This window comes from Thiocapsa sp. UBA6158, from assembly GCF_002423035.1.
Classification (GTDB): Bacteria; Pseudomonadota; Gammaproteobacteria; order Chromatiales; family Chromatiaceae; genus Thiocapsa.
Genome location: NZ_DIUM01000005.1, coordinates 1 through 80,894 on the forward strand (window position 1 = coordinate 1; position 80,894 = coordinate 80,894).

An 80,894-nucleotide genomic window follows, 5' to 3' on the forward strand; every position below is an offset into this window, starting at 1 on the left:
GCACGACGCTAATCACCTTTTTTTATACCTTAAACCGCGCCGGCTCCGACATGTGTCGGAGCCGGCGCGGCCAAGCCAATCCAACAAACGACGCGTATCGCGCCGGGCGCGATTTAAGGAATTCAAACACAGATGCATCTGCATATCCTGGGTGTCTGCGGAACCTTTATGGGCGGCATTGCCCTGCTGGCGCGTGCGCTCGGTCACCAAGTGACGGGTTCGGACGCCAACGTCTATCCTCCGATGAGTACCCAGCTCGAGGCGGCCGGCATCGCCCTGATGGAGGGCTATGATCCGAGTCACCTCGAGCCGGCGCCCGATGTGGTGGTGGTCGGCAACGCCATGAAACGGGGCATTCCGGCGGTCGAGTCCATGCTGGATCGCGCTCTGCGCTACTGTTCGGGTCCCGAATGGCTGCGCGAGAATCTGTTGGCCGACCGCTGGGTGCTGGCCGTGGCGGGCACGCACGGCAAGACCACCACCGCGAGTATGCTCGCTTGGGTCCTGGAGGACGCCGGTCTTGCGCCCGGCTTCCTGATCGGCGGCGTGCCGCTGGATTTCGGGCTGTCCGCGCGGCTGGGCTCCGCACCCTTTTTCGTGGTCGAGGCGGACGAGTACGACACCGCCTTTTTCGATAAGCGCTCCAAGTTCGTCCACTATCGACCGAGCACCCTGATTCTCAACAACCTCGAGTTCGACCACGCGGATATCTTCGACGATCTCGGCCAGATCCAGCGCCAGTTCCATCATCTGGTGCGCACCGTTCCGGGTCGCGGCCTGATCGTGCATCCGGGCGCCGAGCCCGCGATCGACGAGGTTCTGGCGATGGGCTGCTGGACCCCCGCAGAGTCCTTCGGCGCGGCGGGGCGGTGGAACGCTCGGCTGCTCGCACCGGACGGCTCACGCTTTGAAGTGATGCTCGACGCTCGGCCGCTGGGCGAGGTCGACTGGGGTCAGACGGGTCTGCACAACGTGAACAACGCGCTCGCCGTCTTGGCCGCAGCCCGCCATGCGGGTGTTCCTGTCGGTGCCGGGATCGCTGCCCTGAGCAGGTTCAAGGGTGTGAAGCGTCGCATGGAGCTGCGCGGCGAGGTCGCGGGTGTGCGTGTCTACGACGACTTTGCCCATCATCCGACGGCCATCGAGACGACGCTGCAGGGTTTGCGCCGTCGTGTCGGCGAGCAGCGCATACTCGCCGTGCTCGAGCCGCGCTCCAACACCATGCGTCTGGGTGTTCACAATCGCGAGCTGGCCGCCTCGCTCGATGCGGCCGATCGGGTGTTCGTCTTCGCACCTGCGGACCTGGGTTGGGATGCCGCGGCCGTCTTCGCGGGGCTTGCGCAGCGTGCGGCGGTGCATGCGGATCTCGACGCACTCGCCGCCGCGGTGGTCGCCGAGTGTCGTGCGGGCGATCAGGTGTTGGTCATGAGCAACGGCGGTTTCGGCGGGATCCACCAAAAGCTCCTGGACGGTCTGGCGCGGGCGCGCTAGGGACGACGGATCACGCATGTCCGAACCGCTTCAAGATTGGCCCAAGACGATCACGGTCGCCTTGACCGGGGCCTCCGGATCCCAGTACGGGCTGCGTCTGGTCGAGTGTCTGCTCGCCGCCGGGATGCGGGTCTATCTGCTGATCTCCCAAGCCGGGCAGGTCGTGCTGAAGATGGAGGCAGATCTGGAGGTGCCGGCCCGGCCGGCCGAGGCGGAGGCCTTCTTTCTGAATTACTTCGAGGCGCAACCGGGACAGCTGCGTGTCTTCGGTCGCCAGCAGTGGACCGCGCCGGTCGCGAGCGGCAGCAACCCGCCCGATGCCATGGTCATCTGCCCCTGCACGACAGGCACACTGGCGAGCATCGCTGCAGGTGTCTCGACCTCGCTCATCGATCGCGCGGCGGATGTGACCATGAAGGAGTCACGCAAGCTGATCCTGGTGATCCGCGAGACACCCTTCACGGCCATCCACTTGGAAAACATGCTGCGTCTTGCGCGCGCCGGTGCGGTGATCATGCCGGCCAATCCCGGGTTCTACTTCAAGCCCACGCGGGTGGAGCAGATCGTGGATTTCATGGTGGCGCGAATCCTGGATCATCTGGACGTGCCGCATCGGCTCACGGCACGTTGGGGCGAGTAGCGCCGCGATCACGGGACGGACGTACCGAGCATTTTCGAAGTCCGCCCAACGCTCGGACAGTCGGCCGTATTGGAACTGCCACTTGAGAAGATGGGCGGGCAGCACGCGCAAACGGTTGACCAGATCATGTCGCTGACTCCTGCCCATGTCGTCCAGCTCCCGGCTCGGTGAATCGCCGCTGGCGCAGCAGGGCGGCTGTCCGCGCTGCCCAGGCGGAATAGTCCTGCTCGTACAGTCGGTCCAGGTCGCTCATCGGAAAACCTTCCTTTACCTCATCGATCGGGGGCCGCGTTCATCCACCTGCCAGCCTTGCTGATCGGCGCTGTAGGGGGGTAAGCGCAGCGCGGTCCACCAGCGTTGGCGCGGGGCTCCACAGCGCTTGTCCACACTGGAAACGGGCAAGTGTTCTCTGAGCCGCATCCGGGCTTATTCAGCCGCGCCGACTCCAGCGGTTGTCAAGTCCCCCGGGACCGATGCCATCCAAAAACGTCGCATACCGCGCCGGGCGCGGTTTAGATCCTCAGCAGCAACCGCGCCGGATCCTCCAACGTCTCCTTGATGCTGACCAGGAACTGCACCGCTTCGCGTCCGTCGATGATCCGGTGGTCGTAGGTCAGGGCCAGATACATCATGGGTGCGATCTTGATCTCGCCCTTATCGGCGATCGGACGCTCCTGGATCTTGTGCATCCCCAGGATGGCGCTCTGCGGCGGGTTGAGGATGGGTGTGGAGAGCAGCGAGCCGAAGACCCCGCCGTTGGTGATCGAGAAGGTGCCGCCCGTGAGCTCTTCGTAGCTGAGGCTTCCGTTCTGCGCCTTTTCTCCGAAGGCGACGATGCCCTGCTCCACATCGGCCATGCTGAGCTGATCGCAGTTGCGCAAGATCGGGACGACCAGGCCGCGCGGTGAGCTGACCGCGATGCCGATGTCGTAATAACCGTGATAGATGATGTCGTCCCCGTCCACCGAAGCGTTGATCACCGGGAAGCGTTGCAGTGCCTCCACCGCGGCCTTCACGAAAAAGGACATGAAGCCGAGCCGAACCCCGTGGGTCTTCTCGAACTGGTCCTTGTAGCGGCTGCGCAGCGCGAGAACGGCCTTCAGATCGACCTCGTTGAAGGTGGTCAGCATGGCCGCATTCTGCTGGGCCTGGACCAAACGCTCGGCGACGCGGGCACGCAGACGGGTCATGGGAACCCGCTGCTCGGGGCGGCCGGCCTCGCCGGTGAGGCTCGGGCTGGGTGGGGGCGACGCGGGCGTCAAATCCGGGTGTTTTGCCGGCGCTGTCTGCTCGCGCTCGTCGAGATAGGCGATGACGTCGGCCTTGTGGATACGCCCGTCGCGGCCGGTTCCCGGGATCGCGTGCGGGTCGAGATTCAGCTCCTTCACCAGGCGGCGCGCAGCGGGGGCGACCTGTGGCTCGGTGCCGGCCGGCGCGACCTTCGTCGGGCTCGGCGATGCGGCTTTGGCCGGTGCGGCGGCAGGTGCGGCCTTGGCCGGCGGCGGCGATGTCTCGCGTGCCGGCGGTGTTGCGCCGGCGCCGCTCGCCTCGATCAGCGCCAGCACGGCATCGGACGCGACGACATCGCCCTCGTTGGCCATGATCTCGCCGAGGATGCCGTCGATCGGCGAGGGGACCTCGAGCACGACCTTGTCGGTTTCCAGATCGACCAGGTTCTCCTCGCGCTTGACCGGATCGCCCGGGCGTTTGTGCCAGGTTGCGACGGTCGCGTCGGCAACCGACTCGGGGAGGGCGGGGACACGGACTTCACTGCTCATTGTGGCGGGATCCTTTTATTCATGCTGGGGTTGAAGTGCCCGGTCAGGGCCTCGTCGATCAACCGTTCCTGCTGCTCGACATGCGCGGCGCGGTGGCCGACGGCCGGTGCGGCGGAGGATGGACGGCCGACATAGTAAGGCCGCTTGCCGTCCTGCATCAGGTTGTGGAAGCGATGTTTGATCTGGTCCCAGGCGCCTTGGTTCTGCGGCTCCTCCTGGCACCAGATGATCTCTTCGGTCGCGGCGTAGGCCTCGAGCGCGCGGTCGAAGTGCTCCTTGGGGAAGGGATACAGCTGCTCGATGCGGATGATGGCGACATTCGTCAGGCCACGCGCACGCCGCGCCTCGAGCAAATCGAAGTAGACCTTACCGCAGCAGAAGACCACGCGCTCGGTCTGCGCGGGCTCGATCGGGTCGATCTCCGGGATCACCGTCTGGAAATGACCGCTGATCAGCTCGTCGAGCGCGGAGACCGCGAGACGATGGCGCAGCAGGCTCTTGGGTGTCATGACGATCAGTGGCTTGCGATAGTCGCGGACGATCTGGCGGCGCAGCAGGTGATACATCTGAGCGGGCGTGGTCGGCACGCAGACCTGGATGTTGTGCTCGGCGCAGAGTTGCAGGAAACGCTCCAGACGGGCTGATGAATGCTCGGCGCCCTGGCCCTCGAGTCCGTGCGGAAGCAGCATCACGAGCCCGCAGCACAGCCCCCATTTGGTCCCGGCCGAGGTGATGAACTGATCGATGACCACCTGGGCGCCGTTGGCGAAGTCCCCGAACTGGGCCTCCCAGAGTGTCAACGCGTTCGGCTCCGCGGTTGCGAAACCGTATTCGTAGGCCAGCACCGCCTCCTCGGACAGGAGCGAGTCGATCGCGATGAAGGCACCCTGATGCTCGCCGATGTGCTGCAGCGGGGTGTAGGCGTTGCCGGTCACTTGGTCGTGGATCTTGGCGTGGCGATGGAAGAATGTCCCGCGCCCGGCGTCTTGTCCGGACAGGCGCACCGGGGTGCCCGCGTCGAGGAGGGTGGCGTAGGCCAGATTCTCCGCGAAGCCCCAGTTGAGGAGTTGATCCCCTTGGGCCATCTTGCGCCGCTCCTCCCACAGCTTCTCGACCCGGGGGTGGAGTTCGAAGCCCTCGGGCACGCGCAGCATGGCGTCGCCGAGCTCGCGGAGCTTCTCGACCTGGACACCCGTGTCGACGTCTTGATCCCAGTCCGTGCCACGGCAGAAGCCCCAATCGACGCGGTAGGCATGGTCGAGCCCGCACAGGACCGGGCGTGCGACCACCACGCCTTGCTCGATGGAGTCGCGATAATCCGCAACCATGGCATCGGCGTCTTCCTTGGAGAGGATACCGTCGGCGACCAGGCGATCGGCATAGACGGCACGCGGGGTCGGATGCCGGCGGATCTTCTTGTACATCATCGGCTGAGTGACCGCGGGCTCGTCGGCCTCGTTGTGCCCGAGACGTCGGTAACAGACCAGGTCGATGATGACATCCTTGTGAAACTGGTTGCGGAAGTCCAGCGCCATGCGCGTGACGAAGATGACGGCCTCCGGATCGTCGCCGTTCACGTGAAAGACCGGCGCCTGGACCATCTTGGCGACATCGGTGCAGTAGAGCGTGGAGCGCGTGTCGAGCGGGTTGCTGGTCGTGAAGCCGATCTGGTTGTTGATGACGATGTGCACAGTCCCGCCGGTGGCGTAGCTGCGCGTCTGCGAGAGCTGGAGCGTTTCCATGACCACGCCTTGGCCGGCGAAGGCGGCGTCGCCGTGGATGAGCACGGGCAGGACCTGATCGCCGCTGCGGTCGTGGCGCCGCCGCTGGCGCGCGCGCACCGAGCCCTCGATCACTGGGTTGATGATCTCGAGATGCGAGGGATTGAAGCCCAATACCAGATGGACGATGCCGCCGGGGGTGTCGATGTCGGTGGCGAAGCCCATGTGATACTTCACGTCGCCGGCCATCTGGCGCCAATTCATCTGGACCCGGCCCTCGAACTCGTCGAAGATGTCCTGAGGCGGTTTGCCGAAGATGTTGGTCAGCACGCTGAGCCGCCCGCGATGGGCCATGCCGATGACCATCTCCTTCTGGCCCTTACGTCCGGCGCGCTGGATCAGCTCGTCCAGCATCGGGATAAGAGCGTCGCCGCCTTCGAGCGAAAAGCGCTTTTGGCCGACATAGCGCTGGTGGAGATACTTCTCGAAGCCCTCGGCGGCGGTCAGCAGGGTCAAGAGCCAACGCCGATCGGCGGTGTCGATCTCGGGTATCGCGCGATAACCCTCGAGCCGCTTCTGGATCCAGCGCTTCTCCTGAGTGTCGGTGATGTGCATGTACTCCGAGCCGACCGTACCGCAGTAGATCTGCTCGATCATCGCGATGATGTCGCGCAGCGGCATGCGATCCGGGGCGTAGAGCGAGCCTGTATGGAACACCTGGTCCATGTCGTCCGGCTCCAGGTTATGGAAGGCCGGATCCAGGTCCGCGATCTTGGGGATGTCGCGCAGCTTGATCGGGTCGAGGTTGGCGACCTGATGTCCGCGGTAGCGGTAGCCGTTGATCAGGGAGAGTACGGCAGCCTGTTTTTCCGCGGCGGCGGGCTCGAGCCGCTCGGTGGATCGTGTGCGAGCGCGCGTACGACTTTCTTGGGCGAGCCGCAGGAAGTTCTCGCGCACCGGGCCGTGCGCGACCTCGTTGGCCGCCTCCTTGTGCATGACATGGAAGCGCTCGCGCCAAGCGAGATCGACGCTCTCCGGGTCCTTTAAATAGCGTTCATAAAGGTCTTCAATAAAGGCTGCGTTGCCGCCGTAAAGGGCGCCGGAACTGCGAAACAGCTCGAGGATTGCGCTCATGCTCGGTGTTGTTTCTCTGGGTTGATTTTATACGTGGATCATCGATGTTTATAACACAAGTCCCGAAGTGCTTGGCAAGGCGGTTCAGGCCAACCGGCGTCGCGCGACAAGGACCGGGCAAACATCATCGCCGATCCTCGGGTCTGTCGTCTCCTCCGCCGTGATCGACGGGGCCGGCGCTCACATGGACATGCACGACTCCGCGGCGGACCTGAGCGAGCGTAAGCGTCGTCGTATCCGCTTGGCGCGGCTCGAAGCCGATATCGCCTACTTCCAGGCGCGCCTGGAGATGATCGGCGAGCCGAAGACCGCGAATCAACTGACCCAGCGCAAGGCGTTCATGCTTTTGCTCGAAACGGTCTCGACCAAGGTCGCGCAGGTCCGGCGCGCGCGACCGGTTTGATCGGGGATCGGCAAACTTTCCACTCGCTCGTCCACCCCGCGGGCTGGGCTTACCGCGCAAGAGCGACGATCGAGTCCATTCCGAATGACTGAATCCGAATGTAAGAATTTAATGATGTTTCATTCGATCCGAAGCGCACCTCGCCTTGACCGTTGTTCATTGAGACGGGCGATTCCGCATCACCACGGCGCATGACGAGAGTGCACCGCAGGGCGATCTCCAGCTCGAGGGGTTTCAATTCATGTGCACCTTCGTCATTCTGCGCCGTCCGGGTCATGCCTGGCCGGTCTTGATCGCGGCCAATCGCGACGAGATGCGCACACGGCCGAGCCGCCCGCCGGGCCGACATTGGCCGGACCGCCCGGAGATGCGTGCCGGGCTCGATTTGGAGTCCGGCGGGAGCTGGCTCGGGGTCAATGATCATGGCCTTGTCGCCGCGGTCATGAACCGTCAGGGGACGCTCGGGGCGCTGCCCGGCAAACGCAGTCGCGGCGAGCTGGTCTTGGAGGCGCTCGACCATGCCGAGGCCTGCGAGGCAGCCGGGGCGCTGGCGGATCTGGATCCCGCGGCCTATCGACCCTTCAATCTGGTGGTGGCCGATCCGCGATCGGCCTATTGGCTGCGTCACGGAGGGGACGACGCCATCGGCGTCCACCCGATCGTCCCCGGTCTGCACATGTTGAGTGCGAGCGAGCTCGACGATCTCGGTGAGCCGCGCATCGCCGAATATCTCCCGCGGTTCGTCGCGGCGCAGACCCCGGATCCCGATGCCGACGATTGGGCGGCCTGGCGGAACCTACTTGCATCGAATCAAGGTCCGGCATCGCATCCGGGTCGCCCGGATGCGGGACCCGAGGACGCCATGACGTTCGATCGACCCGACGGGTTCGGTACGCGATCCTCGGCGCTGATCGCCATCCCGCTCTATCCGGGTTACGGCAGCTGGCCGATCTGGCTGCATGCGGAGGGGCGGCCGGATGAAGCCCAATTCCTCCGCGTCCCCAACTAAACTGGGTCCCGAGTGGGGCGGGATGGCTCGGTTTGCGGCCCCTGGTGGACACCTCCGGATCCGCGCTGAACGCAGTTTAGGAATTTAAAAACAATTCTTTAAACTGCGTCCGTTCCGTCGTTCGTGGGTGCCTGCTGCCTTGACAGACGGTTTGAGCAGCCCTGTTGCTGCGAGACGCGGTTTAGCCGGTTCGAATCCCCGCGTCGGCTGTGACACAATCCCACCCTTTCGCCGCCGACGTGGTCCAGTGGTCTCGTCCGCGCGGGCGTGATCGTACGTCACTGTTTTCGATTCAGTCTCCGATCGAGACCCCCTTTAGGATCCACCATGTCGAACATCATCCGTATCGCCACCCGTAAATCTCCCTTGGCCATGTGGCAGGCCGAGCATGTGTCCGGGTTGCTGACCAAGCTCCATCCCGGCCTCGAGATCCAGATCGTCGGCATGACCACCAAGGGCGACAAGATCCTCGATGCGCCATTGGCGAAGGTGGGCGGCAAGGGCCTTTTCGTGAAGGAGCTCGAGCAGGGTATGTTGGAGGGCGTGGCCGATATCGCCGTGCACTCCATGAAGGACGTCCCGGTGGAGTTCCCCGAGGGTCTCCATCTTGCCGTCATCATGGATCGCGAGGATCCGCGCGATGCCTTCGTGTCGAATCGCTTCGAGGGCCTCGATGATCTCCCGCAAGGCGCCTGTGTCGGCACCTCGAGCCTGCGTCGCCAGTGTCAGCTCGCCGACCGCCGTCCCGACCTGCGCATCGAACCCTTGCGCGGCAACGTCAATACCCGTCTCGCCAAGCTCGATGCCGGCGAGTACGACGCCATCATCTTGGCCGCCGCCGGGCTGATGCGATTGGGTTTCGAGTCGCGGATCCGCAGCAGGATCACACCCGAGGACAGCCTGCCCGCGATCGGGCAGGGCGCGATCGGCATCGAGTGTCGCAGCGAGGATCCGCGCACCAATGCTCTGATCGCGCCCCTGCATCACCGCGACACCGCGGACCGGGTGCTCGCCGAGCGGGCGATGAATGCGCGTCTGCACGGCGGCTGTCAGGTTCCGATCGCCGGCCATGCACTGATCGAGGGCGATCATCGACTCGTCCTCAAGGGGTTGGTGGGGACGCCGGACGGATCCCGGATCCTGCGCGCCGAATCCGAAGGACCGCGCGAGGACTGGGAGGCGATCGGCACGCGAGTCGCCGACGCTCTGCTCGCCCAAGGTGCCGGCGAAATCCTGAGTGCACTGCAGGAGCCGTGATGTCCGCGCCCTGTGATCTCGGCGGACGCGGCGTCTTGGTGACCCGGCCCGCGGCCCAAGCCGACGGGCTCTGCCGGCTGATCGAGGCGGCCAACGGTTGCGCGATCCGCGTGCCGAGCATCGAGATCGCGCCGGTCGCCGATCCGCGCGAGGCGGCCGCGCTGCTGGCGCAGTCCTGGGACATGCTCTATTTCGTCAGCCCGAACGCGGTTGAGCAGGCGCTCGCCTTGGTGCCGGACGGATCCTGGTCAGGCGCCGCCAAGGTCGCTGCCGTCGGGCGAGCAACCGCACAGGCGCTGACCGACGCGGGGCGTGCACCGGAGCTGGTCCCGGAACAACGCTTCGACAGTGAGACCCTGCTCGCGATGCCCGAGCTGGCCGACATGCGCGGCCGTCGTGTCCTGATCGTCCGCGGCGAAGGCGGACGTGCCCTGTTCGCCGATACGCTACGTGCGCGCGGCGCCGAGGTACGCTTTGCCGAGGTCTACCGTCGCCTGCGTCCGGCGTTCGATCCCGCTCCTCTGCTGTCGCGCTGGATCGAGACCGTCGCCGCGGTCACCGCGACCAGCGACGAGATCATGCTGAATCTGATGGAAATGCTCGGTCCCGCGGGCCGTGCCTCCCTGCTCGCCACGCCCTTGGTGGTCGTGGCGGAACGCACTGCGGAGAAGGCCCGAAGGTTGGGTTTCGTCCAGGTCGAGGTCGCCGAGCGCGCCGAGGATGCAGCAATCATGCGGGCCTTGTGTGCGCTGAATCCGGCCCCCGCCGATTGACTGCACGAGGCTGCCGCTAGGGATCGGATCCGGGGTCGGTCGCCTCCGCAGCTGCGCCCTTCGGCTCGGCGTCGTCACGGTGGCCCAGCCAGCGGGCGAGGGTCCGGTAGAGCTTACCGGTGTCGATCGGCTTGGCCAGGTGGTCGTTCATTCCCGCCTCTCGGGCATCGTTCCGATCGGCCTCCATCACCGCCGCCGAGAGTGCGATGATCGGCAGATCGGGACGCACCGGACGAATTCGTCGGGTGGCCTCGAAGCCGTCCATGATCGGCATCTGCAGGTCCATGAGGATCAGGTCGAAGTCTCGCGTCGTCGCCAGCTCGACCGCTTCGCCGCCGTGCTCGGCCAGGGTCACGACGGCGCCCGTGCGCTGAAGCATGCGTTTTGCGACCTCCTGGTTCAGTGCATTGTCTTCCACCAGCAGAATCTCCGCACCGGCAAACGAGGGCGCCGCTGCTCGGGTCGGTCGCGAGGGCTTGGCGGGTTGCGGCCTTTCACCCTGGGCTTCGAGCAGAGTGTCGAGCAGGGCCGAGGCGGTCACGGGTTTGCCCAGGAAACCGTTGAGCCCCGAGCGGTCTTGCGGCAGATCGTCGCGGTTATAGCCGCTGACGATGATCGCCGGGGTCTCGGTACCGGTCAGGATGCCCTCTTTGCGCAACCGGTACAGCTCCCGGACGGCCTCCAGCCCGTCGAGCTCGCCGGGCATCTTCCAGTCCATCAGGATGACATCGAAGGGCATGCCGATCCGCTCGGCCTCGATGACGGCCTGCACCGCAGCGGCCCCGCTCGCGGTCTCCTCGACCCGGCATCGCCAACTCTCGAGGATCTCGCGGAGCACGGTTCTGGCGACGGCGTGGTCGTCGACGACCAAGACTCGAGCGCCCGCGATCTGTCGTGCATCGCGCGGGTCGGTGTCCTCCTGCGAGACCGGCAGGACCAGATCGAATGAAAAGACACTCCCCTCGCCGGGCGAGGAGACGACCGCGAGTTCGCCACCCATGCGTTCGACCAGCTTTCGGCTGATGACCAATCCCAGGCCCGTGCCGCCGTATTTGCGTGTCGTGGAGCTGTCGGCTTGCGAAAAGGCTCGGAATAGGCGCTCGATCTGTCCTGCGTCCATGCCGATCCCGGTGTCCGACACCTGGAAACGCAGGCGTACCTGATCGTAATCTCCGCCCAGTCGCGTGATCCGGACCTCGACGGTCCCCTGCTCGGTGAATTTGAGCGCATTGGCAAGCAGGTTGGTCAAGACCTGACCCAGGCGCAGCGCATCGCCGAGCAGGGTCCGCGGGATCTCGGGGGACACGCGGAAGACCAGCTCGAGACCCTTCTCGCCCGCCGCCGAGCCGAAGAGTGTGGCCATTTGCTCGAGAAGTTGGTCGATTCGAAACGGACAGGACTCCAGCTCCAACTTGCCCGCTTCGATCTTGGAGTAATCCAGGATGTCGTTGATGATGCCGAGCAGCAGACGCGAGGAGTCGTGAATCTTGCCCAGATAGTCGCGCTGCTCGTCGTTCAGATCCGTTCCCAACAGGATCTGGCTCAGCCCGATGACGGCGTTCATCGGTGTGCGGATCTCGTGGCTCATGTTCGCCAGGAACTCGCCCTTGAACCGGCTGGCGGCCTCCGCTTGCTCGCGGCTGAGTCGCAGGGATTCCTCCGTTTCACGTCGTTTCTGAACGTTCACGAGCATCTGCGCGAACACCGTCAGCAGTCGCCGCTCGGTATCGGAATAGCGATGGTGTTTGCGCACCGAATCGAAACCCACGAACCCTCGGCACCGCTGCCCGTCCATCCTCGGTACGGCGATCGCGCTTTTGATTCCTTGGGGCTCGAGCACCTGTCTGACGCTGCTCTCGGGTGCAAGCGAAAGCACGTCGGGGACGTAGACGGTGCCTCCTGCCCGATGGGTCGCGACCCAATCGTCGATCAGGACGGTCGGAACGGCCTGCAAGGTGCCGATCTGCGACTCGATCCCGGGCGCGCACCATTCGTGGGTATTGATAACGATGTGCCGTTCGGCATCGTAGTCGAAGAGGTAGGCCCGATCCGCGCCGACGAAATCGCCCAGATGCCCCAGCGAGGTCTCGATGACCGAATCGACCCGGTCCGGCGGCAGACTGATATAGGTTGCGGAGATCTCCATCAAGAGATCCTGTAAGCGGGTCTCTCTCTGCAGCGCCTTTTCGCTGTCCTGAAGGCGGGCGAAGGTGTCCAGACGCTTGAGGGTGCTGCCGATGACCTGCACGAGAAGCTGTAGCAGACCGAGGTCGCTTTCCGCCCACGTATGTCCGGGGCGAAAGGTCTCGAAGCCGACGAAGCCGCCGAGCCGGCCGCCGCTGTCGACCATCGGCAGGCAGAAGAGCGACTGGATGCCTTGAGCAAGAAGCTCCGCTTTCTCGGCTGCCGCCTCGTCGGGCAGGGCGGCTACGTCGGGGATCAGGACCGGCTCGCCTGCTGCCATCCGAGCCTTCCACCAAGGGATCCCCTCGACCGGTTGGTCCTGCGCACGTCCCATCCCGCATGCGATGCCCGGGGCACACCACTCGTGGGTGTTGGTCATGCGCGCGCCGTCCTCCGAGAAACGGAACAGGTAGGCCCGCTCGACCTCGAGGAGCTCGCCCAGCCTTTCGAGTGCCTGATCGAGAATGGCGTCGAAGTTCTCCGGGCGGGCCCTCGCGAAACGAGCGGAGATCGCGGCTGCAGCGCTTTCCAGCTTCAGCCGTCGCGCGGTCTCGGCCTGCGCTTGCTTGGGCCCGGTCACGTCGCGTGCAGCGGCATAGATCAGCTCCCCGCTGGGGAAGGAGCGCCACTCGATCCAGCGGTAGCCGCCGTCCCGGCTGCGGTAGCGGTTCTCGAAATCCAGGATCGTCCCCTGTGCATCGAGGTGCCCGTGTGCCGCGCTCGTCGCCTCGCGGTCGTCGGGATGCACGAAATCGAGGAAGCGACGTCCTTCCAATTCCTCGGGCGGGTAGCCGAGGGCGCGCTCCCATTCCGGATTGACGCGCAGGAAGACGCCATCGGCGCTCAAGATGCAGAACATGTCGAGTCCGGTCATGAAGAACCGGTTGAGTTCCTCCGTACGGGCGTTGACCAGACCGACCAAACCCGCATGGCGACGCGCCAGCACAGCGACCACGAGCGCGAGTGCGGCCGTCAGGGCGAGTCCGGTGAGCGCCGTGATCCATCCCGCCCTGACGGGATGCCTGCTCATGAACTCCGGACCCGCGTAGGCCGTCACCGCGAAGACTTCACCGAAGATCGGAATGAGGCGGGTCAGCGACGGCCCGACGGGCAGCAGGCCATTCGGATTCCAATCCGATGCGAGCGGCTCGAAGTCTCCCGAGCGGTGTAGATAAGCGATCTGCAGGCGCGTGGCCTTGTCCGGTCCGTCGCTCAGCACAAGGGTGCCCATGCGCAACGCGGCGGCGACAACACCGCGGACATCGCCCGAGTCGCCGAAGACCGGTTGAAAGACACGGATACCCTTCGGGCTCCCTGGCTCCAGCACGAAGGTGATGGGTTCGCTTGCCGTGGGCAGGTGGCTGAGTGTTGCCGCCTCGATGGCGGCACGGCGTTGTGGATCCGCAGCAAGGTCGAAACCGAACACCTGGACGTTGGCTGTCGTGGACGGCGCGACGAAGAGGACGGGGTAGTGATTGTCGCCATCCGTCACGGGTGCGCGCCCCCTCTGTACGTCCTCTTGCCAGATCCGCACGTCCCCGATGCCGGCGGCCTCCGCCCGTGCGCCGAAGTCATCCCGGTCCGCTGCGTCCACCCGCGGCGCCCAACCCCATGCGCGTACGGCGGGATTGTCGGTGAGATAGGTCGTGTAGCGGGCAAAGTCCTCCGCAGTGACGACCGCCGAACTCTCGATGAAGCTCGCCAACCCCTCCAGCTCGGTGTCGCGCAGGTTGCGCAAGGTTCCGGCGATCGCCTCGGTACGCGCGCTCGCCAATTGGGCGAATGACCAGTCGCGGGCATGGCCCTCGCGTAGATGGGTTGTCCATGCAGCGAAGAGGGTCAAGGCGAGCCCCAAGATCAGGGCCAGTGCCGGCTCCAGGTGCCGTAACCGGTGCGCGACACGCGCGTCGAGCCGGGCGCGCCCGAGCAGCAAGGCCGTACCCGTCAGTAGGATCAAGATCAGCGCGAGCGTCAGTACAAGTGTCGGCACGGTGGCCTTCGCGAGTTCGACCCGCCAGGTGCGCGCATCCACGTCGATGCCGAGCACGGCCACGACGCCGTCTTGGACGGCCTGGCTCGGCTCGAAGAGCGGCGCCTGGGCCGAGACCCAGGTCCCCCAACGGTCGACGAGCGGTCCTTCCACATGCTCGTCGCCGGTCGCGAAGACCCCCCGCTCGCCCTCGGACGCCTCCGCATAGATGTCGCCGGGCGGCGAGTAATCCTCGGAATCGGGTGGCTCGTTGTCCACGAAGATGAACAACTGCCCATCCGCCCGACGGCCCATCAGATAGACGAACCGGTAGCGCGGATCGGTCCGCGCGATGTCGGAGAGTTGCTTCTTGAGACGCTGATATTCGGGTTTTTCGAGGTCGGAGAGGTCGGCCGAGAGGGTGGTGATACGCTCGACGTTCAGCGATTGCGCCAAGAGCCGCGTCTCCAGGAGCAAGCGCTCCTTCATCTCGCGATCCGCCAGCGCGACCGACCACCAGGCTCCGAGCGATCCGATGATCAGTACCGACAGCGCCAAGGCGATCGCCGCGCGCATCAACAGGCGCCGCGATCCGCAGCCGGAGGTGCCGATGCTTCGGAGGAGTGTTTTGCGGGTCAAGAGGGTCTCGGTCCGGATCGGGTCATGTACCGGCGCGGCGTCGCGATTGCACGGAGCGGATTCGAGACAGGCGGCTCCGACGATCGCAGATCGGGCGCGCAGACAGCGATTGTGCGCCCCGTTGCCGGCCGATTCGTGTCATCCCGATCAGGACGCACCCACCACACGATCCCTGCCCCCTTCTTTGGCTCGATAGAGCCTTTGATCCGCGATCTCGACAAGGCCGTCGACATCCTGCCCCGCATATTCGCACACACCGCTGCTGACGGTGACCCGAAGCCCGTTCTGACTCCAGGTCAGCGCCTTCACTGCGCTGCGAATACGCTCGGCAACCTCGATGGCCACGGTGGCGCAAGCATGCGGCAGGATCACGAGGAACTCCTCGCCCCCGTAACGGCCGCTGACATCGACGTCGCGCACGCATGTGCGCAAGGTCGAGGCGACCTTCACCAGGACCTCGTCCCCCACACGATGCCCGAAGGTATCGTTGATCGTCTTGAAGGCATCCAGGTCGAGCAGGATGACCGAGAGCGCGTCGCCGTAGCGTCTGGCGCGCTCGATCTCCTCGGCGAGCTTCTGAAGAAGATAGCGTCGGTTGTAGGCCCCGGTCAGGCCATCCGTCAACGAGGCCATGCGCAGCTCTTGTTGGGTCGCCTTCAACTCCGAGATGTCGGCCAAGGAGACGATCCGGCTCGAGACGCCCGAAAACCGAATCGGTATGGCCGAGACCACGGCCCAGCGTCGACTCAGGTCTCGGGTCAGGATCTGCGTCTCGCGCTGCTCGCCGATCCCGGCGGGGAGGCCGTCGGCGGCGAGTGCCTCCCAGGCTGCGCTGTTCAGGCGTCCGGTGCTGTCGGGCTCCAAGGCGAGATAGGTCTTGGCCGCTTGGTTGGCTTGAGTGACCCCTCCCGGGCCGTGCTCGGCCAAAATCATCGGGAAGGGTGCGGCCTCGAACAGGGTACGCAGGTTGGACTCGCTCTCGGCGAGCCTGCGCAACACACGGCTGGCCCCGAACCAGGCGAATCCGATGACCAGGAGCATGGCGCCGCCGACCCACAGGAGCTTGCCGCGGACGCTGCGAACCAGATCGTTCAGGAACTGCGGACTGGAATAAAAGGTGGCGATCCCGACCAGAAGATGGCCGTCCGGGTCGTAAAGCGGGACCTGGGTGACAAAACAGTCCATACACTGCTCGACCCCTCGCGCCAGTTCGAGACTGGCGGTTGGAAGCGTGACCAGATCCTCGTCGAGGACTAGGGTGATCCGTCGCACGAAGGGTGTGCCGGTGGACTCATCCTTGAGCAGCAGCACGGCGTCGAGCTCGGTTCGGATCGCGTTGGCGAGCTCGTCGGGCCGCCCTTCGTTGCGCAGCAGCGTCTCGATTCCGCTGGTCTGGGCCTGGGCGAATGCGCGAGAGCGGCTCTCGGCGTCCGCGCGCAGGGTCGGCTCGATGACCAACACCCAATGCAGCGCGATCAGCGTCGTGAGCAGGATCCCGAGCAGCGCAAAGATCACAGCGAGGTTGCGCTCGAGCGTCAGCGAGAACCGACGGCGTGTGGGCAAGGCCCTGTCGTTCATGCCGGGCTACTCATAGGGGCGTGCGACCTTGAGGAAAAACGGCTTGAACCGAACATCGGCGCGCTCTGCCTGGGGCAGGTTGACGAAAGGGAGGATACGGTCCGCGACATGGATTCCCGCCACGGCGCCGGCCTCCACATCACCCGCGAAGGGGGAGAAGACCAGGGTGCGATGACGCTCCGACCAGCGGCGAAGCCGCTTGCCCCCGACGTTCACGCTGGCGACGAAGATGCCGCCGAGCAGCGAATCGTCCGCGTCCAATGCCTCTGCGCTCAGGGTCTGCACATTCAACGGGATCTCGCGGATCCGGCCGATCCCGCGCAGCGCCGAGGCGGCCTCTCGGGCGATGGTGTCTGACCCTTCGTAAACGACGCGAATCTCGAGCTGTCCGCCGCTCGTGCGCATGTCCTCGAGGTCTTCTACGGCGCCGAGGACGGCGGGAAAGAGCTTGAGCCCGACGCGAAACCGCTGCTCATCCTCCTGCCAGAGCGACTGGGTCCAGCCGTGCGTGGCGACGAGTCCGAGACACAGAAGCAGTGCAGCGCCAAGACACCGGCGGCTGGCTCCTGTGCTCGGCGGCATCGTGTCGGCGCCCCTCAAAAGCGGTAGCCGACGGACAACCACCAGCTCCGCCCGGGTCGGGGATAGCCATCCGGGTAGGGCAGCTCCACCCCGCCGAAGGCGGTCGGCAGATCGGGGTAGCGCACAGCCTCGTCGGTCAGATTCTTGACCCCGAGATGCGCGAACACGCCTGGTCCGCCGCGCTGATAGCTCAGGGTGAGATCCGCCATCGCGTAGCCCGAGACCGAATCGCGCGGGTCGGATTCGGGGCGGCTTCGATCGCCGACGTAGCGCAGCTGCAGCGCCGCGGTCCAGGGATCGAGCGGGCGCCAAATGACGGCCAGATTGGCCAGCGTATCGGTGCCGCCGGGCAGCGGTCGGTCGGTCTCGCGCGAGAGCGTATTCACGTAGGAGAGATTCGCGTCGACCTTCACGCGGGGACCGAGGCGGACCTCGTATTCCAGCTCGACACCGCGCAGACGCGCATCCGCGCTGTTGATGAACCCCGCGTCGTCGTCACCGAAGACGATCGGATCGGCGAGGTCGGACTGAAACAGGATCAGACGTCCTTCCCAGCGGGATTGCTTGAGGATGTAGCCCAGCTCGTAGGTCGCGATCGCCCCGGCAGCGATGGACTCGCGGCCCGGATATTCCCGCTCGTAGAAGGTCGGCGGTCGAAACGCTTGGGCGTATTGGATCTTGAGGATGTTGGCCTCGTCGATGCGCCAGACGGCGGCCAGACGGGGTGTGAGGAAGGCGCCGAGGTCGCTGTAGTCGTCCAGACGCAGCGCCGCCGTGACCGTGACGCGCTCGCTTGCGCGGATCTCGTCCTGGAGGATCGCGCTGAGAATCCGTCGGTCGAGGTCCGTATCCAGCCAGGTTTCGGGGACCTCGAACGGCAGGTTGGCCCAGCTCCAGCTCGCTCGGTCGACCTGCACCTGGCTGGCCTCCAATCCCAGCAGGAGTCCATGCCGGTCCCAACCGCGCCAGTGCAGATCCGCAGCCCCGAGGTAGCGTGTCTCGCGGTAGTCCTGATCCATGAAGACCGGTTGCGTGTCGAAATAACTCGGCGGGAAGACGTAGAGCCGATCGCGTGTGCGCTCGTATTGCAGCGTCTCGAGCCGGATCCGTGCATCCAGCGCATCCGACAGCAGGAGGTCTTGGGCGATTTGAGCCGAGAGATAGCGCTGACCGGAGACGAGTCGGTCATCCGACGGCGGCAGGAAGTGATTGACCCCGAAATGATCGCCGTAGTCGTCGTCCAGGATCTTGATCGCCAGAGAGGTCTTGCGCCAGCGCAGATCGGCGAAGGCCCCGCGATAGCGGCTTGCTTCGTTCGACGGGCCGGGTGCGTTGGAGAGCTCGGGCTCGCCGATCGCGTAGAGTGCATCCTCGCGGACGGCGACGCCGCCGTTGCCGGCAAGTCCGGCCAGATTGATCGAGGCGGTCAGATCGCGCTGCGGGTCGCTCCAGTGCCAGATCGCGCCCCCGCCGGCAGCGACGCGCTCGTTGGCCTGAGCGTGGATCGTGCGATCGCTTTGCCGGGTGATGACGTTCACCACGCCGGCGAAGGCATACTCGCCATGCACCGAGGAGCCGGGTCCACGGATGACCTCGATGCGCTCGATCTGCTCGATGGGGATGTTCAGGACCGGGTTCGCGGTGGCGAACAGGGTCGAGTTCATCGACACACCGTCGAGCAGAAACTTGATGTTCCCCGAGGCATAGCCGAAGCCGACGCCGCGGCTCAGGACCTGGCGCTCACCCGTCATCTCGAGCCCTTGGCTGATGCCGGGGACCAGCGAGAGCGCCTCCCAGACCGTGCGCGCTCCGCGGGCGAGCATGTCGGTTCCGGACAGGATCGTCGCCATACCGGGGACGAAGTCCGCGTTCATCCCGCTGCGGGTCGCCAGCTCGGTCTCCTGCTCGAGGAGACTGAGCAGATCGCCGAGCGGAGCCTCGTCGGGATCGGGCGAGGATTGCGTGGCGAGCGCTTCGCCCCCTGCGAGGATCATGACCAGCATCCACACGGCGAGACCGTGCGGCGCGACGCCGATGTGTGACCTTCTGGACGGCACGACAGCCAAGCCTCCGTGCTCCGAGCGCGAGCGGTACTGCGTTGATGCAACCGACAGCTTCGACATCGGCAAGGTCCGTCGTGATGCGAGCATCCCCGCTGACTGTGGCGACTGCCCGCGACGACGGCGGAGCAGCTCGACCCTGGTGGCCGGAGAGGCACTATGATGTCGGCAGAAAACCATCCGCCTTGAGTTTACCGATCACGGCAGCGATGACCTCGCTGATCATGGTCTGCTCGGAGCTCGGATCCAGGGTGTCGGAGCGACCGGACCAGACCAGCGTTGCGCGTCCCGCGTCGTAGAGATTGGTCTCGAGTCGAAGCGCGGGATACTTGGCGTAATAACCGGGTGCGGTGACCTCGCTCAGGATGTGACCATAATACGGGTAGAGGCGGCCGTAAAGGCTCGGAACCACATGGGTGCGTGCACCGCTCGGCACGGCCTCCGGGTTCTCGCCCGCAAGGTAGGTGACGATGACCCCGTCGGCCCCGGATCGTCCGACGGCCTCCTGCACCGCCCGCGCCCGGCCGACATCGCGATCCGAGAGCAGGGTATGCGCCGCACGGGCCTGGACGCCGGCAGCTTTCAGGGCTTCGACGAAATTGTCCTCGTAGGCGCGGCGCACGATCGGGTTGGTGGAGACGCCGAAAACGATCAGGTCGCGATACGGCGTCGGCGGTATCCCGGGCGCGATCCAGGTCGTGCTCAAGGGGCCGGGCGCACAGCCGAGGTTCAGCAGGACGGCAAGGCCGAACGCCACGGCAAGCCGGATAGGGCGCATAAGCGGTTGCTCCGAGATCGCGAAGAGGTCCATCGGGCGCGGGAGTGTGCCCCGCTGCGAGCGGCAGGACAAGCTCAGGCCGCCCCGGCGTCCTTCGACTCGGGCACCTTGGTGTCGGTGGCGTATTCGAAGGCGTCCGAAAACATGCGATCTCGGTCGAGACCCGCGGCCTCGAAGGCGATACGCCCGGCCTCGACCATGACGGGCGGTCCGCTCATGTAGAGATCGAATCCGCTCGGGTCCGGGTGATCCTCGAGGACGGCCATGTGAACGAATCCGGTGCGTCCCTGCCAATCCGGATCCGGCTCCGAGAGCACCGGGACAAAGCGGAAGGAGGGCAGTTGCTTCGACCAGATTGCCGGCAGATCGGTCAGGTAGAGGTCGCGCTGCGCACGTACGCCCCAATAGAGATCGATGGGGCGGTCGAGTCCGATATGGATCGCGTGCTCGATCATCCCTTTCAGCGGGGCGAACCCGGTGCCTCCGCCCATCAGGATGATCGGGCGATCCGAGTCCTCGCGAAGCACGAAGGTCCCCATCGGTCCCTGGATGCGTAGGATGCTCTTCTCGGGCATGCTCTCGAAGACATAGGCGGTAAACTCGCCGCCGGGGACATGCCGGACATGCAGCTCGAGTTCCGCGTCGTCGTGGGGCGCATTGGCGATGGAGAAGGCCCGCCGCCGGCCGTCGCGCAGGATAAAGTCCAAGTACTGGCCGGCGAGGAATTGCAGTCGTTGGTTCTCCGGCAGCTTCAGGAAGAGGCGCATGACGTCGTGGTTCAGGCGCTCCTTGCGCGAGACCCGACAGGGCAGCGTGCGGACCTCGATGTGTGCGACCGACGGGACCTCGCGCACGCGCAACAGCAGATCGCAAGCCGGCACGGCCTGGCAGGTCAGGCAGGTGTCCTCGGGCTGGCCTTCGAGCGCATCCGTCCGGCCGCTCGGGTAGTCGACCCGGCCCTCGAGCAGATGGACCGCACAGGATCCGCACTTGCCGTCTCGACAGCCGTAAGGCAGGCCGACGCCTTGGCGCAGCGCGGCAGCAAGGATGGTTTCGTCCCGCTCGACATCGAAGCGATGTTCCGCGGGGAGGGTTCGAATCGTGAAGCTCATGTCGTGATTAAACCGCGTCCGAAGTCATTAGGCGATGGTTTTGGTTTGGCCCGGCCTCATCTTTACCTGCGGCCGGGGTAGAGACGCGGTTTCATGATTGATTTTTCGATTCTTTGACGCGCGTCTGAGCCGAGGTGTCGGGTACTCTCGACGCCATGATGCCCGGTGCAATGCGGGTTTGCGCCGCGCACGCGATTCAACCATCTTGAGGCATCTCATGCCGCTTTCGCAAACATGAGGCAGGTCGGATGATGAACGAGCAAATCGTCGTCGGGTGTGGATATGTAGGCACTCGTCTTGCCTGCCAATACCGCGAGCAGGGCGAGGCCGTCACCGGCATCGTGCGGTCCGACGCCGGGGTTGCTCGGCTTGAGCAGCTCGGCATCAAGGGCTTACGCTACGATCTCGCGGCCGGTAACATCGGCGATCTCGGGCTCGCCGAGGCGCGGGTCTTTCATTTCGCGCCGCCGCCGGGGAGCGGGGTTCAAGACACTCGTACACGACATCTCGTCGATGTCTTCGAGCGCTACGGTCATCCGCGGCGCGTTGTCTATATCAGTACGACGGGCGTCTACGGCGATTGTGCGGGTGCCTGGATCGACGAGACACACCCGGTCGCACCTGTTGCGGCCCGCTCGCAAAGGCGCCTGGATGCCGAGGAGACGCTGCGCCGTTGGAGCGCGGCGAGCGGCCGGGATCTGGTGATCCTGCGCGTCGCGGGCATCTACGGCCCCGACCGATTGCCCCTGGAGCGCCTGCGGGCGGGTGCACCCATGGTCAGGCCGGAGGATTCGCCCTACACCAACCGGATCCATGTCGATGACCTGGTCGCGGCCTGTATCGCAGCGATGGAGCGGGCGCCGTCGGGTGCGCTCTACAACGCCTGCGACGGTCATCCGAGCACCATGACGGACTATTTTCTCGACGTGGCCGCCGCTGCGGGGTTGCCGAGCCCGCCCTTGATCGGCCTCGAGGAGGCCGCCGATCGCCTCTCCGAGGGCATGCTCTCCTACCTGAGCGAGTCGCGTCGTTTGCGCAACGATCGGCTGCGCGAAGGATTGGGTGTCGTGTTTCGTTACCCGTCGTTGGCCGAGGGTCTGCGCGGGATCTTCTAGAGGATCCGCGTGTGCGTATCCTCGGACGCTTTTGGCGGATATGATTCGAGCGTGCAGCGCTCGTCGCAGAGGCGTTGCACCCGGTCACGCGGGACACTTCGGTCATCCACGGCCGAGCTGCCTGCTCGGTGCTCGATGCGACCTTGAGCCCGGGCATGATCGGACCCGACCATCCATAAGGAGCCATCGATGACGCGTTCTTACCGACAAGGGCCCGCAATGCTTGCTGCACTGCTGGCAACCGCTGTCTTCGTATCCCCTGCCAGTGCGCTGCAGGAAGCGGACTTCCACTACGACTCGACCGAAAATCTGTATCGAATCTGCTCGGTCGCACCGGATGCCGACGGACATCTGATCGCCTCGCTGGCCTGCCGCGCCTTCCTCGAGGCGACCGTCCAATATCACGACGGCGTCACGGCCCGCAACGGGCTGAAGCGCCTCGTCTGTTACCCCCAAGACGCCACGATCGAGGATGCGCGCGAGGCGTTTGTGGCTTGGGCGCAGGCCAACGCGGGGAACAAGGAGTTGATGGGCGAGCAGCCTGTCAAAGGAGTGGTTCGCGCGCTTGCAGCTAAATATCCGTGCACGGGTAAGAAGTAGCTCCTCGATCCATCGGGCGTCGGCCGCCGGCTCGATGCCCTTGCCGCTTCGGAGATTCCAACGATGAAAGTCACGACAGTTACGGCAGCTCTGGCCTGTATCCTTCTGCTCGGCGGTTGCGGAAGCACAACCACCTCGCGTGTCGCCACAGGCACCGGTATGGGCGCGGCCAGCGGCGCGCTCATCGGGTCATTGAGCGGCAACGCCGGCCGCGGTGCGCTCATCGGTGCCGGCGTGGGTGCCTTGGGCGGGGTGCTCGTGGACGAGCATCAGCGCGGCAGCTTCAGCAACAATTGATCCGGACGTTACGACCGACCGAGCCGTTCGTCGCCTCGGTCGGTCGCCTGTCGGTTTCACCCTGCGTGTGCAGTCGATGAGATGCCGACCCGGTGCCGCCGGCATCCGGCGGGCGCTCGATGGCCTCGATGAGGCCGCACCCCGGCGATGCGGGATTCGGCGTCGGGCTTGGCGCGCACCCGGAGCCATCGATTTGATGCGACAAGGCTTGTCTGGGCGATCGTGCAGGCCGGCTCGCAGGTTGCTCCTCCCCGCGAATCGGATGTCCGCTTGACCAATCGTCACATTTTTTTCAATGAAACGCAGTTGACGCCTCGCACACGATGCACTAGCTTTCATCAGGAGTGAATCGCGGCGCTTCCGGGGTTCCGGTGCACGACATGGTGCAGGACAGGATGCGCGGAATCAGCCTGACGCAACAGAGTCACGATGAGGCCGTGTCGGATGTCCGTCCGTCATAAGGCCGGCCTCGGATCCAGTTTGAATGCCCAAATCCCTTTCCCGTGCCCATCTCCCGTGCCGCCGGATCTCCGCGCGGGTGCGGGGTTTGTGCTACCCGTTGTCGAGTCGGCTTGTGTGTTGGCAGCTCGGCAGTCTTGGCTCGACCAACGCACACCAGCATGAGAGACAGCGATGAGGATCTATGTAGGAAACCTGACCTATAGCGTGACTGACGACGATCTGCGGGACGTCTTCGGAGAGTTCGGTGATCTTGCCGCCGCGGAGGTGATCAAGGATAAGTTCTCCGGTCAGTCCAAAGGTTTCGGGTTCGTCGATATGCCCAATAACTCGGAGGCGGATGCGGCCATCAAGGCGCTGAACGAAACCGACTTCAAAGGACGCAAGCTCACTGTCAACGAGGCACGTCCACGTGCCGAACGTCCACGCGGCGGTGGGGGTCGCTACTGATCCAGCTGCTCGTCTCATGACCTAGACAAGATCGTCGTCGGGGCGCTTTGCGTCGCCGGCGTCGATTCCTACCCTCGATGTCGTTTGCCTGCCTCGCCGTCGGTTGCTACGCCCGGAGCACCGATTCCGAGACTGTCCCAGATCCCGGAGACCCGTTCGCGCACCGCTTCGTCCATCAGGATCGGGCTTCCCCATTCGCGCGTCGTCTCCCCCGGCCACTTATTCGTGGCATCTAAGCCGATTTTCGATCCCAACCCCGAGACCGGAGAGGCGAAGTCCAGATAGTCGATCGGCGTGTTCTCGATCATCACCGTGTCGCGCGCCGGATCCATCCGGGTCGTCATCGCCCAGATCACATCCTTCCAGTCGCGCGTACAGACGTCCTCATCCACGATGATGACGAACTTGGTATACATAAACTGACGCAGGAAGGACCAGACACCCATCATGACCCGCTTGGCGTGTCCCGGATATTGCTTCTTGATGCTGACCACCGCCAGGCGATACGAGCAACCCTCGGGCGGCAGGTAGAAGTCGCGGATCTCGGGAAACTGTTTTTGGAGGATCGGCACGAAGACCTCGTTCAAGGCCACGCCCAAGATGGCCGGCTCGTCCGGCGGACGCCCCGTGTAGGTACTGTGATAGATGGGCTCGCGGCGCTGGGTGATGCGCTCGATGGTGAAGACCGGAAACTCGCCGACCTCGTTGTAGTACCCCGTGTGGTCGCCGAAAGGCCCCTCCGGTGCCCTGTCGTCCGGATAGATATGGCCTTCGAGAACGATCTCGGCACTGGCCGGCACCTGGAGATCGGACTCCTTGCAGGCCGCCAGCTCGGTGCGGCTGCCGCGCAGCAGGCCGGCGAAGGCATATTCGGAGAGTGTGTCCGGGACCGGCGTGACCGCCCCGAGGATGGTTGCCGGGTCGGCCCCGAGCGCGACGCTCACCGGGAAGGGCTTGCCGGGATGGGCACGTTGCCAGTCGCGAAAGTCGAGCGCACCGCCGCGGTGGGCGAGCCACCGCATGATGACCCGGTTGCGTCCGAGCACCTGCATGCGATAGATGCCGAGGTTGTGGCGCGCCTTTTCCGGCCCCTTGGTGATGACCAGGCCCCAGGTGATCAGGCGCGCGGCATCGCCCGGCCAGCAATGCTGAATGGGAAGACGCCCTAGATCGACGTGCTCCCCGCTGAATTCGACCTCTTGGCAGGGCGCGTTGCGCCGCACCTTCGGGGCCATGTCGAGCACCTTCTTGAAGATCGGCAGCGACTGCCACGCCTCTTTCATCCCCTTCGGCGGATCCGGCTCCTTGAGAAAGGCAAGCAGCTTGCCGACCTCGCGCAGCGCCTCGACCGACTCCTCGCCCATGCCCAGAGCCACGCGACGGGTCGTCCCGAACAGGTTGCCCAGCAAAGGTATCTTCGACCCCTTCGGCCGTTCGAACAGCAGTGCCGGCCCGCCGGCACGCAGCGTCCGGTCGCAGATCTCGGTCACCTCGAGATAGGGGTCGACCTCCATCCGGATGCGTTTGAGCTCGCCGCGTTGCTCAAGCTGCTCGATAAAGTCACGCAGGTCGTGATACTTCATTTCTTATCCCGTACTCCGAACGCAGTTTAAGCCGCGATACCGGAATGACGCAGCAACGCATCCGTATTCGGCTCGCGCCCCCGGAACCGCACATAAAGGACCATGGCGTCTTCGGATCCGCCTTTCTCCAGGATGTTTTCGCGGAAGGACCGGCCTGTGTCCGCATCGAAGACGCCCTTTTCTTCGAACAGCGAGAAGGCGTCCGCCGACAGGACCTCGGCCCATTTGTAGCTGTAATAGCCTGCGGCATAGCCGCCGGCGAAGATGTGCGAGAAGGCGTGGGCGAAACGGTTGAAGGCAGGCGGGCGGATCACGGCCACCCGGTCGCGGACCTCCTCGATGATTTCGTAGACGCGGCCGCCGCGCGCCGGGTCGTATTCCAGATGCAGGCGGAAATCAAACAGCGCGAACTCCAGTTGCCGCACCATCTGCATGGCCGACTGGAAGTTTTTCGCTGCGGTCATGCGCTCGTAGAGCCCTTGCGGTATGGATGCGCCGGTTTCCCAATGGGCGGCGAAGAGGTCCAGCGATTCACGCTCCCAGCACCAGTTTTCCATGAACTGGCTGGGCAGCTCGACCGCGTCCCAAGGCACCCCGTTGATCCCGGCGACCCCGGGATAGTCGACCTTGGTCAGCATATGGTGCAGCCCGTGGCCGAACTCGTGGAAGAGTGTCTCGACCTCGTTGTGGGTCAGGAGCGAGGGCTTCTCACCGACCGGCGGGGTGAAGTTGCAGACCAGATAGGCGACCGGGAGCTGGTCGCAACGACTGGTGTGCATCCGGTTGGTGCAGACGTCCATCCAGGCGCCGCCGCGCTTGTTCTGACGTGCGAAGGGGTCGAGATAGAACTGGCCGCGCAGCGCCCCGGATACGCCGTCGCGGATCTCGAAGAAACGCACATCCGGGTGGTAGGTATCGAATGATTCGGCCTCCTGGATCTTGACCCCGAAGAGGCGCTCGACGACGCCGAACAAACCCGAGAGGACACGCGAGATCGGGAAGTAGGGACGCAGCTCTTCCTGACTGATTTGATAGCGATGCAGGCGCAGCTTCTCGGCATAGTAACCGACGTCCCACGGCTCCAGCTTCTCGACTCCGTGCTGCTCGCGCGCGAACGCCTCGAGCTCCGCGAGCTCCTTGCGGGCTTGACCGACCGAGCGCTCGGCCAGGTCGTTCAGAAAGGCGAGCACCTCCTCCGGCGAGCGGGCCATCTTGGTCGCGAGCGAGCGCTCGGCATAGCTCGCAAATCCAAGCAGCCCGGCCAACTCGTGACGCAGCGCCAGGATACGCTCCATGATTTCGCCGTTGTCCCACTGTCCGGCATGCGGCCCCTGATCGGAGGCGCGCGTCCCGTAGGCCTGATACAGCTCGAAGCGCAGGTCCCGGTCGTCCGCATAGGTCATAACCGGCATGTAGGACGGCAGGTCGAGCGTGAAGAGCCAGCCGGCCTGGCCCCGTTGCTCGGCGTTCTGCCGGGCCAGACCCAGTGCGGATTCGGGCAGACCCGCGAGCTTCGCTTCGTCCTCGATCAGCCTGCTCCAGGCATTGGTGGCGTCGAGCAGGTTCTCGGAATATTTCGTCGTGAGCTGCGAGAGCTCCTGACTGATGGCCTTGTAGCGCGCCTTCTTATCGGCGGGAAGGTCGACGCCCGAGAGGTGGAAGTCACGCAGCGCGTTCTCCAATTGCTTACGCTGGGCCGGGTTCAGGTGCTCTTGCGCGGCGACCGCCTGGTAGCCGCGCAAGAGATCCTCGTTCTGTCCGACCTCGGTGCCGTAATCGCTGAGCTTCGGCAGGCAGGCGTTGTAGGCGGCGCGCAGCTCATCGCTGTTCAGGACCCCGTTGAGATGCCCGACCGGAGACCAGGCGCGGCTCAAACGGTCGTCGATCTCGTCCAGCGGCTCGACGAAGCTCTCCCAGGTCGGCACCGAGACCTCGCGGGTCAGGCGCTCGATCTCGGCACGACAGTCGGCGAGACAGACGTCGATGGCGGGCTCGACGTGTTCGGGACGGATCCGTGAGAAGGCCGGGAGGCCGGTAGTCTCGAGCAATGGGTTCGTCATGGATGTGGCCTGATCGGTTCACGGGTCAAGAAGATCAAGGGTTGCGCCCTGCAGTGGCTCCGGCCCCGGTGCCGGGACGACCGGCGGGTGAAGACAGGCAAAGCCTCGGCGCCGGTTGCGGCGCTGGCAGGATCATGCGGGCTGGGCACCGGAGTTTCCAGTCGATCGATCGGGTCGGGCCGCGCACGCACGGGTGTCGATGCGCTCGGCGTCGTCAGTCCGGCAGAAAACCCATGTTCTGGCGCGGCGAGATACGCCCCTCGAGCGAGCGGACCATGTCGATCTTCGGACGCGGCGCGAAGGCCTGCGGGATGCAGAAGTGAAACCGCCACAGGTCGTGGCGCCAGCGTTCCCCGTCGTGGGCGGGGAGCGGCAACCATTCTTCCGAGTCGATCGGAACGAACCGTTCGCCGGCGCCGTAGGCATAGGTCTTGTACGCACCCTTCGGCGTACAGCGGATACCCTCCACCGAGAGGTTGCGGGTCCCGCCGCGTCCCTCCGCAACGAGCGTATAGCGCACGACATCGTCGGAGCCGACCCGCAGGTTGGCGCTGTCGATGAAATATCGGAGGGCTGAATCCGGACCGTCCGGGACCAGTTCGACCAGATCCGCGTCCCGCGGCCAAGGCGGGAGCGGAGTATCCGCTTCCTTCCAGGGCGTACCCGCTTGGACGCTCGAGGGTACGGGGGGCTCGGCGTCGGTGACGAAGGCGTTCTCGGCACTCGATACGGGCATCGCGAGCCCGAGCCCGGCGAGGATGGGCAAGGAGAGCCGTCGCAAGTCTTTCATCATGTCGATCAATCGGGACATATCGGGCAGCCTTACTTCGAACAGATTGTGCCGAGGTTCTGCCGGACGGTTGCTGCATCGGCAGAGTTGGTCAGGCCATTCAAATCGAGATCGTACCAGCTCGACGTGCCGCGCGAGAGCCACCGAAGGGCTCGATAGGCGACCAGATCCCGGATGTCGACGACGCCGTCGATGTTGCCGTCGCCGGAGCAGGGGGGTTGCGAGGACAGGATCACGGCGAGTTGGTCCGACAAGGCGTCGTAGTTGGCCTGTTGCACCGAGGTGAATGGCTCGTCCAGCATGGCCTCTTCCGTGTCGAGTTTCGGAACAGGCCTGGCTTCGTCGATCTCGTAGAGCTCGTCGCTCTCGCTGTCGACGCAGGCGTTGGTGGTCGGATCGTAGTCCTTGGTGTTGTTTCGCACCAACTTGAACGTGTCGTTGCGGATGGCGACGCCGCTCTGCGGCAAGATGTCGACCGTGTCCTGCGGCGGAACTTGCTCGGTCAGCCACTGCTGGACCTCGCAACAGTATGTGAAGCCTTCCGAGGGAATCGGCACGCCATCCGAGAAGCCGTCGGCGCCCTGGCCGAACCAGACCCCGCCGTTGTCCTCGCACACGCCCTTGGTGACCGGAATATGCGAGCAGCTGTTGGCGAACTGGCAGGGCCCGTTCAGAGCGCCATCGGCTTGTAGGTTCAGCCCGATCTGGGTGAAATTCCACTGGCGGATACTGTCCTGCATCGGATCGACCAAGTACGGCAGCATAGGCATCGAATCGAGCGTTCGCGGCACGCGCTCGTGGACGTCGATTCCCGCGAGCTCGCCGAACAATTCATAGAGATCCGCGATGTTGGTCATGTGCGTGACCTCGCGACCGGGCTCCTCCACCAGGGGGCCGGCGACGATGAGCGGCGTCCAGACCCCGGTCTGGTAAACGGTGCCTTTCGACCGGGCGCCGTCGAACGGCTGTTTCACCGTGTAGCCGAGCGACCCGTTGTCGTTGACGATGACCAGCATCGTATCGGTATTCTCCGGGTTGTATCGGAGTGCGCCATCTCGGCGGCGGCGTTTCACGATCCCGGTCTCGAGCAGAAGGCGCCCGACCTCGGTGTCGAGCGCCTCGATCATCTGATTGCTCAGGATCGGAAAGGCGCCGACAGCCGAGCAATCCAGTGCGTTGGTGTCGCGTGCATCCGGCGCAAGCAGGTGCAATGGCGGTGCCTGCAACGGCGTGTGCACCGTGGCGAAGCTGACGGTCGCCATCCACGGCTTATCGCCGGCGCGCTGCTCGATCCACTCGATGGCGGCGTCGACCGGCACGCTGCCTCGGTAGGTGCGCGCACGCACGTCCGTCAGGGGTAACCTGCGCACGACGCCGTGAGGCCGATTGATCACCAGCGGCGAGACGTAGTGCGCGCTCATCAGGTTGAAGTCGATATACGACGGACGCGGTTGTCGACAGACTTCCTCCGGGTCGAAGATGCCGCCGCTATCCCTGCAGGCGCGACCGGGTGGGTTGGGTCCGGTCCCTGCCATGACGCGGCAGCTCCCGTCGCCGGAGTAGCAAGCTCCCGCGTCGGCACCGCCATCCCGTGCACCCGGGACATAGCCGCAGGCATAGGTGCCTTGCGGGCCGACGCCGCCGGCCGTCGTGTCGATCGACGAGGGGTCGCCGGTTTCGTCGAGCCAGCCGGAGAAGTAGTCCCAACCCAGGGATGCGGGCATCCTGTCGCCGAACGGATTGTTGCCCTGCAGGCCGATATGGAATTTGCCGAAGAGTGCGCTCTCGTAGTCGCGTTCCTTCAATAGCTTCGGCAGGGTCGTCTCCCACGGGGAGAGCATCGAATTCGCCAGGTCGTCGGGCCCGAGGGCGGCGTAGAGATTGGTGCGCAGGGGGAAGCGTCCGGTGAAAAAAACGCTTCGGCTCACGGAGCATGCAGGCATCGACCAGGTATTTCGGAAATGAACGCCGGCGTCGGCGATTCGGTCGATATTCGGCATGGCGGGTGGCGTCAGACCACCGTACCCGAAGGTCCGGAACTGGTCGATTCCGATATCGTCCAGGACGATGAAGAGGATGTTGGGCGGCTTCGACGTTGCATCGGCTCTGCCCGCTGCGTGCGCGTGTCCGATCCCTCCCGCGAGGAGGGTCAGCGCCACGAACAGCGAGGCGAGGCTTGGCTTGGCCGTACACTGGATCATCGTTGTCGCTCCGGGAGGCGAGCCCGCATCGTACGCCGTCCGCATGGCGCGCCGACCCGCGCGGACGCTTGGCGGGGACGCAAACCTTGATAGCACAGATCCGGCTCGACCGCTAAGGTCATCGTCCGCCGGGGCTAGACCACCCGGGGTCATGTCGTTCGTTGCCCGCTGCCCGAGATCCAGTGCCCCGGTCGCTACTCGGAGGTCAGGCGTCGGTCTGCGGACGGCGAAATCGCGTGATCGGGCCTCGTCGTCGGTCCGCATGCGGCGCTGCTGCGCGGCGCTGCGTTCGGCCGGCTTGTTCCTCCGAGTCTCCTTCCGGTATGGTTCTTGGATGCGTCTTGAAAAGATCCGACTTGCCGGCTTCAAATCCTTCGTGGACCCCACGACGGTGCTCTTTCCCGGCAATCTGGTCGGCGTCGTCGGTCCCAACGGCTGCGGCAAGTCCAACGTCATCGACGCCGTGCGTTGGGTCATGGGCGAGAGCTCGGCGAAGATGCTGCGCGGCGAGTCGATGGCCGACGTCATCTTCAACGGCAGCACCGGGCGCAAGCCGATCGGTACGGCGAGCATCGAGCTGGTGTTCGACAACGCCGACGGCGGTGCGGGCGGCGCCTACGCCGCCTTCAATCAGATCTCGGTCAAGCGTCAGGTCTCGCGCGACGGTCAGTCGGCCTATTTTCTGAACGGGACGCGCTGCCGTCGGCGCGATATTCAGGATCTCTTCCTCGGCACGGGTCTCGGGCCGCGCTCCTACGCCATCATCGAGCAGGGGATGATCTCGCGCATCATCGAGGCGCGTCCCGAGGATCTGCGGATCTTTCTGGAGGAGGCGGCCGGGATCTCCAAGTACAAGGAGCGACGACGCGAGACCGAGAACCGCATGCGTCAGACCCGCGAGAACCTCGACCGGCTCGACGATCTGCGCGACGAGGTCAACAAACAGATCCAGCATCTGGAGCGCCAAGCCGCCTCCGCCGAGCGCTATACGCAGCTCAAGGCCGAGGAGCGGCGTCTGGATCTGGAGCTCAAGGCGTTGCGTTGGCAGGCGCTTGACGAGGAGATCCGCACCCGCGAGCAGCGACTCGCCGAGACCGAGACACGGACCGAAGCGGGGCTCGCGCAGCAGCGTCGGATCGAGGCCGATATCGAGGCGCGGCGTGCCGACTATCAGGGTGCCTCGGAGACCTTCAACGCTGTGCAGGGCCGCTTCTACGCCGTCGGCTCGGAGATCGCGCGGGCCGAGCAGGCGATCCAGTTCGCCAACGAGGCGCGCGGTCGGCGCGAGGGCGAGCTGGTGCGACTCGATCAGGAGATCGGCGAGGCCGAGGACCACTTGGAGCGCGACCGGGAGCGGCTCGCCGAGATCGACCTCAATCTCGCCCGCGACGAGCCCGAGCTGGCGGACGCGGATCAGGCCTTGGCCGGAGCCATGCGGAGCGTGGCGGGTGCCGAGGATCGGCTCAAGCAGTGGGAGCGTCTCTGGGACGCCTTCAGTCGGGAGGCTGCCGGGCCGTCGGAGCAGGCGCAGGCCGAACGTGCCCGGATCAACGCACTCGAGCAACGCAGCGATCGCGATCGCGACCGGCTGCGGCGCCTGGACGAGGATCTTGCTCGTTTGCAGGGCTTGGAGCTCGAGGATCGGTTTGTCCAGCTCCTCGAGCGCGAGAGCCGATTGGAGGGCGCACTTGCGGACATGGAGGAGCGTCAAGAGACGCTCGGTGCCGACTTGGCCGAACGCGACGGGGCGATCGGTGCGCTCGCCTCGCAGATCGATCGGGCCCGCACCCTGCTGCAGCAGGCCCGAGGTCGGTTGGCCTCGCTCGGTGCACTCCAGGACGAGGCCCTGGCCGACACGGATGCCGACGGCGGCCGTGCCGGCTGGCTTGCCGCCGCGGGACTCGCCGATGCCTCCCGTCTGATCGATCGGATCGAGGTCGACCCGGATTGGCAGCGTGCGGTCGAGGTGTTGCTCGGGGACGCGGTGCGCGCGATCGGCATCCCGAATCTCGATGGTGTGCTCGCCGGTGGCGATCCGCCTCCGGGGTTGGTGCTTTTGGAGACGCGCGGCCATGCCGAGAGTCAAGCCGATGGCACACCGGACTTGGACAGCGCCACCGCGGCTCCGGCGATCCTCGCGCATGTTCGCGCACCCTGGGCGCTCGACGGATTGCTCGGTCGCGTCCGGACCGTCGATCGGCTCGCCGACGCCGTGGCGATGCGCGCCGCCTTGGGAGAGGCCGAGCAATGGGTGACGCCCGAGGGTGCCCGGGTCGGTCGCGACTGGTTGAGCACGCCGCCGGTGACGACGCAAGGGGGCGTCATCGCGCGTGCCGAGGCGATCAAGGTGCTCGGGGCGGAGATCGCGGACCATCAGGCCCGGGAGTCCGAGCTGTGCGCCGAGCAGGAGCGTTTGCGCACGGCCCGAACACTGACACAGGAGGAGCGCGCCGACGCCGGACGACAACTGACCGCCTTGGGTCGCGAGCTCGCGCAGCTCAAGGCCGAACTCGCGAGCCTGCGCGCCAAGCGCGAGCATCGACAGGATCGGCTCGAGGCGCTGGGCGCCGAGCGCGACGAGCTGCACGAGCAGATGGCCGATGCCTTGGATGAGATGGAAGAGTCGCGCGAACGTCTGCACGCGCATTTGTCCCTGGTCGAAACACTGGCGGAGCGTCGCGAGGCGATGCTGGCCGAGCGCGAGGCGCTGCGCACCGGGCTCGCCGCGGCACGCGACGAGGAGCGTGGTTGCCGGGAGCGGACCCAAGGCTTGCGGGTCAGCGTCGAGTCGAACCGCGCCGCGCGCGCGGCCACCCAGCAGAGTCTTGCGCGCATCCAGGAACGCCGCTCGGTGCTCCACGAGCGGCGTGCCGAGCTGTTGGATGCACTCGAGGAGAGTGTCGAACCCTTGGCCGAGCAGCGGGCCCGGCTCGACGAGCAACTGGTGCTGCGCGTCGAGGTCGAGCAGGCATTGGCCGCGGCGCGCAACCGGCTCGAGGTCCTGGACGGGGAGGTCCGCGCGCTGGAGCAGGCGCGTCAGCGCCTCGAGGAGGAGAGCCGGCTCGGTCGCGGCGAGCTCGATCGGCAGCGTTTGGAGCACCAGGAGCGTCTGGTGCGTCGCCAGACCCTCGCCGAGCAGATCGCCGAGGCCGGGCAGGCGCCGCTCGACGTCCTGGCTGCGACCGATCCCGCGGCGAACGAGGCGCAGTGGCAAGAGGCGCTCGCCAAGACCGGGGCACGTCTGCAGCGGCTCGGCCCGGTCAATCTGGCGGCCGTGGACGAATTCAGGCAGCAGGCCGAACGCAAGGTCTATCTGGACGCCCAGCACGAGGACATCAGTCGCTCGCTAGAGACCTTGGAGCAGGCGATCCGCAAGATCGATCGCGAGACCCGCAACCGTTTTCGCGAGACCTACGATCAGGTCAATCAGGGCTTTCAGCTCCTGTTCCCGCGTCTCTTCGGCGGCGGTCACGCGAGCCTGGATCTCACCGAGGAGGACCTGCTGGAAACCGGGGTCACGGTCATGGCGCGACCGCCCGGCAAGCGCAATTCGAGCATCCATCTGCTCTCGGGCGGGGAGAAGGCGCTCACCGCGGTGGCCTTGGTCTTCGCCATCTTCGAGCTCAATCCGGCACCCTTCTGCATGCTCGACGAGGTCGACGCGCCGCTCGACGACGCCAACGTCGGGCGCTTCTGCGAGCTGGTGCGCTCCATGTCGGACCGGGTCCAGTTCGTCTTCATCAGCCACAACAAGGTCACGATGGAGATTGCCGATCATCTGCTGGGCGTGACCATGCACGAGCCCGGCGTCTCGCGACTCGTTTCGGTGGACGTCGACGAGGCGGTTCGGCTCGCGGCCGTGTCCTGAGCGCACCAACGGGCGTGGTCCGCGGCTCGGGTCGGCCTTGCCGTCGAGTGTGAAACCCGTCCGTTCGGGGATACAGGTTGCTCGCGCATTGATATACTCCACCCAGTCCTGAACGTCAGACCGACAGCAACGCTTGAATGGACACCAATACCATCCGTCTCATCCTCATCGTCGTGGGCGCAGTGCTCGTCCTCGCACTCTTCCTATGGGAGCGCAGCCGTCGTGCCGGCGACGCCGACGAGGACGATGAGTACGAGGAGGCCGACGCACCTTACGGTCTTGCGACCGGCAAGCGCGAGCCGCGGCTCGGGCGGGTCGCCGAGGAGGAGCGCGTGGATGACTCCGATCGTGCGCGCTCCGGCGGATCGCCCGCCGCGCCGTCGCGCCGGCTTGATCCCGAGTCCGAGTCCTATCCGGACGAGGACCTTGATGCGGACATGCCGGCCGACGTGGAGCCACTGTTGATTCAGCTCAGTGTCAGTGCGCGACGCGAGCCCTTCGCCGGTCCGGAGCTCATGGATGCGGCCGACCTCTGCGGTCTGCGTCCCGGTCGGATGGACATCTTCCACTGTTTGGACGAGTTCGACCACGACACGCGGATCTATTTCAGCATGGCCAACATGGTCAAGCCGGGGACCTTTCCGTTCGATGGTATGGAAGACTTCTCCACACCGGGCCTGATGCTCTTCGCCCAGCTCGACGGTCGCCCGGAGGACATCACCATCCTCGAAGAGATGATCGCCACGGCCCGCAAGCTCGCCAGCGAGCTCGACGGCGAGGTGCTCGACGAGACACGCCGTCCGCTCACGGTGAGGAAGGAAGAGGACCTGCGCCAGGCCGTGCTCGACAACGAGCGCCGATGGGCACGCACGGCGGAGCGTTGATCGGCGCGGATGCCGCCGCCAAGCGCGCCGAATGGCTGCGCACGGAGATCGCCCGCCATAATGTCCGCTATTACGTCCTCGACGATCCGCAGATCCCGGACGCCGAATACGATCGACTCTTCGCCGAGCTTCAAACCCTCGAATCCGCCTACCCGGACCTGAAGACGCCGGATTCGCCGACCCAGCGGGTCGGTGCCGCGCCGCTCTCCACCGTTGCTGCGGTTCGCCACCGTCTGCCCATGATCTCGCTCGCCAACGCCATGAGCGATGGGGAGCTGGTCGAGTTCGACCGTCGCGTCTCCGCCGCCTTGCCGGGTACCGATCCGGTCCTCTACACCGCCGAGCCCAAGCTCGACGGGCTGGCTGTGAGCATCCGCTACGAGGCAGGTGCGTTGGTGCAGGCCGCGACCCGCGGCGACGGCTCGACCGGCGAGGATGTCACCGCGAACGTGCGCACCGTCAAGAGCGTGCCGCTGCGCCTGGTCGGCGAGGACTGGCCCGCGGTGCTCGAGGTGCGCGGCGAGGTCTATATGACACGCGAGGGGTTCGCGCGACTCAACCGAGATGCCGCCCAGCGGGGCGAGCGCGCCTTCGCCAATCCACGCAATGCGGCGGCTGGGAGCCTGCGTCAGCTCGATCCACGCGTCACAGCCACGCGTCCCTTGCGTTTCTGCTGCTATGGATGGGGCGCGCTCTCGCTCGACCCGGGCGAGAGTCAATACGCGATGCTGCAACGGCTCGCCGGCTGGGGCATCCCGATATCGAAGGAGCTGCATCAGGTCGAGGGAGCGGACGGCTGTCGTGCCTATTTCGACGACTTGGGTCGCCGCCGCGACGCGCTGCCCTACGAGATCGACGGCGTGGTCTTCAAGGTCGACCGGATCGCCGATCAGATCGGCCTGGGTGCGACCAGCCATCATCCGCGTTGGGCCATCGCACGCAAGTTCCCCGCCCGGGAGGAGCTGACGCTCGTCGAGGCGGTCGAGTTCCAGGTCGGACGTACCGGCGCCGTGACCCCGGTTGCCCGGTTGCAGCCCGTACAGGTCGGCGGTGTCACGGTGGCCAACGCCACCTTGCACAACATGGACGAGGTTCTCCGTAAGGATGTCCGAGCCGGCGATACCGTCGTCATCCGACGTGCGGGCGACGTGATTCCCGAGGTCGTGAGCGTCTTGCTCGAACGCAGGCCACCCGATGCGGTACCGGTCGAGATGCCGGCCCGCTGTCCCGTGTGCGGGTCCGACGTGCTGCGCCCACCGGGCGAGGTGGTGGCACGCTGTACCGGCGGTCTCTATTGTCCCGCGCAGCGCAAGCAGGCGATCCGGCATTTCGCCTCGCGTCGCGCCATGGATATCGAAGGTCTCGGCGAGCGGCTGATCGAGCAGCTCGTCGATCTGGGGTTGGTTCGCGAGCCCGCCGATCTGTATCGGCTGACCGCGGAGCAGCTCGTCGGCCTCGAGCGTATGGGCGAGAAGTCCGCGGCCAATCTGATCGACGCTCTGGAGCGCAGCAAGTCCACGAGCTTTGCGCGCTTTATCTTCGCACTCGGGATTCCGGATGTCGGCGAGACGACCGCGCAGGCGTTGGCCGAGCGGTTCAGCGGGATCGCCGAGCTTGCGCGGACGCGTGAAGCGGATTTCGTCCGCGATCGAGGCGTGAAGGGTGTGGGTCGAGACACCGCGACCGCGCTGCATCGCTTCCTGATCGCGCATCCGGGGATCGAGGCGCAGGGCGACCTTGCGCATTGGTTGGCGGGGCTCAAACTCCCGGGTCTGACCCGGGCACGTGCACGGGCGTTGGCGGGGCACTTCGAGGATCTCGCCGCACTTCGCACGGCGGAGCTCGAAGACCTCTACCTCAACAGCACGCGGCTGGTGGAAGGGGTCGGCCCCGTGGTGGCGGCGGAGATTGCGGGCTTCTTCGCTCAAGGGCACAATCGCGAGGCGATCGAGCGGTTGCTCGAGGCCGGAATCCACTGGCCCGACCCGTCCGCTCCTGCGCAGACCTCTCATGCGCTGCCCCTCGCGGGCAAGACGGTGGTGATCACCGGCACACTGAGCCGGCCACGCGAGGAGATCGCCGCCCGGTTGCAGGACGCCGGTGCAAAGGTGACGAACAGCGTCTCTAAGAAGACGGATTATCTGATTGCGGGCGAGGCGGCGGGCTCCAAGCTCGAGAAGGCGCAATCACTCGGTGTTGCGATTCTCGACGAGGCTATGTTGAGCGCGCTGCTCGATCGCCCCTGATCCAAGCGACGTCCGAACGATGTCTGCGCGATACCGGATGCTTCCGGGATCGCCCCAATGTCGCCGATTCGAACATCAGAGCGGTCGTCAGAACCGCATCGACAGCGATCGTCTGTATTCCGCGATCGAAACGCGTCTCTCCAGACTCTACGGGTTTCCCAATGCATGAACTGAGCAAAGAGCAACAGATCCTGATCGCGATGCGCAAGACGCTCTCGGCGATCATCCGCGACGTCACCCCGCCGCCCGGGATGCGTCATCCGCTCTCCGAGCCGACCATCGAGGACGTGCGTCAGTGCCTCGGGCTGATCGCTGCCCGCGAGAAGGAGTTGGCGGACACGCAGGGCCGCGGCGGCGAGCGCCCCTATTATGTCGACGAGCCCCCGGATACCCGCGTCGTGCCGATTGCCGGCATCAAAAAGCGCAAGGAGTGATGCGATGTCATACACCCGCCCGCAGAACCCGGGTCGCCCGGAGAATCCCTCCTCTGCCGGACGACGGCGTCTCGTCGCGTTGGCGTTGTGCCTGGTTGCGGCCGGGATGTGCCGAGATGCCGTCGCGAACGATCCGGCGACCACGCGGGCACCCGCGTGGTCCTACTCGGGGGTCGCGGGTCCGGACCAATGGGGCGATCTCGGGGGTGAGTACGAGACCTGCGCCCGGGGCGAGCTTCAATCGCCGATCGATATCGTCGAGACCCAACGCGTGAGCTATACGCCTCTGCTCTTCCGTTATCGATCGCAGCTCCTGGAGGCCGAGAATACCGGCCGCGGAGTCCGTCTGATCTCCCCCCCCGGCAGCGCGCTCGTGGTCCGGGGTCAAGCCTACGACCTCGTCGAGTTCAGCTTCCACGTTCCCGGTCTGCATGGTTTCGAGGGCGTTGCCGCGGAGGCCGAGATCCACATGCTGCATCGCGACGGGCAGGGCGGTTACGCCGTCGTCGCCGTACCGCTGCGGGCCGGCGAGCGCGAAAATCGGATTCTGGATCGGATCCTGGAGTATTTGCCGACCCAGCCCGGAGAGCGGGTGCGGCAGCGTCAGGTGGGAATCAACCCGCTTTTCCTGCTGCCGGTGGATCGCAGCTATTACAGATATACAGGCTCGCTCGTGACCCCACCATGCACCGAGCCGGTGCTTTGGTTCGTCTTTCGCGAGCCGCTCGAGGTGAGCGCCGATCAGATCCAGCGTATCGCCCGGGCAACGGGGACGAACGCACGCCCCATCCAGCCTTTGAACGGCCGTCCGGTCTTCTCGCTTTTCCGCTATTAAACCGCGCCCGGCGCAGTATGCGAGGTTTTTGGATGGGACTGGCGTGTCGATGCGGTGAAACAGTTGCGTGTATGCCGACGTGCAAGCCGGCGGAGGGACAACGGGGGCAGGGGCGACTTTAGTCGCCCCTGGATGTCTTGCAGCCACGCGCGGTCGTGAGGCTTGTGGACGGAAATCGCCCGCAGCCTTACTCGGACCCTTCCGCCGCGGCCTCGTCGGTCGCCTTGATCTTCACGACCTCCTCGTTGAGCTCCACCATAGCGCCGTCACGCATCTCGGCCAACGTCGCCGAAAGCTTTTGGCGCTTGAGCAGGGCCGTGAGCTGCTGCTTGGCATCCTCGAAGCTCGGGGGCTCGGCCTTGCGGGAGTCCTGAAGCTCGATGACATGCCATCCGAACTGAGTCTGGACGGGCGTTTTCGTATAGGTGCCTTTCTCCATCGCGGCGACGGCCTCGGAGAAGGGGGCCACCATCTGGTTGGCGTCGAACCATTCGAGCTCGCCGCCGTTCTTGCCGGTCGGTCCGAGCGAATGCTCTCGGGCCAGATCGCCGAAATCGGCGCCGCCGTCGAGCTTCTCGATCATGTTTTTCGCCTCTTCCTCGTCCTTGACGAGGATGTGGCGTGCCTTGTACTCGGTCTGGCTGGCGTTTTCCTTGACCTCCTCGTAAGCCTTCTTCAGCTCGTCTTCGGTTGGCTCGATCTCCTCGGCCATCGAGGCCAGTACGGCATTGGAGAGGATCTTCATGCGCTGCAGCTCGATCGCGACCCCAACGTCGGGGTCTTGCTCCAGATTGCGCCGAGCGGCCTCCTGGGAGGCAACCACCAGGCTCATGAAGTCGTTGAAGGCCTGCTCTTGAAGCTCGGGCGAATTCTGGCCCTGACTTTGCTGCAGGCGCTCCAGGAAGAAGAGACGGAAGAGGTCGAGACCGTAGGGTGTGCCGTTGACCGTCGCGATCAGGACGTCTTCGCCCTGCGGTTGGGCCTCCGCGTCCTTGGCGTCCTCCGCCGCGGCTGCACCTGCGGCCAGCAGAGCACATAAGAGGAGGGGGATGCGAGTCGTCTTCATGATGATGGTTTCCGTATGTTGGATTCATTGGCATCCGAGGATGCCGGCGATTTCAATGGGGAAAGACGGCAGGTGAGGGGGCTCGCCCGCCCGTTGCGAGCGGCGTCCGGATCGGGTCTCAGGTCGGAAATACCCGCTTGAAGGGTTTGACCTGCACCTCTCGGTAGACGCCGGCCGCGTTGTACGGATCCGCAGCCGCCCATTGCTCGGCTGAGGCCAGATCGGGGAATTCCGCGACGATGAGGGATCCCGAGAAGCCGGCGTCGCCGGGATCCGGGCTGTCGATCGCCGGGTGTGGTCCTGCGAGGATCAGGCGCCCCTCGGCTTGCAGGGCTTCCAGGCGCGCGAGATGGTCCGGCCGCGCGCCCAGGCGGGCCGCGAGACTCTTGTCGTGATCGACGGCGATGATGGCGTACAGCACGTCAGTCGGCCTCCAGGGTCCGGGGTTCATCCTTCATGTGGCGCGACAGGTAGAAGGCCTGCGCAATCACGAACACGAGTGTCATACCCATCATACCGAAGAGCTTGAAATTCACCCAGATGTCCTCGCGCGCTTGCGCATCGTTGCAGAGCGAGAGCAGGTCGCCGCCGAAGTGCTCGGAGCAGGCCGAGAGGTCGATATCCTGCAGACCCGAGGCGAGGATCAGCGCCTGTTGGGCACCGAAAAATCCGCTGCCGATATAGACCACGAAGAGATTGACGAGTCCGGTGACGAGAAAGAACCCGATCCACATCATGTTCAGACGCGTCCAAACCGCCGAGGGGATATCGATCGCCTTGCCCATCATCCGCTCGATGAGGGTTTGCTTCCCGATGAACTGGCTGCCGAGAAAGACGGCACCGAACAGCCAATTGACGATCGTCGGTTTCCACATGACGAAAATCGGGTCGCGCAGGGCGAGCGTGAGCCCGCCGAAGAGCACGAGCAACCCGAGCGTGACCAGCGGCATGGTCTCGACATGCCGACGCCGTATCCACGACCAGCCAACCAGGACGGCCGATGCGACGATCGCCACCCCGGTCGCGACGTAGATGCCTTCGAGCTTGTAGGCGGCGAAGAATAGGAGAATCGGAAAAAAGTCGACAAAGAGTTTCATGAGGCAGGGGTCGCCGATGCGGCATGCGTGATGATTCGGGATGATGCGTCCGGGCGGGAGCCGCGCGGTTCGACAGCGTGAAGCGGCGGCGGTTTCAACGCTGTCGCCCGGGGCGACGGTCGCCGTGACGGAGGCAGGGCTCGATCCCGCAGTCGTTGGTAATAGGATACGGGGATCGGGCGGGCAGGGCAAAGGCGTTTGGTCGGGTTGACGTGTATAGTTGCCTCCGGTTTCTGATCTCATTTGAAAGGGGATGCGTCACGTGGAGACGATCGAGAGTTGGGTCGGTACGATCAACGGGTTCGTCTGGGGCCCTCCCATGCTGGTTCTCATCCTGGGAACCGGTCTCTTCCTGATGATCGGCTTGCGCTTGATGCCGCTGCTGAAGCTCGGGTTCGGTTTCCGCATGCTGTGGGCCGGCCGGCATGCGCAGGGACAGGGCAACATCACGCCCTTTAATGCCTTGATGACGTCGCTCGCGGCGACCATCGGAACGGGCAACATCGCCGGAGTCGCCACGGCCATCGCGATCGGCGGCCCGGGCGCACTCTTCTGGATGTGGTGCACCGCACTCGTCGGCATGGCCACCAAGTATGCCGAGGGCGTCCTGGCGGTGAAATACCGCGAGGTTGACGAAAAGGGCAATTATGTCGGCGGCCCCATGTACTACATCAAGAACGGACTGGGTCGACGCTGGCTCTGGCTCGGCACCGCCTTCGCGATCTTCGGTGCGCTCGCGGGGTTCGGCATCGGGAACATGGTCCAGGCCAACTCGGTGTCGCACGCTATCAGCAGCAAGTTCGCGATCCCGGATCTCTGGTCCGGTATCGCGATGGCCGTGATGGTCGGGTTGGTCCTGATCGGCGGTATTCGCTGGATCGCCCAAGTCGCCGGCAAGCTGGTGCCCTTCATGGCGATCGCCTATGTGATCGGCGGTCTCGTGGTGTTGGCCTTCAACATCGATCAGATTCCGCAAGCCATCTATCAGATCGTGCAGCACGCTTTCTCGCCGACGGCCGCCGCCGGCGGATTTGCAGGTGCAACCCTGATGCTGGGCATTCAGATGGGGGTGGCGCGGGGCATCTTCTCCAACGAGGCAGGCCTCGGCAGCGCCCCGATCGCGCATGCGGCGGCTCAGAGCAACGATCCGATCCAGCAAGGCACGGTCGCCATGCTCGGAACCTTTATCGATACCATCGTGATCTGCACGATCACGGGCTTGGTGATCATGGTGACGGGCGAGTGGACGAGTGGGGAGACCGGCGCGAGCCTGTCGTCCGCGGCCTTCAGCGCCGGCCTGCCGTCGATCGGCGGCTCTATCGTCACCTTCGGGCTGGCCCTCTTCGCCTTCACGACCATCCTGGGCTGGAGCGTCTACGGCGAACGCTGCATGGAATACCTGTTCGGTATCCATGCGATCGTTCCCTTTCGGTTGGTTTGGGTCGCGGTCATTCCGATCGGGGCGACGCTCGAGCTCGAGTTCATCTGGCTGGTCGCCGATACACTCAACGCCCTGATGGCGATTCCCAATCTGGTCGCGCTGCTCTTGCTCAGCCCGGTGGTCTTTCGGATGACACGTGAATATTTCGCGGATCCGATCAATCCACGCGTCGTGACCTGAGTGCCGGATCCAAACCGCGTTCGGAGCGCGATGCTCGTTTTCCAGTGAGCTCGACGTTTGGTACATCCACAATGATTCGCGGAGGCGCGGTTTAAAATGATCGATTTTTCAATAGTTTAAGCCGGTCAGACTCCAGCGGTCGTCAAGTCCGCCGGGGCCGGTCCCATCCAAAAACATCCCATACCGCGCCGGGCGCCGTTTAATGCGACGCCGCCTTTGATCCACCTTGGCAGGGCGGTGACTCGGGTGCGACGCCGCCTTTGGCGAACCATTCCTCCGGGGTCCAGGTATGCAAGGCGATGGCGTGGAGTCCGCCTTCAAGCTCGCCGCTCAGGGCGCGATTGAGGAGACGGTGGCGGGCGACCAAGGTCTTGTCGGCGAAGGTCTCGCTGACCAACAGGATCTTGAAGTGGGATTCGGCACCGGTGGGCACCGAGTGCATGTGGCTTTCGTCGACGACCTCGAGATACATGGGGTCGAAGGTGTTCTTCAAGGTGTCTTCGATGCGTGATTTTCTGTTCATCTGGGCTCCGGCTCGGATTGCCCTTGCGGGCATCTCCACAGCAGTTATGGCCCGTTCTGTGCCGAAACAAGCGTCGATGCCGGTGATGTGTCCGCGGTCGACCCGACCGGATTCCGACGTCTAACCGTGTTGTTCCGACAGGCGATCGACGATGGCTTGATGACCGGCCTCGCGTGCGTGGTGCGCCGCCGAGCGCCCCGCGAAGTCCTCGAGTGTGCGGTCGGCGCCGTGGCGCAGCAGGATCTCGACGGTCGCGGCGTGGCCTTTGCCGGCGGTCCAGATCAAGGCCGTCCAGCCTTCGGTCTGCTCCTGGTGATCGATCATGGCGCCTTTGCGCAAGAGTAGATCGACGATCGGTGCGTGATTGTTCGAGGCCGCCAGCATCATGGCCGTATAGCCGCCCTTGTCTTGGGCGTCGATGTCGGCACCGGCCTCGAGGAGGCGCTCCACGACATCGAGGTGCCCGTAAAGCGCGGCTTTCATGAGTGGTGTCCAGTCGCAGCTGTCGCGTACGTCGACCTTCGTCGACGGCTTCAGGAGCGCGTTCAAGGCGGAGAGATCACCTCGCTCGGCAAGGTCGAGCAGTGCCGAGCCATCTGCTTCCCGGGTCGGGTCCGATTGGTGAAAGGCGGCGAAGGCGACGAGGATCGCGATCGCGACGAGGGCGAGGATGCGGATGAGGATGTTCATGACCGGCCATTGTCCTGACCCGGACTCGGTCGGCCAATGCGAATCGGCAACCGAGGTGCGGACTCGAAGATCATGCCGATGTTTGCCGCGGACGGCAGATCATCGGTGCCGTCTCAGAGAAAGGTGACTCCGACCTGGAAGAGCCGTTCGACCTCGGGGATCCGCGCCTTGTCCTGAAGGAAGAGGATGACGTGGTCTTCCGGGGCGATGACGGTGTCGTGGTGCGCCATCAGCACCTCGTCGCCGCGGACGATGGCGCCGATGCTGGCGCCCCGCGGGAGCCTGATGTTCTCGATACTGCGCCCGATCACCTTACTCGAGGTCTCGTCGCCGTGGGCGATGGCCTCGATCGCCTCCGCCGCGCCGCGCCTCAGCGAATGCACGACGACGACGTCGCCGCGCCGGATATGCTTGAGCAGGCTGCCGATCGTCGCCTGCTGCGGCGAGATGGCGATATCGATCGCCCCGGATTGCACCAGCTCGACATAAGACGGGCGGTTGATCAGAGCCATGACCTTTCTGGCGCCCAATCGTTTTGCGAGCATTGCCGAGAGGATATTTGCCTCGTCGTCGTCGGTGACGGCGCAGAAGACATCGGTGTTCTCGATATTCTCTTCCAGGAGCAGATCGCGATCCGCCGCGTCGCCGTGCAGCACGATCGTCTTCTCGAGATTCTCAGCGATGCGCTTGCAGCGTTTCAGATCGCGTTCGATGATCTTGACCCGATAGTTGATCTCCAGCGCCCCGGCAAGCCGGGTGCCGATATTGCCGCCGCCGGCGATGATCAGGCGCTTGTATGGACGATCCAGGCGCCGCAGCTCGCTCATCACCGAGCGGATGTGCTTGGGCGCGGCGACGAAGAAGATCTCGTCGTCGGCCTCGATGACGGTATCGCCTTGGGGCTCGATGGCGCGATCCTGGCGGTAGATGGCCGCGACCCGGGCCTCGACCTTGGGCATGTGCTCGTGCAGGGTGCGCAGCTCGTGCCCGACCAAGGGCCCGCCGTAATAGGCCTTGACCGCGACCAGCCGGATCCGCCCGCCGGCGAAGTCGAGCACCTGCAGGGTCCCGGGGTTTTCGACCAGACGCAGGATGTACTCGGTGACCAATGCCTCCGGGCTGATCGGAAAATCGATCGGCAGGGCATCGGTACCGAACAGCTTGGGTTGATCGAGAAAGCTCTGCGCCCGCACCCGGGCGATCTTGGTCGGAGTATGGAAGAGCGTGTAGGCGACCTGACAGGCGACCATATTGGTCTCGTCGCTGTTGGTCACCGCGATGATCATGTCGGCGTCTTCCGCGCCCGCACGGCGCAGTACGTCCGGGTGCGCGCCGTGGCCCAGGATGGTACGCAGATCGAAGCGGTCCTGCAGCTCCCTGAGCAGATCCGGGTTGTGATCGACGACGGTGATGTCGTTCGCCTCGCTGACCAGATTGGCGGCCACCGAGGTGCCGACTTGTCCGGCACCGAGAATAATGATCTTCATTTAAGCCGCGTCCGGAGTCTTCGTTGTATGGCGTGGCGTCCCTCGGCCTCGTTGTTCCACCGAGCGATCGGCGCGAGGCGGCTCAAGATAAAGAAATAAAACACTTGACGTGCGCCAATGCCAAGGTCTGCAGATGCGCTGCAGCGCTAGTCCAGGTGCCGCGCTGAACATGTCCCCGGGGGCGCACGTCAACGCCGCTCCTTGATCTCGATCCCCAGCGAACGGAGCTTGCGGTAAAGATGCGTGCGCTCCATTCCGGCCTCCTTCGCCATCTTGCTGACGTTGCCGGTGTGCTTCTCGAGTTGGTAATCGAGATAGGCCTTCTCGAACTGCTCGCGCGCTTGGCGCAGCGGCTGATCGAAGGAGACCAGACCCTCCAGTGCCTGCCCCTGGGAGGGCGGCGGTGCGCCGAGCGCGGACTCGACCTCCTTCTGACCGATCTCGTCGCCGGCACCTAAGATCAGGACACGCTGCACCAGGTTTTTGAGCTCGCGCACGTTGCCGGGCCAGCTGTAGTTGCGCAGATAGTTCTGGGCACCCACGCTGAAGCGGCGATAGGGCAGCTTCTCGTGGGTCGCGAAATAGTCGAGATAGAAGTTCAGCAGATCGGTGACATCTTCGGCGTGGTCGCGCAGCGGCGGGATGTTCAGCGGGACGACGTTCAGGTGATAGAAAAGATCCTCGCGAAACCGCCCGGCACGCACCTCCTCTTCGAGATTGCGCTGGGTCGCGGCGATGATCCGCACATCGATGCGCACCGGCTCGGTGCCCCCGACGCGGATGAAGGATCCGGTATCCAGCGCGCCGAGCAGCTTGGCCTGCGCATCCAGCTCCATGTCGGCGACCTCGTCGAGCAGCAGCGTTCCGCCCGCGGCCTTTTCCAGATTCCCGTAATGGGTGTGCTCGCCGTCCTCGGTCCCGAAGAGCTCGCGCGCGGCGTTGCCCCCGGCGAGTGTAGAGACGCTCAGATCCACGAAAGGGCGCTCGCGGCGTGCGCTCTGTGAATGCAGGTAACGCGCGAAGGTCTCCCGACCGCTGCCGGCGTCGCCGGTGATCAGCACCCAGGTGTCGTGCAGGGCGATGCGTTTGACCTGCTCGCGCAGCCGTTGCAGGGTCGCGCTGCGCCCGATAGGCTCGTGCACCTGGGGTGCGCGACGTTTGAGACCGATGTTCTCCTTCTGCAGCTTGTCGGCCTCCAGTGCCCGCTCCACGGTGAGCAGCAGCTTGGCCATCGAGAGCGGTTTTTCGAGAAAGTCGTAGGCGCCGAGCCGCGTCGCCTCCACGGCCGTCTCCACGGTGCCGTGACCGGACATCATGATGACCGGGCAGGGCAGACCGTCTTCCTCCTCCGACCACTCGCGCAGCAGCGTGATGCCGTCCAGATCGGGCATCCAGATGTCGAGCAGGATCAGATCGGGGCGGCGCTCGCGCAGCGCATGCCGTGCGGACTCGCCGTTTTCCGCGCTCGCCACCGCATAGCCCTCGTCCTCGAGGATCTCCTGCACGAGACCCCGGATGTCGGGTTCGTCGTCGACGACCAAGACGTGCGTTGCACTCATAGCTTTTCGTCCTGTTCTCGGCCTTGGATCGCGTGCCTGGTCCCCTGCCGGATCGGCAGGCGGATCCGAATCAGCGCGCCATGACCCGTATTCTCGACCTTGATGATACCGCGGTGCTCTTCGACGATCTTCTTGACGATCGCCAAGCCAAGACCGGTCCCTTTTGATTTGGTGGTGACATAGGGCTCGAAGAGGCGTTCAAAGAGGTGCTCCTCGAACCCGGGCCCGTTGTCGACCACCTCCAGCTCGACGAGCGGTGTGCCGTTCTCGCGCACAAGGCGCGTCGTCACGGCGATGCGTGCGTCGGGGCGTCCGTCCATCGCCTCCTGCGCGTTCTTGATCAGATTATGAACCACTTGACGCAAGCGCAACGGATCGCCGCGGACCTGGACCCCGGGCGCACCCAGAGCGACCTCGAGTGCGCTCGTGCCGGCGCTGCGATACAGGTCCAGCACCTCTTGGGCGAGCCGGTCGAGCTCCAGGGGCTCGGCCCGGATATGAGGTGTGCGGGCATAGTCGGAGAAATCGTTCACCATGGCCTTCATCGCCTCGACCTGCTGGACGATCGTCCGAGTCGAGCGATCGATGATCTTCGCGTCCGCCTCGTCGGCCTTGGCGAGCAGCTTATGGCGCAGGCGCTCCGCCGAGAGCTGAATCGGCGTCAAGGGGTTCTTGATCTCGTGGGCGAGGCGCCGGGCCACCTCGCCCCAGGCCGCATTGCGCTGTGCGGTGATCAGGGAGCTGATGTCGTCGAAGACCACCACGTGACCCCGTTGCTCGCTGTCCGGCAGGGGCAGCGAGCTGCCGCGGCACATCAGGGTCTGACGCGTCTCGCCGCGATCGAGCTCGATCTCCGCACGCCAATCCTCCCCGGCGAGGATATGGCCGCGCACGGTCTCGGTCCAGGGCGTGAGCCAGGGCAGCTCGCGCTCCACGCGCGCGAGCTCCGGTTGCTCGTCCGCGGCAAAGGCAAGCGACAGGATCTGACGCGCCGCCGGGTTGGAGGTCCGCAGCCGCTGATCGGCATCGAAGGCGATGACCCCGGACGACAGTCGTCCCAGGACGGTTTCCAGATAGTTGCGTTGGGTCTCCACCGCCTGCTGGCTGCGGTTCGCGGCATCCCGTGCCCGAGCGATCCGGCGCGTCATCGCGTTGAAGGAGGCGACCAGGAAGGCAAGCTCGTCGTCGTGCTTGGGCAGCGGGAGCTGTTGCTCGTAGTCGCCCTCGGCGATCGCGCGTGTGCCGCGGGCGATGTCCGCGACCGGCGCGACGAGACGCCGTGCGATATGAAAGGCGGCGATCACCGCGGCCATGACGCCGAACAGGAGCACCAATGAAAGGGTCAGGGAGAAGCTCAGCTTCAATGACTGGCGCAGATAGGCCAGCTCGGTGTAGCGATTGTAGGCATCCTCCAGGCGCTCCGAGAGCTCGGTGATGCGCGCCGAGGTCGGGAAGATCGCCTGCATCTGCATGTCCCGCCCGAGCGGATCCTGCACCAACACCCGTACGATCAGCTCCCCGCCGAGGTCGCTTTCCAGGCCGACATAGTTGTTGCCGGCGCGCACGCTTTGCTGGATCTCGCGCTCGGCCTGATTCGGAACCAGCTGGGTCGGGTCCTCGTTGGCGTTGCCGAGCACCTGACCTCCGGTGGTGTAGACGGTCAGCTCGATGGCGCCGGCCTGACGCCGCAGATTGTTCAGGCTGAGTGCGATGGCGGTCGAGGAGCGATCCTCGATCCCGGCGATGAGCTGCTCGGTGTAACGCGACAGCACGCGCTGATTGAGATCGAGCGAGGCCTGATTCAAGACCAGCGCGTCCTGCATGGCCTGGCCGATGTCCACGTCGAACCAACTGTCGATCCCGCGCAGCAGAAACCCGAGCGAGAAGTAGTAGACCACGCCCACCGGCAGCAGCGACACCAGCACGAAGAGCACCAGGATACGCGCGGTCAGGCGCGAGCCGGCCGCCTGATGGCGGTAGCGGCGCACCAGCTTCACGATGTTGACGATGACCAAAATGGCGAGCGCGCCCAGGCCGACCAACACCACCGAGAGCAGCGGCACGAAGGCACGGCTCAGGGTCTCGGAGTTCTCCACCGCATCGCGCATCAACACCAGAACGACGAAGAGCGCGAGGATCAAAGCCGCGACCGGCAAGGCGCCGAGTCCGCGCAGACGTGCTAAGGCGTTAAAGGCCACTTGCTCCACCCGCTGGAGAGCTTCCAGGCCGGTTTCAGGTAAGCCATCGGACGCAGCGGGAGCGGAAGCTCTTCGATGTCGAGCGAGGCCCGGATCTGGACCTCGTAGTCGGTGTCGTCGTCGAGACTCGACGCGCCGATCAACGACAGATCGAGGATCTCGCCGAGTGCGCGAATCGCGGCATCGCGGCTGACGAAGCTGCGGCCCTCGGTGCCGGGAAGTCGATAGACCTCGTAGCGCTCCGAGAGTGGTTTGTAGCGAATGGCGTAGCGCAGCTGAAGATCCAGTTGGCTGTCTTCCCAGAGCCAGGCACCGACCCGACGGATCTGAATCTGCACCAGGATGGTCAAAGGTACGCCGTTCTCGAGCGCCTCGAGCGCCTCGGTGCTGAAACGGTAGTCCAGCAAAGCGTTCATGAAGAAGATGTCGTCGAGGAGTCGCGTCTCGACCTGCTCGACCCGCAGCCCGTCCCTGGCCGCGCCGAATGCGACGCTCGCCAACAAGAACAGGGGTGCCAGCATCAGTGCCGCCGGAAGGAACCGCCGTAGATGGTGCGCGAGTCGCCCGGTCATGACGCCGGCCGTTCGATCAGCGCGAAATAAAAGCCGTCGTTGGCCCCGTCCTGCGGAAGCAGTTGGATGCCGTGCGAGAGCGCACGGCCCCGGCTCGACGCGATCGGACACTCGCGCGCATCCGGATGGCGCTCCAGGAAGGCGGCGATCCGGTGCTGGTTCTCCTCCGCGATCAAGGAGCAGGTCGCATACAGCAGCCGCCCGCCCGGGACGAGCAGCGGCCAGGCCGCATCGAGGATCCGATCCTGCAAGGCGCACAGCGCCGGGATGTCCGTGTTGCGTCTCAGCCATTTGATGTCGGGATGGCGACGGATCACGCCGGTCGCGGAGCAGGGCACGTCGAGCAGGATGCGATCGAAGGGTTTGGCGGTCCAGCTGCCTCTCGGCTCGGCCGCGTCGCCGAGTGCGACCTCGGCGCTCAGGCCCAGTCGCGCGAGTGTGTCGCGGATCGATTTGAGCCGTGCCGGGGCGTTGTCGAGCGCCAGCAGATCGAGCCGGTTCTCGGCACGCTCGAGGATGCCCGCGGTCTTTCCGCCGGGTGCTGCGCAGGCGTCGAGGACACGCTGTCCGGGGTGCGCATCCAGCAGATCGGCTGCGAGCTGGGCGCCGCCGTCCTGCACCGAAACCAGTCCGGCCTCGAAGCCGGGCAGCGCGTGGGTCGGGCGCGGCTGGTCGAGCGTCAGGCCCATGTCGCAGCCGGGGATGGGCCGCGCCGTGATGCCGGCAGCGGCGAGCGTGCCGAGGTAGGTCCGCCGGTCGGTGCGGGTGCGGTTCACGCGCAGACTCATGGGCGCGCGGGCGTTGCTGGTCCGCACGATCTGCTCCCAATCCTCCGGCCAGTTCTCGCGCAGGCGATCGAGCAGCCAATCCGGAAAGAGCCAGCGCACGGCAGGCTCTTGATCGACCTCGGCCAAGAGGGCCTCGCGCTCGCGCAGAAAGCGGCGCAGCAGTGCGTTGACCAGCGCTGCCTTGTCGGGCTTGCCGATGAGTCGGCTGGCCTCGACCGTGGCGGCAACCGCGGCATGGTCGGGCGTGTCCATCGCGATGAGCTGATACAGGCCGATCAGGATCAGCGACTCGAGATCCTTGTCCGCGGGCTTGACCGGGTGATTGAGCAGACGCGCGACCAGCGCCTCCAGACGCGGCAGGGTACGCAACGAGCCGTACACCATCTCCTGCGTGAGGGCGCGCTCGGCGGGCGCCTGCGAGGCGAGGCGGGCGTCTTCAAGCACACGCGTGAGCGACTGGCCGCGAGCGCGCACGCCGAAGAGTGCCAGCGCGGCGGCCGCACGGGATTCGGCACCGACGGGATGTCTTGCCGGACGAGTGGCCTGCGGCCGGCGCTCAGCCAAGCCGAACGCCGTCCATCGAACGGGCATTGAGGAAATCCGCGGCCGCCATCGCCCGCTTGCCGGGCGGCTGGAGACGGACGATGCGCACGATCCCTCGGCCGGTAGCGACCTCGATGCCGGATTTGTCGGCACCGATCACGGTCCCGGGCGCGGCGTGTGTTGCACGGTCGGTGTCGATCTCGGCGTCCCAGATCCGTAGGGTCTCGGCGTCGAGGCCAGTCTGTGCGACCGGCCAGGGGTTGTAGGCGCGGATCATGCGTCCGATGATCTCGGCGGGTTGGTGCCAGTCGATGATGGCCTCGTCCTTTGTCAGTTTGTGTGCGTAGGTGACCTCATCCTCGGCCTGCGGCTCGGGAATCAGCGATCCGTCGACGATGCCCGGCAAGGCATCGATCAGTGCACCGGCGCCCAGCGCGGCGAGTCGGTCGTGCAGATCCGCTCCGGTGTCGCGCGCTCCGATCGGTGTAGCCACGCGATGATAGACGGGGCCGGTATCCAGCCCGGCCTCCATGCGCATGATACAGACACCGGTCTCGGCGTCGCCGGCGAGTAAGGCGCGCTGGATCGGCGCCGCACCGCGCCAACGCGGCAGCAGCGAGGCATGGACGTTTACGCAGCCCAGGCGGGGTGCTTCCAGCACGGAGACCGGCAGGAGCAGCCCGTAGGCCACGACCACCATCAGATCGGCCTGGAAGGCGGCCAGACGCGCGACGGCCTCAGGATCTTTCTTCAGACTCTCGGGTTGGATCACCGGTAGATCGCGCGTCAGGGCGAGCGCCTTCACCGGGCTCGCCTGGAGATGCCGGCCGCGCCCGGCCGGTCGGTCCGGCTGGGTGTAGACGGCAACGACCTCCAGCGGCGGGCATCCCGGATGCGCAGCAGTCGCATCGATGAGCGCGGCAAGGCTCGGAACGGCGAAGTCGGGCGTTCCGGCAAAGATGATTCTCAGTGGATTCATCGCGCCCGATCGCCGCTTGCCCAGCCTACCGATCCGATCCGCATCACAACACACCTCGACGCTGCTCGGGCTCGCTCGCGGCGTGACGCTGCTCCTTTTCGAGCCTGCGGCGAATGCGTTGGCGCTTGAGCATCGAGATGTGATCGACGAAGAGCTTGCCGTCGAGATGATCAATCTCATGTTGGATGCAGACCGCCAGCAGGCCGTCGGCGTCGAGCGTGAAGGGCTCGCCTGCGCGATCCAGCGCCTGGACACGTACCCGCTCCGCGCGCTTGACCGTCTCGAAGAAGCCGGGGACGGACAGGCAGCCCTCGTCCATCTCCTCTTCGCCTTCGCGCGAGAGGATCTCGGGGTTGATCAGGCACAGGGGCGTGTCGTGGTTCTCGGAGACGTCGATCACCACGACCCGGCGCGGTACGTTGACCTGGATGGCGGCCAAGCCGATGCCGGGTGCGGCATACATCGTCTCGAGCATGTCGTCGACCAGCTGCACGATCTCGGCATCGACGCGTGCGACCGGAATCGCCTTGCGGCGGAGTCTTGGGTCCGGGAAGGTCAGGATATCGAGCTTTGCCATCGGGATGTCGTCTGGATCTGTTCTCGGAGATCTCGTCTCTCGGGGGATCTCGTCTCTCGCGTGACGGCATCTCTCTCGGCGAGCTTGTCCCGCGAGAGATCGGCGACGCAGACGGCGAGTCGGGAGCCGAGTAGAAGGGGTCGGGGCGCATGCGTTAGTATCCACATCATACTACACCCCGAATTGGGGCCGGGTGAATCCCGTTTCGAGCATCCGGGAGGTCCGATGCGTGCTTTGACCGTTCGTTTTGCCCTCGGAGACGTCGTTCTCGGCGCACTGATCGGTCTGCTCGCCATGGCGCCGGCGTCGACGGTGCATGCGCTCGAGCTTGTCGAGGACGCACCCGAGCTCTACGACGTACGCCCCGGCGATACGCTCTGGTCGATCGCCGGGCGTTATCTGCGCGACCCCTGGCTCTGGCCCGAGATCTGGTACGCCAACGACGAGTCGGGCAATCCCGATCTCATCTACCCGGGAGAACGGCTGCGTCTGGTTCATGTCGAGGGTCGGCCGCGGGTCGTGCGCGACACCGCGACAGGGGCGAGTGGCGACATGCGTGTCGTGCGCTTGAGTCCGCGGGTGCGGGTCAGCGCGCTCGAGGCCCCGGTGCCGATGATCCCGGTCGCATCCATTGCGCCCTTCCTGACCCAGTCCCGGGTGGCTGAGTCGGACGCGATCAAGCATGCACCCTATGTCGTGGGTTTCGCCGACGATCGCACCATCGCCGCACCCTCGGACGAGGTCTTCGTGCGTCGTATCGATACGACCGCGGTCAGCGAGTTCGAGATCCTGCGCCCCGGCGATGCACTGCGCGATCCGGACACCAACCGCATCCTCGGCTACGAGACCACCTTCGTAGCCAATGCCGTGCTCGAGCGCGTCGGAGATCCCGCGATCCTGCGCGTGACGCGATCCGAGCGCGAGGTCTCGATCGGCGATCGCGTCATCCCGGCCTCGCTCGAGGCCCCTCTGGAGAATTTCTTCCCGCGCCCTGCGCCGGCCGGGATGCGCGGTCGTATCCTCTCGGTGATGAACGGGGTCTCCCAGATCGGTGGCTACGACATCGTGACCCTCAATCGGGGGTCGCACGACCGGCTTGCGCCCGGCCACGTCCTGGAGGTCTTTCGCGGCGGGGAGCCGGTGCGCGACAAGGTCCGAGACGGCGGCATGAACTGGGACTGGAAGCGCGACGGGCCTCGGACCAGCGAGTTCTGGCTCGGCAACGACTATTCGGTCAAGGGCTGGAGTGAGAGTCCGACGGGCTCGAGCGAGCCGATCCCCCTGCATGCCGAAATCGGTCGCGATCGCGCGACCTATATCCGCCCGATGCAACGCGTCGGCCTGCTGATGGTCTTCCGAAGCTTCGACCGCGTGAGCTTCGCCCTCGTCCTGGATGCCAAGCGGGCGATGAGCGTCGGCGATCGGATTGCCCCTCCTGCGCCGTGACGGACCCACAGACACCGTGAGCGTCTCCTCGGATTCGGTCGCGGATTGGATCGTTCTCATCTCCGCCCCCGGCATCGGTCCGCGCACCGCGACCCGCTTGCTCGAACGCTACGGCGCGCCGAGGGCGGTCGTGGATGCCGCGCGACAGGATCTCGCCGCAGCCGGGATCGCGCCCGAGGCGATTGCCGCGCTCAAACAGCCGGACACGGCGGCGCTCGAGCGGATCCTCGCCTGGGCTGATCAGCCCGATGCCTTTATTCTGACCCGCGCGGATACCCGCTACCCGCCGCTGCTCGCCGAGATCCCCGACGCCCCGCTGCTGCTTTACGTGCGCGGCGACCCTGCGCTGCTCGCCGAGCCGCAGATCGCGATCGTCGGCAGCCGCAATCCAACCCCGTCGGGCCTCGAGATCACCCGCGACTTTGCCCGGCGACTCGCCGCCGATGGCCTGTTGATCACCAGCGGCTTGGCGCTCGGTGTCGACGGCGCTGCACACGCGGGCGCGCTGGAAACGGGGCGCACCATCGCCGTTCTCGGCACGGGTCCGGATCTGGTCTACCCCGCGATGCATCGCGATCTGGCCCGGCGCGTCGCCGAGCGCGGCGCACTGGTGAGCGAGTTTCCGCCCGGTCAGGGTCCGTCGGCGCGGAATTTCCCGCGGCGCAACCGGATCATCAGCGGACTCTCCGTCGGGGTTCTGGTCACCGAGGCGGCGCTCAAGAGCGGCTCCTTGATCACCGCACGCTTTGCCCTCGAGCAAGGCCGCGACGTCTTTGCCGTGCCCGGCTCGATCCGCAATCCACTCTCGCGCGGCAGCCACGCACTGATTCGCGACGGTGCGAAGCTGGTCGAGGATCCCGGCGAGATCCTCCTCGAGCTGGCCCCGATGCTGCGCAATCTGCTCTCGGCCTGTCCCGGCGATGCGCCCGCCGAGGACCGCGCAGTGGCCGGTCGCGGCGGGGACGGGGCGCTGGATGCGGACTACCGCGCCTTGCTCGATGCGATGGGATTCGACCCCGTGGCGCCCGACGAGCTGATCGCCAGCACCGGCCGCTCGGCGCGCGAGGTCTCGTCCATGTTGTTGGTCCTGGAGCTGGAGGGTCATGTATCATCCGCACCTGGAGGCCGCTTTTGCCGGCTCGGTTCTTAAGCGGAGACTTCCGGGGTGCCCCCGACGGAACGCCTGACAGGAATACCCGTGCAGTGCGCCCCCGTCAGCCTGCGGGCTGACGCCGCCCATGAGGTTGGCTGATGTACGAAAACATGGTCGATGTGCTGATCTATCTCTACGAGAACTACATGGACGGCGACGGACAGCCTCCGGCCGATCAAGGTGCGCTCGAGGACGAGCTTTCTCAGGTCGGCTTCACCCCGACGGAGATCGAGAAGGCACTGCTTTGGCTCGACGAGCTGGCGGCGGGTGTGGATGTCCCGCAGTATCACGACCATACCCTCGGCTCCATCCGCGTCTACAACGCAGCGGAGACGAGCAAGCTGGATGTCGAGGCGCGCGGTCTGCTGCTGTTCCTGGAGCAGAACGGGATTCTGGACCCCGTCAGCCGCGAGTTGGTGATCGACCGCTTGCTCGCGATCGATCACGCCCTGGTCGGGCTCGACGAGGTCAAGTGGGTCGTCTTGTTGGTCTTGATGAACCGACCCGGTCGCGAGGATGCCTTCTCGCAAATGGAGGATTTGGTGTACAACGACGAGCCGGTTTACCTGCATTGAACCGCCATTGAACCGCGTCAGGCATGACCTGCTGCCTTGTCGAGTCGGCGCTGCGTCGCACGCCTAAGCAGGCGTTGGAGTCGACGCGGTTCAAGGTATCAGGCGATTTCCGGGAATCACCATCCCGACTGCGCAGAGGATCGGCCGGCAGTGACGCCGACGGTCGTCGCGAAGCAGCGACACCCCCCGGGATAGACGACTTGCAGTCGCCCTCTTCAGCCGGCCCGACGGCCCGCAGTGTCGCGGTCAACGCGACGTACTCGAGAACCGCGCTGAACGCGCTTCGGCACCGATTTCCGTTTTGCTCATGCGTTCGCGATCTACCTCTCCTTTCAGGCGTTGCCTGGCGCGACGGTCGTGCGAGCGAGGCCTCTGGAAGAGGACAATTGCAAGTCGCCTGCCGACCTCCGGGGCAGCTCGCCGAGACCTGAATTTCCATCCGACCGGCCCTTTCGGCGCCGACCCTCTCTTCGCCTCCCCTTGACGCGCCGATGCGAACCGGGTTTACCCTAGAGACACTGATCAGCTCGCTTGCAGACATCATGAATCTCGTCATCGTCGAATCTCCGGCCAAGGCCAAGACCATCAAGAAGTACCTCGGACCTGACTTCGAGGTGATCGCCTCCTATGGTCATGTCCGTGACCTGGTGCCCAAGGAGGGCGCGGTCGATACCGAGCACGGCTTCGCGATGAAATACCAGATCATCGATCGCAACGAGAAGCACGTTCAGGCGATCGCCAAGAAGCTCAAGGAGGCCGATACTCTCTACCTGGCGACCGACCCGGACCGCGAAGGCGAGGCCATTTCCTGGCATCTCTACGAGCTGCTGAAGAGCCGCCGCCAGATCGGCAAGCGCCCGGTGTTTCGTGTGGTCTTCAACGAGATCACCAAGCGAGCGGTACAAGAGGCGGTCGCCAACCCGCGCGAGCTGTCTTACGACCTGGTCAACGCCCAGCAGGCGCGTCGTGCCCTGGATTATCTGGTTGGCTTCAACCTCTCGCCCCTGCTGTGGAAGAAGATCCGACGGGGTCTTTCCGCCGGGCGGGTGCAGAGCCCGGCGCTGCGTCTGATCTGCGAGCGCGAGGACGAGATCGAGGCCTTCGTCCGCCAGGAGTACTGGTCGATCGAGGCCGATGCCGCCAAGGATGCACGTCGCTTCACCGCCAAGCTGGTCGAGTTCGAAGGCGAGAAGGTCGAGCAGTTCACCGTCGTCGACGGGGGGCGCGCCGCGACCATCCAGGCGACCCTCGAGCAGGCCGCCGCCGGCACGCTCAAGGTCGAGGAGGTCGAGCGCAAGCAGCGCAAGCGCAATCCCGCGCCGCCCTTCATCACCTCGACACTCCAGCAGGAGGCCGCGCGCAAGCTCGGCTTCACGGCTCAGCGCACCATGCGCGTGGCCCAGCAGCTCTACGAGGGCGTGGATGTCGGCGGCGGGCCGATCGGCCTCATCACCTACATGCGCACCGACTCGGTGAATCTCGCGCAAGAGGCGTTGGACGAGGTCCGCGCCTATGTCACGGAACGCTTCGGTGCCGATCATCTGCCCGAGCAGCCGAGGTTCTACAAGACCAAGGCCAAGAACGCCCAAGAGGCGCACGAGGCGATTCGCCCCACCTCGGTCTATCAGGTCCCCAAAGAGATCCGCGCCCATCTCAGTGCGGATCAGTTCAAGCTCTACGAGCTGATCTGGAAGCGCACCCTCGCCTGCCAGATGGCACATGCGCTCATCAATCAGGTTGCGATCACCCTGAGCGTCGGAGCGGGCAATCGCTTCCGTGCGACCGGCTCGACGGTCGCCGAGCCCGGCTTCATGAGCGTCTATCTGGAAGGGCGCGACGATGCCAAGGGCGCCGACGACGACGAGGAGCGCATGCTCCCCGAGATGAAGGCCGGAGATCGGGTGGATCTGCTCGCCATCCGCCCCGAGCAGCATTTCACCGAGCCGCCGCCGCGTTACTCCGAGGCATCGCTGGTGAAGGCACTGGAGGAATACGGGATCGGTCGCCCCTCGACCTACGCCTCCATCATCTCCACACTTCAGGATCGCGAATACGTGGTCCTGGACGCCAAGCGCTTCCTGCCGACCGACGTCGGGCGGGTGGTGAACCGCTTCCTGACCGAATATTTCACATCCTACGTGGACTACGATTTCACCGCGCGTCTCGAGGACGACCTGGATGCGGTCTCGCGCGGCGAGGGCGAGTGGATCCCCCTGCTCGAGCAGTTCTGGAAGCCCTTCAAGGAGCGCGTCGACCACACCGAGGCGTCGGTCAAGCGCAGCGACGTCACCCAGGAGCGCATCGACGAGACCTGCCCCAAATGCGGCGGTCAGCTGTCGATCCGGCTCGGACGCAACGGGCGCTTCATCGGCTGCACCAACTATCCCGAGTGCGACTACACGCGCGACCTCAACCCCGACAAGGCCGAGGCGGATGCACCCGAACTGATCGAGGGCCGCACTTGCCCGCTCTGCGACTCCCCACTCGAGATCAAGCGCGGACGTTACGGCAAGTTCATCGGCTGCAGCGCCTACCCGACCTGCAAGCACATCGAGCCGTTGGAGAAGCCCGAAGACACGGGCGTGACCTGCCCCAAATGCACCAAGGGGACGCTGCAGAAGAAGAAATCACGCAAGGGCAAGATCTTCTATTCCTGCTCGACGTATCCCAAATGCGACTACGCGGTCTGGGATGAGCCGATCGCCGAGCCTTGCCCCAAGTGCGGCTGGGCGGTCTTGACGATCAAGACCACCAAGACGAAAGGGGCCTTCAAGGTATGTCCTCAAAAGGAATGCGGTTTCCGGGAGGCGATCCCGGAGGATCACGCCGAAGATGCGGCCGAATCGGCGTAGGTTGTGCCGGGCCGGAGCGAGGCACGACAGCCCCGCTCAGCCGCCCGTTGCCGACATGAAGCGGATGATCTTCTCCGGGCGCTCCCCGAACTCATGGCGCTCGGGTTTCAGCGCGATGGCGCTTCGCAGATGGGCGATCAGATCCGCCTCCCCGATCCCGTCGCGCAGCAGCGGCCGCAGCGCATAGCTGTTCTCTTGGCCCAGGCATAGATAGAGGGTGCCGTCGACGGTCAGGCGCACACGATTGCAGGTCTCGCAGAAGTGCTGCGAGATCGGGGTGATGAAGCCGATCCGGGTCTCGGTGGCCCCGACGCGGTAATAGCGCGCGGGGCCGCCGCCGGGCAGGATGTCCGGGATCAGCTCAAAGCGCTGCTCGAGACGTCTCCGCACGCTCTGCAGATCCAGGTAGTGCTCCCGAGCGCCGCGGCCGGTCGCGCCCATCGGCATGGTCTCGATCAGACGCAGCGTGAAACCCTTCTCCGCGCAGTAGTCGAGGATGTCTTCGATCTCCGCGTCGTTCACGCCGCGCATCACGACCGTATTGACGCGAATCGGCGCGAAACCGACCTGGCGGGCGGCAGCGATCCCGCGCAGCACCCTCTCGAGATCCCCTCCCGTGACCTCCTTGAAGACCTCCGGGCGCAGGCTGTCCAGGCTGACGTTGAGGCGACGCACGCCGGCGCGGTGCAGCGGCTCGGCCAGCACATCCATGCGGGTGCAGTTGCTCGAGATGGAGAGGTCGTCGAGGCCGGGCAGGGCGGAGAGACGCTCGGCGAGTTCCGGCAGATTCCGGCGCACCAAGGGCTCGCCGCCCGTGATACGGACATGTCGGACCCCGAGTGCCGTGAAGGCGGCGACCACCCGACCGATCTCCTCGAAGGTGAGCCAGTGCTCCGGCTCCTCGAAGCCCTTGAATCCCTTCGGCAGACAGTAGCCGCAGCGCAGGTCGCAGCGGTCCGTGACGGAAAGCCGCAGATAGGCGATGCGTCGGCCGAACGGGTCGGTCAGGGTTTGCTCGTTCATGCGATGTGATCCGGTGGATGCAGGAGAAGGCACCCGAGGTTCATCGCTCGGGCGCGGCGAACACAAACACAAACCGAACGTGTCGGCTCGGATCCAGGGTCATGGGATCCCCGTCCCGGGGCGGCTTCGAATCAGCGCCAGAACACCGGCACCGAGGCAGAGGGCAAAGCCGAGCAAGGCCCAGTTCGCCAACGACAGGCCGAGAATCAGGGCGCCTTCGTTCTCGCAAAAGCCAGTTGCCATGAACAGCGCCGGTGCCTGTTCGCCGAGCCACTCGACCCACTGCTCGATCAATCCGGGCGCGCCCGCCACACAGGAAACGCTCCCCGGCGGCTGCATCTGAAGCCAGCTCTGGTAGGCCGCGACACCGATTCCCGTGGCCGCGATCGGCAGGGTCAAAGCGCCGAGCAGGTGCCCGAGAACAGCCGCTCCCGTGCGTCCCGTGCCCAGCGAGGCTCCGAGCGCCAGCACCGCGAGCACCATGAAGAGCAGGCGTTGGAAGATGCACAGATGACAGGGATCCAACGCGAGCCAGTCGGTCATGACAAAGCTCGACGCAACCGCGATGGCGCAACCGCCGGCCGTCAAGCCCCAAAGCAGGCGAGGGGACGGGCCTGTCATTTCGATGCCTTGCAGGCAGGGCGGGCGGAGAACGTCATCAGCTGAACCATCCCTCGACCGTCTTGCGATCCGGAACCCCGCCGGCATGCACCACCTGACCGTCGATGACCACACCGGGTGTCGACATGACGCCGTAACCCATGATTCGGCCGAGATCCTCGACCTTCTCGAGGGCGATCTCGGCGCCCTTCGCCTTCGCGGCCTCTTCGACCACCTTGTAGGTCGCTTTGCAGTTCGCGCAGCCTGAACCCAAGATCTTGACTTCTTTCATAGCACTGCTCGTATCCTTTAGGTGATTTCCGGGAAAGCAACCAACATGTCGGGACAACGCGGCGACTTCAGTCGCCCCGTCGGCACTGGAGACATCCCCGCCCTCAATACTCGTTCCGCGAGTTCCTCTCAAGCCCGACTCCCGGGAATCGCAGCGCATTCTACGCCAATAGATTGAAGCCGTAGCCGACCAGGATGAAGGCCACGGCCAGGACACCCGCATAGAGCGCCAGTCCGGGCCAGCGGATGACCTTGCGCAGGATGATCATCTCGGGCAGCGAGAGCGCGGCGATGCTCATCATGAAGGCCAGCGTGGTGCCGATCGCAACACCCTTGCCCAGCATGGCCTCGGCAACCGGGATCACCCCGGTCGCGTTGGAATAGAGCGGGATTCCGAGCAGAACCGCACCCGGGACCGCCAGCCAATTGTCGGTCCCTCCCAGGTGCTCCACGACCCACTCCTCCGGGACGTAGCCGTGGAAGAGTGCGCCCACGCCGATGCCGAGCAGCACCCATTTCCAGAGACGCCGCAGGATCTCACGGACCTCGCCCATGGCGTAGCGATGGCGCCCGGCCAGCGAGGTATCCGGCTCGGGCATCTTCAGCTCGCCCATGTGGATCTGCCAGACATAGGGCTCGACCCAGCGCTCGGGTCTGAAGCGCTCCATGACGAGGCCTCCGACATAGGCGACCGTCAACCCGGCGGCGACATACATCAGCGTCACCTCCCAGCCCAGGATCCCGATCAAGATGACCACCGCGACCTCGTTGATCATGGGGCTGGCGATGAGGAAGGAGAAGGTCACGCCGAGCGGGATGCCGGCCTCGACGAAGCCGATGAAGAGCGGCACCGACGAGCAGGAGCAGAAGGGCGTGACCGCGCCCAACCCGACCGCGGTCGAGCGCGCCGCCCATTCGGGTTTGCCGCGCACATAGGCGCGCACGCGCTCGGGCGAGAGGAGCGCCCGGAACAGCCCCATGACATAGATGATGATGACCAGCATGAAGAAGATCTTCGTCGTGTCCATGACGAAGAAATGCAGCGCAGCGCCGAGATGGCTCGCCGGGTCGATACCCAGCAGACGGTAGACGAGGAGATCGCCGAGTGTATCGAACACCGAGGTGCGCCTCTGTGGCGTTGATCATTGGCGTCTACTCTATACGATTTTCCGTATATCTGGATTGTGCGATGTCACGAACGGCCGGATCCCGACGCTCGTGATTGCGGCTTTGCGGATCACAACTCTCCGGTCGCACCGCCTTGCATGATCGCCCGGATGGTGTCGCGGACCTTCAGCGAGGAGGCCTTGAGCTCCTCGGGAAGCTCCCGACCGCCGTGGATCATCATGTCCAGGTTCATGCTGTAGAGCGTCAGGCGCCCCTCCTTGTCTTCGACCAAGGCGATGCGGCAGGGCATGAAGCCGCTGTACTCGTTGCGATACTCGAGCATCTGTCGACCGACTCGGGCATCGCAGAAGGAGAGAAAATTGACGTAGCGATAGGACTCGCCCGTGATCGCCTCGATCTGCTTATAGAAAGGCGATTCGCCGACAAAGAGCAGGTTGCGCGAGACCGCGATGCTTTTCATGGACTCGATGACGTCGTCCGGGCTCAGTCCTTCCTCGACCGGAATCGCCCACATCATGGCCACGCCTGGATCGCCGGTCGAGAGCAGGCGCGAGGCGAACTCGCCGTAGACGCGTGGATATTCGGGGTCGAACTCACCGAGGATCGGGGCGACGCGCCAAGACAAGACGCCGACCCCGACAAGGGTCAAGAAGCCGATGACGGCCAGCAGGTTGCGAACGATCTTCACTGCAAATCCCCCGTGATGATGTCGGCCGCCTCGTGAACGGCTCGATCCGTGGTGTCGTGCCGCGGACGCGGCCGCCGTCGGGTCAGGGCTCGGAGACAAGCGGTGCAGCGTCATCGAGCGCGGTGCGGTCAGGACGCGTCTATACCGAGCGCACGTCGGTCGGCTTGTTTCCGACCTGTTGATCGTCGATTGTACCCATCACCGGCGTCTCGGGCGACGCCCGGATCCGTTCGCAGCCCGATCGAGGGCGACGTCAGCCCGCTACGCTCGCCGCGCTGGCGTGCGCCGGGCTCGGCAATCGGGTCGTCGAACACGAAGGCCGCCAAGCGATCCACCGAGGGGATCAGGATGGTCCGCCGCTCGATCGCGACCAGACCGCGATGGGCCAGCTCATGGAGTTCGCGCGAGAAGGTCTCGGCACTGATGTTGAGGTTGGATGCAATCAGCGCCTTGGCCGCCGGCAGGACCACGACCGCGCGATCGCCCGAAGCGCAGCTGCAGCGACCCTGCTTGATCAGGAAGTCGGTCAGCCGCTGACGCGCCGTCATCAGGCAGCAGGCTTCCAGATCATGGATAAGCCGATGAACATCCCCGGCGACCAGCTTGAGCATGACGGCCGCGACCTCGGGCCATTCGGCGATGGCCGTGTGGATGCGCTCGCGTCCGACCACGAGGACCCGACTCTCGCAGATCGACTCGGCGAAGACCGGGTAGGGCTCATCCAGCAGGACGGCCGCGACACCGAAGACTCGGCCGGGTTGGAGGATGTCCAGCACCCGCTCGGCCCCCAGGGGGGAGAGCGCGGCGAGCTTGATCCGCCCGTCCAAGAGACACTGGAAACCGCTCGCGTGGCTGCCCTTCTCGCAAATGATCTGACCCCGTGTCGCCGTGCGCAATTGACTGCCGCCGGCGATGAAGCGGGCGGGCGCGTCGCCGAGTGCGGCAAAGGCAGGGACGTCGCGCAGGTAAGGCAGGAAATTAAAGGCGCGGTCGATATCGTTCATCGCTTGAGTCTATCGACCGAGTCATTTACAACAAGGCGTGAAACGACTGACCGGTTTGCCCGGAAATACCTCTCTAGGAGTAGGGGTGGTAGAGTATCAAGCTGTTGAGAATCCTTGTGGTTGTTCCGATCCGAGTCCCTGCTGCGCCGGGTTCGAGTCGGTCATGATTCTTTGGAGGTATCCCCTTTCGCGTTGGGCGCGACTGGGCTGGAATGCGGGGGTGATCGATATGAGCTCTCTTCTGCCGCGTCCGTTCCATCGCTCGATCCTGCTCAGCGTGGGTCTGTTGATGACCCTCGTCGTCGTTCTGGCGATCCTCAGCATGGCGATCGGCGCCAGCGTGGGCCGGGCGACGGAGGGGTTTGCCGCGGCCGTGAACCAGGCCGGGTCGCTGCGGATGCAGTCGTATCGCATCGGGATGGCGCTGGCCGACGTGCGTGCCCCGGCCGGCCTGCGTGCCGATCAGGTCGCCGCACTGGCCGAGGAGCTCGAGAAACGTCTGGCCAGTCCGCGCCTTGCCGACATCATCCCGCGGCGTGCCGGCAAAGAGATCGGTGCCGCCTACGAGCGCATCCGTGTGGATTGGAACGCGCGCATGCGCCCGCTCGTCTCGGCGGACATCGCGCGGTTGCGCGCGCTTGATCCGAGCGCGTCCCGGGATCCCCCGGCGATGGTCTATGTGGGGCATGTCGATGGCTTCGTCGCGCAGATCGACGTGTTGGTCGGGGAGCTGGAGCGGATCACGGAGGCGCGCCTGGCCATGCTGCGCGTCGTGCAAGCAGTCGCCTTGGTCCTGACGGTGCTCGTGGTGCTCGTGACCATGGTCCTGGTCATCGGACGGGTGATCCAGCCGCTCGCGGAGTTGTTGGAGTGCGCGGACGGGTCGCGCCGCGGCGATTTCACGCGGCGTACCCGATTCACCGGCAGCGACGAGCTGGGCCGGCTCGGCGAGGCCATGAATCGCATGGCCGCGGACCTGTCGCAGCTCTACACGGACCTGGAGGGTCGGGTTGCCGAGAAGACCCGTGATCTCGAGCGCTCCAACCAGACACTCGAGCTACTCTACGGCGTGGCTCAGGCGCTTCACGAGGCGCCGATCTCCACACCCATGTTCGAGCGTGTCCTGCAGGAGATCCGGGTCAAGTTGCGGCTTCGGGCCGTCACACTCTGTCTGGACGAAGCGCCGGATCGATGCCCGGATCCGGATCCCCATCGAAAGGACGCCCGCTCGTGCGTGACCGCGACAGCCGAGGGCGAGCAGCGCTTTGCCTGCTCGAGCGACGGCTGCTCGGTCTGTCGCGAGGCCGAGCCCTTTCATCCGTTGCTGCGCACGCTCGGGCGGGGCGAGCGTCGACCGCCCGTATCCTTTGTTGTGGCGGAGCAGGATCGGCCCTTCGGTGTGCTGATCGTGGAGCTGGATCACGACCAGTCACTGCCGCCCTGGCAAGGACGGCTCTTGGCCTCGCTCGCCACGCTCGTCGGCACCGCGCTCAGTCTGCATCGGCGCCAGCGTGACGGCAGGCGTCTCGCGCTCTTCGAGGAGCGCGGCGTGATCGCACGCGAGCTGCACGACTCCTTGGCACAGTCGCTCTCCTACCTCAAGATTCAGGCCTCGCGCCTGGATGCACTCCTCGGTGCGGGCGCGGAGCCCGCGCGCACGCGCGCCGTGCTCGCCGAGCTGCGCGAGGGCGTCAACAACGCCTATCGTCAGTTGCGCGAGCTGCTGACCACCTTTCGGCTCAAGATGGACGATCGCGGGCTCAATGCCGCGCTGGAGGCGACAGTGGCCGAGTATCGCGCGCGCGGGACCACCGAGATTTGCCTGGACAATCGGCTCCCCGCCGTGCTGCTGAGCCCCAACGAGGAGATCCATGTGCTGCAGATCGTCCGCGAGGCCCTGTCCAACGTCGTGCGTCATGCCGGGGCGGCGCATGCCTTGCTGCGCTTGGCGGCCGGTGGCGCGGGGATCCGCGTCACCCTGGACGACGACGGCCGCGGCATCGAGCCGCACGCCGTCCCGCACGGTCATCATGGTCTGAACATCATGCGCGAGCGTGCCGCCGGCCTCGACGGCGTCATCGAGATCGTGCCCGGTCCGCACGGCGGGACACGTGTTCGCCTGACCTTCCCGAGCCGACGAACCCGAGACATCGACGCCGAGGTCAGCGATGCAGGGGTCATCGAGATGGTGCAGACCTCATGACGACCGACACACGCACCGCCGTCGTCCTCATCGACGACCATCCGCTCTTCCGAAAGGGCGTGTCCGATCTCATCGCGATGGCGCCCGAGCTGGTGTTGGTCGGGGAGGCCGGCGACGGGGAGGAGGGCGTGCGCGTCGCGACCCGGTGTCTGCCGGACCTGATCCTGCTCGACCTCAATATGAAGGGCATGAACGGCATCCAGACCCTGGAACGTCTGCGCCGCGCCGATCTGGACGCGCGGGTCGTGATGCTCACCGTCTCCGACAGCGAGCAGGACGTGGTCGCCGCACTGCGCGCCGGTGCCGACGGCTATCTGCTCAAGGACATGGAGCCCGAGGATATCCTCGAGCAGCTGCTCGCCGCCGGCCGGGGTCGCTTGGTGATCAGCCAGCGGTTGACCGAGCTGATCGCACGGGCGCTCTGCCACGACAGCCGCCCGGTGAGTCCGCTGGAGGCCGGTCTGACGCCGCGCGAGCAACAGGTGCTGAGCCTGCTCGCCGAGGGACTGAGCAACAAACTGATCGCCCGGGAGTTGGACCTCTCGCTCGGGACCGTCAAGGTCCACGTCAAACACGTCCTCAAGAAACTCAAGCTCAGAACCCGCGTCGAAGCCGCCGTCTGGGCCGTTCGCCAATCCGCCCCCGAAGATCTCTGATCCGCGACACGCAAGGTAGGGGCGGCTTCAGCCGCCCGGTGGTGTTTGGTTGACGGGGCGTGGGCGACTAAAGTCGCCCCCGCCGCCGTCCGCCGTCCGCAAACCGTCGATGACGTAGGCAAGGGCGGATTACTCGTGCCGTTCGGCGACGCTGAAGCCTTCGCGTCGGCAAAGGGCGTCTTTTTCGGCCTCTTTGAGGTCTTCGCGCATCATCTCGGTGACGAGGGCCGCGAAGCTGATCTCGGGGGACCAACCAAGGCGCTCGCGGGCCTTGGTGGCGTCACCGAGGAGGGTCTCGACCTCGGTCGGGCGGAAGTAGCGCGGATCCACGGCGACAATGCAGGCGCCGGTGGACTCGTCGAAGCCTTTCTCGAGCTGGCCGGCGCCCTCCCAGCGAATCCGGATGCCGACCTCGGCGGCGGCGGCGGCGACGAACTCGCGCACCGAGTATTGGTGTCCGGTGGCGATCACGAAGTCCTCGGGTGCGTCCTGCTGGAGCATCATCCATTGCATGCGGACATAGTCCTTGGCGTGGCCCCAATCGCGCCGTGCATCGAGGTTGCCGAGATAGATCCGCTCCTGCAGACCGAGCTTGATGCGTGCGAGTCCACGGGTGATCTTGCGTGTGACGAAGGTCTCGCCGCGTCGCGGGCTTTCGTGGTTGAAGAGGATGCNNACCGTGATCCAGTAGGCATAGAGCTTGGCCACCGCGTAGGGCGAGCGCGGGTAGAAGGGCGTGGTCTCGCTCTGGGGCACCTCCTGGACCTTGCCGTACAGCTCGGAGGTGGACGCTTGGTAGAAGCGGGTCTTGCGCTCGAGGCCGAGGATGCGGATCGCCTCGAGCAGGCGCAGGGTTCCGATGCCGTCCGAGTCGGCCGTGTACTCGGGCTCTTCGAAGGAGACGGCGACATGACTCTGGGCGGCGAGGTTGTAGAGCTCGTCGGGTTGGACCTGCTGCATGATGCGGATCAGGCTCGAAGAGTCGGTCATGTCGCCGTGATGCAGGATGAAACGCCGTTCGCTCTGCTGCGGATCTTGATACAGATGGTCGATGCGGTCCGTGTTGAAGAGCGAGGTGCGCCGCTTGATGCCGTGCACCTCGTAGCCTTTGGAAAGCAGCAGCTCGGCCAGGTAGGCCCCGTCTTGTCCCGTGATGCCCGTGATGAGCGCCTTCTTGGTCGTCATGTCCTTACCCCGATGTCGATATCAAATTGTGTAGGCTTGCCGTTGGGCCGGCACCGCACGACGCCCGCCTCCCCGGTCCCCGGGGTCGTCGACTTGCAGTCGACCTCTTGCGCCGCCCTGACGGCCGGCGCAACGCCACCCCCGATGTCCTAAGTCCTGAGCGCGTCGCGGTGGTCGAGGAACCAGGCATAGGTCTGAGCCAAACCCTCGGGAAGCCGGGTGCGCGCGGTCCAGCCGAGTGTGGCGAGACGGCTCACGTCAAGGAGCTTGCGCGGGGTGCCGTCGGGTTTGTCGGTGTCGAACCGGATCTCGCCTTCGAAGCCGACGACCTCGCGCATGGTCTCGGCGAGTTCGCGGATGCTGACGTCTTCGCCGACCCCGGCGTTGACGTGGGAGCACATGGGCCGGGTGTGTGCCCGGTAGGTCTCGGGCGCAAGCTCCATGAGGTGCACGCAGGCGTCGGCGAGGTCGTCGACATGCAGGAATTCCCGACGCGGCGTACCGGTTCCCCAGACGGTCACGGCGGGCGCGCCCCGGGTCTTGGCCTCGTGAAACTTGCGCATCAGCGCCGGGATGACGTGGCTGTTCTCCAGATCGAAGTTGTCGCCGGGTCCGTAGANNATTGGCGGTTGTAGGACTCGCAGAGCTTGATCCCGGCGATCTTGGCGATGGCATAGGGCTCGTTGGTGGACTCGAGCGGACCGCTCAAGAGTGCCTCTTCGGTGATCGGCTGCGGGGCGAGGCGCGGATAGATGCAGGAGCTGCCGAGAAAGAGCAGACGCTCCACGCCGTTGCGCCAAGCGGCATGGATGATGTTGGCCTCGATCATCAGGTTTTGATGGATAAACTCGGCCGGGAAGCTGTTGTTGGCCTGGATACCGCCGACCTTGGCCGCCGCCAGATAGACCCGAGACGGGCGCGTCTCGGCAAAGAAGGTATCGACCGCCCGGGTCTCCGCGAGATCCAGCTCGCGATGGCTGCGCGCGAGGATGTCGGAGACGCCCGCGGCCTCCAAACGGCGCACGATGGCGGCACCCACCATGCCGCGATGTCCGGCGACATAGACCCTCGGCTCGACCTTGTCCTGCTTGCTCACGCCGATCTCCGTTTTGAATACGTGTGTGTTCGCGATGGCGTAGGGTAGCGCCCTCTTGGGTCGGCTCACCAGCCTTGCGCGACAAGAATCCGCGAATCGCCGGCGTGTGTGCGCCGGATCCCGGCGAACCGGTTGACGCAACCCCCGTCAGGTTCGACACTCATGCATACCGAGCGCGATATCGGAACGGCTTACCGGCCACCCGGATCGCAGCGTCGGGCACAGCGCTGCGGATGACGGCATCCGGCGCTGCAACGACGACCAATCATTCATTCTCAGGAGGTAACGATCGTGGCACAAAGCATGGGTGAGATCATGAATCCGGGCTCCGTCGTACGCGATGCCGCGTTTCCGGACGCGCCGGACGACTGGACGCGCGAGCACGCGGTTGCGGCGGCTCAAGCCGACGCGGTGACGCTGAGCGACGATCACTGGGACATGATCAAGGCGTTGCAGGACTATTTCGCACGTCACGAGAAACCCAATGTGCGGGATCTTCACGACGCGCTCGAAGAGGCGTTCCATGGCCGCGGCGGCCTGAAGTATCTCTACGGGATCTTCCCGGGCGGCCCGGTCGCGCAAGGCTGTCGCTTTGCCGGGCTCCAGGCCCCGTCGGGCGCGGTGGACAAGTCGTTCGGGAGCGTCCAGTAAGGGCGCTCGAGTTGCGGTCAGCGCCGCCGCGATGTCGGCCACCCCGCCGACATCGCGAAAGAGGCCGACAGGATTCGTCCGAACTCTGATCAATAACGGACGCAATCCGTCTGACATATCAGGTTTTTTCATCGGCGTTTTCTTGCCAATCCGTGAAGACCCGCCTATCCTTGGCCTCGAACTGCTACCGCCTTTCGCTTGGGGAGGTCCGAGGCTGAAGCCTGTTGCGGACGCTTCGCGACGCCGGCCGGTGATGCTTCCAATCACTGCTCACCCGGACCGGCAGGCGGCCGCAGGCTGAATCCGGATCACGGGGGGAGCCGATGATGTACGAGCGCAATCACGTCGATGAATTGCCGATCGCCGAAGACGAGCATCCGTTTCGTCCCGATCGACGCACCTTTCTTGCAACACTTGCCGCGACCTCTGCGGGACTCTTGGCCGGAGGGGTACCCGGCCTCGCCGAGGCGGCCTCGAACCGAACCTCACTGCAGCGCCAGGTCGTGGAGATGGTGACGAGCTTGCGCCGACAGGGCCTGCTCCAGCCGAACGAGAAGACCTCTTGGTCAGTGTACGATTTCACCGCCCGCAAGAAGATCGTCTCGATCAACGAGGGCGTGCCGCGACAAGCGGCGAGCATGATCAAGCCGCTCGTCGCGCAGGCCTATTTCTTCCAGATGGATGGCTCGCGCGGCCGGGTTGCCTACTCGGAGGATGTCCGCCAATGCATGGAGCGGATGCTCCAGCGCAGCAGCAACCCGGACACCAACCGGATCATGGATCTGGTCAGCCAGCACCAGTCACGCCGCGGACCCGCGGATGTCGAGTTGGTGCTGAAGCAGCGCGCGCCCGCGGTCTTCCAAGAGACCCGGATCGTCGAGAAGATCCCGACGACCGGCCAGACCTATCGCAACCAGGCCTCGGCGCACGACTACAGCCGCTTCCTGATCTCGGTCTGGGACGGCCGCATGCCCAACAGTAAAGAGCTGCTGCGCATGATGGCATTACCGGGCGGCGACCGCTTGTCCAAGGGCCTGGCCGGCTTACCCGCGGCGGCGAAGGTCTACAACAAGACCGGCTCGACCGCGATGCTCTGCGGGGACATGGGGGTCATCGAGATCCCGGATCAGCGCGGGCGCAATCACGCCTACACGGTGGTCGGCATTATCGAGCGACCGAGCCGCGCCGAAAACTACGGCGCTTGGATCCGCAGCCGGGGTGACGTCATCCGGCGCGTGTCGAACCTGGTTTACCAGGACATGAAGGGCCGTTACCGGCTCGTCTGAAGGTAGGGGCGGCTTTAGCCGCCTCCGCCGAGCCGCGCACCGCAAACCGGCTGAGTGCGGCTGAAGCCGCCCCTACATCGGTGCAGCGCCTGCCGCTCAAGGCGGCCGAAGCCGCCCCTATGCCTTAATGACCTTCACGACGGTTAGCGCCGCTTCAGGAGCCGCCCGCAGATCGGCCCCAGAGGCCCGTCCTCCATGCGCCCGCACAACTGAGGAACCAGGAGCAGCAGGCCGAGCGCGGTCGCGAGCGGTATCAGAAACAGCGACAGACCATCGGGGTCACCGAGGATCGCGCGCTGTATCAGCACGGTCAGCAGCTGTATCCAGACCACGCCGAGGATGGTACGCAGCCGGACCGGACCACGCAGAAACCATACGATCACCGACAGGATGATATAGGGGATCATCCAAGCCGCCAGCATCAAGGGCTCGAGCCGATAGGCGCCGTCGAGGTGGGGCACCACGGCGGTCAAAAACGACAAGGCAAACCCCACCACCAGGGTTGAAAACACCCAAATTTCTTGGCTTTCACTCGCGCGATCCATCGAAACACTCCCCGCTTAGATTGATCTCGGAGTGCCAATGATATACCGATGGCGTACCTGGTTCGTAACTTCGGGCGCGGCGTCACGTGGCGCGGAGCGCCGGGGCATGGGCTTGCGCAAACTGCTGACCGAGCCGCTGACCTGGAACTTACTACGCCTGCGGCGGCTCTTTAAGCTGCTCGCGACCTCGAGCAGCGCAGGAGACTCGGGATCCCGGGCGGGAGCATCGGCCCGGCGCTCTTCATGTCTCGAGGCTCACACGCTCCCGCACAGCTCGCGTGATCCGAGCCAGCGTTGGATCAAGGGTTCGACCCGATCGGGATAGCGTGCCAGGATCAGGTCGGCCGCTTGTTGCGCGGCGGCGACCAGATGTTGGTCGCGCAGGGGGTCGGCGACGCGAAACTGCACGGCACCGGTCTGGCGCGTACCCAAGACCTCCCCCGCTCCGCGCATGGCCAGATCGCGCTCGGCGATCTCGAAACCGCTCTCGGCGGCGCGGATGATGCCCAGACGCTCGCGCGCCGCGATCGACAGGGGCGGATGGAAGAGCAGCACACAGTGGCTTTGGACGGACCCGCGTCCCACCCGTCCACGCAATTGATGCAGCTGGGCAAGACCGAGCCGCTCGGGGTTCTCGATGATCATGAGGCTGGCGTTCGGGACATCGACGCCGACCTCCACCACGGTGGTTGCGACCAGGAGATCCAGATCTCCGGCGGCGAAGGCGGCCATCACCGTCTCGCGCTCGGGCCCCTTGATGCGCCCATGCACCAGGCCGATGCGGATGTCGGGTAGGCTCTCGGCCAGCTGACGCGCGGTCTCTTCGGCAGCCTGGCACTCCAGCGCCTCGGACTCCTCGATCAGGGTGCAGACCCAATAGGCTTGGCGCCCCTGCGCACAGGCCTGCTCCACGCGCGCGATCACCTCCTCGCGACGCGTGTCCGGGACCGCCACCGTGACGATGGGCGTGCGTCCGGGCGGCAGCTCGTCGATGACCGACAGATCGAGATCCGCATAGACGGTCATGGCGAGCGAGCGCGGGATGGGTGTCGCGGTCATGATCAACTGATGCGGCGCACCGCCGGAGCCGCCCCCCTTGGCGCGCAGACGCATACGCTGGTGCACGCCGAAGCGGTGCTGCTCGTCGATGATGACGAGACCCAGATCCGAGAAGACCACGTCCTCCTGAAAGAGCGCGTGGGTGCCCATCACCATACGCGCCCGGCCGCTGGCGATGGCCTCGAGCAAGCCGGCTCGCTCGCGACCCTTGTGTCGCCCGACCAGCCAGACGGGCTCGATGTCGAGCGGGGCGAGCCAACCCGCGAAGCCGCGTCGATGCTGCTCGGACAAGAGCTCGGTCGGCGCCATCAAGGCGACCTGGGCACCGGACTCGATCGCCTGGAGCGCGGCGAGCGCGGCGACCAGTGTCTTGCCGGCCCCGACATCGCCTTGGAGCAGGCGCTGCATGGGGCGGTCACCCCGCAGATCGGCCGCGATCTCGGCGACGACGCGTTCCTGTGCGGCGGTCAGACGAAAAGGCAAGGCCTCGAGCAGTTGACGTCGCAGGGCACCGTCACCCGCAAGTGCAGGCGCCAGGATCGCCCGCTGGGCGGCACGCAGCCGTCGCAGACTGACCTGATGGGCGACCAGCTCCTCGAACGCGAGCCGGCGGAAGGCCGGATGACGGCGCTCGATCAGATCCTCGGGGTCGGCATCGACAGGGGGGCGGTGCAGATAGATCAGCGCCTCGACCAAGCCCGGCAGACCCAAAGGGAGCAACACCTCCTCGGGCAGACACTCGCGCGGCGCTTGCGAGGCCAAGAGCGCCAACGCCTGGTCGGTCAGACCGCGCCACGAGGATTGCTGCAGGCCCTCGGTCGAGGGATAGAGCGGCGTCAAGCGCTCCTCGATCGCGCCCGGCTCCTCGGACTGAATGCGATACTCGGGATGCACCATCTCCAAGGCGCTCGGCCCCTGCCGAACCTCGCCGTAGCAGCGCAGCCGCACGCCGGGCTTGAGTGCATCGATCTGCTGCCTGGAGTAATGGAAGAACCGCAGCATGAGCCCGCCGAACCCGCCGTCCGAGACCCAAACCTTGAGCGAGCGGCGGCGCCCGCCCGAGAGCTCGACCTCCTGGATCTCGCCCTCGACCAATGCCTCGTCGCCCGGCCGCAGCTCGGCGATCCGGACCAAACGCGTGCGGTCCTGATAGCGGTGGGGCAGATGGAAGAGGAGGTCCTGAAGGGTGCGCACACCGAGCTTGCCGAGACGCTCGGCCACGCGCGGACCGACCCGTTTGAGCCGCTCCACCGGGATGGTGTCGAGCGAGGGGGTCGGAAGCGATGGAATTTCGGACGACCCCGAGGTGTTGTCGGTCACGGTTTGACGCTGTCCTCGCGGGTGCGCGCAAGTCCGATACAATCGCGCCCCGGACCGGGAATCATTCGGCCGTCCATCGCATCCTTCGCGCGGTTCACGAACCCACCCATTTCACGAGATACTATGATCCTGCAAGAGTCGCTCACGGTCACCACGCATGGCCGGGGCACCTACGACATCACCCGGAGCGTCCAGCAACAGGTTCGGGCCTCGGGAGTCCGGATCGGACTCTGTCACGTCTTCGTCCATCACACCAGCGCATCCCTGATTCTCTGCGAAAACGCCGACCCGACCGTGCGGAGCGACCTCGAGGCCTTCATGGCCCGATTGGTTCCCGACGGCGATCGGCTCTTCGAGCACAGCGACGAGGGACCGGACGATATGCCCGCCCACATCCGGGCCATCCTCACGCAGGTCGAGCTGACGCTGCCGATCAGCGCCGGTGCCTGCGCGCTCGGGACCTGGCAAGGCCTCTATCTCTACGAGCACCGCACCCGCGGGCATCGACGCCGGATCACCTTAACCCTTCAGGGCGAGTGAGGTCGGTTGAGCCGCGTCCCCGTTGAGGGCTGCGGATGCACCAAACCTCGAAGGCACTCGAGAATCAGCGTCTCGCCCTGGACGCGGTTTAGGTGCTTTCGACCCGTGCCGCCGAGGCGAGATCCGAAAGAGACGAGACCCGCTCCCCGCGCTACCCGCCCTTGCGCTCCGCGATTGCGCGGGCGAGCTGGTGCACGGCCATCGCGTAGTAGCTGCTGTGGTTGTAGCGGGTGATGGTGTAGAAATTCTGCGCCCCCAGCCAATAGGCGTAGCCGGTGCCGACATCGAACTCGAGCAAACTCACCTGCGAGGCGCCGCCGAGTGAGCCGGCCGGGGTGATTCCGCGGCCTGCGAGCTCGCTCAAGCTGTAGCGCGTCGCAAAGCCCGACTTCATGGCGCGGGCGCCCGAGGGTGACTGCACGTTCGCGCGCACGGCGACCGGCACGCCGGCCTGCCAACCGTGCGATTTGAAATAATTGGCGACGCTGCCGATCGCATCCGTCGGATTCCACAGATCGCGATCTCCGTCGCCGTCGAAGTCCACGGCATAGTCGCGGAAGCTCGAGGGCATGAACTGCCCGAGACCCATCGCACCGGCATAGGAGCCGCGCGGACCGAAGGGATCGATCCCCTCCTCTTTGGTCATGACCAGGAAGGATGCCAGCTCGCCCGAGAAGTAATCGGCGCGGCGCGGATAGGCGAAGGACAGGGTCGCCAGGGCGTCGACGATGCGGGTCTTCCCGATATAACCGCCGTAGCGGGTCTCCACACCGATGATGGCCACGATGTATTCAGGCGGCACACCGTAACGCGCGCTCGCCCGGTTCAGCGCAGCCTCGTTGTGCTGCCAGAAACGCACGCCGTTGGCGATGTTCTCCGGGGTCAGGAACTTGGCGCGATAACGGATCCAGGCCCCGGTCGGCCCGGTGCTCGGGGGCGGGGCCTGGCGATCCATCGCGTCGATGATCCACTGCTCGCGCTTCGCACCGGAGAGAACGGCGGCGACCTGATTCGGCGCGAAACCCTGCTGCTGCATGCGGCGAATAAAGGGCTCGACCCCCGGATACCCTGCGAAATCACCGCTCACCCTCGCGGAGCCGGAAGACGGATCAGGGGATCCTTCCGCGATCTCGCCCAGGCGAGTAGACTGGGAGCCGCAGCCCGCAACCAGGGTCAAACACAGCAGGGCAGCGATCGAGCAGACAACACGCATGGGCAATCCAGGACAAAAAATCGGTGCCCGCTATAGTAAAGCAGTTTTTCAGTAAAGCAATTCAAGCGATGAATTTAGCTCGCGATTGTGCTGTTAAACCGCGCCCGGCGCGGTATGCAATGTCTTTGGATGGGATCGGCCCCGGCGGACTTGACGACCGCTGGAGTCGGCGCGGTTTAAGATATTAAAAAAATTCATAATTTTAAACCGCGTCCACGCTAAGGGTCGTGGACACCCCAAACGTCGAGCTCACTCGAAAATGAGCATCGTGCGCTTTGGACGCAGTTTAGTCAGCCAGCACCATGATCGCGTCCATCTCGACCCGCGCACCTTTCGGCAGGGCTGCGACGCCGATCGCCGCCCGTGCCGGATAGGGCTCCTGGAAGTATCCGGCCATGACCTGATTGACCGACGGGAAGTGGGCGAGATCGGTCAGGAAGACGTTGAGCTTCACGACATCCGCCAGACTGCCGTTCGCCGCATGCGCCACCGCACGCAGGTTGTCGAAGACTCGCCGAATCTCCGCCTCGATGTCGTCCGAGACCAACTCCATGGTCTCGGGCACGAGCGGAATCTGGCCGGACAGATAGACGGTGTTGCCGACACGAACCGCTTGAGAGTAGGTCCCGATCGCCTCCGGGGCCTGATCGGTCTTGATGATGCTTTTTGGCATGTGGTGACTCCGTTGCGTATGGGTATCCGACGACATCGGCGTGAGCCTAATGCAGCGCGGGGGTTTGCGCCAAGGTGCGTCGTGCAGAGGTTAAAGGCGAAAGGTTAAAGGTGAAGGGTGAAGCCCGAAAGCTGTGGATTGGTGGCTGAGAGCTGATGGCTGGCGGCTGGCGGCTGAAAGCCCAACCCTCCCGCCACCATGCAAGCAACCCGTTATACTCTCGCCTTCCAACTTCCGGATCACACGCCATGAACGCACTCCATCAGTCCAACCTCGCCAAGCTGCGCCTGATCGGACGCGGCAAGGTCCGCGATCTCTACGAGATCGACAACGAGCATCTCTTGATGGTCGCGAGCGACCGTCTGTCCGCGTTCGACGTGGTGCTTCCGCAGCCGATCCCCGGCAAGGGCGAGGTTCTGACACGGGTCTCGCGCTTTTGGTTCGCGCGCACGGCGCGGCTGGTGCCGAATCATCTCGCCGATATCTCGGTCTCGGCGTTCGTCGAGGATCCAGATGAGCTGGCCCAACTCGGTGATCGCGCCATGGTGGTGCGCCGCCTGACGCCGCTTCCGGTCGAGGCGATCGTGCGCGGCTATCTGATCGGCTCGGGCTGGAAGGACTATCTGCACGGCGGTGCGGTCTGCGGTATCGCGCTCCCGCCCGGTCTGCATCAGGCCGACCGTCTGCCCGAGCCCATCTACACCCCGTCGACCAAGGCCGAGATCGGCGGGCACGACGAGAACGTCGATTTCGCCCACACCGAGCGGCTGCTCGGCACCGCACTGGCGGCGCAGGTGCGCGACGTCAGCATCGCCATCTATCGCGATTGCGCGGAGTACGCCTTGGAGCGCGGCATCATCATCGCCGACACCAAATTCGAATTCGGCCTCGACGACGAGGGGCGGCTGCATCTGATCGACGAGGTGCTCACGCCCGACTCCTCGCGCTTCTGGCCGGCCGATCAATACCGGCCAGGCACCAGCCCGCCGAGCTTCGACAAACAGTTCGTGCGCGATTATCTCGAGACGCTCGACTGGGACAAGACCCCGCCGGGGCCGATGCTGCCGCAGGAGATCATCGACCGGACCGCCGCCAAATACCGCGAGGCCGAGGAGCGCTTGACGCGCCCCTGATCCGCACGCGAGGCGGAGGCGACGTAGGGGCGACTTTAGTCGCCCAGCCCTTCCTCACGAGGCTCTTGGGCGACTAAAGTCGCCCCTACAGTACATGCATGCAGGGGGAGGGCGGCATCTTTCCCCTGCGCGAAATTCCAGTCCGGGACAACACGTCCGAGAACGGCCTTGGCCGCCTCGTCGTCGCGATCGGCCAGGGCTTGGCCGAGATCGCTCAAGGCGGATTCGAGCAAATCCGCACCGGGTGCCTCGGTCCGGCGTGCAATGTGGATGCGTGGGTGGGGGGTATCGGCGAAACCCTCGGAGGGATAGAACAGCTCCTCGAACAGCTTCTCGCCGGGGCGAAGCCCGGTGTATTCGATCTTGATATCGCGCTCAGGTATCCGTCCGGACAGTCGGATCATCTGCTCGGCCAAATAGCGGATCTTCACCGGCTCGCCCATATCGAGCACGAAGGTCTCGCCGCCCTTGCCGATCACCGCCGCCTGCATGATGAGCTGGCAGGCCTCCGGGATCGTCATGAAGAAACGCTCGATGTCGGGATGGGTGACGGTCACCGGCCCGCCGCGCTCGATCTGTTGCTGGAAACGCGGCACCACGCTGCCGGCCGACCCCAACACATTGCCGAATCGCACCGTCATGAAGCGACAGGCGGAGCGGGTCTGGAGATCTTGGCAGAGCAGCTCCGCGAAACGCTTGCTTGCCCCCATGACGTTGAAGGGGTTGACCGCCTTGTCGGTCGAGATGAGCACGAAACGCTCGCAGCCCCACACATCCGCGGCGCCGGCGATGATCCGGGTCCCGATCACGTTGTTGAGCAGTGCCGCCTGGATCTGGTCCTCCAGGAGTGGAACGTGCTTGTAAGCCGCGGCATGGAACACGACATCCGGCCGCAGCTGCTTGAAGAGGTCGTTGATCGCCACCGCGTTGGTGACATCCACGAGGTAACGGGCCAAGACCGGCGGGTTCGGGCTGTCGAGCAGCTCGGTTTCGATCCGATACAGGTTGTATTCGCCATGATCGATCAGGATCAGCCGACGCACTGCGCAGCGGCGCAACTGGCGACAGAGCTCCGAGCCGATCGAGCCGCCCGCGCCGCTGACCAACACCACGCGATCCGCCAGACCCTGCCGAATGCCGTCCCAATCCAAGGTCACCGGCTCACGCCCGAGCAGATCCTCGATCGAGACCGAGCGCAGTTGATTCACGCTGACCTGACCGGCCATCAGCTCCTTGATCTGGGGCACCGTGCGGAAGGGCTGCCCGGCCGACTCGCAGAGCCCGACCAATCGCCGCATCTCCTGCGCGGATGCGCTCGGCGCGGCCAAGAGGACGACGTCGATCCCGAAGGTCTCGACCACTTGCGGGATGTCGTGGGTCGTGCCGCGGATCGGCACGCCGTGCACCACGCCTCCCTGCCGATGCGGCTTGTCGTCGACGAAGGCGACCGGGACATAGCCCGAATGGCGATCGCGCAACAGGTCACGGACCAGCATCTCGCCCGCACGCCCGGCGCCGACGATCAAGACCCGCTTCCCGCCGCTGAAATCCAGACGTCGGTCCTTCATCCAGCGATAGAGGAGCCGCGGCCCGGCCAGAAGCATGAGCTGGAAGATCACGAACAGTGCCGGCAATGACCGCGGGATATAGGCCATTCGGTTGAAGGCGAAAAGCACGAAGAGGAGCAACGTCGTGCCGACCAGCACCGCCTGTGCGATTCGCACCAGATCGTCCATCGACGCGAAACGCCAGACCCCTCGATAGAGCCCGAACATCCAGTAGATCGAGCCGATCACCAGCACGACCAGCGGGAGTGTCTCGATCGCCTCGTCGATGAACTCCGGCGGCACGTACGCGAGATTGAAGCGCATCCAATACGCCAGACCCCAGGCCACCGGGATCATCAGCATGTCGTGCAGGAACACCAGGAGGCGGGAGCGCGCGCGCTGGAGCCAAACCTTCATCGCGGAAGGCCTGCGCTCGGGTTTGTCGGCATTGAGGCGAAGATCTGGCCCGACGGGTGACGGGGCGTCGCAAACGGGCTTTCCACGGTTACTCCGGCGGGCGGCGGCGATGTCGCCTATGGTAACACTGCTGCCTCGGGTTCAAATGTCGTGTCTGCAGGACACCACGGAGCTGGCTTTCAACGGCCAGGGGATCGCCGGTCTCGGACCCTTGAGCGACCGATCGAGTGGCGCCTGCTGACCAACCTGACGGTCGAGACCCTGGAGGCCGCCGCCGAGCTTGGAAGGCGACTACCGTTTCTGCTCGCTGACCATCAAGGGTCTGGAGCGGCGCCTGGACGGGATTTTCGAGCCCGAGGGGCACGCCGGGCCGGTCTATGTGGTCGAACTCCGAAGTCAGGCCCTCGGGAGGGCTTGGTACAATCTGCTCACGCAGATCGGTCTTTACGGCGAAGCGCATCCCGAGCGCGAAGTGGTGGGCGTCGGGGTCTTCCTGCGCGAGCAGGATGTGCCGCCTTGTCCGAGCTGGGCGAACCGAGCCGACGCGCCGCTGCTGTGTGTGTCGTTGCGTGCGATCCTGCCGGACTGGTTGGCGCGCGAGCCGGACAACCCCTGTGTGGCGGTCTTTGCGCCCCTGCTGATCGAGGACGAATGCCGAGTTGCGTGCGTGCGCCCCGACGCTGTGGCGCACCGTGCAGGCGGCCGCGGTGCCCGCCGAGGTCCGAGGCCGAGGGCAAGGCCAATACATTGAAGCGCCTATTGACGCGCCGTTTCGGCCCTGTCCCGGCCTGGGCGGAGCGGCGGATCGACGCGGCCGGGATTGCGCAGCTGGACGTTTGGCTCGACGGCATCTTCGATGCCGCGAACGTGGAAGACCTGATTGGTCCCGAGTGCGGTTGAAGGGTGAGCCGGTGCAGGCGGGGATCTGCTGTTTCGGTGCCGAGTTTCGAGCATGCGCGTACCAAAGCCATGAGCGAGAAGATAAACCTGTTCCCGTTTCTGTTCTCATGGCAAGAGTCAAGACCTGACCCCGAGCTTTTCGCGAGCATGCGCGTACCAAAGCCATGAGCGAGAAGATAAACCTGTTCCCGTTTCTGTTCTCATGGCAAGAGTCAAGACCTGACCCCGAGCTTTTCGTGACCCCGAGCTTTTCGTTTGCGCCTTACTTTCATTACTTTCAGTCTCCTGGCTCCTTGATCAGCCAATGATTGCGCCCGTGAGCACCTCCCTCCGACGCCATCGCCGCATTGGTCAAACGAGCCTAACCTGATGCCAGCCGACAAGGCCTACAACGAAGTGTACGCAGGATATAAACGTACGGTGCCCCACTTGTGACTGACCCCGGGGCCCGCGAATGGCAAGAGTCAAGATTTGACCCCGGCCCTGGCTCAGGCGGGGGAACAGCTGTTTCGGCGCCGAACTTGCCGCATGAGCGAACCAAAGCCATGAGCGAAACTAGTCACATGTCAAGACCTGACCCCGAGCTTACGCCGGATCGGGTCAGGTCGCCACTTCCAATTTCTACCTCATCGGTAGGGATAAGGCGGGGAAACCGAGTGTTGACAAGACCACGTATCGGCGCTCAAGTCGGTACTAATTTACGTACTGGAGTCCAGCATGAACAGCATTCCCGCCCAGGAGATCAAGCGCCGCGGCATTGCGGCTGTCGACGAAGCCTTGCGTCAAGGGCCTGTACATATCATCAAGAACAATCGTCCGCAGTATGTTGTCCTGACCGAAGAGCGCTTTCAGGAACTGCTGGAGATCCAGGCAAGCGCCGTCCGCGAGAATCTTCGAGCGTCTCTGGAGGACCTGAAGGCCGGTCGGGTGAATCGATACGAGGATGTCGATGCCTTGATGCGGCAATTGGATCGGGACGAGGTTGAATGAGCTTCACACTGGTCCAACTGCGTCAGGATCCGTTTCAACCGAGCCTCAGGCTTCATGGCTTAACTCATCCCATTATACACAACTTTGAGT

65 protein-coding genes and 2 pseudogenes are annotated in these 80,894 nt (G+C 65.2%); 29 read left to right on the forward strand and 38 right to left on the reverse strand.

All coding sequences use genetic code 11. The annotated features are described in order from the left end of the window. Positions 1 to 132: 132 nt before the first annotated feature. Both mpl and B4N44_RS00860 read left to right on the forward strand, forming a co-directional pair. Positions 133 to 1,491, forward strand: coding sequence for a UDP-N-acetylmuramate:L-alanyl-gamma-D-glutamyl-meso-diaminopimelate ligase (gene mpl, locus B4N44_RS00855; protein WP_296695783.1), 1,359 nt, complete (start codon positions 133 to 135; stop codon positions 1,489 to 1,491). Positions 1,492 to 1,507: 16 nt separating this feature from the next. Further along, complete coding sequence (locus tag B4N44_RS00860; RefSeq protein WP_296695785.1) at positions 1,508 to 2,131, forward strand: flavin prenyltransferase UbiX; 624 nt, start codon at positions 1,508 to 1,510, stop codon at positions 2,129 to 2,131. A gap of 54 nt (positions 2,132 to 2,185) precedes the next feature. Here the strand turns inward: B4N44_RS00860 and B4N44_RS19850 are convergent. From B4N44_RS19850 to B4N44_RS00870, 3 genes and pseudogenes are all read right to left on the reverse strand, one after another. Then, positions 2,186 to 2,278 (reverse strand): annotated as a pseudogene (locus B4N44_RS19850) (DUF29 family protein); the annotation flags it as partial. 365 nt (positions 2,279 to 2,643) lie between these two features. Beyond that, positions 2,644 to 3,909, reverse strand: coding sequence for a 2-oxoglutarate dehydrogenase complex dihydrolipoyllysine-residue succinyltransferase (gene odhB / locus B4N44_RS00865; protein ID WP_296695787.1), 1,266 nt, complete (start codon positions 3,907 to 3,909; stop codon positions 2,644 to 2,646). Next, positions 3,906 to 6,764: a 2-oxoglutarate dehydrogenase E1 component gene (locus tag B4N44_RS00870; RefSeq protein ID WP_296695788.1), complete on the reverse strand. Its 2,859-nt coding sequence runs from the start codon at positions 6,762 to 6,764 to the stop codon at positions 3,906 to 3,908. The genes odhB and B4N44_RS00870 overlap by 4 nt, the downstream gene beginning before the upstream one ends. A gap of 184 nt (positions 6,765 to 6,948) precedes the next feature. On the opposite strand from B4N44_RS00870, the gene B4N44_RS00875 reads away from it, so the two are divergent. The 4 genes from B4N44_RS00875 to B4N44_RS00890 all read left to right on the forward strand — a co-directional run bounded on the left by B4N44_RS00875 (position 6,949) and on the right by B4N44_RS00890 (position 10,206). Beyond that, positions 6,949 to 7,167: a hypothetical protein gene (locus B4N44_RS00875; RefSeq protein WP_296695790.1), complete on the forward strand. Its 219-nt coding sequence runs from the start codon at positions 6,949 to 6,951 to the stop codon at positions 7,165 to 7,167. A 241-nt stretch (positions 7,168 to 7,408) separates the two neighbouring features. Next, on the forward strand, positions 7,409 to 8,176 hold the full coding sequence (locus B4N44_RS00880) for an NRDE family protein (protein ID WP_296695791.1): 768 nt from the start codon (positions 7,409 to 7,411) through the stop codon (positions 8,174 to 8,176). A 327-nt stretch (positions 8,177 to 8,503) separates the two neighbouring features. Beyond that, positions 8,504 to 9,433: a hydroxymethylbilane synthase gene (hemC, locus tag B4N44_RS00885; protein ID WP_296695793.1), complete on the forward strand. Its 930-nt coding sequence runs from the start codon at positions 8,504 to 8,506 to the stop codon at positions 9,431 to 9,433. Next, complete coding sequence (locus B4N44_RS00890) at positions 9,433 to 10,206, forward strand: uroporphyrinogen-III synthase (protein ID WP_296695794.1); 774 nt, start codon at positions 9,433 to 9,435, stop codon at positions 10,204 to 10,206. Before hemC ends, B4N44_RS00890 begins: the two co-directional genes overlap by 1 nt. A 16-nt stretch (positions 10,207 to 10,222) precedes the next feature. Here the strand turns inward: B4N44_RS00890 and B4N44_RS00895 are convergent, their stop codons facing one another. From B4N44_RS00895 to B4N44_RS00920, 6 genes are all read right to left on the reverse strand, one after another. Then, positions 10,223 to 14,998 (reverse strand): response regulator, encoded by a 4,776-nt coding sequence (locus tag B4N44_RS00895; RefSeq protein WP_296695797.1) that lies wholly within the window; start codon positions 14,996 to 14,998, stop codon positions 10,223 to 10,225. 147 nt (positions 14,999 to 15,145) lie between these two features. Then, positions 15,146 to 16,576 carry a GGDEF domain-containing protein gene (locus B4N44_RS00900; RefSeq protein WP_296695799.1) on the reverse strand — a complete coding sequence of 477 codons (1,431 nt, stop codon included), beginning with the start codon at positions 16,574 to 16,576 and terminating at the stop codon, positions 15,146 to 15,148. Between the two features lie 6 nt (positions 16,577 to 16,582). Then, positions 16,583 to 17,158, reverse strand: coding sequence for a hypothetical protein (locus B4N44_RS00905; protein ID WP_296695802.1), 576 nt, complete (start codon positions 17,156 to 17,158; stop codon positions 16,583 to 16,585). A gap of 14 nt (positions 17,159 to 17,172) precedes the next feature. Continuing rightward, positions 17,173 to 19,281, reverse strand: a complete 2,109-nt coding sequence (locus tag B4N44_RS00910) for a TonB-dependent receptor plug domain-containing protein (RefSeq protein WP_296695805.1) — start codon at positions 19,279 to 19,281, stop codon at positions 17,173 to 17,175. 94 nt (positions 19,282 to 19,375) lie between these two features. Beyond that, on the reverse strand, positions 19,376 to 19,996 hold the full coding sequence (locus B4N44_RS00915) for a hypothetical protein (protein ID WP_296695807.1): 621 nt from the start codon (positions 19,994 to 19,996) through the stop codon (positions 19,376 to 19,378). Positions 19,997 to 20,070: 74 nt separating this feature from the next. Continuing rightward, the gene (locus B4N44_RS00920) at positions 20,071 to 21,108 is read right to left on the reverse strand and encodes a CDP-6-deoxy-delta-3,4-glucoseen reductase (protein WP_296695810.1); all 1,038 of its coding nucleotides are present in this window, start codon (positions 21,106 to 21,108) and stop codon (positions 20,071 to 20,073) included. A 248-nt stretch (positions 21,109 to 21,356) separates the two neighbouring features. Here B4N44_RS00920 and B4N44_RS00925 point away from each other — a divergent pair, with 248 nt between their 5' ends. The 4 genes from B4N44_RS00925 to B4N44_RS00940 all read left to right on the forward strand — a co-directional run bounded on the left by B4N44_RS00925 (position 21,357) and on the right by B4N44_RS00940 (position 24,029). After that, complete coding sequence (locus tag B4N44_RS00925; RefSeq protein ID WP_296695812.1) at positions 21,357 to 22,223, forward strand: SDR family oxidoreductase; 867 nt, start codon at positions 21,357 to 21,359, stop codon at positions 22,221 to 22,223. A 189-nt stretch (positions 22,224 to 22,412) separates the two neighbouring features. After that, positions 22,413 to 22,823: a Rap1a/Tai family immunity protein gene (locus B4N44_RS00930; RefSeq protein WP_296695814.1), complete on the forward strand. Its 411-nt coding sequence runs from the start codon at positions 22,413 to 22,415 to the stop codon at positions 22,821 to 22,823. A gap of 63 nt (positions 22,824 to 22,886) precedes the next feature. After that, positions 22,887 to 23,120 carry a glycine zipper family protein gene (locus B4N44_RS00935; protein WP_296695817.1) on the forward strand — a complete coding sequence of 78 codons (234 nt, stop codon included), beginning with the start codon at positions 22,887 to 22,889 and terminating at the stop codon, positions 23,118 to 23,120. 633 nt (positions 23,121 to 23,753) lie between these two features. Continuing rightward, positions 23,754 to 24,029 carry an RNA recognition motif domain-containing protein gene (locus B4N44_RS00940; protein ID WP_296695820.1) on the forward strand — a complete coding sequence of 92 codons (276 nt, stop codon included), beginning with the start codon at positions 23,754 to 23,756 and terminating at the stop codon, positions 24,027 to 24,029. Positions 24,030 to 24,097: 68 nt separating this feature from the next. Here B4N44_RS00940 and ubiD read toward each other — a convergent pair whose 3' ends face one another. From ubiD to B4N44_RS00960, 4 genes are all read right to left on the reverse strand, one after another. Further along, entirely contained in the window at positions 24,098 to 25,612 is a 1,515-nt protein-coding gene (ubiD, locus tag B4N44_RS00945) for a 4-hydroxy-3-polyprenylbenzoate decarboxylase (RefSeq protein ID WP_296695823.1), read from the reverse strand. Positions 25,613 to 25,638: 26 nt separating this feature from the next. Next, positions 25,639 to 27,672, reverse strand: a complete 2,034-nt coding sequence (prlC, locus tag B4N44_RS00950) for an oligopeptidase A (RefSeq protein WP_296695825.1) — start codon at positions 27,670 to 27,672, stop codon at positions 25,639 to 25,641. A gap of 214 nt (positions 27,673 to 27,886) precedes the next feature. Next, on the reverse strand, positions 27,887 to 28,465 hold the full coding sequence (locus B4N44_RS00955; RefSeq protein WP_296695827.1) for a CNP1-like family protein: 579 nt from the start codon (positions 28,463 to 28,465) through the stop codon (positions 27,887 to 27,889). A 29-nt stretch (positions 28,466 to 28,494) separates the two neighbouring features. Then, positions 28,495 to 30,663, reverse strand: coding sequence for a sulfatase-like hydrolase/transferase (locus tag B4N44_RS00960; RefSeq protein WP_296695830.1), 2,169 nt, complete (start codon positions 30,661 to 30,663; stop codon positions 28,495 to 28,497). A 334-nt stretch (positions 30,664 to 30,997) separates the two neighbouring features. Between B4N44_RS00960 and smc the strand changes: the two genes are divergently transcribed. The 5 genes from smc (at position 30,998) to B4N44_RS00985 (ending at position 38,930) form a co-directional block, all read left to right on the forward strand. Then, entirely contained in the window at positions 30,998 to 34,531 is a 3,534-nt protein-coding gene (gene smc / locus B4N44_RS00965; RefSeq protein WP_296695833.1) for a chromosome segregation protein SMC, read from the forward strand. 137 nt (positions 34,532 to 34,668) lie between these two features. Beyond that, a complete protein-coding gene (locus B4N44_RS00970; protein WP_296695834.1) occupies positions 34,669 to 35,415 on the forward strand; it encodes a cell division protein ZipA C-terminal FtsZ-binding domain-containing protein in 747 nt (248 codons plus the stop codon). Then, positions 35,391 to 37,661, forward strand: coding sequence for an NAD-dependent DNA ligase LigA (gene ligA / locus B4N44_RS00975; RefSeq protein WP_296695837.1), 2,271 nt, complete (start codon positions 35,391 to 35,393; stop codon positions 37,659 to 37,661). Before B4N44_RS00970 ends, ligA begins: the two co-directional genes overlap by 25 nt. 161 nt (positions 37,662 to 37,822) lie before the next feature. Then, the gene (locus B4N44_RS00980; RefSeq protein WP_296695840.1) at positions 37,823 to 38,095 is read left to right on the forward strand and encodes a segregation and condensation protein A; all 273 of its coding nucleotides are present in this window, start codon (positions 37,823 to 37,825) and stop codon (positions 38,093 to 38,095) included. Between the two features lie 4 nt (positions 38,096 to 38,099). Next, positions 38,100 to 38,930, forward strand: a complete 831-nt coding sequence (locus B4N44_RS00985) for a carbonic anhydrase (protein WP_296695842.1) — start codon at positions 38,100 to 38,102, stop codon at positions 38,928 to 38,930. Between the two features lie 187 nt (positions 38,931 to 39,117). Here B4N44_RS00985 and B4N44_RS00990 read toward each other — a convergent pair whose 3' ends face one another. From B4N44_RS00990 to B4N44_RS01000, 3 genes are all read right to left on the reverse strand, one after another. Then, the gene (locus B4N44_RS00990; protein ID WP_296695844.1) at positions 39,118 to 39,996 is read right to left on the reverse strand and encodes a peptidylprolyl isomerase; all 879 of its coding nucleotides are present in this window, start codon (positions 39,994 to 39,996) and stop codon (positions 39,118 to 39,120) included. 118 nt (positions 39,997 to 40,114) lie between these two features. After that, on the reverse strand, positions 40,115 to 40,417 hold the full coding sequence (locus tag B4N44_RS00995) for a YciI family protein (protein WP_296695846.1): 303 nt from the start codon (positions 40,415 to 40,417) through the stop codon (positions 40,115 to 40,117). 1 nt (position 40,418) lies between these two features. Then, the gene (locus B4N44_RS01000; RefSeq protein ID WP_296695849.1) at positions 40,419 to 41,093 is read right to left on the reverse strand and encodes an inner membrane-spanning protein YciB; all 675 of its coding nucleotides are present in this window, start codon (positions 41,091 to 41,093) and stop codon (positions 40,419 to 40,421) included. 262 nt (positions 41,094 to 41,355) lie between these two features. On the opposite strand from B4N44_RS01000, the gene B4N44_RS01005 reads away from it, so the two are divergent. Next, complete coding sequence (locus B4N44_RS01005; RefSeq protein WP_296695852.1) at positions 41,356 to 42,714, forward strand: alanine/glycine:cation symporter family protein; 1,359 nt, start codon at positions 41,356 to 41,358, stop codon at positions 42,712 to 42,714. A gap of 199 nt (positions 42,715 to 42,913) precedes the next feature. On the opposite strand, the gene B4N44_RS01010 is transcribed toward B4N44_RS01005, so the two are convergent. From B4N44_RS01010 to def, 9 genes are all read right to left on the reverse strand, one after another. After that, the gene (locus B4N44_RS01010; protein WP_296695853.1) at positions 42,914 to 43,237 is read right to left on the reverse strand and encodes a BolA family protein; all 324 of its coding nucleotides are present in this window, start codon (positions 43,235 to 43,237) and stop codon (positions 42,914 to 42,916) included. 120 nt (positions 43,238 to 43,357) lie between these two features. Next, a complete protein-coding gene (locus B4N44_RS01015; protein ID WP_296695856.1) occupies positions 43,358 to 43,927 on the reverse strand; it encodes an ankyrin repeat domain-containing protein in 570 nt (189 codons plus the stop codon). A gap of 113 nt (positions 43,928 to 44,040) precedes the next feature. Then, positions 44,041 to 45,414, reverse strand: coding sequence for a Trk system potassium transporter TrkA (trkA, locus tag B4N44_RS01020; protein WP_296695857.1), 1,374 nt, complete (start codon positions 45,412 to 45,414; stop codon positions 44,041 to 44,043). 188 nt (positions 45,415 to 45,602) lie between these two features. Continuing rightward, positions 45,603 to 46,973, reverse strand: a complete 1,371-nt coding sequence (locus B4N44_RS01025) for a sigma-54-dependent transcriptional regulator (RefSeq protein WP_296695859.1) — start codon at positions 46,971 to 46,973, stop codon at positions 45,603 to 45,605. Then, positions 46,970 to 49,171: a sensor histidine kinase gene (locus tag B4N44_RS01030; protein WP_296695862.1), complete on the reverse strand. Its 2,202-nt coding sequence runs from the start codon at positions 49,169 to 49,171 to the stop codon at positions 46,970 to 46,972. Before B4N44_RS01030 ends, B4N44_RS01025 begins: the two co-directional genes overlap by 4 nt. Then, the gene (locus B4N44_RS01035) at positions 49,153 to 49,692 is read right to left on the reverse strand and encodes a DUF4390 domain-containing protein (RefSeq protein WP_296695864.1); all 540 of its coding nucleotides are present in this window, start codon (positions 49,690 to 49,692) and stop codon (positions 49,153 to 49,155) included. The genes B4N44_RS01030 and B4N44_RS01035 overlap by 19 nt, the downstream gene beginning before the upstream one ends. 47 nt (positions 49,693 to 49,739) lie before the next feature. Then, complete coding sequence (gene rsmB, locus B4N44_RS01040) at positions 49,740 to 51,122, reverse strand: 16S rRNA (cytosine(967)-C(5))-methyltransferase RsmB (protein ID WP_296695867.1); 1,383 nt, start codon at positions 51,120 to 51,122, stop codon at positions 49,740 to 49,742. Further along, a complete protein-coding gene (fmt, locus tag B4N44_RS01045) occupies positions 51,088 to 52,053 on the reverse strand; it encodes a methionyl-tRNA formyltransferase (RefSeq protein ID WP_296695870.1) in 966 nt (321 codons plus the stop codon). The genes rsmB and fmt overlap by 35 nt, the downstream gene beginning before the upstream one ends. A 43-nt stretch (positions 52,054 to 52,096) precedes the next feature. After that, positions 52,097 to 52,630 (reverse strand): peptide deformylase, encoded by a 534-nt coding sequence (gene def / locus B4N44_RS01050; RefSeq protein WP_296695872.1) that lies wholly within the window; start codon positions 52,628 to 52,630, stop codon positions 52,097 to 52,099. Between the two features lie 225 nt (positions 52,631 to 52,855). Here def and B4N44_RS01055 point away from each other — a divergent pair, with 225 nt between their 5' ends. The 4 genes from B4N44_RS01055 (at position 52,856) to topA (ending at position 58,656) form a co-directional block, all read left to right on the forward strand. Continuing rightward, on the forward strand, positions 52,856 to 54,076 hold the full coding sequence (locus B4N44_RS01055; RefSeq protein WP_296695874.1) for a LysM peptidoglycan-binding domain-containing protein: 1,221 nt from the start codon (positions 52,856 to 52,858) through the stop codon (positions 54,074 to 54,076). Between the two features lie 16 nt (positions 54,077 to 54,092). Next, a complete protein-coding gene (gene dprA / locus B4N44_RS01060) occupies positions 54,093 to 55,226 on the forward strand; it encodes a DNA-processing protein DprA (RefSeq protein WP_296695877.1) in 1,134 nt (377 codons plus the stop codon). A 101-nt stretch (positions 55,227 to 55,327) separates the two neighbouring features. Further along, positions 55,328 to 55,804 (forward strand): DUF494 family protein, encoded by a 477-nt coding sequence (locus tag B4N44_RS01065; protein ID WP_296695880.1) that lies wholly within the window; start codon positions 55,328 to 55,330, stop codon positions 55,802 to 55,804. Positions 55,805 to 56,346: 542 nt separating this feature from the next. Further along, complete coding sequence (gene topA / locus B4N44_RS01070) at positions 56,347 to 58,656, forward strand: type I DNA topoisomerase (RefSeq protein ID WP_296695884.1); 2,310 nt, start codon at positions 56,347 to 56,349, stop codon at positions 58,654 to 58,656. 36 nt (positions 58,657 to 58,692) lie between these two features. Here topA and moaA read toward each other — a convergent pair whose 3' ends face one another. The 6 genes from moaA to B4N44_RS01100 form a co-directional block, all read right to left on the reverse strand. Further along, on the reverse strand, positions 58,693 to 59,679 hold the full coding sequence (gene moaA, locus B4N44_RS01075; RefSeq protein ID WP_296695888.1) for a GTP 3',8-cyclase MoaA: 987 nt from the start codon (positions 59,677 to 59,679) through the stop codon (positions 58,693 to 58,695). A 99-nt stretch (positions 59,680 to 59,778) separates the two neighbouring features. Beyond that, positions 59,779 to 60,300: a disulfide bond formation protein B gene (locus tag B4N44_RS01080; protein WP_296695891.1), complete on the reverse strand. Its 522-nt coding sequence runs from the start codon at positions 60,298 to 60,300 to the stop codon at positions 59,779 to 59,781. Positions 60,301 to 60,337: 37 nt separating this feature from the next. Beyond that, positions 60,338 to 60,571 carry a thioredoxin family protein gene (locus B4N44_RS01085; RefSeq protein WP_296695894.1) on the reverse strand — a complete coding sequence of 78 codons (234 nt, stop codon included), beginning with the start codon at positions 60,569 to 60,571 and terminating at the stop codon, positions 60,338 to 60,340. A gap of 160 nt (positions 60,572 to 60,731) precedes the next feature. Continuing rightward, a complete protein-coding gene (locus B4N44_RS01090) occupies positions 60,732 to 61,688 on the reverse strand; it encodes a permease (protein WP_296695897.1) in 957 nt (318 codons plus the stop codon). A 119-nt stretch (positions 61,689 to 61,807) separates the two neighbouring features. After that, positions 61,808 to 62,386: a DUF302 domain-containing protein gene (locus B4N44_RS01095; protein ID WP_296695900.1), complete on the reverse strand. Its 579-nt coding sequence runs from the start codon at positions 62,384 to 62,386 to the stop codon at positions 61,808 to 61,810. Positions 62,387 to 62,514: 128 nt separating this feature from the next. Continuing rightward, positions 62,515 to 63,390 carry a Crp/Fnr family transcriptional regulator gene (locus B4N44_RS01100; protein ID WP_296695904.1) on the reverse strand — a complete coding sequence of 292 codons (876 nt, stop codon included), beginning with the start codon at positions 63,388 to 63,390 and terminating at the stop codon, positions 62,515 to 62,517. A 229-nt stretch (positions 63,391 to 63,619) separates the two neighbouring features. On the opposite strand from B4N44_RS01100, the gene B4N44_RS01105 reads away from it, so the two are divergent. Beyond that, positions 63,620 to 65,593, forward strand: a complete 1,974-nt coding sequence (locus tag B4N44_RS01105; RefSeq protein WP_296695906.1) for a histidine kinase — start codon at positions 63,620 to 63,622, stop codon at positions 65,591 to 65,593. Further along, complete coding sequence (gene narL / locus B4N44_RS01110; RefSeq protein ID WP_296695908.1) at positions 65,590 to 66,249, forward strand: two-component system response regulator NarL; 660 nt, start codon at positions 65,590 to 65,592, stop codon at positions 66,247 to 66,249. Before B4N44_RS01105 ends, narL begins: the two co-directional genes overlap by 4 nt. A gap of 129 nt (positions 66,250 to 66,378) precedes the next feature. Here the strand turns inward: narL and gmd are convergent, their stop codons facing one another. Together gmd and B4N44_RS01120 are read right to left on the reverse strand one after the other, a co-directional pair. After that, positions 66,379 to 67,434: a GDP-mannose 4,6-dehydratase gene (gene gmd / locus B4N44_RS01115; RefSeq protein ID WP_296695910.1), complete on the reverse strand. Its 1,056-nt coding sequence runs from the start codon at positions 67,432 to 67,434 to the stop codon at positions 66,379 to 66,381. A 149-nt stretch (positions 67,435 to 67,583) separates the two neighbouring features. Next, a pseudogene (locus B4N44_RS01120) lies at positions 67,584 to 68,476 on the reverse strand (GDP-L-fucose synthase family protein). 345 nt (positions 68,477 to 68,821) lie between these two features. Here B4N44_RS01120 and B4N44_RS01125 point away from each other — a divergent pair. Then, the gene (locus B4N44_RS01125) at positions 68,822 to 69,181 is read left to right on the forward strand and encodes a TusE/DsrC/DsvC family sulfur relay protein (protein WP_296695913.1); all 360 of its coding nucleotides are present in this window, start codon (positions 68,822 to 68,824) and stop codon (positions 69,179 to 69,181) included. 323 nt (positions 69,182 to 69,504) lie between these two features. Beyond that, complete coding sequence (locus B4N44_RS01130; RefSeq protein WP_296695919.1) at positions 69,505 to 70,467, forward strand: serine hydrolase; 963 nt, start codon at positions 69,505 to 69,507, stop codon at positions 70,465 to 70,467. A gap of 143 nt (positions 70,468 to 70,610) precedes the next feature. On the opposite strand, the gene B4N44_RS01135 is transcribed toward B4N44_RS01130, so the two are convergent. Next, on the reverse strand, positions 70,611 to 71,012 hold the full coding sequence (locus B4N44_RS01135; protein WP_296695922.1) for a hypothetical protein: 402 nt from the start codon (positions 71,010 to 71,012) through the stop codon (positions 70,611 to 70,613). Positions 71,013 to 71,267: 255 nt separating this feature from the next. Beyond that, positions 71,268 to 73,391 (reverse strand): ATP-dependent DNA helicase RecG, encoded by a 2,124-nt coding sequence (gene recG / locus B4N44_RS01140; RefSeq protein ID WP_296695925.1) that lies wholly within the window; start codon positions 73,389 to 73,391, stop codon positions 71,268 to 71,270. A 123-nt stretch (positions 73,392 to 73,514) separates the two neighbouring features. Here recG and B4N44_RS01145 point away from each other — a divergent pair, with 123 nt between their 5' ends. Further along, positions 73,515 to 73,931 carry a secondary thiamine-phosphate synthase enzyme YjbQ gene (locus B4N44_RS01145; protein WP_296695927.1) on the forward strand — a complete coding sequence of 139 codons (417 nt, stop codon included), beginning with the start codon at positions 73,515 to 73,517 and terminating at the stop codon, positions 73,929 to 73,931. 151 nt (positions 73,932 to 74,082) lie between these two features. Here the strand turns inward: B4N44_RS01145 and mltB are convergent, their stop codons facing one another. Beyond that, the gene (gene mltB / locus B4N44_RS01150) at positions 74,083 to 75,144 is read right to left on the reverse strand and encodes a lytic murein transglycosylase B (RefSeq protein WP_296695931.1); all 1,062 of its coding nucleotides are present in this window, start codon (positions 75,142 to 75,144) and stop codon (positions 74,083 to 74,085) included. Between the two features lie 286 nt (positions 75,145 to 75,430). Next, the gene (locus B4N44_RS01155; protein WP_296695934.1) at positions 75,431 to 75,817 is read right to left on the reverse strand and encodes a RidA family protein; all 387 of its coding nucleotides are present in this window, start codon (positions 75,815 to 75,817) and stop codon (positions 75,431 to 75,433) included. Between the two features lie 248 nt (positions 75,818 to 76,065). On the opposite strand from B4N44_RS01155, the gene B4N44_RS01160 reads away from it, so the two are divergent. Then, entirely contained in the window at positions 76,066 to 76,950 is an 885-nt protein-coding gene (locus B4N44_RS01160) for a phosphoribosylaminoimidazolesuccinocarboxamide synthase (RefSeq protein WP_296695937.1), read from the forward strand. A 35-nt stretch (positions 76,951 to 76,985) separates the two neighbouring features. Here the strand turns inward: B4N44_RS01160 and B4N44_RS01165 are convergent, their stop codons facing one another. Then, positions 76,986 to 78,914: a nucleoside-diphosphate sugar epimerase/dehydratase gene (locus tag B4N44_RS01165; protein ID WP_296695940.1), complete on the reverse strand. Its 1,929-nt coding sequence runs from the start codon at positions 78,912 to 78,914 to the stop codon at positions 76,986 to 76,988. A 280-nt stretch (positions 78,915 to 79,194) separates the two neighbouring features. Between B4N44_RS01165 and B4N44_RS01170 the strand changes: the two genes are divergently transcribed. The 3 genes from B4N44_RS01170 (at position 79,195) to B4N44_RS01180 (ending at position 80,804) form a co-directional block, all read left to right on the forward strand. Beyond that, on the forward strand, positions 79,195 to 79,665 hold the full coding sequence (locus tag B4N44_RS01170; protein ID WP_296695942.1) for a DUF2887 domain-containing protein: 471 nt from the start codon (positions 79,195 to 79,197) through the stop codon (positions 79,663 to 79,665). Next, positions 79,662 to 79,814, forward strand: a complete 153-nt coding sequence (locus B4N44_RS01175; protein ID WP_296695945.1) for a DUF4351 domain-containing protein — start codon at positions 79,662 to 79,664, stop codon at positions 79,812 to 79,814. Before B4N44_RS01170 ends, B4N44_RS01175 begins: the two co-directional genes overlap by 4 nt. Before the next feature lie 717 nt (positions 79,815 to 80,531). After that, positions 80,532 to 80,804 (forward strand): type II toxin-antitoxin system Phd/YefM family antitoxin, encoded by a 273-nt coding sequence (locus tag B4N44_RS01180; protein WP_093187797.1) that lies wholly within the window; start codon positions 80,532 to 80,534, stop codon positions 80,802 to 80,804. Positions 80,805 to 80,894: the final 90 nt, after the last annotated feature.

Excerpts from the sequence above, each read along its gene's own strand:
- mpl (WP_296695783.1), top strand. The coding sequence starts at position 133 with ATGCATCTGCATATCCTGGGTGTCTGCGGAACCTTTATGGGCGGCATT.
- B4N44_RS00860 (WP_296695785.1), top strand. The coding sequence starts at position 1,508 with ATGTCCGAACCGCTTCAAGATTGGCCCAAGACGATCACGGTCGCCTTG.
- odhB (WP_296695787.1), bottom strand. The coding sequence starts at position 3,909 with ATGAGCAGTGAAGTCCGTGTCCCCGCCCTCCCCGAGTCGGTTGCCGAC.
- B4N44_RS00870 (WP_296695788.1), bottom strand. The coding sequence starts at position 6,764 with ATGAGCGCAATCCTCGAGCTGTTTCGCAGTTCCGGCGCCCTTTACGGC.
- B4N44_RS00875 (WP_296695790.1), top strand. The coding sequence starts at position 6,949 with ATGGACATGCACGACTCCGCGGCGGACCTGAGCGAGCGTAAGCGTCGT.
- B4N44_RS00880 (WP_296695791.1), top strand. The coding sequence starts at position 7,409 with ATGTGCACCTTCGTCATTCTGCGCCGTCCGGGTCATGCCTGGCCGGTC.
- hemC (WP_296695793.1), top strand. The coding sequence starts at position 8,504 with ATGTCGAACATCATCCGTATCGCCACCCGTAAATCTCCCTTGGCCATG.
- B4N44_RS00890 (WP_296695794.1), top strand. The coding sequence starts at position 9,433 with ATGTCCGCGCCCTGTGATCTCGGCGGACGCGGCGTCTTGGTGACCCGG.
- B4N44_RS00900 (WP_296695799.1), bottom strand. The coding sequence starts at position 16,576 with ATGAACGACAGGGCCTTGCCCACACGCCGTCGGTTCTCGCTGACGCTC.
- B4N44_RS00905 (WP_296695802.1), bottom strand. The coding sequence starts at position 17,158 with ATGCCGCCGAGCACAGGAGCCAGCCGCCGGTGTCTTGGCGCTGCACTG.
- B4N44_RS00910 (WP_296695805.1), bottom strand. The coding sequence starts at position 19,281 with ATGTCGAAGCTGTCGGTTGCATCAACGCAGTACCGCTCGCGCTCGGAG.
- B4N44_RS00915 (WP_296695807.1), bottom strand. The coding sequence starts at position 19,996 with ATGCGCCCTATCCGGCTTGCCGTGGCGTTCGGCCTTGCCGTCCTGCTG.
- B4N44_RS00920 (WP_296695810.1), bottom strand. The coding sequence starts at position 21,108 with ATGAGCTTCACGATTCGAACCCTCCCCGCGGAACATCGCTTCGATGTC.
- B4N44_RS00925 (WP_296695812.1), top strand. The coding sequence starts at position 21,357 with ATGATGAACGAGCAAATCGTCGTCGGGTGTGGATATGTAGGCACTCGT.
- B4N44_RS00930 (WP_296695814.1), top strand. The coding sequence starts at position 22,413 with ATGACGCGTTCTTACCGACAAGGGCCCGCAATGCTTGCTGCACTGCTG.
- B4N44_RS00935 (WP_296695817.1), top strand. The coding sequence starts at position 22,887 with ATGAAAGTCACGACAGTTACGGCAGCTCTGGCCTGTATCCTTCTGCTC.
- B4N44_RS00940 (WP_296695820.1), top strand. The coding sequence starts at position 23,754 with ATGAGGATCTATGTAGGAAACCTGACCTATAGCGTGACTGACGACGAT.
- ubiD (WP_296695823.1), bottom strand. The coding sequence starts at position 25,612 with ATGAAGTATCACGACCTGCGTGACTTTATCGAGCAGCTTGAGCAACGC.
- prlC (WP_296695825.1), bottom strand. The coding sequence starts at position 27,672 with ATGACGAACCCATTGCTCGAGACTACCGGCCTCCCGGCCTTCTCACGG.
- B4N44_RS00955 (WP_296695827.1), bottom strand. The coding sequence starts at position 28,465 with ATGATGAAAGACTTGCGACGGCTCTCCTTGCCCATCCTCGCCGGGCTC.
- B4N44_RS00960 (WP_296695830.1), bottom strand. The coding sequence starts at position 30,663 with ATGATCCAGTGTACGGCCAAGCCAAGCCTCGCCTCGCTGTTCGTGGCG.
- smc (WP_296695833.1), top strand. The coding sequence starts at position 30,998 with ATGCGTCTTGAAAAGATCCGACTTGCCGGCTTCAAATCCTTCGTGGAC.
- B4N44_RS00970 (WP_296695834.1), top strand. The coding sequence starts at position 34,669 with ATGGACACCAATACCATCCGTCTCATCCTCATCGTCGTGGGCGCAGTG.
- ligA (WP_296695837.1), top strand. The coding sequence starts at position 35,391 with ATGGGCACGCACGGCGGAGCGTTGATCGGCGCGGATGCCGCCGCCAAG.
- B4N44_RS00980 (WP_296695840.1), top strand. The coding sequence starts at position 37,823 with ATGCATGAACTGAGCAAAGAGCAACAGATCCTGATCGCGATGCGCAAG.
- B4N44_RS00985 (WP_296695842.1), top strand. The coding sequence starts at position 38,100 with ATGTCATACACCCGCCCGCAGAACCCGGGTCGCCCGGAGAATCCCTCC.
- B4N44_RS00990 (WP_296695844.1), bottom strand. The coding sequence starts at position 39,996 with ATGAAGACGACTCGCATCCCCCTCCTCTTATGTGCTCTGCTGGCCGCA.
- B4N44_RS01000 (WP_296695849.1), bottom strand. The coding sequence starts at position 41,093 with ATGAAACTCTTTGTCGACTTTTTTCCGATTCTCCTATTCTTCGCCGCC.
- B4N44_RS01010 (WP_296695853.1), bottom strand. The coding sequence starts at position 43,237 with ATGAACAGAAAATCACGCATCGAAGACACCTTGAAGAACACCTTCGAC.
- B4N44_RS01015 (WP_296695856.1), bottom strand. The coding sequence starts at position 43,927 with ATGAACATCCTCATCCGCATCCTCGCCCTCGTCGCGATCGCGATCCTC.
- trkA (WP_296695857.1), bottom strand. The coding sequence starts at position 45,414 with ATGAAGATCATTATTCTCGGTGCCGGACAAGTCGGCACCTCGGTGGCC.
- B4N44_RS01025 (WP_296695859.1), bottom strand. The coding sequence starts at position 46,973 with ATGAGTGCAACGCACGTCTTGGTCGTCGACGACGAACCCGACATCCGG.
- B4N44_RS01035 (WP_296695864.1), bottom strand. The coding sequence starts at position 49,692 with ATGCTGGCACCCCTGTTCTTGTTGGCGAGCGTCGCATTCGGCGCGGCC.
- rsmB (WP_296695867.1), bottom strand. The coding sequence starts at position 51,122 with ATGCCCGTTCGATGGACGGCGTTCGGCTTGGCTGAGCGCCGGCCGCAG.
- fmt (WP_296695870.1), bottom strand. The coding sequence starts at position 52,053 with ATGAATCCACTGAGAATCATCTTTGCCGGAACGCCCGACTTCGCCGTT.
- def (WP_296695872.1), bottom strand. The coding sequence starts at position 52,630 with ATGGCAAAGCTCGATATCCTGACCTTCCCGGACCCAAGACTCCGCCGC.
- B4N44_RS01055 (WP_296695874.1), top strand. The coding sequence starts at position 52,856 with ATGCGTGCTTTGACCGTTCGTTTTGCCCTCGGAGACGTCGTTCTCGGC.
- B4N44_RS01065 (WP_296695880.1), top strand. The coding sequence starts at position 55,328 with ATGTACGAAAACATGGTCGATGTGCTGATCTATCTCTACGAGAACTAC.
- topA (WP_296695884.1), top strand. The coding sequence starts at position 56,347 with ATGAATCTCGTCATCGTCGAATCTCCGGCCAAGGCCAAGACCATCAAG.
- moaA (WP_296695888.1), bottom strand. The coding sequence starts at position 59,679 with ATGAACGAGCAAACCCTGACCGACCCGTTCGGCCGACGCATCGCCTAT.
- B4N44_RS01080 (WP_296695891.1), bottom strand. The coding sequence starts at position 60,300 with ATGACAGGCCCGTCCCCTCGCCTGCTTTGGGGCTTGACGGCCGGCGGT.
- B4N44_RS01085 (WP_296695894.1), bottom strand. The coding sequence starts at position 60,571 with ATGAAAGAAGTCAAGATCTTGGGTTCAGGCTGCGCGAACTGCAAAGCG.
- B4N44_RS01100 (WP_296695904.1), bottom strand. The coding sequence starts at position 63,390 with ATGAACGATATCGACCGCGCCTTTAATTTCCTGCCTTACCTGCGCGAC.
- B4N44_RS01105 (WP_296695906.1), top strand. The coding sequence starts at position 63,620 with ATGAGCTCTCTTCTGCCGCGTCCGTTCCATCGCTCGATCCTGCTCAGC.
- narL (WP_296695908.1), top strand. The coding sequence starts at position 65,590 with ATGACGACCGACACACGCACCGCCGTCGTCCTCATCGACGACCATCCG.
- B4N44_RS01130 (WP_296695919.1), top strand. The coding sequence starts at position 69,505 with ATGATGTACGAGCGCAATCACGTCGATGAATTGCCGATCGCCGAAGAC.
- B4N44_RS01135 (WP_296695922.1), bottom strand. The coding sequence starts at position 71,012 with ATGGATCGCGCGAGTGAAAGCCAAGAAATTTGGGTGTTTTCAACCCTG.
- B4N44_RS01145 (WP_296695927.1), top strand. The coding sequence starts at position 73,515 with ATGATCCTGCAAGAGTCGCTCACGGTCACCACGCATGGCCGGGGCACC.
- mltB (WP_296695931.1), bottom strand. The coding sequence starts at position 75,144 with ATGCGTGTTGTCTGCTCGATCGCTGCCCTGCTGTGTTTGACCCTGGTT.
- B4N44_RS01155 (WP_296695934.1), bottom strand. The coding sequence starts at position 75,817 with ATGCCAAAAAGCATCATCAAGACCGATCAGGCCCCGGAGGCGATCGGG.
- B4N44_RS01160 (WP_296695937.1), top strand. The coding sequence starts at position 76,066 with ATGAACGCACTCCATCAGTCCAACCTCGCCAAGCTGCGCCTGATCGGA.
- B4N44_RS01165 (WP_296695940.1), bottom strand. The coding sequence starts at position 78,914 with ATGAAGGTTTGGCTCCAGCGCGCGCGCTCCCGCCTCCTGGTGTTCCTG.
- B4N44_RS01180 (WP_093187797.1), top strand. The coding sequence starts at position 80,532 with ATGAACAGCATTCCCGCCCAGGAGATCAAGCGCCGCGGCATTGCGGCT.